68 protein-coding genes are annotated in these 81,599 nt (G+C 60.7%); 48 read left to right on the top strand and 20 right to left on the bottom strand.

Annotated features, from left to right (window positions below):
* Nucleotides 1-118: 118 nt before the first annotated feature.
* The 21 genes from KGB28_RS10655 (at nt 119) to nuoN (ending at nt 24,058) form a co-directional block, all read left to right on the top strand.
* Nucleotides 119-565, top strand: coding sequence for an NUDIX hydrolase (locus tag KGB28_RS10655; RefSeq protein ID WP_223444760.1), 447 nt, complete (start codon nt 119-121; stop codon nt 563-565).
* A 59-nt stretch (nt 566-624) separates the two neighbouring features.
* Nucleotides 625-1,758 (top strand): tRNA 2-thiouridine(34) synthase MnmA, encoded by a 1,134-nt coding sequence (gene mnmA, locus KGB28_RS10650; RefSeq protein WP_007972086.1) that lies wholly within the window; start codon nt 625-627, stop codon nt 1,756-1,758.
* Complete coding sequence (gene hflD / locus KGB28_RS10645; protein WP_008053455.1) at nt 1,755-2,378, top strand: high frequency lysogenization protein HflD; 624 nt, start codon at nt 1,755-1,757, stop codon at nt 2,376-2,378. Before mnmA ends, hflD begins: the two co-directional genes overlap by 4 nt.
* 124 nt (nt 2,379-2,502) lie before the next feature.
* Nucleotides 2,503-3,873, top strand: coding sequence for an adenylosuccinate lyase (gene purB / locus KGB28_RS10640; RefSeq protein ID WP_223444758.1), 1,371 nt, complete (start codon nt 2,503-2,505; stop codon nt 3,871-3,873).
* A gap of 86 nt (nt 3,874-3,959) precedes the next feature.
* Nucleotides 3,960-5,129 (top strand): cupin domain-containing protein, encoded by a 1,170-nt coding sequence (locus KGB28_RS10635; protein WP_223444756.1) that lies wholly within the window; start codon nt 3,960-3,962, stop codon nt 5,127-5,129.
* Nucleotides 5,122-5,547, top strand: coding sequence for a GNAT family N-acetyltransferase (locus KGB28_RS10630; protein WP_223444755.1), 426 nt, complete (start codon nt 5,122-5,124; stop codon nt 5,545-5,547). Before KGB28_RS10635 ends, KGB28_RS10630 begins: the two co-directional genes overlap by 8 nt.
* Before the next feature lie 369 nt (nt 5,548-5,916).
* Nucleotides 5,917-6,678 carry a secretin N-terminal domain-containing protein gene (locus KGB28_RS10625; protein WP_223444753.1) on the top strand — a complete coding sequence of 254 codons (762 nt, stop codon included), beginning with the start codon at nt 5,917-5,919 and terminating at the stop codon, nt 6,676-6,678.
* Nucleotides 6,679-7,152: 474 nt separating this feature from the next.
* On the top strand, nt 7,153-8,478 hold the full coding sequence (gene aceA / locus KGB28_RS10620) for an isocitrate lyase (RefSeq protein ID WP_034146910.1): 1,326 nt from the start codon (nt 7,153-7,155) through the stop codon (nt 8,476-8,478).
* Nucleotides 8,479-9,118: 640 nt separating this feature from the next.
* The gene (locus KGB28_RS10610) at nt 9,119-9,532 is read left to right on the top strand and encodes an NADH-quinone oxidoreductase subunit A (RefSeq protein WP_003223812.1); all 414 of its coding nucleotides are present in this window, start codon (nt 9,119-9,121) and stop codon (nt 9,530-9,532) included.
* A gap of 10 nt (nt 9,533-9,542) precedes the next feature.
* Nucleotides 9,543-10,217 (top strand): NuoB/complex I 20 kDa subunit family protein, encoded by a 675-nt coding sequence (locus KGB28_RS10605; RefSeq protein WP_007970441.1) that lies wholly within the window; start codon nt 9,543-9,545, stop codon nt 10,215-10,217.
* Nucleotides 10,218-10,290: 73 nt separating this feature from the next.
* Nucleotides 10,291-12,075 (top strand): NADH-quinone oxidoreductase subunit C/D, encoded by a 1,785-nt coding sequence (gene nuoC / locus KGB28_RS10600; protein WP_223444752.1) that lies wholly within the window; start codon nt 10,291-10,293, stop codon nt 12,073-12,075.
* 2 nt (nt 12,076-12,077) lie between these two features.
* On the top strand, nt 12,078-12,575 hold the full coding sequence (gene nuoE, locus KGB28_RS10595) for an NADH-quinone oxidoreductase subunit NuoE (protein WP_008020715.1): 498 nt from the start codon (nt 12,078-12,080) through the stop codon (nt 12,573-12,575).
* Nucleotides 12,572-13,927: an NADH-quinone oxidoreductase subunit NuoF gene (gene nuoF / locus KGB28_RS10590; protein ID WP_150725934.1), complete on the top strand. Its 1,356-nt coding sequence runs from the start codon at nt 12,572-12,574 to the stop codon at nt 13,925-13,927. The genes nuoE and nuoF overlap by 4 nt, the downstream gene beginning before the upstream one ends.
* Nucleotides 13,928-14,064: 137 nt before the next feature.
* Nucleotides 14,065-16,779 carry an NADH-quinone oxidoreductase subunit NuoG gene (nuoG, locus tag KGB28_RS10585; protein WP_223444750.1) on the top strand — a complete coding sequence of 905 codons (2,715 nt, stop codon included), beginning with the start codon at nt 14,065-14,067 and terminating at the stop codon, nt 16,777-16,779.
* The gene (nuoH, locus tag KGB28_RS10580; RefSeq protein ID WP_223444748.1) at nt 16,776-17,783 is read left to right on the top strand and encodes an NADH-quinone oxidoreductase subunit NuoH; all 1,008 of its coding nucleotides are present in this window, start codon (nt 16,776-16,778) and stop codon (nt 17,781-17,783) included. The genes nuoG and nuoH overlap by 4 nt, the downstream gene beginning before the upstream one ends.
* Nucleotides 17,784-17,795: 12 nt before the next feature.
* Entirely contained in the window at nt 17,796-18,341 is a 546-nt protein-coding gene (gene nuoI, locus KGB28_RS10575; RefSeq protein ID WP_223444746.1) for an NADH-quinone oxidoreductase subunit NuoI, read from the top strand.
* 9 nt (nt 18,342-18,350) lie between these two features.
* Nucleotides 18,351-18,854 (top strand): NADH-quinone oxidoreductase subunit J, encoded by a 504-nt coding sequence (nuoJ, locus tag KGB28_RS10570; protein WP_046037836.1) that lies wholly within the window; start codon nt 18,351-18,353, stop codon nt 18,852-18,854.
* 2 nt (nt 18,855-18,856) lie between these two features.
* Entirely contained in the window at nt 18,857-19,165 is a 309-nt protein-coding gene (gene nuoK, locus KGB28_RS10565; protein ID WP_007946416.1) for an NADH-quinone oxidoreductase subunit NuoK, read from the top strand.
* Nucleotides 19,162-21,015 (top strand): NADH-quinone oxidoreductase subunit L, encoded by a 1,854-nt coding sequence (gene nuoL, locus KGB28_RS10560; protein WP_223444744.1) that lies wholly within the window; start codon nt 19,162-19,164, stop codon nt 21,013-21,015. The genes nuoK and nuoL overlap by 4 nt, the downstream gene beginning before the upstream one ends.
* 39 nt (nt 21,016-21,054) lie before the next feature.
* Nucleotides 21,055-22,587, top strand: a complete 1,533-nt coding sequence (gene nuoM, locus KGB28_RS10555; protein ID WP_150725929.1) for an NADH-quinone oxidoreductase subunit M — start codon at nt 21,055-21,057, stop codon at nt 22,585-22,587.
* 7 nt (nt 22,588-22,594) lie between these two features.
* The gene (nuoN, locus tag KGB28_RS10550) at nt 22,595-24,058 is read left to right on the top strand and encodes an NADH-quinone oxidoreductase subunit NuoN (RefSeq protein WP_223444742.1); all 1,464 of its coding nucleotides are present in this window, start codon (nt 22,595-22,597) and stop codon (nt 24,056-24,058) included.
* A 267-nt stretch (nt 24,059-24,325) separates the two neighbouring features.
* On the opposite strand, the gene KGB28_RS10545 is transcribed toward nuoN, so the two are convergent.
* The 6 genes from KGB28_RS10545 to KGB28_RS10520 are packed head-to-tail and all read right to left on the bottom strand — an operon-like array spanning nt 24,326 to nt 30,280.
* Nucleotides 24,326-26,068, bottom strand: a complete 1,743-nt coding sequence (locus tag KGB28_RS10545; RefSeq protein WP_223444736.1) for an ABC transporter substrate-binding protein — start codon at nt 26,066-26,068, stop codon at nt 24,326-24,328.
* Nucleotides 26,069-26,115: 47 nt separating this feature from the next.
* The gene (locus tag KGB28_RS10540) at nt 26,116-26,388 is read right to left on the bottom strand and encodes a DUF2160 domain-containing protein (protein WP_095943787.1); all 273 of its coding nucleotides are present in this window, start codon (nt 26,386-26,388) and stop codon (nt 26,116-26,118) included.
* A gap of 10 nt (nt 26,389-26,398) precedes the next feature.
* Nucleotides 26,399-27,199, bottom strand: coding sequence for a carbohydrate ABC transporter permease (locus KGB28_RS10535; protein WP_046037828.1), 801 nt, complete (start codon nt 27,197-27,199; stop codon nt 26,399-26,401).
* An 8-nt stretch (nt 27,200-27,207) separates the two neighbouring features.
* Nucleotides 27,208-28,074: a carbohydrate ABC transporter permease gene (locus KGB28_RS10530; protein ID WP_150725924.1), complete on the bottom strand. Its 867-nt coding sequence runs from the start codon at nt 28,072-28,074 to the stop codon at nt 27,208-27,210.
* Nucleotides 28,071-29,186, bottom strand: a complete 1,116-nt coding sequence (locus KGB28_RS10525; protein ID WP_223444734.1) for an ABC transporter ATP-binding protein — start codon at nt 29,184-29,186, stop codon at nt 28,071-28,073. The genes KGB28_RS10530 and KGB28_RS10525 overlap by 4 nt, the downstream gene beginning before the upstream one ends.
* Entirely contained in the window at nt 29,186-30,280 is a 1,095-nt protein-coding gene (locus KGB28_RS10520) for an ABC transporter ATP-binding protein (RefSeq protein WP_223444733.1), read from the bottom strand. Before KGB28_RS10520 ends, KGB28_RS10525 begins: the two co-directional genes overlap by 1 nt.
* A gap of 403 nt (nt 30,281-30,683) precedes the next feature.
* On the opposite strand from KGB28_RS10520, the gene KGB28_RS10515 reads away from it, so the two are divergent.
* Entirely contained in the window at nt 30,684-32,516 is a 1,833-nt protein-coding gene (locus KGB28_RS10515) for a sigma-54-dependent Fis family transcriptional regulator (protein ID WP_223444731.1), read from the top strand.
* 218 nt (nt 32,517-32,734) lie between these two features.
* On the opposite strand, the gene cysS is transcribed toward KGB28_RS10515, so the two are convergent.
* A complete protein-coding gene (cysS, locus tag KGB28_RS10510) occupies nt 32,735-34,117 on the bottom strand; it encodes a cysteine--tRNA ligase (protein ID WP_223444729.1) in 1,383 nt (460 codons plus the stop codon).
* 20 nt (nt 34,118-34,137) lie between these two features.
* A complete protein-coding gene (locus tag KGB28_RS10505) occupies nt 34,138-35,835 on the bottom strand; it encodes a glutamine--tRNA ligase/YqeY domain fusion protein (RefSeq protein ID WP_223444728.1) in 1,698 nt (565 codons plus the stop codon).
* Nucleotides 35,836-36,101: 266 nt separating this feature from the next.
* On the opposite strand from KGB28_RS10505, the gene KGB28_RS10500 reads away from it, so the two are divergent.
* The gene (locus tag KGB28_RS10500; protein ID WP_008053603.1) at nt 36,102-36,605 is read left to right on the top strand and encodes a peptidylprolyl isomerase; all 504 of its coding nucleotides are present in this window, start codon (nt 36,102-36,104) and stop codon (nt 36,603-36,605) included.
* On the top strand, nt 36,602-37,354 hold the full coding sequence (gene lpxH, locus KGB28_RS10495; RefSeq protein ID WP_223444726.1) for a UDP-2,3-diacylglucosamine diphosphatase: 753 nt from the start codon (nt 36,602-36,604) through the stop codon (nt 37,352-37,354). Before KGB28_RS10500 ends, lpxH begins: the two co-directional genes overlap by 4 nt.
* Before the next feature lie 181 nt (nt 37,355-37,535).
* Here lpxH and KGB28_RS10490 read toward each other — a convergent pair whose 3' ends face one another.
* From KGB28_RS10490 to KGB28_RS10480, 3 genes are all read right to left on the bottom strand, one after another.
* Nucleotides 37,536-41,207, bottom strand: a complete 3,672-nt coding sequence (locus tag KGB28_RS10490; RefSeq protein ID WP_223444715.1) for a translocation/assembly module TamB domain-containing protein — start codon at nt 41,205-41,207, stop codon at nt 37,536-37,538.
* Complete coding sequence (locus KGB28_RS10485) at nt 41,204-42,931, bottom strand: autotransporter assembly complex protein TamA (RefSeq protein ID WP_223444713.1); 1,728 nt, start codon at nt 42,929-42,931, stop codon at nt 41,204-41,206. Before KGB28_RS10485 ends, KGB28_RS10490 begins: the two co-directional genes overlap by 4 nt.
* Nucleotides 42,932-42,996: 65 nt before the next feature.
* The gene (locus tag KGB28_RS10480; protein WP_223444711.1) at nt 42,997-43,647 is read right to left on the bottom strand and encodes a GNAT family N-acetyltransferase; all 651 of its coding nucleotides are present in this window, start codon (nt 43,645-43,647) and stop codon (nt 42,997-42,999) included.
* Between the two features lie 309 nt (nt 43,648-43,956).
* Here KGB28_RS10480 and xthA point away from each other — a divergent pair, with 309 nt between their 5' ends.
* Together xthA and KGB28_RS10470 are read left to right on the top strand one after the other, a co-directional pair.
* Complete coding sequence (gene xthA / locus KGB28_RS10475) at nt 43,957-44,769, top strand: exodeoxyribonuclease III (protein WP_223444710.1); 813 nt, start codon at nt 43,957-43,959, stop codon at nt 44,767-44,769.
* Nucleotides 44,770-44,957: 188 nt separating this feature from the next.
* Nucleotides 44,958-46,298 carry a substrate-binding domain-containing protein gene (locus KGB28_RS10470; protein ID WP_223444708.1) on the top strand — a complete coding sequence of 447 codons (1,341 nt, stop codon included), beginning with the start codon at nt 44,958-44,960 and terminating at the stop codon, nt 46,296-46,298.
* Nucleotides 46,299-46,412: 114 nt separating this feature from the next.
* On the opposite strand, the gene KGB28_RS10465 is transcribed toward KGB28_RS10470, so the two are convergent.
* On the bottom strand, nt 46,413-47,642 hold the full coding sequence (locus KGB28_RS10465; RefSeq protein WP_223444706.1) for an acyl-CoA dehydrogenase: 1,230 nt from the start codon (nt 47,640-47,642) through the stop codon (nt 46,413-46,415).
* A 165-nt stretch (nt 47,643-47,807) separates the two neighbouring features.
* On the opposite strand from KGB28_RS10465, the gene KGB28_RS10460 reads away from it, so the two are divergent.
* The 3 genes from KGB28_RS10460 (at nt 47,808) to KGB28_RS10445 (ending at nt 50,386) form a co-directional block, all read left to right on the top strand.
* Complete coding sequence (locus KGB28_RS10460) at nt 47,808-48,737, top strand: LysR family transcriptional regulator (protein ID WP_223444704.1); 930 nt, start codon at nt 47,808-47,810, stop codon at nt 48,735-48,737.
* A gap of 205 nt (nt 48,738-48,942) precedes the next feature.
* Complete coding sequence (locus KGB28_RS10455; protein WP_046037804.1) at nt 48,943-49,344, top strand: MerR family transcriptional regulator; 402 nt, start codon at nt 48,943-48,945, stop codon at nt 49,342-49,344.
* A gap of 142 nt (nt 49,345-49,486) precedes the next feature.
* A complete protein-coding gene (locus KGB28_RS10445; RefSeq protein ID WP_223444697.1) occupies nt 49,487-50,386 on the top strand; it encodes a hydroxymethylglutaryl-CoA lyase in 900 nt (299 codons plus the stop codon).
* Between the two features lie 685 nt (nt 50,387-51,071).
* Here KGB28_RS10445 and KGB28_RS10435 read toward each other — a convergent pair.
* Nucleotides 51,072-52,769 (bottom strand): AMP-binding protein, encoded by a 1,698-nt coding sequence (locus KGB28_RS10435; protein ID WP_223444696.1) that lies wholly within the window; start codon nt 52,767-52,769, stop codon nt 51,072-51,074.
* Between the two features lie 292 nt (nt 52,770-53,061).
* Here KGB28_RS10435 and KGB28_RS10425 point away from each other — a divergent pair, with 292 nt between their 5' ends.
* The 4 genes from KGB28_RS10425 to KGB28_RS10410 all read left to right on the top strand — a co-directional run bounded on the left by KGB28_RS10425 (nt 53,062) and on the right by KGB28_RS10410 (nt 58,728).
* Nucleotides 53,062-54,225 (top strand): isovaleryl-CoA dehydrogenase, encoded by a 1,164-nt coding sequence (locus KGB28_RS10425; protein ID WP_007946948.1) that lies wholly within the window; start codon nt 53,062-53,064, stop codon nt 54,223-54,225.
* 12 nt (nt 54,226-54,237) lie between these two features.
* Nucleotides 54,238-55,845 carry a carboxyl transferase domain-containing protein gene (locus KGB28_RS10420; protein WP_223444694.1) on the top strand — a complete coding sequence of 536 codons (1,608 nt, stop codon included), beginning with the start codon at nt 54,238-54,240 and terminating at the stop codon, nt 55,843-55,845.
* 115 nt (nt 55,846-55,960) lie between these two features.
* Nucleotides 55,961-56,773 carry a gamma-carboxygeranoyl-CoA hydratase gene (locus tag KGB28_RS10415; RefSeq protein WP_223444692.1) on the top strand — a complete coding sequence of 271 codons (813 nt, stop codon included), beginning with the start codon at nt 55,961-55,963 and terminating at the stop codon, nt 56,771-56,773.
* Nucleotides 56,773-58,728, top strand: a complete 1,956-nt coding sequence (locus KGB28_RS10410) for an acetyl/propionyl/methylcrotonyl-CoA carboxylase subunit alpha (RefSeq protein WP_223444690.1) — start codon at nt 56,773-56,775, stop codon at nt 58,726-58,728. The genes KGB28_RS10415 and KGB28_RS10410 overlap by 1 nt, the downstream gene beginning before the upstream one ends.
* Before the next feature lie 39 nt (nt 58,729-58,767).
* On the opposite strand, the gene KGB28_RS10405 is transcribed toward KGB28_RS10410, so the two are convergent.
* A complete protein-coding gene (locus tag KGB28_RS10405) occupies nt 58,768-59,415 on the bottom strand; it encodes a LexA family protein (protein WP_150725905.1) in 648 nt (215 codons plus the stop codon).
* A 129-nt stretch (nt 59,416-59,544) separates the two neighbouring features.
* On the opposite strand from KGB28_RS10405, the gene KGB28_RS10400 reads away from it, so the two are divergent.
* Both KGB28_RS10400 and KGB28_RS10395 read left to right on the top strand, forming a co-directional pair.
* Nucleotides 59,545-59,886 (top strand): DUF6124 family protein, encoded by a 342-nt coding sequence (locus KGB28_RS10400; RefSeq protein WP_150725904.1) that lies wholly within the window; start codon nt 59,545-59,547, stop codon nt 59,884-59,886.
* A 485-nt stretch (nt 59,887-60,371) separates the two neighbouring features.
* Nucleotides 60,372-61,523 (top strand): M14-type cytosolic carboxypeptidase, encoded by a 1,152-nt coding sequence (locus KGB28_RS10395; protein WP_223444689.1) that lies wholly within the window; start codon nt 60,372-60,374, stop codon nt 61,521-61,523.
* A 62-nt stretch (nt 61,524-61,585) separates the two neighbouring features.
* Here KGB28_RS10395 and KGB28_RS10390 read toward each other — a convergent pair whose 3' ends face one another.
* Both KGB28_RS10390 and KGB28_RS10385 read right to left on the bottom strand, forming a co-directional pair.
* A complete protein-coding gene (locus tag KGB28_RS10390) occupies nt 61,586-62,131 on the bottom strand; it encodes a cytochrome b (protein WP_223444687.1) in 546 nt (181 codons plus the stop codon).
* Nucleotides 62,128-63,213: a catalase family peroxidase gene (locus KGB28_RS10385; RefSeq protein ID WP_223444680.1), complete on the bottom strand. Its 1,086-nt coding sequence runs from the start codon at nt 63,211-63,213 to the stop codon at nt 62,128-62,130. The genes KGB28_RS10390 and KGB28_RS10385 overlap by 4 nt, the downstream gene beginning before the upstream one ends.
* 163 nt (nt 63,214-63,376) lie before the next feature.
* On the opposite strand from KGB28_RS10385, the gene KGB28_RS10380 reads away from it, so the two are divergent.
* Both KGB28_RS10380 and KGB28_RS10375 read left to right on the top strand, forming a co-directional pair.
* A complete protein-coding gene (locus KGB28_RS10380) occupies nt 63,377-63,883 on the top strand; it encodes a sigma-70 family RNA polymerase sigma factor (RefSeq protein ID WP_223444678.1) in 507 nt (168 codons plus the stop codon).
* Nucleotides 63,880-64,632: an anti-sigma factor family protein gene (locus tag KGB28_RS10375; RefSeq protein WP_223444676.1), complete on the top strand. Its 753-nt coding sequence runs from the start codon at nt 63,880-63,882 to the stop codon at nt 64,630-64,632. The genes KGB28_RS10380 and KGB28_RS10375 overlap by 4 nt, the downstream gene beginning before the upstream one ends.
* A gap of 131 nt (nt 64,633-64,763) precedes the next feature.
* On the opposite strand, the gene KGB28_RS10370 is transcribed toward KGB28_RS10375, so the two are convergent.
* A complete protein-coding gene (locus KGB28_RS10370; protein ID WP_218430433.1) occupies nt 64,764-65,600 on the bottom strand; it encodes an IclR family transcriptional regulator in 837 nt (278 codons plus the stop codon).
* A 244-nt stretch (nt 65,601-65,844) separates the two neighbouring features.
* On the opposite strand from KGB28_RS10370, the gene KGB28_RS10365 reads away from it, so the two are divergent.
* The 9 genes from KGB28_RS10365 (at nt 65,845) to KGB28_RS10325 (ending at nt 75,366) form a co-directional block, all read left to right on the top strand.
* Nucleotides 65,845-66,870 (top strand): ABC transporter ATP-binding protein, encoded by a 1,026-nt coding sequence (locus KGB28_RS10365; RefSeq protein ID WP_223444674.1) that lies wholly within the window; start codon nt 65,845-65,847, stop codon nt 66,868-66,870.
* Nucleotides 66,867-67,727: an ABC transporter permease gene (locus tag KGB28_RS10360; RefSeq protein WP_223444672.1), complete on the top strand. Its 861-nt coding sequence runs from the start codon at nt 66,867-66,869 to the stop codon at nt 67,725-67,727. The genes KGB28_RS10365 and KGB28_RS10360 overlap by 4 nt, the downstream gene beginning before the upstream one ends.
* Before the next feature lie 6 nt (nt 67,728-67,733).
* Nucleotides 67,734-68,528 carry an ABC transporter permease gene (locus tag KGB28_RS10355; protein WP_223444670.1) on the top strand — a complete coding sequence of 265 codons (795 nt, stop codon included), beginning with the start codon at nt 67,734-67,736 and terminating at the stop codon, nt 68,526-68,528.
* Between the two features lie 7 nt (nt 68,529-68,535).
* Complete coding sequence (locus KGB28_RS10350; protein WP_223444668.1) at nt 68,536-68,826, top strand: (2Fe-2S)-binding protein; 291 nt, start codon at nt 68,536-68,538, stop codon at nt 68,824-68,826.
* Nucleotides 68,827-68,867: 41 nt separating this feature from the next.
* Nucleotides 68,868-70,223, top strand: a complete 1,356-nt coding sequence (locus KGB28_RS10345) for an NAD(P)/FAD-dependent oxidoreductase (protein WP_223444666.1) — start codon at nt 68,868-68,870, stop codon at nt 70,221-70,223.
* The gene (locus tag KGB28_RS10340; protein ID WP_223444658.1) at nt 70,220-71,335 is read left to right on the top strand and encodes an NAD(P)/FAD-dependent oxidoreductase; all 1,116 of its coding nucleotides are present in this window, start codon (nt 70,220-70,222) and stop codon (nt 71,333-71,335) included. The genes KGB28_RS10345 and KGB28_RS10340 overlap by 4 nt, the downstream gene beginning before the upstream one ends.
* Nucleotides 71,336-71,353: 18 nt before the next feature.
* On the top strand, nt 71,354-72,415 hold the full coding sequence (locus tag KGB28_RS10335) for an ABC transporter substrate-binding protein (RefSeq protein WP_223444656.1): 1,062 nt from the start codon (nt 71,354-71,356) through the stop codon (nt 72,413-72,415).
* Between the two features lie 297 nt (nt 72,416-72,712).
* A complete protein-coding gene (gene zapE / locus KGB28_RS10330; protein WP_223444654.1) occupies nt 72,713-73,837 on the top strand; it encodes a cell division protein ZapE in 1,125 nt (374 codons plus the stop codon).
* A gap of 215 nt (nt 73,838-74,052) precedes the next feature.
* The gene (locus tag KGB28_RS10325; protein WP_223444652.1) at nt 74,053-75,366 is read left to right on the top strand and encodes a leucine-rich repeat-containing protein kinase family protein; all 1,314 of its coding nucleotides are present in this window, start codon (nt 74,053-74,055) and stop codon (nt 75,364-75,366) included.
* A gap of 120 nt (nt 75,367-75,486) precedes the next feature.
* On the opposite strand, the gene KGB28_RS10320 is transcribed toward KGB28_RS10325, so the two are convergent.
* Nucleotides 75,487-76,191 carry a YebC/PmpR family DNA-binding transcriptional regulator gene (locus KGB28_RS10320; RefSeq protein ID WP_008051121.1) on the bottom strand — a complete coding sequence of 235 codons (705 nt, stop codon included), beginning with the start codon at nt 76,189-76,191 and terminating at the stop codon, nt 75,487-75,489.
* 225 nt (nt 76,192-76,416) lie between these two features.
* Here KGB28_RS10320 and KGB28_RS10315 point away from each other — a divergent pair, with 225 nt between their 5' ends.
* Nucleotides 76,417-77,838 (top strand): type VI secretion system Vgr family protein, encoded by a 1,422-nt coding sequence (locus KGB28_RS10315; protein ID WP_223444777.1) that lies wholly within the window; start codon nt 76,417-76,419, stop codon nt 77,836-77,838.
* 3 nt (nt 77,839-77,841) lie between these two features.
* On the opposite strand, the gene KGB28_RS10310 is transcribed toward KGB28_RS10315, so the two are convergent.
* A complete protein-coding gene (locus KGB28_RS10310) occupies nt 77,842-79,233 on the bottom strand; it encodes an FAD-dependent oxidoreductase (protein ID WP_223444650.1) in 1,392 nt (463 codons plus the stop codon).
* A 70-nt stretch (nt 79,234-79,303) separates the two neighbouring features.
* Nucleotides 79,304-80,629, bottom strand: coding sequence for an MFS transporter (locus KGB28_RS10305; RefSeq protein WP_223444648.1), 1,326 nt, complete (start codon nt 80,627-80,629; stop codon nt 79,304-79,306).
* A gap of 268 nt (nt 80,630-80,897) precedes the next feature.
* Between KGB28_RS10305 and KGB28_RS10300 the strand changes: the two genes are divergently transcribed.
* Nucleotides 80,898-81,599: LysR substrate-binding domain-containing protein (locus KGB28_RS10300; protein ID WP_223444646.1), on the top strand; the 702-nt coding region annotated here is incomplete at its 3' end.

The following is an 81,599-nucleotide window of genomic DNA, read 5'->3' as shown; positions in this document are numbered from 1 at the left end:
GCGGGCTTGCTCGCGAATGCGGTTTATCATTCAGCATCTTTATTGGCTGACCCACCGCATTCGCGAGCAAGCCCGCTCCCACACTGATCGCATTTCAACTTCAGAATTGAGGAAGTTTATGGACTGGAAACCCCACATCACCGTCGCCACCATCGTCGAAGACAACGGCCGCTTCCTGATGGTCGAAGAACACAAGGCCGGTCGCAACGTGCTCAACCAGCCCGCCGGCCATCTGGACCCGAACGAAACCCTGACCGAAGCCGCCGTGCGCGAAACCCTCGAGGAAACCGGCTGGGACGTCGAACCGACCGGCGTACTGGGCATTTACCTCTACACCGCCCCGAGCAACGGCGTGACGTACCAGCGGGTCTGCTTCATCGCCAAACCGCTGAAACACCACGCGGATTATCAACTGGATGACGGCATCGTCGGCGCCAAGTGGTTGACCCGCGACGAATTAATCGAGCAGCGCGACAACTGGCGCAGCGAGCTGATTATCCGCTGCATCGACGACTATCTGGCAGGCCAACACTTCGGTCTCGAATTGATCCGTCCTTCTCTTTAGCCTTGCGGGCCCGAGCCTGCTAGAATCGCGTCCTTTTTCAAGACACTCATTGAATCCCTATGCGTGATCCAGCCCCTTCTGACACACAAAAGAAGCGCGTCATTGTCGGCATGTCCGGCGGCGTGGACTCTTCCGTTTCCGCCCTCCTGCTGATCGAGCAGGGTTATGAGGTGGAAGGCCTGTTCATGAAGAACTGGGAAGAAGACGATGGAACGGAATACTGCACCGCCATGGATGACCTGGCGGATGCTCAAGCCGTGTGCGACAAGATTGGCATCAAGCTGCACACCGCCAACTTCGCCGCCGAGTACTGGGACAACGTGTTCGAGCATTTCCTCGCCGAATACAAGGCCGGACGCACGCCGAACCCGGACATCCTGTGCAACCGCGAAATCAAGTTCAAGGCGTTCCTCGACTACGCCATGATGCTTGGCGCCGACCTGATTGCCACCGGTCACTACGTGCGTCGCCGCGACATCGATGGCCGCACCGAACTGCTCAAGGGCCTGGACCCGAACAAGGACCAGAGCTACTTCCTGCACGCCGTCGGCGGCGAACAGATCGCCAAGACCCTGTTCCCGGTCGGCGAGCTGGAAAAACCGCAAGTGCGCGCCATTGCCGAGAAATACGAACTGGCGACCGCGAAGAAAAAGGATTCCACCGGGATCTGCTTTATCGGCGAGCGCCGCTTCAGCGACTTCCTCAAGCAGTACCTGCCGGCGCAACCGGGCGAGATCAAGACCACCGAAGGCGAAATCATCGGCCGTCACCACGGCCTGATGTACCACACCATCGGCCAGCGCCAGGGCCTGGGCATTGGTGGCCTGAAAGATGCCAGTGACGAGCCGTGGTACGTGCTGATCAAGGACCTTGAACACAACGAGCTGATCGTTGGCCAGGGCAATGATCACCCGTGGCTGTTCTCCCGCGCCCTGCTCGCCTCGGACATCTATTGGGTCAACCCGATCGACCTGAGCCAGCCACGCAAGCTGACCGCCAAGGTTCGTTATCGCCAGAGCGACCAACCCTGCACCCTGGAAAAAACCGCCACCGGTTATCGCGCAACCTTCGATGATCCGCAACGCGCGGTCACTCCGGGCCAGTCCGTGGTGTTCTATGACGGTGAAATCTGCCTCGGCGGCGGCGTGATTGAAGTAGCCGAACCGTGGACGAGCAAGGGCCAGGCCCTATGAACCCGATTCAGGAGCAACTGACAGCACTGGGCGGCGTGTTTCTCGCCGCGGTGCTGGTGGACAGGATCGCCAAGACCGGCCAGACCAACGAAGCCGGCCTGACCTGCATGCTCGGCAGCCTGCTGATCCGCGACCCCAAGGACACTTTGGAGGTTTACGGCGGCGACGACATCAACCTGCGTGAAGGCTACCGTGCGCTGATCGGCGCCCTCGAACGCGACCCGAGCGCCCTGCAGCGCGAACCGCTGCGCTATGCCCTGGCCATGCTCGGCCTTGAGCGTCAGCTGGCCAAGCGCAACGACATGCTCGACGTGATCGGCAAGCGCCTGCCGCAGATTCAGTCCCAGGTCGAACACTTCGGCCCGGCCCACGAAAACGTCGTCGCCGCCTGTGGCGCGCTGTATCAGGACACCCTGAGCACCCTGCGCCAACGCATCCAGGTGCACGGTGACATGCGCAACCTGCAACAACCGAGCAACGCCTCGAAAATTCGCGCCTTGCTGCTGGCCGGCATTCGTTCGGCGCGCCTGTGGCGGCAATTGGGCGGTCATCGCTGGCAGCTGGTGATCAGCCGCCGCAAATTGCTCAAAGAGCTTTACCCCTTGATGCGTAACGAATAACCCGCATCGACAGAACCAAACTCAGCAATACGCGTAATACGCCGGTCAGTTGGCGACGGACCGGCGGATTTTTTCATGTATGATACGCGCCCCATTTCGTTGCCCGACTGTCCGAGAACACCCCATGCAGCTTTCTTCGCTCACTGCGGTTTCCCCTGTTGACGGCCGCTACGCCGGCAAAACCCAGGCCCTGCGCCCAATTTTCAGCGAGTACGGCCTGATCCGTGCCCGCGTTCTGGTTGAAGTGCGCTGGCTCCAGCGCCTGGCCGCTCACCCTGCCATCAGTGAAGTGCCGGCGTTCTCCGCCGAAGCCAACGCTGTGCTCAACACCCTGGCGGAAAACTTCTCTCTGGAGCACGCCGAGCGCGTCAAAGAGATCGAGCGCACCACCAACCACGACGTCAAGGCCATCGAATACCTGCTCAAAGAGCAAGCGGCCAAGCTGCCGGAACTGGCCAAGGTCAGCGAGTTCATCCACTTTGCCTGCACCAGCGAGGACATCAACAACCTGTCCCACGCCCTGATGCTGCGCGAAGGCCGTGATGACGTGATGCTGCCGCTGATGCGCCAGACCGCCAACGCCATCCGCGAACTGGCGATCCGCTTCGCCGACGTGCCGATGCTGTCGCGCACCCACGGTCAGCCGGCCTCGCCGACCACCCTGGGCAAAGAGCTGGCGAACGTGGTTTACCGTCTGGAGCGTCAAATCGCTCAAGTCGCTGCCGTTCCGCTGCTGGGCAAGATCAACGGCGCTGTCGGCAACTACAACGCCCACCTGTCGGCCTACCCTGAGATCGACTGGGAAGCCAACGCCCGCGCCTTCATCGAAGACGAACTGGGCCTGGGCTTCAACCCGTACACCACGCAGATCGAACCGCACGACTACATTGCCGAGCTGTTCGACGCGATCGCCCGTTTCAACACCATCCTGATCGACTTCGACCGCGACATCTGGGGCTACATCTCCCTGGGATATTTCAAGCAGCGCACCATCGCTGGCGAAATCGGTTCGTCGACCATGCCGCACAAGGTCAACCCGATCGACTTCGAAAACTCCGAAGGCAACCTGGGTATCGCCAACGCACTGTTCCAGCACCTGGCGAGCAAGCTGCCAATCTCCCGCTGGCAGCGCGACCTGACCGACTCCACCGTACTGCGCAACCTCGGTGTCGGCTTCGCCCACAGCGTGATCGCGTACGAAGCCAGCCTCAAGGGCATCAGCAAGCTTGAGCTCAACGAGCAGAAGATTGCCGCTGACCTGAACGCCTGCTGGGAAGTATTAGCCGAGCCGATCCAGACCGTGATGCGTCGCTACAACATCGAAAACCCGTACGAAAAGCTCAAAGAACTGACCCGCGGCAAGGGCATCAGCCCAGAAGCGCTGCAGACTTTCATCGATGGCCTGGACATGCCAGCCGCCGCCAAGGCCGAGCTGAAATTGCTCACCCCGGCGAACTACATCGGCAACGCTGTAGAACAAGCCAAGCGCATCTGATCGACCGCTAGACCCTTTTAAGACGCCCGGCCGCGCCGGGCGTTTTTATTCCCGTCTGAAAAGTGCATTTTTTCAATAGGTTACACATGAATCCTGATATTCCTCTTCAACTTCTGGGCGGCATCACGGCACGGGAATTCCTGCGCGACTACTGGCAGAAAAAGCCGCTGTTGATCCGTCAGGCGATTCCTGATTTCGAAAGCCCGATCGACGCCGACGAACTGGCCGGCCTGGCGCTGGAAGAAGAAGTCGAATCGCGACTGATCATCGAGAATGGCGAGCGCCCGTGGGAACTGCGTCGCGGCCCGTTCGCCGAAGATGAATTCAGCAAGCTGCCTGAAACTGACTGGACCCTGCTGGTGCAAGCCGTGGATCAGTTCGTCCCGGAAGTCAGCGAACTGCTGGAAAACTTCCGCTTCCTGCCGAGCTGGCGCATCGACGACGTGATGATCAGCTACGCCGCACCAGGTGGCAGCGTTGGTCCGCACTTCGACAACTACGACGTGTTCCTGCTGCAAGGCCACGGCAAGCGCAACTGGAAGATCGGCCAGATGTGCAACACCGAGAGCCCGATGCTGGCCCACGCCGACCTGCGCATCCTCTCCGAATTCGAAGCCACCGATGAATGGGTGCTGGAACCGGGCGACATGCTCTACCTGCCGCCACGCCTGGCCCATTGCGGCGTCGCCGTCGATGAATGCATGACCTACTCGGTCGGCTTCCGCGCACCGAGCGCTGCTGAAGTGCTGACCCACTTCACTGATTTCCTCAGCCAGTTCCTGTCGGACGAAGAACGCTACACCGACGCCGATGCCTTGCCGACTGCCGATCCTCACCAGATCCAGCGCGACGCACTCGACCGCCTCAAAGGCCTGCTGGCCGAGCACATGAGCGACGAGCGCCTGCTACTGACCTGGTTCGGCCAGTTCATGACCGAGCCACGCTACCCGGAACTGGTGGTGGGCCCGGAAGACGTCGAAGAAGAGGACTTCATGTCCGCCCTGGAGCAAGGCGCAATCCTGATTCGCAACCCGAGCGCACGCCTGGCGTGGTCTGAAGTCGATGACGACCTGCTGCTGTTCGCCAGCGGCCAGAGCCGCTACCTGCCGGGCAAACTGCGCGAACTGCTGAAGATGATCTGCGCCGCCGATTCGCTGCACGCCGATAACCTTGGCGACTGGCTGAGCGACGAAGACGGCCGCGGCCTGCTGTGCGAACTGGTCAAGCAAGGAAGCCTGGGGTTTGCCGATGAATAAGATTCACGTTCGTGTCGCAGACTGGCAGAAGGACAACGCCGAGATCCGGCGCATTCGTGAGACGGTGTTCGTCGCCGAGCAATCCGTTCCGCCAGAACTGGAATGGGACGCCGATGACATCGATGCAGTGCATTTCCTCGCTTACGAAGGCGACTTTCCGATTGGCACCGCCCGCCTGTTGCCCGACGGCCACGTCGGCAGGGTATCGGTGCTCAAGGACTGGCGCGGCCTGAAAGTCGGCGATGCACTGATGCAAGCGGTAATCGGTGAAGCCGAAGAGCGCGGACTCAAGCAGCAGATGCTCAGCGCCCAGGTACAAGCCACGGCGTTCTATGAGCGCCTGGGCTTTCACCTGGTCAGTGAGGAGTTCCTGGAAGCCGGGATTCCGCATGTGGACATGGTTCGCCATTCAGCCTGAGACCCGGGTGCCTCCATCGCGAGCAAGCTCGCTCCCACAAGGGATCTCCAGCGACCACTAATTGTGTGTCAAACATAGAACCTCTGTGGGAGCGAGCTTGCTCGCGATGAGGCCCGACGAAACACCACAAAACGCCCCGCCATCAACCGATGCCGGGGCGTTTTGCTGCCTACGATTCAACTAGCGCCACTCCAGGCCGACAACCTGATACCTGTAGGAGCGAGCTCGCTCGCGATGGACGTAAACGATAACTCGCACCCCCAGGCAAATCGCGTCGCCTGCAAATTCATCGCGAGCAAGCTCGCTCCTACACACCCAGGGCCGACAAACTGGCTCTATCATCAATTCAAGTTGGCGGAGATAACGGATATGTCCCTACGCACCCTGCTCAGCACCCTGCTGGTAGCCTGCAGTTTTTCGGTCATGGCAGCCACCGAAATCGTGCCCCTGAACTACCACACCAGCGCCGACCTGCTGCCGGTGGCGCAGGATTTCGTCGGCAAGGACGGACAGGTCAGCGCCTACGGCAATCAACTCATCGTCAACGCCGATCAGCGCAAGATCGACGAACTTAAAGCCCTTCTTTCGCAACTCGACACCGCTCCCAAGCGCCTGCTGATCACCGTCGACACCAGCGACAACAACTTCCAGGGTGACCAGGGTTATTCGGTGAACGGTGCCAAGCCAAGCCAGACCCGCATCATCAACTACAGCACCGATAGCCGCGACGGCGGCATTCAGCAAGTGCAGGCCAGCGAAGGCGCACCGGCACTGATCCAGGTCGGCCAGAGCGTGCCGCTGACCAGTTCGCAGACCGATTCCTACGGCGACCTGCGCAGCCAGACCGAATACCGCAACGTCACTCAGGGCTTCTACGTCACGGCAAACGTCACCGGCGACATCGTTCACCTGTCGATCAGTACCAACCGTGACCGCATGAGCCAGGAACGTCCCGATGTAGTGAACGTACAAAGCACCGACACAACCGTCACCGGCCATCTCGGCGAGTGGATCCTGCTGGCCGGGGTCAACGGCCAGACCCAGGCCGACAAACAGGGCCAGACCCGCAGCTACTCGACCCAGAGCCGCAACGACATGACATTGCGGGTGAAAGTCGACACCCTGGACTAAAGCACCAAAAACTGACTGACGAGTCGTATTAGACCAAAGATGTAGTGCCTGAAAAAAAGCACTACAAAACGTTTGACGAGGCAAAAAAGCGAAGGCATGATGGCCTCGCTCCCGCTAATCAGAGGCCCTGGCAAGGGCCTTCGAGGCGATGTTCGCACCTACCCCCGCGAACCGCTTCGTGTCTGTACCGCCCACAAGGTGTGTTTGACGAGGTTGTCGACTGGAACGAAGTTGTCCCGAGGGACGGAAGCGTAATAGGTAACCCGGCACCACACTGTTGTTCGCACCAAGGCCCACGACGCCTGAATGCGCCCGCAGTTCGCCTTTACCTGCTCACTTCCCCTCGAGCCGATCGTTCATCCCGTCGCCCTCCCCGCCGAATCCGACTTGACCGCTTAAGCTTCTGGTCAGCGAGCGCAGGAATTTTCCACCGCAGAACAACTTTTCATAAAGACGCGACGAGGTTTATCTCCCATGGCACTGACACGCGAACAGCAAATTGCAGCCCTCGAAAAAGACTGGGCTGAAAACCCGCGCTGGAAAGGCGTGACACGCACTTACTCCGCTGCTGACGTCGTCCGCCTGCGTGGCTCGGTTCAACCTGAGCACACCTTTGCAAAAATGGGCGCCGAGAAGCTGTGGAACCTGGTGACCCAGGGTGCCAAGCCAGCCTTCCGTCCTGAGAAAGATTTCGTCAACTGCATGGGCGCCCTGACCGGCGGCCAGGCTGTACAACAAGTCAAGGCCGGTATCCAGGCGATCTACCTGTCTGGCTGGCAAGTGGCTGCGGACAACAACTCCGCCGAATCGATGTACCCGGACCAGTCGCTGTACCCGGTGGACTCGGTTCCAACCGTGGTCAAGCGCATCAACAACTCGTTCCGTCGTGCCGACCAGATCCAGTGGAAAGCCGGCAAGAACCCGGGCGACGACGGCTACATCGACTACTTCGCACCGATCGTGGCTGACGCCGAAGCCGGTTTCGGCGGCGTACTGAACGCTTACGAGCTGATGAAGAGCATGATCGAAGCAGGCGCCGCCGGCGTTCACTTCGAAGACCAACTGGCTTCCGTGAAGAAATGCGGCCACATGGGCGGCAAGGTACTGGTTCCTACCCAGGAAGCCGTACAGAAGCTGACCGCTGCCCGCCTTGCTGCCGACGTTGCCGGTACTCCGACCATCATCCTGGCCCGTACCGACGCTAACGCCGCTGACCTGCTGACGTCCGACTGCGACCCGTACGACCAGCCATTCGTGACTGGCGAACGTACCCAGGAAGGCTTCTACAAGGTTCGTGCCGGTCTGGACCAGGCCATCGCTCGCGGCCTGGCCTACGCTCCGTACGCCGACCTGATCTGGTGCGAAACCGCCAAGCCAGACCTGGACGAGGCTCGTCGCTTCGCTGAAGCGATCAAGAAGGAATACCCGGACCAACTGCTGTCGTACAACTGCTCGCCTTCCTTCAACTGGAAGAAAAACCTGGACGACGCGACCATCGCCAAGTTCCAGCGCGAACTGTCCGCCATGGGCTACAAGCACCAGTTCATCACCCTGGCCGGCATTCACAACATGTGGCACAGCATGTTCAACCTGGCGCACGACTACGCCCGCAACGACATGACTGCCTACGTGAAGCTGCAAGAGCAGGAATTCGCTGACGCTTCCAAGGGTTACACCTTCGTGGCGCACCAGCAGGAAGTGGGCACCGGCTACTTCGACGACATGACCACCGTGATCCAGGGTGGCTCGTCCTCGGTAACCGCGCTGACCGGTTCGACCGAAGAAGAACAGTTCCACTGATCTGCTTCGCCTGAGACATCAGCCGCTACGGGCCGAATAGAAAGCTAACCGCAGCGCTGCACATCTGACGCCCCGACTGGTTCGGGGCGTTTTTTTTGCCTGCGATTCAACAAACACTGCAAAAACCCTGTGGGAGCGGGCTTGCTCGCGAAAGCGTCGGATCAGTCGACATCAATACTCAATGATGAACCGCATTCGCGAGCAAGCCCGCTCCCACAGGGGAAAGTGGTGATCTGAAAATCATTGACCCAGAGCGGTACGGCTGTCAGAAAAACCCGCTAAAACACACCCCTCCGCTACTTGCTGTAACGCCCATATAAGACAACTTCCCGAGTATCCGAAGGACAAGCAGTTTAAAAACCATGCCAAACAATACTGATTATCATTTATCGCAAACAATGTTCGTTACATTCCCTACAAAACATAATTGACGAAATGCCGGCTAATGCCCAAGGCGCAAGGCCTGCGGGGCTTTTGAAGCGCGCTATGTCCTTATTCCTATAATAAATTTCGCTATAGGAATTTTACTTGCCGGGTGTTTAGCCATAAAATCAGCGGGATTGATTGCTGCGACATATCGTCACTGCTTTTGTTTCTTTTCAAGCTCAGAGACCTTTGCTCTCTGTTAAGGATTACCAGCATGCCCGAAGCGACAGGACTCATGGCCCACAACTGGGGCTTTGCCATTTTCCTTCTAGGCGTCGTCGGCCTCTGTGCCTTCATGCTGGGCGTCTCCAGCCTCCTTGGGTCAAAAGCCTGGGGCCGCAGCAAAAACGAACCGTTCGAGTCCGGCATGCTACCTACAGGTGGCGCCCGCTTGCGGCTCTCAGCCAAATTCTATCTGGTCGCGATGCTCTTCGTGATCTTCGATATCGAAGCCCTCTTTCTCTTTGCATGGTCTGTGTCCGTCCGCGAAAGCGGCTGGACCGGATTCGTCGAAGCTCTCGTTTTCATAGCAATTCTGTTGGCAGGCCTTGTCTACCTATTCCGAGTGGGCGCCCTTGACTGGGCTCCGGAAGCTCGGCGCAAGCGGCAAGCGAAGCTGAAACAATGAGGCTTTGGCAATGCAATACAATCTCACCAGGATCGACCCCGATGCTCCTAACGAGCAGTATCCGATTGGCCAGCGGGAAACCGTTTCCGATCCGTTAGAAGATCAAGTCCACAAAAACATTTTCATGGGCAAGCTCGAAGACGTGCTTAACGGCACGATCAACTGGGGGCGCAAGAACTCCCTGTGGCCGTATAACTTCGGTCTTTCGTGCTGCTACGTGGAAATGACCACCGCCTTCACGGCGCCCCACGACATCGCGCGCTTTGGCGCCGAGGTTATCCGGGCATCGCCGCGCCAGGCGGATTTCATGGTTATCGCCGGTACCTGCTTCATCAAGATGGCGCCGATCATTCAGCGTCTCTACGAGCAAATGCTCGAGCCTAAATGGGTCATCTCCATGGGTTCGTGCGCCAACTCCGGTGGCATGTACGACATCTACTCCGTCGTTCAAGGGGTGGACAAGTTCCTGCCCGTGGACGTCTACGTGCCTGGTTGCCCGCCCCGCCCTGAGGCTTTCCTGCAAGGCTTGATGCTGTTGCAGGAGTCGATTGGCCAGGAGCGTCGTCCACTTTCCTGGGTCGTTGGCGATCAAGGCGTGTACCGCGCCGAGATGCCTTCCGAAAAGGAAAAGCGCCGCGAACAGCGTATTCAGGTAACCAACCTGCGCAGCCCCGACGAAGTCTGATCCAGATCTGCTTCTTTAATAGAACGAGAAACTGGCTTCATTCTTTACGTTGACCGAAAGCGATAAAATAACCATGACTACAGGCAGTGCTCTGTACATCCCGCCTTACAAGGCAGACGACCAGGATGTGGTCGTCGAACTGAATAACCGTTTTGGCCCGGAGGCGTTCACCGCCCAGGCTACCCGCACCGGCATGCCGGTGCTTTGGGTTGCCCGCGCCAAACTCGTCGAAGTCTTGGGCTTCCTGCGTAACCTGCCCAAGCCGTACGTCATGCTCTATGACCTGCACGGCGTGGACGAGCGCCTGCGCACCAAGCGTCAAGGGCTGCCGAACGGCGTCGACTTCTCCGTGTTCTATCACTTGATGTCGATCGAACGTAATAGTGACGTCATGATCAAGGTCGCCTTGTCCGAGAGCGACCTCAGCTTGCCGACCGTCACCAGCATCTGGCCGAACGCCAACTGGTACGAGCGTGAAGTCTGGGACATGTTCGGCATCGACTTCAAAGGCCACCCTCACCTGTCGCGCATCATGATGCCGCCGACCTGGGAAGGTCACCCGCTGCGCAAGGACTTCCCGGCCCGCGCCACCGAATTCGATCCGTTCAGCCTGACCCTGGCCAAGCAACAGCTCGAGGAAGAAGCCGCGCGCTTCAAGCCTGAAGACTGGGGCATGAAGCGTTCCGGCCCGAACGAGGACTACATGTTCCTCAACCTCGGCCCGAACCACCCGTCCGCGCACGGTGCGTTCCGCATCATCCTGCAGCTGGACGGCGAAGAAATCGTCGACTGCGTACCGGACGTCGGTTACCACCACCGTGGTGCCGAGAAGATGGCCGAGCGTCAGTCCTGGCATAGCTTCATCCCGTACACCGACCGTATCGACTACCTCGGCGGCGTGATGAACAACCTGCCGTACGTGCTCTCGGTCGAGAAGCTGGCCGGCATCAAGGTGCCGGAGAAGGTCGACGTCATCCGCATCATGATGGCCGAGTTCTTCCGGATCACCAGCCACCTGCTGTTCCTGGGTACCTACATCCAGGACGTCGGCGCCATGACCCCGGTGTTCTTCACCTTCACCGACCGCCAGAAGGCGTACACGGTGATCGAGGCCATTACCGGTTTCCGTCTGCACCCGGCCTGGTACCGCATCGGTGGCGTCGCCCACGACCTGCCGCGCGGTTGGGAAAAACTGGTCAAGGATTTCGTCGAGTGGATGCCAAAGCGTCTGGACGAATACCAGAAAGCCGCACTGGACAACAGCATCCTGCGCGGCCGGACCATCGGCGTCGCCGACTACAACACCAAAGAGGCCCTGGAATGGGGCGTCACCGGTTCCGGCCTGCGCGCCACTGGTTGCGATTTCGACCTGCGTAAGGCGCGCCCGTACTCCGGCTACGAGAACTTCGAGTTCGAAGTGCCGCTGGCGGCCAATGGCGATGCCTACGACCGCTGCATCGTGCGCGTCGAAGAGATGCGCCAGAGCATCAAGATCATCGACCAGTGCCTGCGCAACATGCCGGAAGGCCCGTACAAGGCGGATCACCCGCTGACCACGCCGCCACCGAAAGAGCGCACCCTGCAGCACATCGAAACCTTGATCACGCACTTCCTGCAGGTTTCGTGGGGCCCGGTCATGCCGGCCAACGAATCCTTCCAGATGATCGAAGCGACCAAGGGCATCAACAGTTATTACCTGACGAGCGATGGCGGCACCATGAGCTACCGCACCCGGATTCGTACCCCAAGCTTCCCGCACCTGCAGCAGATCCCTTCGGTGATCAAAGGCAGCATGGTCGCGGACTTGATTGCGTACCTGGGTAGTATCGATTTCGTTATGGCCGACGTGGACCGCTAAGCATGAACAGCACGCTTATCCAGACAGACCGTTTCACCTTGAGTGAAACCGAGCGCTCGGCCATCGAGCACGAGTTGCATCACTACGAAGACCCGCGCGCGGCGTCGATCGAAGCCCTGAAGATCGTCCAGAAGGAACGTGGCTGGGTGCCGGACGGCGCCTTGTACGCCATCGGCGAGATCCTCGGCATCCCGGCCAGCGACGTTGAAGGCGTGGCGACGTTCTATAGCCAGATCTTCCGTCAGCCAGTGGGTCGTCACATCATTCGCGTCTGCGACAGCATGGTCTGCTACATCGGCGGCCACGAGTCCGTGGTCAGCGAAATCCAGAGCAAGCTCGGCATCGGCCTGGGTCAGACCACTGCCGACGGTCGTTTCACCCTGCTGCCGGTCTGCTGCCTCGGCAACTGCGACAAGGCGCCGGCGTTGATGATCGACGACGACACGTTCGGTGATGTGCAGCCAGCAGGCGTTGCCAAATTGCTCGAGGGCTACGTATGACCCTGACTTCCTTCGGTCCGGCCAACCTCATCAAGCGTTCGGCCGAGACTCATCCGCTGACCTGGCGTCTGCGTGACGACGGCGAAGCCGTCTGGCTCGACGAGTACCAGGCCAAGAACGGTTACGCCGCTGCGCGCAAGGCCTTCGCCGACATGGCTCAGGACGACATCGTCCAGACCGTGAAAGATTCCGGCCTCAAGGGTCGCGGCGGTGCAGGCTTCCCCACTGGTGTTAAGTGGGGCCTGATGCCCAAGGACGAGTCCATCAACATCCGCTACCTGCTGTGCAACGCGGATGAAATGGAGCCCAACACCTGGAAAGACCGCATGCTGATGGAGCAACTGCCCCATCTGCTGATCGAAGGCATGCTGATCAGTGCCCGCGCACTGAAAACCTACCGTGGCTACATCTTCCTGCGTGGCGAGTACACCACCGCCGCCAAGCACTTGAACCGTGCCGTGGAAGAAGCCAAGGCAGCAGGCCTGCTGGGCAAGAACATCCTGGGTTCGGGTTTTGATTTCGAGCTGTTCGTCCACACCGGCGCCGGGCGTTACATCTGCGGCGAAGAAACCGCTCTGATCAACTCCCTCGAAGGCCGCCGCGCCAACCCGCGCTCCAAGCCGCCCTTCCCTGCCGCCGTTGGCGTGTGGGGCAAGCCGACTTGCGTGAACAACGTCGAGACCCTGTGCAACGTGCCGGCGATCATCGCCGACGGCGTGGACTGGTACAAATCGTTGGCCCGCGAAGGCAGCGAAGACATGGGCACCAAGCTCATGGGCTTCTCCGGCAAGGTCAAGAACCCTGGTCTGTGGGAACTGCCGTTCGGCGTCACCGGTCGCGAGCTGTTCGAAGACTACGCCGGCGGCATGCGCGACGGTTACAAGCTCAAGTGCTGGCAGCCTGGCGGCGCCGGTACCGGCTTCCTGTTGCCGGAACACCTGGATGCACAAATGTACGCCGGCGGCATCGCCAAAGTGGGCACCCGCATGGGTACCGGCCTGGCCATGGCGGTGGACGACAGCGTCAACATGGTATCCCTGCTGCGCAACATGGAGCAGTTCTTCGCTCGCGAGTCCTGTGGCTTCTGCACCCCGTGCCGCGATGGCTTGCCATGGAGCGTCAAGCTCCTGATGGCCATCGAGAACGGCGAGGGCCAGCCAGGCGACATCGAGACCCTGCTGGGTCTGGTCGGCTTCCTCGGCCCTGGCAAGACCTTCTGTGCTCACGCACCGGGCGCCGTGGAGCCGTTGGGCAGCGCAATCAAATACTTCCGTCCAGAGTTCGAAGCCGGTATCGCGCCTGTCAGCGCCGCCGTCCCGCCTCTGGCAAGGCCGATCCTGGTCGGCGCGTAAACGCTTAAAAAAGGCGAAGGGTCCGTGCCCTTCGCTTTTCGTGTGATGACGCCTTTAACGGCTGTGTTGATTCACGCGGATAACAAGATTCCATTAGCCACGCCCGCTGACACCGGGCCAACGAAGAACTTTGAACCATGGCCACTATCCACGTAGACGGCAAAGAGCTCGAAGTCGACGGGGCAGACAACCTGTTACAGGCATGTCTGTCGCTAGGCCTCGATATCCCTTATTTCTGCTGGCACCCTGCCCTAGGCAGCGTTGGCGCTTGCCGCCAGTGCGCGGTCAAGCAGTACACCGACGAGAACGACACCCGTGGTCGTATCGTCATGTCCTGCATGACCCCTGCCACCGACGGCACCTGGATCTCCATCGAAGATGAAGAGTCCAAGGCCTTCCGCGCCAGTGTTGTCGAATGGTTGATGACCAACCATCCTCACGACTGCCCGGTCTGTGAAGAAGGCGGTCACTGCCACCTGCAAGACATGACGGTAATGACCGGCCACAACGAGCGCCGTTACCGCTTCACCAAGCGTACCCACCAGAACCAGCAACTGGGCCCGTTCATTTCCCACGAGATGAACCGCTGCATCGCCTGCTATCGCTGCGTGCGCTTCTATAAAGACTACGCTGGCGGCACCGATCTCGGTGTGTACGGTGCCCACGACAACGTGTACTTCGGTCGCGTTGAAGACGGCACCCTGGAAAGCGAGTTCTCCGGCAACCTCACCGAGGTCTGCCCGACCGGTGTGTTCACCGACAAGACTCACTCCGAGCGCTACAACCGCAAGTGGGACATGCAGTTCTCGCCGAGCATCTGCCATGGCTGCTCCAGCGGTTGCAACATCTCCCCGGGCGAGCGTTACGGTGAACTGCGTCGTATCGAAAACCGTTTCAACGGTTCGGTGAACCAGTACTTCCTGTGCGACCGTGGCCGTTTCGGCTATGGCTACGTCAACCGCGAAGATCGCCCGCGTCAGCCTTTGCTGGCCAACGGCGCCAAGCTGAGCCTCGACGAAGCGCTGGATAAAGCCGCTGACCTGCTGCGCGGTCGCAACATCGTCGGTATCGGTTCGCCCCGCGCCAGCCTCGAAAGCAACTACGCGTTGCGCGAACTGGTCGGCGCCGAGCACTTCTACTCGGGTATCGAAGCTGCCGAGCTGGAGCGCATCCGCCTGGTCCTGCAAGTGCTCAAAGACAGCCCGCTGCCAGTGCCGAACATGCGCGACATCGAAGACCACGACGCCGTGTTCGTCCTCGGTGAAGACCTGACCCAGACTGCTGCGCGCATGGCCCTGTCCCTGCGTCAATCGGTCAAGGGCAAGGCCGAAGACATGGCCGACGCCATGCGCGTCCAGCCTTGGCTCGACGCCGCCGTGAAGAACATCGGCCAGCACGCGCTGAACCCGCTGTTCATCGCCAGCCTGGCTGAAACCAAGCTCGACGACATCGCCGAAGAATGTGTTCACGCCGCTCCAGACGACCTGGCACGCATCGGTTTCGCCGTGGCTCACGCCCTCGACGCCAGCGCTCCAGCCGTTGAAGGCCTGGACGCTGAAGCCCTCGCACTGGCCAAGCGCATCGCCGACGCCCTGCTCGCAGCCAAGCGTCCGCTGATCATCGCCGGTACTTCCCTGGGCTCCAAAGCCTTGATCGAAGCCGCCGCGAACATCGCCAAAGCGTTGAAGCTGCGCGAGAAGAACGGTTCCATCAGCCTGATCGTGCCAGAGGCCAACAGCCTCGGCCTGGCCATGCTCGGTGGCGAATCGGTCGACGCTGCGCTGCAAGCCGTGATCGAGGGTAAGGCCGACGCCATCGTCGTGCTGGAAAACGATCTGTACACCCGTACCGACAAGGCCAAGGTCGATGCCGCCCTGACCGCCGCCAAAGTGCTGATCGTCGCCGACCATCAGAAGACTGCCACCAGCGATCGCGCGCACCTGGTTCTGCCAGCCGCCAGCTTCGCTGAAGGCGACGGTACCCTGGTCAGCCAGGAAGGCCGCGCCCAGCGCTTCTTCCAGGTCTTCGATCCGAAGTACATGGACGCGAGCATCCTGGTTCACGAAGGCTGGCGCTGGCTGCATGCCCTGCGCGCGACCCTGTTGAACCAGCCGATCGACTGGACCCAACTGGACCACGCCACCGCCGCCGTCGCTTCCAGCACTTCGATCCTGAACCGTATCGTCGATGCCGCACCGTCCGCCGCGTTCCGCATCAAGGGCATGAAGCTGGCCCGTGAACCGCTGCGTTACTCCGGTCGTACCGCCATGCGCGCCGACATCAGCGTGCATGAACCGCGTACCCCGCAGGACAAGGACACCGCGTTCGCCTTCTCGATGGAAGGTTACTCGGGCTCGGCCGAACCGCGTCAGCAAGTGCCATTCGCCTGGTCTCCGGGCTGGAACTCGCCGCAAGCCTGGAACAAGTTCCAGGACGAAGTCGGTGGTCATATCCGCGCTGGCGACCCGGGCACCCGCCTGATCGAAAGCACTGGTGACTCGCTGAACTGGTTCGCCAGTGTTCCGCGCGCGTTCAACCCGGCCCAGGGCACCTGGCAGGTTGTGCCGTTCTTCCACCTGTTCGGCAGCGAAGAGAACTCTTCGAAAGCCGCTCCGGTTCAGGAACGCATTCCGGCTGCTTATGTTGCTCTGGCCAAGTCCGAAGCCGACCGCCTGGGCGTCAACGACGGTGCCATGCTGAGCCTGAACGTCGCTGGTCAGACCCTGCGTCTGCCGTTGCGCATCAATGAAGAACTGGGTGCTGGCCTGGTGGCACTGCCTGCGGGCATCGCCGGCATTCCGCCAGCGATCTTTGGCAAATCCGTTGACGGTCTGCAGGAGGCAGCTCAATGACCTTGTTCACTCCTGAAGTGATCGATGTGATCATCACGGTCCTCAAGGCCGTGGTGATTCTGCTCGCCGTGGTGGTTTGCGGCGCCCTGCTGAGCTGGGTCGAGCGTCGTCTGCTCGCCCTCTGGCAGGACCGTTACGGTCCGAACCGCGTCGGTCCGTTCGGCGCGTTCCAGATCGCCGCCGACATGATCAAGATGTTCTTCAAGGAAGACTGGACTCCGCCGTTCGCCGACAAAGTGATCTTCACTTTGGCGCCGGTCGTGGCCATGAGCGCCTTGCTGATTGCCTTCGCAATCATCCCGATCACCCCGACCTGGGGTGTCGCGGACATCAACATCGGCATCCTGTTCTTCTTCGCCATGGCTGGCCTGTCGGTCTACGCGGTGCTGTTCGCCGGCTGGTCGAGCAACAACAAGTTCGCCCTGCTGGGCAGCTTGCGGGCCTCGGCGCAAACCGTGTCGTACGAAGTGTTCATGGGCCTGTCGCTGATGGGCATCGTGATCCAGGTCGGCTCGTTCAACATGCGCGACATCGTTGAATATCAAGCGCAGAACCTGTGGTTCGTCATTCCGCAGATCTTCGGTTTCCTGACCTTCTTCATCGCTGGCGTCGCCGTGACTCACCGTCACCCGTTCGACCAGCCGGAAGCGGAACAGGAACTGGCCGACGGTTACCACATTGAATACGCCGGCATGAAATGGGGCATGTTCTTCGTCGGCGAGTACATCGGCATCGTGTTGATTTCGGCGCTGCTGGTGACCTTGTTCTTCGGTGGCTGGCACGGTCCGTTCGGCATCCTGCCGCAGATCCCGTTCATCTGGTTCGCGTTGAAAACCGCGTTCTTCATCATGTTCTTCATACTGTTGCGCGCCTCGATTCCGCGCCCACGGTATGACCAAGTGATGGATTTCAGCTGGAAGTTCTGCCTGCCGCTGACCCTCGTCAACATGCTGGTGACCGCTGCGATCGTGTTGCTCAACACGCCCGCCGTCGCGGCTCAGTGAGGATAGAGAATCATGAAGTACATTTTTGACATCGTGCATGGCTTCTACACCCAGCTTCGCAGCCTGGTGATGATTTTCAGCCACGCCTTCCGCAAGCGCGACACGCTGCAGTACCCGGAAGAACCGGTCTACCTGCCGCCGCGCTACCGTGGGCGTATCGTCCTGACCCGCGACCCCGACGGCGAAGAGCGTTGTGTAGCGTGCAACCTGTGCGCCGTGGCGTGCCCGGTCGGTTGCATCTCGCTGCAGAAAGCTGAAACCGAAGACGGTCGCTGGTACCCGGACTTCTTCCGCATCAACTTCTCGCGCTGCATTTTCTGCGGCCTCTGCGAGGAAGCCTGCCCGACCACCGCGATCCAGCTGACGCCGGATTTCGAAATGGCCGAGTTCAAACGTCAGGACCTGGTTTACGAGAAAGAAGATCTGCTGATCTCCGGCCCCGGCAAAAACCCTGATTACAACTTCTATCGTGTTGCAGGTATGGCGATTGCCGGTAAGCCCAAAGGCTCCGCGCAGAATGAAGCCGAACCGATCAACGTGAAGAGCTTGCTGCCTTAAGGAAGAAAGATGGAATTCGCTTTCTATTTCGCATCGGGTATCGCTGTGGTGTCCACGCTTCGCGTGATCACCAACACCAACCCTGTGCACGCCCTGCTCTACCTGATCATTTCGCTGATCGCCGTGGCCATGACGTTCTTCGCCCTCGGCGCACCGTTTGCCGGTGTCCTGGAAGTGATCGCCTACGCTGGCGCCATCATGGTGCTGTTCGTGTTCGTGGTGATGATGCTGAACCTGGGGCCGGCCTCGGCTCAGCAAGAGCGCGCCTGGCTCAAGCCCGGAATCTGGGGCGGCCCGGTCCTCCTCGCCGCGCTGCTGCTGGTGGAACTGCTGTACGTGCTGTTCTCCCACCAGACCGGTGAAGCCATCGGCCACACCACCGTAGACGCCAAGGCCGTGGGCATCAGCCTGTTCGGTCCTTACCTGCTGGTGGTCGAACTCGCCTCGATGCTGCTGCTCGCCGCAGCCGTCACGGCGTTCCACTTGGGCCGCAACGAAGCCAAGGAGCAATGACGATGCCTGCTATCCCCATGGAGCATGGTCTGGCGGTCGCCGGCATCCTGTTCTGCCTCGGTCTGGTCGGCCTGATGGTCCGCCGCAACATTCTCTTCGTGCTGATGAGCCTGGAGGTCATGATGAATGCCTCCGCCTTGGCGTTCATCGTTGCCGGTAGCCGCTGGGCGCAGCCGGATGGACAGATCATGTTCATCCTGGTGATCAGCCTGGCAGCCGCCGAGGCCAGTATTGGCCTGGCGATCCTGCTGCAACTGTATCGCCGCTTCCACACGCTCGATATCGACGCTGCCAGTGAGATGCGCGGATGAACCTTCTCTATCTGACTTTCCTGTTCCCTCTGATCGGTTTTGTGCTGCTGGCGTTCTCCCGGGGACGCCTCTCGGAAAACCTCTCGGCGCTGATCGGCGTCGGCTCCATTGGCCTGTCGGCGATCGTTGCGGCCTATGTGATCTGGCAATTCAACGTCGCCCCGCCGGAAGGCGGTCACTACACCCTGGTGTTGTGGCAGTGGATGGCGGTGGAAGGCTTCACGCCGAACTTCGCCCTGTACCTGGACGGCCTGTCGCTGACCATGCTCGGTGTGGTGGTTGGCGTCGGCTTCCTGATCCACCTGTTCGCCTCCTGGTACATGCGCGGTGAAGCCGGTTACTCGCGCTTCTTCGCCTACACCAACCTGTTTATCGCCAGCATGCTGTTCCTGGTATTGGGCGATAACCTGTTGTTCCTGTACTTCGGCTGGGAAGGCGTGGGCCTGTGCTCGTACCTGTTGATCGGTTTCTACTACAGCAACCGCAACAACGGTAACGCCGCACTCAAGGCCTTCATCGTGACCCGTATCGGTGACGTGTTCATGGCCATCGGCCTGTTCATTCTGTTTGCCCAACTGGGCACCCTGAACGTTCAGGAACTGCTGGTGCTGGCTCCGCAGAAATTCCAGTCCGGCGACTTCTGGATGGTCATGGCCACCCTGATGCTGCTGGGCGGCGCTGTCGGTAAATCCGCGCAACTGCCGCTGCAAACCTGGCTGGCGGACGCAATGGCCGGCCCGACTCCGGTTTCGGCACTGATCCACGCCGCAACCATGGTAACCGCTGGTGTCTACCTGATTGCCCGTACCCACGGCCTGTTCACCCTGGCGCCGGAAATCCTGCATCTAGTAGGAGTCGTCGGTGGCGTGACCCTGGTTCTCGCAGGCTTTGCAGCCCTGGTCCAGACCGACATCAAGCGTATCCTCGCCTACTCGACCATGAGCCAGATCGGCTACATGTTCCTGGCCCTGGGCGTTGGTGCCTGGGACGGCGCGATCTTCCACCTGATGACCCACGCCTTCTTCAAGGCCCTGCTGTTCCTTGCGTCCGGTTCGGTGATCGTTGCCTGCCACCACGAACAGAACATCTTCAAGATGGGCGGTCTGTGGAAGAAACTGCCACTGGCCTATGCCAGCTTCATCGTCGGCGGTGCGGCCCTGGCGGCCCTGCCTCTGGTGACTGCGGGCTTCTACTCCAAGGACGAAATCCTCTGGGAAGCGTTCGCCAGCGGCAACAACGGTCTGCTCTATGCAGGTCTGGTCGGCGCGTTCATGACTTCGCTCTACACCTTCCGCCTGATCTTCATCGCGTTCCACGGTGAAGCGAAGACCGAAGCCCACGCCGGTCACGGCATTGCCCACTGGCTGCCACTGTCGGTGCTGATCGTATTGTCCACCGCCATCGGCGCGATGATCGTTCCACCGCTGCACGGCGTACTGCCGGAAAGCGTCGGCCATGCTGGCGGCGAAGCCAAGCACAGCCTGGAAATCGCTTCGGGCGCCATCGCCCTGGCCGGTATCCTGCTGGCCGCGCTGCTGTTCCTCGGCAAGCGTCGCTTCGTCACTGCCGTCGCCAACAGCGGCATCGGCCGTCTCCTTTCGGCCTGGTGGTTCGCTGCCTGGGGCTTCGACTGGATCTACGACAAACTGTTCGTCAAGCCTTACCTTGCGATCATCCATGTACTGCGCAAAGACCCGCTCGACCAGACCATCGGTCTGATCCCGCGCATGGCCAAAGGCGGTCACACCGCCCTGAGCCGTACCGAGACCGGTCAACTGCGTTGGTATGCCGCCTCGATGGCTGCTGGTGCCGTGCTGGTCATTGGCGCCGTCGTGCTGGTAGCGGTCTGATATGAACCTTGCGAATTTGCGAAAGGAAACGAGCCCGTCATGATTCTGCCCTGGCTAATCCTGATCCCCTTCATCGGCGGCCTGCTGTGCTGGATGGGTGAGCGCTTCGGCGCCACCCTCCCGCGCTGGATTGCGCTGATCACCATGTCCCTGCTGCTCTCCCTCGGCCTCTGGCTGTGGGCCAACGGTGACTATTCATTTGCCCCGGCGCCAGGCGCCGATCCGACCTGGGTGATTGAGTTCAAACACGTCTGGATCCAGCGTTTCGGCATCAATGTGCACCTGGCCCTCGACGGCCTGTCGCTGTTGATGATCCTGCTGACCGGCCTGCTGGGTGTCCTCTCGGTACTCTGCTCGTGGAAAGAGATCCAGCGTCACGTGGGCTTCTTCCACCTGAACCTGATGTGGATCCTGGGCGGTGTCGTCGGCGTGTTCCTCGCCCTCGACCTGTTCATGTTCTTCTTCTTCTGGGAAATGATGCTGGTGCCGATGTACTTCCTCATCGCGCTCTGGGGTCACAGTTCTTCGGACGGCAAGAAAACCCGGATCTACGCGGCGACCAAGTTCTTCATCTTCACTCAGGCTTCCGGCCTGATCATGCTGGTGGCGATCCTGGGCCTGGTACTGGTCAACTTCAACGACACCGGCGTGATTACCTTCAACTACGCCGATCTGTTGAAAACCAAGATGTCGCTGACCACCGAGTACATCCTGATGCTCGGTTTCTTCATCGCCTTCGCGGTCAAGTTGCCGGTCGTACCGTTCCACTCCTGGCTGCCTGACGCTCACGCCCAGGCGCCGACCGCAGGTTCCGTCGACCTCGCCGGTATCTTGCTGAAGACTGCTGCGTACGGTCTGCTGCGTTTCGCCCTGCCGCTGTTCCCGAATGCGTCGGCCGAGTTTGCGCCGATCGCCATGACTCTGGGTCTGATCGGGATCTTCTACGGTGCGTTCCTGGCCTTCGCGCAAACTGACATCAAGCGTCTGATTGCCTTCTCGTCCGTTTCCCACATGGGCTTCGTTCTGATCGGCATCTACTCCGGCAGCCAACTGGCGCTGCAGGGCGCGGTGATGCAGATGCTGGCGCACGGCCTGTCGGCCGCGGCACTCTTTATCTTGAGCGGCCAGTTGTACGAACGCACCCACACCCGCGACATGCGTGAAATGGGTGGCCTGTGGTCGAAGATCGCCTACCTGCCAGCCCTCAGCCTGTTCTTCGCCGCCGCGTCGCTGGGCTTGCCGGCGACCGGTAACTTCGTCGGAGAGTTCCTGATCCTGATCGGCACCTTTGCCAGTGCCCCATGGGTCACCGTGATCGCGACGTCCGGCCTGGTGTTCGGTTCGGTCTACTCACTGATCATGATCCACCGTGCCTTCTTCGGCCCGTCCAAATCGGACGCGGTGCTGCATGGCATGGACGGTCGCGAACTGATCATGGTAGCCGGTCTTGCGGCGTTGGTGATCTACATCGGTGTTTACCCGCAACCGTTCCTCGACACCTCTGCCGCTACGATGCATGGCGTGCAGCAGTGGATCGGCACCGCCTTCACTCAACTCGCTTCGGCCCGGTAAGAGCGCTATGGAATTCACGACTCAACACTTTATCGCGCTAGCGCCGTTGTTGATCACCAGCGCCACGATCATCGTGGTGATGCTGGCGATCGCCTGGCGCCGCAACCACTCCCAGACCTTCCTGCTGTCGGTGGCGGGTCTGAACCTGGCATTGCTGTCGATCCTGCCTGCCTTGAAAGTCGCGCCCCTGGCCGTGACGCCGTTGTTGCAGATCGACAGCTTCGCCTGTCTGTACATGGCGCTGATCCTGGTCGCCACCCTCGCCTGTGTGACCCTCGCCCACGCCTACCTCGGCGATGGCGGCACGGGTTACCCGGGCAACCGTGAAGAACTTTACCTGCTGATCCTGATGGCCGCTGCCGGTGGCCTGGTGTTGGTCAGCGCGCAGCACCTGGCCGGGTTGTTCGTCGGTCTGGAACTGCTCTCGGTACCGGTCTACGGTCTGGTGGCTTATGCCTTCTTCAACAAGCGCTCGCTGGAAGCCGGTATCAAGTACATGGTGCTGTCCGCGGCCGGTTCCGCGTTCCTGTTGTTCGGTATGGCCCTGCTCTACGCTGACTCCGGCTCCCTGAGCTTCGTCGGCATCGGTCAGGCCCTCGCGGCCACCGGCATGCCAAGCTCGCTGGCTCAACTGGGCCTGGGCATGATGCTGATCGGCCTGGCGTTCAAGCTGTCGCTGGTGCCGTTCCACCTCTGGACTCCAGACGTTTACGAAGGTGCTCCGGCGCCGGTGGCAGCGTTCCTCGCTACCGCCTCCAAAGTTGCGGTGTTCGCGGTGATGGTGCGTCTGTTCCAGATCTCGCCAGTGGCGAGCAGCGGCGTGCTGAACAACGTGCTGACCATCATCGCCATCGCGTCGATCCTGTTCGGTAACCTGCTGGCCCTGACCCAGAGCAACCTCAAGCGTCTGCTGGGTTACTCGTCCATCGCTCACTTCGGCTACCTGCTGATCGCCCTGGTAGCGAGCAAGGGTCTGGCCGTGGAAGCCATCGGCGTGTACCTGGTCACCTACGTGATCACCAGCCTCGGTGCCTTCGGCGTGATCACCCTGATGTCCTCGCCATACAAAGGCCGTGACGCAGATGCCCTGTACGAATACCGCGGCCTGTTCTGGCGCCGTCCGTACCTGACCGCCGTACTGACCGTGATGATGCTGTCCCTGGCCGGTATCCCGCTGACCGCGGGCTTCATCGGCAAGTTCTACATCATTGCCACCGGTGTCGAGTCCCATCAGTGGTGGCTGGTCGGCTCGCTGGTACTGGGCAGCGCCATCGGCGTCTTCTACTACCTTCGCGTGATGGTCACCCTGTTCCTGATCGAACCGAACCTGCGTCGCGTCGACGCACAGCTGCATTGGGAACAACGTGCAGGCGGCGTGATGCTGCTGGCCATCGCGGTACTGGCGTTCTTCCTCGGCCTGTACCCACAACCGTTGCTGAACCTGGTTCAACAGTCGGGGTTGGCGGGTTGATCGCTTAGGCGACTCTCGGTAACAAACAGAAACGGCACCTTCGGGTGCCGTTTTTGCGTTTGGGCATTTGTGTGCTGCCACAAGTCATCGGCTGTCAGGAATGGCCTCTTCGCGAGCAAGCCCGCTCCCACAGGTTATGCATCGTGCACAAAATTTGTGGTCACACTCGGTTACTGTGGGAGCGAGCTTGCTCGCGATAGCGGCGGAACAGACACCAACAAAAAACGGCACCTTCCGGTGCCGTTCGCCTTTTACAGTCCAATCACTTTACTTACGCGCCGCCTCCCACGATTTCAGCAGTTCGCTGTAGCTCACGGTCTCGCCTTTCGGCTTCTCGTTCGCCAGTTTCGGCTTCGGTGCGCCCGTCTGGTCGAACCAGTATTGCGCGTCGCGCTCGGGGTTCATTTTCGGGGCGCAGGTGGCTTGTGCCTTGGAGCGTTCCAGACGGGTCATGATTGCGTCCTGATCCTTGGCCAGGCCGTCGAGTGCCTGTTGCGGGGTTTTCTCGCCGCTGGCGGCTTCGGCGATGTGGCTCCACCACAACTGCGCGAGGCGAGGATAATCCGGCACGTTGGTCCCGGTCGGGGTCCATTGCACGCGGGCCGGGCTACGGTAGAACTCCACCAGGCCACCGAGTTTCGGCGCCAGGTCGGTCATGGCTTGCGAGTTGATGTCCGATTCGCGGATCGGCGTCAGGCCGACGATAGTTTTCTTCAGCGACACGGTTTTCGAGGTCACGAACTGCGCGTAGAGCCAGGCCGCGAGTTTCTGTTTCTCAGGTGTGGACTTCATGAACGTCCAGGAACCAGCGTCCTGATAACCGAGCTTCATGCCCTCCTCCCAATACGGACCTTTCGGCGAAGGCGCCATGCGCCATTTCGGCGTGCCGTCGGCATTCATCACCGGCAGGCCCGGTTTGGTCATGTCGGCAGTGAACGCGGTGTACCAGAAGATCTGCTGGGCGATGTTGCCCTGGGATGGCACGGGACCTGATTCGGAGAAAGTCATACCCGCCGCTTCCGGTGGCGCGTATTTTTTCATCCAGTCAACGTATTTGGTGGTCGCATACACTGCTGCCGGGCCGTTGGTGTCGCCACCGCGGGTCACGCTGGAGCCGACTGGATGACAATCCTCGACGCGGATACCCCACTCGTCCACCGGCAAGCCGTTGGGTATGCCTTTATCGCCAGCGCCGGCCATGGAGAACCAGGCGTCGGTGAAACGCCAACCCAGCGACGGGTCTTTCTTGCCGTAGTCCATGTGCCCGTAGACGCGTTTGCCGTCGATTTCCTTGACGTCTTCGCTGAAGAATTTGGCGATGTCTTCATAGGCCGACCAGTTCACCGGTACGCCCAACTCATAGCCGTACTTTTCCTTGAACTTGGCTTTGAGGTCCGCACGCTCGAACCAGTCGGCACGGAACCAGTACAGGTTGGCGAACTGCTGGTCGGGCAACTGATAGATCTTGCCGTCCGGCGCGGTGGTGAAGGAGATGCCGATGAAGTCCTTGATGTCGAGGGTTGGCGAAGTGAAGTTCTTGCCTTCGTTGGCCATCAGGTCAGTGATCGATTCGGTCTTGCCGTAGCGGAAGTGCGTACCGATCAGGTCCGAGTCGTTGACCCAGCCGTCATAGATGTTTTTGTCCGATTGCATCTGGGTCTGCAGCTTTTCCACCACGTCACCTTCCTGCAGCAGGTCGTGGGTCAGCTTGATCCCGGTGATCTCGGTGAAGGCCTTGGCCAGCACCTTGGACTCATACTCGTGGGTGGCGATGGTTTCCGAGACCACTTTGATGCTCATCCCGCGAAACGGCTCGGCCGCCTTGATGAACCACTTCAGCTCTTCGAGTTGTTGATCGGCCGTCAGGGTGGACGGCTTGAATTCACTGCCGATCCATTTCTTCGCGGCGTCTTCATAGGCATCGGCCCAGGCAGACGCGCTCAAACCGCTGAGTGCCAGCATGGCTGCCAATGAAATGCTATGTCGCAGCTTATTGTTTTTGTCGAACATAGAGACCTCCTTATTGAGTTTCGGAGCAACATTGCCGAGCGATTCGACTAGCCCCAACGCATCACAGCCAACAGCCACACCAGGGACATCGCGAAGGCGACCCAGATGCTCCAGTCGGTGACGCCGATTACCAGCAAGTGCAGGTAGGCGCTGCCGAGAAGACCGATGAACAAGCGATCGCCACGGGTGGTGGCAATCGGCAGAAAACCACGCCGAAGGATGCTCGGCGAACGCAATTCCCAAGTGGTCATGACCACCAGGATCAGGGCAATCACGCTGAAGAATGCCGCCGTCGGGACGGTCCAACTCATCCATTCCATCATCAGTTCCTCATACCCGGCCCAGGGCAAAGCCCTTGGCCACGTGGTTGCGAACAAACCAGATCACCAGCATGCCCGGCAGGATGGTCAACACCCCCGCCGCCGCCAGCACGCCCCAGTCAATGCCGGATGCCGAGACAGTGCGGGTCATCACCGCTGCGATCGGTTTGGCGTTGACCGAGGTGAGGGTTCGCGCCAGCAACAGTTCGACCCAGGAAAACATGAAGCAGAAGAACGCCGTCACGCCGATGCCGGAGCCGATCAGCGGGATGAAAATCTTCACGAAGAACTTGGGAAAGCTGTAGCCATCGATGTAGGCGGTTTCGTCGATTTCCTTGGGCACGCCGGACATGAAGCCTTCGAGAATCCACACCGCCAGCGGCACGTTGAACAGGCAATGGGCCAGGGCCACGGCGATATGGGTGTCGAACAAGCCGATCGAGGAATACAGCTGGAAGAACGGCAACAGGAACACCGCCGGCGGCGCCATGCGGTTGGTCAGCAGCCAGAAGAACAGGTGCTTGTCGCCGAGGAAGCGGTAGCGCGAAAACGCATAGGCCGCCGGCAGCGCCACGCTCAGGGAAATCACCGTGTTCAGGCTGACGTAGTACAGCGAGTTGAGGTAACCGGTGTACCAGCTCGGGTCGGTGAAGATCACCTTGTAGTTGTGGAAGGTGAAATCCTGGGGAAACAACGTCAGACCGCCGAGGATTTCGCTGTTGCTCTTGAACGACATGTTCAGCAGCCAGTAGATCGGCACCAGCAGGAACAGGATGTAGAGCAGCAGTGGAACAAGCTTTCTCTTGCTCATGGCGGGCCTCAGCGGTTGGCGTCGGAGTGAGTCATGGCGGTGTAGAACAGCCAGGACACCAACAGGATGATCAGGAAGTACACCAGCGAGAATGCTGCGGCCGGCCCCAGGTCGAACTGCCCGATCGCCATTTGCGTCAGGGTCTGGCTCAAGAAGGTCGTGGAATTGCCCGGCCCGCCGCCCGTGAGCACGAACGGCTCGGTGTAGATCATGAAACTGTCCATGAAGCGCAGCATCACCGCGATCAGCAGCACACTCTTGAGCTTGGGCAACTGGATATGCCGGAACACCGCCCAGGCCGAGGCCCGGTCGATCCGCGCCGCCTGGTAGTACACATCCGGAATCGCTCGCAACCCGGAGAAGCACAACAGCGCCACCAGCGAGGTCCAGTGCCAGACGTCCATCACCAGCACGGTGACCCAGGCGTCCATGGTGTTCGCCGCATAGTTGTAGCTGATGCCCATGGCCTTGAGGCTCGCCCCCAGCAGACCGATGTCGGCCCGACCGAAGATCTGCCAGATGGTGCCGACCACGTTCCACGGGATCAGCAACGGAATCGCCAGGATGATCAGCACCACCGACGACCAGCGACCCTTGGTCGGCATGGTCAGGGCGATGGCAATCCCCAGGGGGATCTCGATCAGCAGCACGCAGGCCGAGTAGATGAACTGACGCAGCAACGAGTCGTGCAGGCGCGGATCGAGCAGCACCTGCCTGTACCAGTCGGCGCCGACGAAGTAGCGGCTGGACTGGTCGAAGATGTCCTGCACCGAATAGTTGACCACGGTCATCATCGGGATCACCGCACTGAACGCCACCAGCAGGAACACCGGCAGCACCAGCCACCAGGCCTTGTTGTTCTGCACCTTGTTCATGGCTGCGCCTCTTGGTTGGCATTGGCTTCGAGCAGGAATTCATCGGCGTAGACCATCAGCCACTGCGCCGGAAAACTGATGTAGGCCGTGCCCTGCGGCACCGGCTTGTCTTCGGCCAGGCGCACTTTCAGGGGCGCGCCATCGAGCTCGAGGCTCATGATCTTGTAGGTACCCAGGTCTTCGACGTGTACGACCTTTGCCCGCAGCGCGTCATCAAAGGCTTCGTCCCACACATGGACGAACTCCGGACGAATGCCGACCTTCAGGGTTTTCCACTCGGATTCAGCAATACGCTGCTGCATGGCCTCGGACAGCGGCAGGTGCGTCGAGGCGAAACCGACACCGCCCGGTTGCGGTTGCACCTCGATCAGGTTCATTCCGGGGCTGCCAATGAAGTAGCCGACAAAGGTGTGGCTCGGGCGCTCGAACAATTCCCTTGGCGTGCCGAACTGCACGATCTGCCCGCCGTACATCACCGCAATCTTGTCGGCGAAGGTCGAGGCCTCCAGCTGATCGTGGGTGACGTAGACCATGGTGATGTTGAACTGCTCGTGGATCTGCTTGAGCTTGCGCCGCAGTTTCCACTTCAGGTGCGGGTCGATCACCGTCAGCGGCTCGTCGAAGAGGATCGCCGACACGTCGTCGCGCACCAGCCCGCGGCCCATGGAGACTTTCTGTTTTTCGTCGGCGGTGAGGTTGCGCGCCTTTTTGCTCAGCAGGTTCTGCAGGTCGAGGACTTCGGCGATTTCCTGCACCTTGCTATGAACCCGGGCCTCGGCCATGCCCTGATTGCGCAGCGGGAAGGCCAGGTTATCGAACACCGTCATGGTGTCGTAGACCACCGGGAACTGGAAAACCTGGGCGATGTTGCGCTTTTCCGGGGTCAGGTTGTTGACCGCTTTACCGTCGAACAGCACGTGGCCCTGGGACGGGCTGAGCAGTCCGGAAATGATATTGAGCAAGGTCGATTTGCCGCAGCCCGATGGACCGAGCAAGGCATAGGCGCCGCCCTGCTCCCAGATGTGGTCCATCTCGCGGATCGCGTAGTCCTCCGGTCCCGCCGGGGTCTTGGTGTAGCTGTGGGCGAGGTTCTGCAAACGGATTTCGGCCATCAGGCAACCCTCGTGACACGCCGGCCCGGCGCCTGGACCAGCCGCCCCTGCGTATCGAACACAAACAGTTTATGGGTCGGGATGTAGATGCGGATCGGCGCATCGACGTCGTATTCGTGGACGCCCGGCAAGTGCAGCACCAGCAGGAAGTGCTCGTTGCGCACGTGCAGGAAGGTTTCCGAGCCGCTGATTTCCGCGACTTCGACGGTCACCGCCAATTCGAGGTCATCGTCGTTGCTCGGCACCAGCGAGATATGGCTGGGCCGCACGCCGAAGCGGAACTCGCCCTCGCCCACCGGACGCAGATCGACGTTCAGCGGGAAGTGCACGAAGTTGGCGAAACTCACCTCGTTGCCGGCAATGCGTCCCGGCATCAGGTTGATCGGCGGCTCGGAGAACAGCTCCGCCGCCAGCACCGTTTGCGGCTGGTGATAGACCAAGGCGGACTGGCCGCTCTGGATCACCCGGCCTTCATGAAGAATGGTGGTGGTCCCGCCCAGGGCCAAGGCTTCGTTGGGCTCGGTGGTGGCGTAGATCGCGATGGTGTGGCGCGCCTTGAACAGTTCGCGCATTTCCTGACGCAGCTCTTCGCGCAACTTGTAGTCGAGGTTGACCAGCGGCTCGTCGAACAGGATCAGTTCGGCATCCTTGACCAGCGCCCGGGCCATGGCCGTGCGTTGTTGCTGACCGCCGGAAAGCTCCAGCGGATAGCGCTTGAGAAACTTCTCGATGCGCAGCATCTTCGCGGTTTCCAGCACCTTGCTCTGGATCACTTCGCTGGATACACCGGCCTGACGCAGCGGCGAGGCGATGTTATCGAACACCGTCATGGTCGGGTAGTTGATGAACTGCTGATAGACCATCGACACATTGCGCAAGCGCACGGGGCGCTGGGTGACGTCGACGCCGTTCATCAGGATGCGGCCGCTGTCGGGCTTGTCCAGACCGGCCATCAGGCGCATCAGGCTGGTTTTGCCGGACAAGGTGCGCCCCAGCAAAACGTTGAACGATCCGGGTTCAAAACTCAGGTTGGCATCGTCGATCCAGGTCTGGCCCTCGACGGTGCGGCTGACGTGCTCCAGGGTGAGTGACATGGCTCGGCCTTTTTATTATTGGAGTCAAGCGACCGGAGCTACATAGCGACATCCGTGCCACAAAATTCAAGCTGTTGATTCAGCTTGAAATTCCCGATCAAGACGGCAAAACCGCGTTCGTTGCTGAACACAAATGAACAATCGGAAATGAACAATTGAACAGTTCACCCATTGACAGTGAACAATAGTGAACAACACTCTACGGATGCTTTTTGCCTCTCCCAGAACTTGAAATAAATGCAAAACCTGTGGGAGCGGGCTTGCTCGCGAAGGCGGTGTGTCATTCAGTGATGATGTGACTGACACACCGCCTTCGCGAGCAAGCCCGCTCCCACATGGAGTTCGGTGTGTTGCCGAGCTACCCATAACAACAATAAAAATGCTGATTCAGAGACTGACTGCCATGGCCGCACCCGCATCGCCGTTGTCCCACGACGCCATCATCCAGGACTCCTGGTCCCGCTGCCGCGCGTTCGGCCTCAGTCATCAGAGCACACCGGCATTCGACCAATTGCCGGCCGCGGGCATCGCGCAACTGCTGGAGAGCCAGCATTCACTGGTGCAAACCACCCATCAGGAAGTACTGCCCTACTACGAGAACATCCTGAGCAATTCCAATTGCCTGATCATGCTCGCCGACCACCAGGGCCAGGTGCTCACGTCCTGGGGCACCCAGCGCTTTATCGAACCCAAACTGGCCCGGGGTTTCAGCGCCGGCGCCAGTTGGATGGAGCGCTGCACCGGCACCAACGCCATTGGCACCGCCCTGGCCTGCGAACAAGCCGTGCACATCGAGCACGACGAACACTATCTCAAGGCCAACCGCTTCATGACCGGTTCCGCCGCGCCGATTTTCGATGCCGAGCGCAAGGTGATCGCGGTGCTGGACGTGTCCAGCGACAGCTACCTGCCGCCCTCCCACACCCTGGGCATGGTCAAGATGATGAGCCAGACCGTGGAAAACCGGCTGATCCTCAACCTGTTCCATGGCCAGCATTTCCAGCTGACGTTCAACACCGGCCTGAACAACCTCGACAGCCAATGGGCCGGGTTACTGATCTTCGATGAGACCGGCCAGGTGCTGTCGGCCAATCGCCGGGCCGACAATCTGCTGGGCATCAGCCTGTCGCGGGTCAGTGTCGAAAGCCTGTTCAAGGTCTCGCTACTGGAGTTGCTGAACCAGCCCGACGGCCTGCCCTTCGCCCTGCAAACCTCGGGGCGCAACCGCTTTCAGTGCCTGTTGAAGCGGCCGAAACAGGCATCGATTCAACCCCGAGTATTCACCGAGCCGGTTGTAACTGCACCGGCGGCCATCAGCCTCAACTCCCTGCATTTCGGCGACAGCCGCGTGGAAAAAGCCGTGCGTCAGGCCGAGCGCTTGCTGGAAAAAGACATTCCATTGCTGATTCACGGTGAAACCGGGGTCGGCAAAGAAGTGTTCGTCAAAGCCCTGCACCAGGCCAGCTCCCGCTGCAAACAAGCGTTCATTGCCGTCAACTGTGCTGCGATTCCCGCCGAACTGGTGGAGTCCGAGTTATTCGGTTATGAGAAAGGCGCATTCACCGGCGCCAACCAGAAAGGCAGCATCGGGCTGATCCGCAAGGCTGACAAAGGCACACTGTTCCTCGATGAAATCGGTGACATGCCGCTGCCGACCCAGGCGCGCCTGTTGCGGGTGTTGCAGGAGCGTTGCGTGCAACCGGTGGGCAGCAGCGAGCTGTTCCCTGTGGACTTGCGCATCATTTCCGCGACCAATCGCTCGTTGCGCGAACAAGTACAACTGGGGCGGTTTCGAGAAGACCTGTATTACCGCATCGGCGGCCTGACCCTGGAGTTGCCGCCGTTAAGAGAACGCAGCGATAAAGAGGCGCTGTTCAAACGATTGTGGGAGCAGCACCGCGAACCCAGCCAATGGGCCGGACTGAGCCGCGAGGTACTGGAACTGTTCGACCGCCACCCGTGGCCGGGGAATCTGCGCCAGGTCGGCAGTGTGATGCAGGTAGCGCTGGCGATGGCCGAAGAACAACCGATAAAGCCGGAGCATTTGCCGGATGATTTTTTTGTCGACCTGGAAATGGAGCCGGTCGATACGCCGGAACCGTTGGCCGTGGATCTGAATGATGCCGAGGATTTGAACCGGCAGTTGCAGGCGGCGGGGGGGAATATTTCGTATCTGGCGAGGCGGTTGGGGGTTAGTCGAAATACCCTTTACAAGCGGTTGCGCCAGACTGAATGACAGGTTAGCCGCACTGGCAGTGTTTGGCTTGAGACCATCGCGAGCAAGCTCGCTCCCACAAGGGATCTGCGTCGCACACAAAATTCAAGCATTACGAAAATCCAATGTGGGAGCGAGCTTGCTCGCGATGGCGTCAGTCCTGTCAACACAAGCCTGGAGTCCAACCCCATAAACAAAAACCCGCACAAGGCGGGTTTTGTCTGTAACAAGTAAAACTATCAGTCAGCCAGACGCCAGGTCGTGCCGCCCTTGCCGTCTTCCAGCACCACGCCCATGGCGGTGAGCTGGTCGCGGATGCGGTCGGATTCGGCCCAGTCTTTACCGGCCCGAGCTGCCAGGCGCGCTGCGATCAGCGCCTCGATTTCGGCTGCATCGACACGCCCTTCGGCGCCGGCTTGCAGGAAGTCATCAGCCTCAAGCTGCAACACACCCAGCACGCTGGCCAGTTCTTTCAAACGGGCTGCCAGACCAGCCGCTGCATTGAGATCGCTCTCGCGCAGGCGGTTGATCTCGCGGACCATCTCGAACAGCACCGCGCAGGCTTCCGGCGTGCCGAAGTCGTCGTTCATCACCTGGGTGAAACGCTCGACGAAGGCTTCGCCACCGGCAGGCGCGACAGTCGGCAGGCCTTTCAACGCGTGGTAGAAACGCTCCAGGGCGCCCTTGGCGTCCTTGAGGTTGTCTTCCGAGTAGTTGATGGCGCTGCGGTAGTGGCTCGATACCAGCAGGTAACGCACGACTTCCGGGTGGTACTTGTCGAGCACGTCGCGGATGGTGAAGAAGTTGTTCAAGGACTTGGACATCTTCTCGCCATTGATACGGATCATGCCGCAATGCATCCACGCGTTGGCGTAGGTCTTGCCGGTGGCCGCTTCGCTCTGGGCGATTTCGTTTTCATGGTGCGGGAACTCCAGATCGCTGCCGCCGCCATGAATGTCGAAGGTCTCGCCCAGGCAGCAGGTGGACATCACCGAGCATTCGATGTGCCAGCCCGGACGCCCGGCGCCCCACGGCGATTCCCAGCTCGGCTCGCCCGGCTTGGCGGCTTTCCACAATACGAAGTCCAGCGGGTCCTGCTTGGACTCGTCGACTTCGATGCGGGCGCCGATGCGCAGGTCTTCGATCTTCTTGCGCGACAGCTTGCCGTAGCCCATGAACTTGCCGACGCGGTAGTACACGTCGCCATTGCCCGGGGCGTAGGCGTAACCCTTGTCGATCAGGGTCTGGATCATCGCGTGCATGCCCGGGATGTGATCGGTGGCACGCGGCTCCATGTCCGGCTTCTTGATGTTCAGGCGCGCTTCATCTTCGTGCATCGCCGCGATCATGCGCTCGGTCAACGCTTCGAACGACTCACCGTTCTCGTTGGCCCGGTTGATGATCTTGTCGTCGATGTCGGTGATGTTACGCACGTAGGTCAGGTCGTAACCGCTGAAGCGCAGCCAGCGGGTCACCAGGTCGAACGCGACCATGCTGCGGCCGTGGCCCAGGTGGCAGTAGTCGTACACGGTCATGCCGCACACGTACATGCGCACCTTGTTGCCATCGAGCGGCTTGAAGACTTCTTTGCTCTTGGTGAGCGTGTTGTAGATCGTAAGCACTTTAATTCCTTGACGCTAAATCACTGGCCCCACGAATCACGCAGGGTCACGGTACGGTTGAATACCGGCTGACCTGGTTTCGAATCCTTGAGATCGGCGACGAAGTAGCCTTCGCGCTCGAACTGGAAACGGTCTTCCGGCTGTGCATTGCCCAGCGAAGGCTCAGCACGACAACCGGTGAGTACCTGCAGCGAATCAGGGTTGATGTTGTCCAGGAAACTCGCGCTGTCTTCGGCCTTCTCCGGGTTCGCAGAGCGGAACAGACGATCGTACAGACGCACTTCGCACTCGACGCTGGCCGCAGCCGGTACCCAGTGGACCACGCCTTTGACCTTGCGACCTTCCGGGTTCTTGCCCAGGGTGTCCGGATCGTACGAGCAGCGCAGTTCGACGATGTTGCCATCGGCGTCCTTGATCGCTTCGTCGGCACGGATCACGTAGCTGCCGCGCAGACGCACTTCACCGGCCGGCTCCAGGCGCTTGTAGCCCTTTGGCGGCTCTTCCATGAAGTCTTCACGGTCGATATAGATTTCCCGGGCGAACGGCAGTGCGCGCACGCCCATGTCTTCTTTCGGGTGGCACGGCAGTTCGAGGTTCTCGACCTGGCCTTCCGGGTAGTTGGTGATCACGACTTTCAGCGGACGCAGTACGCACATGGCGCGCGGGGCGCTGTGGTCGAGGTCGTCACGGATGCTGAATTCGAGCATGCCGAAGTCGACCACGCCGTCGGAACGGTTGGTGCCGATCATTTCGCAGAAGTTGCGGATCGATTTCGGCGTGTAGCCACGGCGGCGGAAGCCCGACAGCGTGGACATGCGCGGGTCGTCCCAACCGTTGACGTGCTTCTCATCGACCAACTGCTTGAGCTTGCGCTTACTGGTGATGGTGTAGTTCAGGTTCAGGCGGCTGAACTCGTACTGGCGCGGGTTGGCCGGCACTGGCAAGTGCTCGAGGAACCACTCGTACAGCGGACGGTGGCTTTCGAACTCCAGGGTGCAGATCGAATGGGTGATGCCTTCGATGGCGTCCGACTGACCGTGGGTGAAGTCGTAGTTCGGGTAGATGCACCACTTGTCACCGGTCTGGTGGTGGTGAGCGTGACGGATGCGATACATGATCGGGTCACGCAGGTTCATGTTCGGCGAGGCCATGTCGATCTTGGCCCGCAGCACCCGTGCGCCGTCCTTGAACTCGCCGGCTTTCATGCGGGTGAACAGGTCCAGGTTCTCTTCGACGCTGCGGTCGCGGAACGGGCTGTTCTTGCCCGGCTCGGTCAGGCTGCCACGGTATTCCTTGGCTTGCTCCGGGGTCAGGTCGTCGACGTAGGCATTGCCGGATTTGATCAACTCCACCGCCCAGTCATGCAACTGGTCGAAATACTGCGAGGCGTAGCGCACTTCGCCGGACCATTCGAAGCCCAGCCATTTGACGTCGCTTTCGATCGCGTCGATGTATTCCTGGTCTTCCTTGGCCGGGTTGGTGTCGTCGAAACGCAGGTGCGTGACGCCGCCGAACTCCTGCGCCAGGCCGAAGTTCACGCAGATCGACTTGGCGTGGCCGATGTGCAGGTAGCCGTTGGGTTCAGGCGGGAAACGGGTGACGATCTGCGTGTGCTTGCCCGAGTCCAGGTCTGCCTGGATGATCGGCCGCAGGAAGTTGACCGGCACGGCAGGGCCGGTCTTGGCATTCGAGGTAGGGTCGACAGTGGGCTTGCTCATAGGATCCTTGAACGTACAAGTGCGTGGCCGTAATGAAGGCCGGACAAAACAAAGCCGCTATCATAGCCGATGCCGTCAAGTACCTGACAGAGCGCACTCTGTAAACCGTCGCATTTAATAGGCCGTAAATGAAAAAACAGCCTCGAAATTCGCGTCTGGCACGCTAAACTGCGCACCTTGGCCAAAAAGGCTGAACCGGTGGCGGAACGCTATGTTCCAACACCACGAATTCCTTAAGTATGCTTCAACTCTAAAGAGTACCGATCATGACCCAAGTCAAACTGACTACCAACTTCGGCGACATCGTCCTCGAACTGAACGCCGACAAAGCCCCGATCACCGTGGCCAACTTCGTCGAGTACGTTAAAGCCGGTCACTACGAAAACACCGTTTTCCACCGTGTCATCGGTAACTTCATGATCCAGGGCGGCGGTTTCGAGCCAGGCATGAAAGAAAAGAAAGACAAACGCCCAAGCATCCAGAACGAAGCTGACAACGGTCTTTCCAACGACAAGTACACCGTCGCCATGGCCCGCACCATGGAACCGCATTCGGCTTCCGCGCAGTTCTTCATCAACGTGGCTGACAACAGCTTCCTGAACCACAGCGGCAAGAACGTTCAGGGCTGGGGTTACGCAGTATTCGGTAAAGTGACCGCTGGCACCGACGTTGTCGACAAGATCAAAGGCGTGGCCACCACTTCCAAGTCCGGCCACCAGGACGTACCAGCAGACGACGTGATCATCGAGAAAGCCGAGATCATTGAGTGATATTGCTGATTTCAGATTTACATCTGGAAGAGGAGCGCCCGGACATTACCCGGGCGTTTCTGGATTTGCTCGCCGGACGCGCCCGTTCGGCGAGTGCGTTGTACATTCTGGGCGACTTCTTCGAGGTGTGGATTGGCGACGATGCCATGACGCCCTTCCAGCGCTCCATCTGCCAGGCCCTGCGCGACCTCAGCGACAGCGGCACGGCCATTTTCCTGATGCACGGCAATCGTGACTTCATGCTGGGCAAGGCCTTCTGCAAAGCAGCCGGCTGCACCTTGTTGAGGGATCCGAGTGTCGTGCAACTCAACGGCGAGCCGGTGCTGCTGATGCACGGCGACAGCCTCTGCACCCGCGACGAAGCCTATATGAAGCTGCGTCGCTACCTGCGCAACCCGATCACCCTGTTCATCCTGCGGCATCTGCCGCTGCGCACCCGGCACAAGCTGGCGCGCAAGCTGCGCAGTGAAAGCCGTGCGCAAACGCGGATGAAGGCCAACGACATCGTCGATGTCACGCCTGAAGAGATTCCGCGGATCATGCAGGAATACGGCGTGAATACCTTGATCCACGGGCACACCCACCGTCCCGCGATTCACAAGTTGCAGCTTGGCGAGCAAGCGGCCAGGCGTATTGTGCTGGGGGATTGGGATCGTCAAGGGTGGGCGTTGCAGGTGGATGAGCAAGGGTTTGCGCTGGCGCCGTTCGATTTCACTCCGCCACCGCAACTCGCCGCACCCGCCAACTAAAGCCAAACAGATAACCCTGTGGGAGCGAGCTTGCTTGCGAAGACAGTGTGTCAGTCGACATCTGTATTGACTGATCCACCGCTTTCGCGAGCAAGCCCGCTCCCACAGGGATCACGCTGAACCTGTGGGAGCGGGCTTGCTCGCGAATGGGGCGACTCGGTCTTTTGTAGGAAATGCGGGTCTAGAAATCCCGCTTGTAGAAGATGTCCAGCGAACTGGCCACACCGCCAGCGGCTTCGAGGTAGACCTTTTTGCTCAGCTTGTAGCGCAAGGCAATGGTGTTGGCCGGTTCGAACACGCCGACGCCATAGCGCAGGCTGAGCTTCTCGGAAATATTGCCGCTGGCCACCACACTGGTGGCGTCGCCACTGCCCTGGGTGTCGAGCTGGAAGTCCTGGATGCCCAGGTTCTTGGCGATGCCGCTGGTCACCCCGGAGCTGCCCATCAAACCCAACCCGAGGGCCGCCTGGGCGAGCATGTTGTTGTCTTCGCCATTGCTGCTCAGCGGACGCCCGAGCACCAGATAGGACAGGGCCTGCTCCTGGCTCATGGCCGGCTCGGAGAAGATCTGCGTAGTCGGCTGCTCGGCGCTGCCACTCAAACGAATGCCGGCGATGATGTCGTCGGTCTTGCGAATGGCCTCGATGTCCAGGTACGGCTGATCGATGGGCCCGGCAAACAGCAAGCGCGCCCGACGCACCGAAAGCCGCTGGCCGTAGGCGCGATAGCGCCCGTCGTTGAGCCACAGCTCGCCGCGGGTGTCCATGTTGTCGCCGATGTGCACATGCCCCTGCACATTCGCCGTCAGGCCAAATCCTGCAAAGCTCAGCTTGTCCTCGCCGACCAGCACTTCTATGTCCATCTTCATTGCCAGCGGCGGTTTGCCCTCCTCGGTTTGCTGACCGATGATCACCGTGTCATCGGAGACCTTGACCGTCGATGGCGGCAACTCGCGAATGGTGATCTCGCCCCTGGGCACCAGCACTTTACCGGCGATGGCCAACTCGTCGCCTTTCATCGAGATTTTCAGGTCCGGTGCGACTTCAAGCTTGGCGTAAGGCTCGACGGTGACCGGCAATTGCGAGCCCTTGAGCGCCAGATCCACCACCAGCGCCTGCCCCCAGGCGATGTTGCCGCTCAGGCTGCCCTGCCCGGCCTTGCCGCTGTTCCAGCCGCCTTTCAGCTCTACACTTTCACCGGCGATGAGCGCTTGAACGTGCAGGTTTTTCAGCTCCATCGGCAGTTCAGGCCCGGAGATCTGACCGTCGCTGAGTTGCAGGCTGCCATTGACCTGCGGCGCCAGCAGCCCACCGGAAATCGTGCCGCTGCCGTTCAAGCGCCCGGTCAGCTTCTCGACCATCGGCACGAACGGTCGCGCCACCGACAGGTCCAGCCCGCTCAAGCGGAACGAGCCGCTCACGGGTTTGTTCTTCGGCAACGGATTGAGCTGCGCCTGCACCATCAGCTCGCCGAGTTTGCCGCCGACAAAATTGAGCTCGGTGTCGATGCGCTTGGGCGTGAGTTTGCTGGTGAGTTTCAGGGTCTGGTACGGGAAATCCAGCCACTGATCCTTGTCCTTGATGCGCAACGTTCCGCCGCCAGCATCGACGCTGACCTGGCCGTTCGGGCCACTGGCCGGCAGGTCCAGTTGCAGGTCGGCGTTGAGTCGGCCCTGCCAGGCGAAATCCTTCGGCAACCACTGCGCGAGGCTGTCGATCGGGAATTGCTTGAGGTGATAACGCAACTTCGGCTCGGGCATCAGACGCGAGTCTTCACCGCACAGGCTGGCCTGGCCGGATGCCCAGCAATGGGCGCCAAAGTTGATTTTGCCGTCCGCCAGGCGTTCGAGTTTCGCCGGCCCTTGCAGCTTCCAGTCCTGGCCACCGGCCTGGATATCACCACTGGCCAGGCGTCCGCGCCAATTGCCTTTGTCCAGCGCACCGTCCAGCCCCAGCGCCAGTTTCAGCTTCGGCCCTTGCAGATCGAGGCTCAGCTTCTGGGTCTTGATGTCGCCCTGGCCGCTGGCGGTCAGCGTTCCCAGTGAAGTGTCGCCTGCCCGGATGCCGCTGCCCTTGAGGCCGATTTTCGCCCGTTGCGCACTGTCCAGCGTGGCGTCCAGGTTCAGGCTTTGCAGGCGATGGTCCTGGAAAGCCAGTTGCGAGCCTTGCAAGTCAAGCTTGCCTTGGGGCGCCTTGAGTGTGCCGGCGACATCCACGCGGCCATTGAGCTGGCCGCGCAGTTGCGGCCAGAGTTGGGCCAGGCGCGGCAGCTTGAGATCGATCTGGCCGGCGAGTTTCTGTTGCAGGCTGCCTTTGCCGCTGATGCTGTTATCGCCGAGGCGAACTTGCAGGGCGTTGAGGTTCCATTGCTCGCCACGGCCATCGGCCTTGGCCTGGATCACCGCCGGTTGCCCGCGCAGTTTGCCCTTGAGGTCCAGGTCGGCATTGAGGCTGAGCGTGTCATTCTTCATTTCGCCGGTGCTGCGCAGCGGCCCGGCCAGTGTGCCCGGCAGCTCTGCGACCCAGTACGCCGGGTTGATCGCCGACAGGTCCAGCGAGGTGTCCCAGGCAATGCCGTCGGCGAATTGCAGGTTCAGGTGCCCTTCAGCCTTGCCCTGCCCGGCCTGGAGTTGAATCTGTTGCAGGTAGATTTTCGTCAGGTCGCCGGCGAAAGGGCTGGCCAGGGTGAAGGCGCCGGCCGGACCATCCGCCGCGGCGGCGAAATGCCCGAGGTACTTGCCGTCGGTGTAAGAGACTTCGCCAGTGAACGTGCGAAGCGCTACTTGCGGTTCGTCGATGAGCGGATAGAGCCTGTGCCACGGAAAGTCCAGCCAGTCGATCTTCGCTTCGGCGCTCAGGCCCTTGCTCCAATCCACAAGCCCGGTGAGCTTGAGGCTTTGCTTGTCGTTGGCGGTCAGGTCCAGCGCGGCGATCTGTGCGCCCTTGGCGTCGACCTTGCCTTGCAGCGCCAGTGCGACTGGCCCTTGCTCGGCGGGCAGCGTGGCTTTGCCGAGCAGCGCGTAGCCGTTCTTCAAGTCGCCAGCGCCGGTGAGTTCAAGCTGATTGAGTTGCAGGGTGTCCGGCAGATCGGCACTGGGCTTGAAGCCATCGGCGGTGATCCGCACCTTGGCCGGCAGGTTTTCCACCAGCGGTTGCAGTTCGCCGGTCAGTTGCCCGTTGAGGTAACCGCTGCTATCGGCTTTCAGGTTCAGGGTCTTGAGCAGGTCACCGTCGACCTTCAGCGCCAGCGCCAGGGGCTCAGGCGTCGACAACAGGGTCAGCTTGCCGGAGGCGCTAAGGGGCCAGTTGCCGGAGGGTTGCAGCAGGCCGGACAGGTTCAGGCTCAGGTCATCGCGCTGCAACGACACCGCGTCGATCTGCAAACCGGCCGTCGTCCAGTGCGCCGCCAGTTGCAAACCCTTGAGTTCCTCGCTGCCGTTGAACAACAGGCTGCCGACCTTGATCTCCCCCAGTTCGATGGCCAACGGCAACTTGAGCTCCGGGAGCGTGATCGGGCCGCTGTCTGGCTCTTCGGCACCCGGCGGGAACGTCAGGCTGACCTGATCGGCCCGCAATTGCTCGATGCACAGGGTCATGCGCGTCAGGCACAACGGCGACCAGGCAAAAATCACTTTGCTCAGTTCAACCCGGTTGCTGTCCTGCTGCCACAGCACCCGATCGGCACTCCACTGCCCGCCCAGCCGGCCCTGGAAGTTTTCCAGGGTCAAGCCCGGCACGAAACCCAATGCCCAGCGGCTGCCCGTCGCCGTGCCCAACACCATGGCCAGCGTCAGGACGACCAACATCAACAGCGCCGCCATCGCCAGCAGCGTTACTTTCAAACCACGCTTCACAGCTCAGGCCCCATGGAAAAGTGCAATCGAATACCGCCATCGTCGTCCAGCGCGTGGGCCAGGTCGAGGCGGATCGGCCCCACCGGCGATACCCAGCGCACGCCGATACCGACCCCGGTCTTGAGGTTCGGCAGTTCGAGTGTATTGAAGGAGTTGCCCTGATCGACAAAGGTCGCGACCCGCCATTTTTCGGCGACGGAATACTGATACTCCGCACTGGCGGCGACCATGTAGCGACCACCGATGCGGTCGCCGTCGGAGTTTTCCGGGGACAGGCTCTGATAGTCGTAACCGCGCACGCTCTGGTCACCACCGGCGAAGAAGCGCAGCGATGGCGGTACCGATTTGAAGCCGTTGGTGGCACTGCCGCCGACCTGTACCCGCCCGAGGAGGCGGTGTTTATCGAACACCGTGGTCAGGCCTTTGACCAATGCCGTGCCGTAGAGCAGGTTGCTGTCGGAACCCAAACCTTCCTTGGCCACTTTGGATTCGAATTGCAGGCGATAGCCGTTGTGCGGGTCGATGCGGTTGTCGCTTTTGAGGTACGAATAGCTCACACCTGGCATCAGCAAGGTACTCAGTCCCGAGTCGTCGCCCAGTTGGTAGTCCTCGCGCTGCCACTTCAGCGACACCACCCGCTGCCAGCCGCTGGGCAGTTTGCTGTGCCACTCGGGGCCGAGGGTCAGCAGCTTGCTGTGGCTTTCCTTATCGGCGATTTCTTCATTCTGGTAGCCACCGGCAAAACGCAGTTTGTCGGTCAGTGGCGGGTCCAGCGGAATGTCGTAGAACAGCCCGACGTTTTGCCGAGGTGCCGAGACTTCGGTTTCCCAGCCATAACTGTGCCCTTGCGCGTTGACCCAGTGCCGGGTCCAGTTGGCCTTGGCCCGTGGACCGACGTCGGTGGAAAAGCCAAGGCCCAGGCCCATGGTCCGGGGCTTGCGGGTTTCGAGCTTGACGTCCACCGGGATCGCATCGTCCTTGGACGCCGCGGGCGCCGCGTCCACGCGCACGCCTTCGAAGTAGCCGCTCGATTGCAGGTTCTGATTGAGTTCGGCGATCAGCTCCGAGTCATACGGCGTGCCGGTCTTGAACGGCACCATGCGTTGCAGCAGCTCGTCGTCGAACGGTGTATCGCCTTCGAAACTGACCTTGCCCAAGGTATAGCGCGGACCGCTTTCATAGATCAGTTCGATATCGGCAACGCCGGCACGCGGGTCGACCGACAATTTTGAACGGGTGAACCGGCCGCTGAAAAAGCCATAACGCGAAGCCTGATTCTGGATCAGGCGCTTGGCGTCCTCGTAATGCCCATGATTGAGCACGGCGCCGGGCTTGAGCGCGTCGCTCTTGGGGATTCGAAAAGACTTGAGGGAGGCTGCCGGACCGTCGACACGCACCGTGACGTTGCGCAGATGCACCGGCTCGCCGGGGTCCACCGTAAGCACCAGGCGCGGCTTTTCGCCGCCCTTCACCTCGCTGTCGATGTGCGGCTGGTAATAGCCCAAGGCCTGGGCGGCCTTGCGCGCCTGTTCTTCGGCGCCACGGCTGAAGCGCAGCAACGCTTCTTCATCGCGATCGCCAAGGCTGCCGATATAGCCTTCGATATTGGCCTTCAGCTCATCATTGGACGGTTTGATCCGTACATCCAATTCACTTTGTGCCAGCGCCGCACAGCTGGTTATCAGCATCAGTACGCCGCTGGTAATTCTTCCTGGAAACTTCATAGGCGCGGATGCTATCACGAGCTTGAGAGCGTGATAGAGCCTGACATGCCCGGAAAGTTCGCCGTTCAAGCCGTTGCTGTTTGTAACACCTGGGGATTGGGGTGAAAAAACACGTGCTCGCGAATCGGTCCTACGGCAACTTCACCGATTTCCTCATAGCCCTGGCGCTTATAGAACTCCAGATAGCGAGGGTTCCCGGTATCGAGGATCACGCCCTGTGAGTTTTCATCCACCGCGCACCAGTTGTGCACAGCTTGCAACAGTTGCTCACCGAAATGTTTGCCCTGGAACTGCGGATGAACCCCCAGCAATGGCAAGACATGCACCGAGTCATTCGGCACGCAGGCCTCCACGGCAGCGTGATATTCGAGGTAGCGACGGGTGCAGCGAAATCCTGTGCTGAGCACCATGCGCAGGCGCCAGGCCCAACTTTCGGTGACGCCGAGGCGACGTTGCGGCGGTGCGATCAGGGCGATGCCGATCAGGCGGTCGTTGACCAACAGGCCGATGGCCGGCAGGTCCTGGAGAAAATGCTGGGTCACCAGTTCGCGCACGGTGGCGCGAACCCGCTGTTCGTAGCCGGGGCGCTCGGCTTCGAACAAATAGCCGAAGGTCGGCTCGTGTCGATAAGCCTGGTACAGCAGCGAACGCGCTTCGCGGGCGTAGCCGCTGTCGAGCATGTGAATATCGGCGATGGCGGTCGAGGTTTCGGGCATGACGGTTGATCTCCCCGGCACAGCTCGGGTGGCTGCGCTCTTGTTGTTACGAGCTGATCGGTGCTGACACAGTTCCTTACAGATCCGCAATGAGTGTAGGCAATGAAATCGCCTTCGTCGGAACGCCGCCCGGAGCAAGCCTGCTCCCACAGGTGATGAGCCGGCCTTGCTTTTGTGGGAGCGGGCTTGCTCGCGAAAGGGCCATCACTGCCCATGCACAACTGACTGGCAAAACCGAATCCCCTCACCCCACACTGGCCCGATTCCCACATGTCAGCTAGCATCGCCCTTTTGCCAGGACTGCCGACCATGAAGATCGTCTCCTTCAACATCAACGGGCTGCGCGCCCGTCCCCATCAGCTGGCGGCGCTGATCGAAAAGCACCAACCCGATGTGATCGGCTTGCAGGAAACCAAGGTCCACGACGACCAGTTTCCCCTCGATGAAGTCAGAGCACTGGGCTACCACGTGTACTTCCACGGGCAAAAAGGCCATTACGGCGTCGCCCTGCTCTCGCGCCAGGAGCCGCTGGCCCTGCACAAGGGTTTCGCCACCGACGAAGAAGACGCCCAGCGGCGCTTCATCTGGGGCACCTTCGCCGACGCCAACGGCGTGCCGGTGACCATCATGAACGGTTATTTCCCACAGGGCGAAAGCCGTGACCACCCGACCAAGTTCCCGGCCAAGGAACGTTTTTATGGCGACTTGCAGCAATTGCTGGAAAGCCAGTTCAAGAACGACCAGCCGCTGGTGGTGATGGGCGATGTGAACATTTCCCCGGAAGACTGCGACATCGGCATCGGCCCGGACAACATGAAGCGCTGGCTGAAAACCGGCAAATGCAGCTTCCTGCCGGAAGAGCGCGAGTGGATGGCCCGCTTGAAGAACTGGGGCCTGGTCGACAGTTTCCGCCACCTGAACCCGGACGTGACCGACACCTTCAGCTGGTTCGACTACCGCAGCCGTGGCTTCGAAGACGAACCCAAGCGTGGCCTGCGCATCGACCTGATCCTCGCCTCCCACGGCTTGCTGCCACGGGTGAAGGCCGCCGGTGTGGACTATGAACTGCGTGGCATGGAAAAACCTTCGGACCATGCGCCGATCTGGCTTGAGTTGAGCTGATCCCTGAAGGCTGCACCCCCCCCTGTGGGAGCGGGCTTGCTCGCGAAAGCGGAGTGTCAGTCACTATTTGTGCTGACTGATACACCGCTTTCGCGAGCAAGCCCGCTCCCACATCAGAAAGTGTCATTTTTCGGAAACCTTACTGACTTAATCTCCCGGCACCTCCTTTGGCTATATAAGGTGCCGGCATGATGCTGCGCGTGTTGTTCCTGTTGATGCTGTGCACGGGCTGGCCGCAGGCGGCCTCGGCCGGCGACTTGCCGACACCCGAACACGGCCCGGTGCTGCGGATTCAGGGCTCCAACACCATCGGCGCGGCATTGGGACCGGCGCTGGTCGAGGGTCTGCTGAGTGAACAGGGCCTGCGCAGGATCCACCGCGAAACCCGGGACACCGCCAACGAACTGCGCATCGTCGGCGAAACCGCTGAGGGCCATCGGGTTGTGGTGGAGGTGGCGGCCCATGGTTCCAGCACCGGTTTCACTGCACTCAAAGCAGGCAGCGCCGATCTTGCCGCCTCGTCACGCCCGATCAAGGACAGCGAACTGGCCAGCCTGCAATCGCTCGGTGACCTGAAAAGCCCGAGCGCCGAACAGGTCATTGCCATCGACGGCCTGGCGATCATCCTTCACCCGGACAATCCGCTGATCCAGCTCGACACCCTGCAACTGGCGCGTATTTTCAGTGGTGAGGTGAAATCCTGGGAAGACATCGGCGGTCGCGGCGGGCCGATTCATCTATATGCGCGGGATGATCAGTCCGGGACCTACGACACCTTCAAGGAACTGGTCCTCAGCGGCCGAGGGAAAACCCTCGGCAGCGCGGCGAAACGCTTCGAGTCCAGCGAACAACTCTCTGATGCGGTCAGCGCAGACCCGCAAGGCATCGGTTTTATCGGCTTGCCCTACGTGCGCCAGGCCAAGGCCGTGGCCATTGTCGACGGTCAATCACAAGCCATGCTGCCGCTCAACAGCCTGATTGCCACGGAAGATTATCCGCTGTCCCGTCGGTTGTTCTTCTACCTGCCACCCAACGGGAAAAATCCCTGGGCTAACGCTCTGGTGGCCTTTGCCCAAAGCAGCAACGGCCAGGCCATAGTCGCAGCGAACGGCTTTGTTGCCCAAACCGTCCAGGCCATGGCCGTTACCCCCAATGCGTTGATGCCTGAGGGTTATCAGGCGCTGAGTCGACATGCTCAACGGCTGTCGGTGAATTTTCGCTTCGAGGAAGGCAGTGCCAGCCTGGACAACAAGGCGCGGCAAGACCTGATGCGAGTGCTCGACTATATAAAGCAGCACGGCAAGACCGATGGTCAGGTCACGTTGGTGGGGTTTGGCGATGCCAAGAGCGACCCGGCACGCGCCGATCTGTTGTCGAAGCTGCGGGCCATGGCGGTACGGCGGGAGTTGGTGAAGAGCGGCGTGGTGTTTCGCGAGATTCGCGGATTCGGCGCCGAAATGCCGGTGGCAGCCAATAGCGCCGATGAGGGAAGGATCAAGAATCGGCGGGTTGAGGTTTGGGTGTATTGAACCTGATGTTGGTGCATTGAATGGAATGACGCCTTCGCGAGCAAGCCCGCTCCCACAGGTCCAGTGATAACCCTGTGGGAGCGGGCTTGCTCGCGAATGGCAGGCGCCGCGGTCTTACTGCCCGCTACGCATCATCTCCTTCGGCACATACTTGCCGATTTCGAACTTGCCGATCGCCGCACGGTGCACTTCGTCCGGGCCGTCGGCCAGGCGCAGGGTGCGCTGCATCGCGTACATGTAGGCCAGCGGGAAATCGTTGGAAACCCCTGCCCCGCCATGGATCTGGATCGCCCGGTCGATCACCCGCAGCGCAACGTTCGGCGCGACGACCTTGATCTGCGCGATCTCGCTTTTCGCCACTTTGTTGCCGACGGTGTCCATCATGTACGCCGCTTTCAACGTCAGCAGGCGTGCCATGTCGATTTCCATCCGCGAGTCGGCGATCTTGTCGATGTTGCCGCCCAGGCGTGCCAGAGGCTTACCGAACGCCGTGCGGTTCACCGAGCGTTTGCACATCAGTTCCAGTGCGCGCTCGGCCATGCCGATCGAACGCATGCAGTGGTGAATCCGGCCAGGGCCAAGGCGACCTTGTGCAATTTCGAAGCCGCGTCCTTCGCCCAGCAGGACGTTTTCGTACGGCACTCGCACGTTTTCGAAATGCACTTCGGCGTGCCCATGAGGTGCATCGTCGTAACCGAACACCGGTAGCGGACGCACGATCTTCACGCCAGGCGCATCCACCGGCACCAGAATCATCGAGTGCTGGGCATGACGCGGCGCATCCGGATTGCTCAGGCCCATGAAAATCAGGATCTTGCAGCGCGGGTCGCAAGCACCCGACGTCCACCACTTCTTGCCGTTGATCACCCACTCGTCGCCATCACGTACTGCACGGGCGGCCATGTTGGTGGCGTCGGAGGATGCGACATCCGGTTCGGTCATGGCGAAGGCCGAGCGGATCTCGCCGCGCAGCAAGGGTTCGAGCCAGCGCTGTTTCTGCTCTTCATTGGCGTAACGCACCAGCACTTCCATGTTGCCGGTGTCGGGTGCCGAGCAGTTGAACGGCTCTGGTCCCAGCAGCGAGCGGCCCATGATTTCCGCCAGCGGCGCGTATTCGAGGTTGGTCAGCCCGGCGCCGAGCTCGGACTCAGGCAGAAACAAATTCCACAGACCCTCGGCCTTGGCCTTGAGTTTGAGTTCTTCCATGATCGCGGTCGGCTGCCAGCGATCGCCCACGGCGACCTGGCGCTCGAACACGGCTTCGGCGGGATAAACGTAGGTGTCCATGAACGCTGTTACGCGCTCACGCAGTTCCTGAACCTTGGGCGAATAAGCGAAATCCATGAGCGAGATACCTTCTTGGGGGAGGTTGTTTAGGTCATGCAATCGATGCTAGAACAGCATTGATAATTTACCTAGCCTATTCTCGGCGTGTATAAACATTCATCACCGATATATGATCGACTGATCGTCACGGTCAGCCCGCCCACACAATAAGAGAGCCGCGTAATGAATCTGAGCAAGGTCGACCTCAACCTTTTCATCGTCTTCGACGCGATCTACACCGAAGCCAACCTGACCCGTGCCGGGCAGATTGTGGGCATTACCCAGCCAGCGGTGTCGAACGCTCTGGCCCGGTTGCGCGAGACCTTCAACGACCCGTTGTTCGTGCGCACCGCCCAGGGCATGGTGCCGACGCCCATGGCCCAGAACATCATCGGCCCGGTGCGCAACGCGCTCTCGCTGCTGCGCGTGTCAGTGCAGGAAAGTCGCATTTTCAACCCGCAGCAAGCCGTCAAGACTTACCGCATCAGCATGACCGACCTCACCGAAGCGGTGATCCTGCCGCTATTGTTCCAGCGCCTGCGTCGCCTGGCGCCGGCGGTGATCATCGAAAGCTTCCTGTCCAAACGCCGCGAAACCACCAAGGAACTGGCGGCCGGTCGCCTCGACTTTGCGGTGGATGCGCCGCTCAACACCGACCCGCAGGTGCGTCACGTCAAGTTGATGGAGGACCGCTACGTGTGCGCCATGCGCAAGGGGCATCCGCTGGCGGGCAAGGAGAAATTCACGCTGGATGATTACCTGGGCCTGACCCACATCCATATTTCCAGCCGTCGCAGCGGCCTCGGCTATGTCGACCTGGCGCTGGGCAAGATGGGCATCCAGCGCAAGATCGCCCTGCGCTCCCAGCATTACCTGATGGCCTCGCAAGTGTTGCAGCAGACCGACATGGTCATGACCGTGCCGGAACGCTTCGCCCGCCGTAACGACCTGCACGCCTTTTATCTGCCGGTCAACGATGTGCCGCCGGTGGAAACCCATCTTTACTGGCACGAAAGCACCGACCAGGACCCGGCGAACCGCTGGATGCGCGAGCAGATGATCGAGTTGTGCCAGCAGGTGACGGCGCAGGAGAAAAAGCTCGAGAAGGTGTAGGGCTTGATACCGGGGTGACTTCTTCGCGAGCAAGCCCGCTCCCACATTGGATCTTCAGTGGACACAATACTTGTGCCCTACACAGATCCCTGTGGGAGCGGGCTTGCTCGCGAAGAGGCCCGCAAGAACGCTGAAATCTCACGCCCCTTGACGTAAACGTCAACCTGCCATTAGCTTAGCGCCATGACCTTTTGCGAGCGCGCCCATGAGCAGCCAGACCTACAGCATTTCCGACCTCGCCCGCGAGCTCGACATCACCACCCGCGCCATTCGCTTTTATGAAGAGCAAGGCCTGCTCAGCCCCGAGCGCCGTGGCCAGGAACGCATTTACTCGCCCCGCGACAAGGTCAGCCTGAAACTGATCCTGCGGGGCAAGCGCATCGGTTTCTCCCTGGCTGAATGCCGCGAGCTGATCGAGCTCTACGACCCGTCCAGCGGTAACACCAAGCAACTGCACAGCATGCTGGCGAAAATCAGCGAGCGTCGGGAGCAGCTTGAACAGCAAATGCTGGACATCGAACAGATGAAACTGGAACTCGATACTGCCGAAGAACGTTGCGTGCAGGCGCTGGAGCAGACGCTCAAAAGCCAGGAATCGGTTCAGTAGTCGACGCGAATCAAGTGTGGGAGCGGGCTTGCTCGCGAAAGCGCCGGATCAGTCGACATCAGAGTTGAATGAAAAACCGCATTCGCGAGCAAGCCCGCTCCCACAGTAGATCACCACTCACCCATTACTTCAGGTGAACCCCATGCCCCTCCCCACCCACGTACGCATTGTCGAAGTCGGCCCACGCGATGGCCTGCAAAATGAAGCCCAGCCCATCAGTGTTACCGACAAGGTGCAACTGGTCGATGCGCTGACCGCAGCCGGGCTCGGCTATATAGAAGTTGGCAGTTTCGTATCGCCCAAATGGGTGCCGCAGATGGCTGGCTCCGCCGAGGTCTTCGCGCAGATCCAGCGCAAACCGGGCGTGGTCTACGGCGCGCTCGCCCCCAACCTGCGCGGTTTCGAAGATGCCCTCGCCGCCGGGGTCAAGGAAGTGGCCGTGTTCGCGGCGGCATCCGAAGCGTTTTCCCGGCGCAATATCAATTGCTCGATCAGCGAAAGCCTGGAACGCTTCGGGCCGATCATGGAGGCCGCCAGACAACATGGCGTGACCGTGCGCGGGTATGTGTCCTGTGTGCTGGGCTGCCCCTATGAAGGTAACGTCGCCCCGGAGCAGGTCGCCGTGGTCGCCCGCGAGCTCTATGCCATGGGCTGCCATGAGGTCTCGCTGGGGGACACCATCGGCACCGGCACCGCTGGCGCAACCCGCAGGATGTTTGAAGTGGTATCGAAGGATGTGCCCCGGGAGAAGCTCGCAGGGCACTTCCACGACACCTACGGCCAGGCTGTGGCCAACATCTACGCCAGCCTGCTGGAAGGCATCTCGGTGTTCGACAGCTCCATCGCCGGTCTGGGCGGCTGCCCCTATGCCAAGGGCGCCAGCGGTAACGTCGCCACCGAAGACGTGGTTTACCTGCTCAACGGCCTGGGCATCGACACCGGAATCGAGCTCGACGCCTTGATGCTCGCCGGTCAGCAGATTTGTACCGTACTGGGTCGCCCTACCGGCTCCCGCGTGGCCAAGGCCCGCAGCGCACAGTGAGTGCGCTGAGTGTGTCCGGGTGTTACCACTGTGTCTGAAACGTGGGCGCAAGCGAGTAACACGGAAACAAAATGTAGGGTTTTGCCTGAAGCGCAAAACCCTACAAATCTTCAAAGCATTGATTTTAAAGGCTTTTAAAAAGTTGGCACGCCTCCTGCTATATCTATCGCACAACAAGAATAAAAAAATTGCGGCAAACCTAATAAAAACAAGACGTAACGAATCTGACATAACAAAAACAACACGGCAGAGACGCAGCTAACAGATTTTTTTGGAGAAGATGTGCTTTTCAGGGTGCTTTTCGGAGTTACCCGCAACCGGACAGAGAATAATAAAACTACCCTCAGGTAGCTCCCGTATTGGTTGGATCGCTCAGCGAAAAAGTAGATCAGCGCTCAAAAAAATACGTTTGCTCTTGATCCCGGATGGGGATCGCCAAAAACAGCGGTAAAGGGCAACGGTTGCCAAAAACAACAACAGACCGACCCTCAATAATAAAAAAAGAGCACGCGCAACGAAAATTAAAGGGGAGCTTCGGCTCCCCTTTGTGCTGTCTGGCGTTCAGGTTTTCCTAAATCAAAACTGTGGGAGCGGGCTTGCTCGCGAATGCGGTGTTTTAGTCAATACATGTGTCGACTGATCCGACGCTTTCGCGAGCAAGCCCGCTCCCACAGGGGATTTGTGGTCAGGCTTTATTGATGCGCAACTCCTCGATACTGATCTCACGCATCCTGAATTTCTGGATCTTGCCAGTCACCGTCATCGGAAACTCCTCGACGAACTTGAAGTAGCGCGGCGTCTTGAAGTGCGCGATGCGCTCCTTGCACCAGGCTTGCAGCTCTTGCTCGGTGGCGCTGTGGCCGGGGTGGAACTTGATCCAGGCGACGATCTCTTCGCCGTAGCGCGAGCAAGGAATGCCGATCACCTGCACATCCGCAACAGCCGGGTGAGTGAAGAAAAACTCTTCCAGCTCCCGTGGGTAGATGTTCTCACCGCCACGGATGATCATGTCCTTGTTGCGCCCGGCAATGCACACGTAACCCTCGTCGTTCATGCTCGCCAGGTCACCGGTATGCATCCACCCTGCCTGATCGATGGCGTCTGCCGTGCCTTCGGGGTTGTTCCAATAGCCGAGCATCACGCTGTAACCGCGGGTGCACAGTTCGCCGATGGTGCCGCGCGGCACCAGGTTGCCCGCCTCGTCGATGATCTTGCTTTCCAGTTGCGGCTGCGTGCGGCCGACGGTGGTCACGCGCAGCTCCAGGTCGTCTGCAGGACCGGTCTGCAACGACACCGGGCTGGTTTCCGTCATGCCATAGGCAATCTGCACTTCGCTCATGTGCATTTCGCTAATGACGCGACGCATCACTTCGATGGGACAGGTTGCGCCCGCCATGATCCCGGTGCGCAGGCTCGACAGGTCGAACTGGGCACGTTGTGGTTGGTCAAGCATGGCGATGAACATGGTCGGTACGCCGTACAGCGCCGTGGCCTTTTCTTCGGCCACGGTGCCCAGGGTCAGCAGCGGATCGAATGCGTCGTTCGGGTAAATCATCGTACTGCCATGGGTGATGCAGCCAAGATTGCCCATGACCATGCCGAAACAGTGATACAGCGGCACCGGGATCACCAGACGATCGGCCGCCGTCAGGCCGAGGCTTTCGCCGACCATGTAACCGTTGTTGAGAATGTTGTAGTGACTGAGGGTCGCGCCCTTGGGGAAACCGGTGGTGCCGGAGGTGTACTGGATATTCACCGGCTGATCGAAATGCAGGCTGTCCTGGCGCTCATGCAGTTGCTCGACCGTCACGCTGCCCGCCATATCGGTCAGTTGCGACCATGGCAGGAAACCGCTCGGCGGCTGTGCATCCAGGCTGATGACGCCACGCAATTCCGGCAACCGCCCGCTCTGCAACTTGCCGATGGATTGCCCGGCCAACTCCGGCACCAGGCCTTGCAGCATCGCGTGATAGTCCGAGGACTTGAAGGCCCCGGCACACACCAGCCATTGGCAGCCGGATTGCTTCAACACGTATTCGAGTTCGGAACTGCGATACGCCGGATTGATGTTGACCAGGATCACGCCGATTTTCGCGGTGGCAATCTGGCTGATGCACCACTGCGCGCAGTTCGGTGCCCAGATACCGAGGCGGTCCCCGGCTTGCAGCCCCAGCGCCAGCAGTGCTCTGGCGTGCAGGTCCGCGGCCTCGGCCAATTGGCGCCAGGTGTAACGCAGCTGTTGATGGCGCACCACCAGCGCCTCCCCGTCCGGGTACTGCGCAACCGTGTTGTCGAATGCCTGGCCAATGGTCATCGCCAGCAAGGCTTTGTCCTGGGAACCACGGGTGTAACTGCGTTGCGGGCTTGCACTGGGTTGATCCATGACGACCCCTATTGTCTTTATTTATGGGCTACCGGCGGTCTCTTGTGGGAGCGGGCTTGCTCGCGAAAGCGGTGTATCAGACAACATGAATGTCGACTGACAGGACGCTTTCGCGAGCAAGCCCGCTCCCACAGGGTAGGTCCGCGTTCTATCTTGAACTGCCTCTACTCTCGCTCAAGTTGACGTTAACGTAAAGGGTGATTGACAGCCATTCGTCACAGGCTTACGTTAACGTAAAGGTGAGAATCCATTGACAGTCTCACCAACCGACAAAAAAGCCAAAAGGTGACCCATGAGCTATCCATCCCTGAATTTTGCCCTCGGTGAAACCATCGACATGCTGCGCGATCAGGTCCAGTCCTTCGTCGCCAAGGAGATCGCCCCGCGCGCCGCTCAGATCGACATCGACAACCTGTTCCCCGCCGACCTGTGGCGCAAATTCGGCGACATGGGCCTGCTGGGCATTACCGTGCCGGAAGAATACGGCGGTGCCGGCCTGGGTTACCTGGCCCACGTGGTGGCCATGGAAGAAATCAGCCGTGGCTCGGCTTCGGTGGCGCTGTCCTACGGCGCCCACTCCAATCTGTGCGTCAACCAGATCAACCGCAACGGCAACCACGAACAGAAATCCAAATACCTACCGAAGCTGATCAGCGGCGAGCACATCGGCGCCCTGGCCATGAGCGAGCCGAATGCCGGTTCCGACGTGGTGTCGATGAAACTGCGCGCCGACAAACGCGGCGACAAGTACGTGCTCAACGGCAGCAAGACCTGGATCACCAACGGTCCGGACGCCAACACCTACGTGATCTACGCCAAGACCGACCTGGAAAAGGGCCCCCACGGCATCACTGCGTTCATCGTCGAGCGCGACTGGAAAGGCTTCAGCCGCAGCAACAAATTCGACAAGCTCGGCATGCGCGGTTCGAACACCTGCGAGCTGTTTTTCGATGACGTCGAAGTGCCGGAAGAAAACATCCTCGGCGTGCTCAACGGCGGCGTGAAAGTGCTGATGAGCGGCCTCGACTACGAGCGCGTTGTTCTTTCAGGTGGCCCGACCGGGATCATGCAGGCGTGCATGGACCTGATCGTGCCGTACATCCACGACCGCAAGCAGTTCGGCCAAAGCATCGGCGAATTCCAGTTGATCCAGGGCAAGGTCGCCGACATGTACACCCAACTCAACGCCAGCCGCGCCTACCTGTACGCCGTGGCCCAGGCCTGCGAGCGCGGCGAAACCACGCGCAAGGACGCCGCTGGGGTGATCCTCTACAGCGCCGAACGCGCCACGCAAATGGCTCTCGACGCGATCCAGATTCTCGGCGGCAACGGCTACATCAATGAATTCCCGGCCGGTCGTCTGTTGCGTGACGCCAAGCTGTACGAAATCGGCGCTGGCACCAGTGAGATCCGTCGCATGCTGATCGGTCGCGAACTGTTCAACGAAACCCGCTAAACGGAGCTGTCCATGGCTACCCTGCATACCCAGCTCAACCCTCGTTCAGCGGAGTTCGCCACCAACAGCGCGGCGATGCTCAAGCAGGTCGACGCGTTGCATACCCTGCTCGCCCAAGTGGCGCAAGGTGGCGGCCCGAAGGCTCAGGAACGCCACACCTCGCGGGGCAAACTGCTGCCCCGTGAGCGCATCAACCGCTTGCTCGATCCGGGTTCGCCATTTTTGGAAATCAGCCAACTGGCGGCATACGAGGTGTATGGCGAGGACGTCCCCGCCGCTGGCGTGATTGCCGGGATCGGTCGTGTGGAAGGCGTCGAATGCATGATCGTCGCCAACGACGCCACCGTGAAAGGTGGCTCGTATTACCCGCTGACCGTGAAAAAACACCTGCGCGCCCAGACCATCGCCCAGCAGAATCGCCTGCCGTGCATCTATCTGGTGGATTCGGGCGGCGCCAACCTGCCGCGCCAGGATGAAGTGTTTCCGGACCGCGAGCACTTCGGGCGGATCTTCTTCAACCAGGCCAACATGAGCGCCATGGGCATTCCGCAGATTGCCGTGGTCATGGGCTCCTGCACCGCTGGCGGCGCCTATGTACCGGCGATGGCCGATGAAGCAATCATGGTCCGCGAACAGGCGACGATCTTCCTCGCCGGCCCGCCGCTGGTGAAAGCCGCGACCGGTGAGGTGGTCAGTGCCGAGGAGCTCGGCGGGGCCGATGTGCACTGCAAGATTTCCGGTGTGGCCGACCATTACGCTGAGAGCGATGAACACGCCCTGGCACTGGCCCGTCGCAGCATCGCCAACCTCAACTGGCGCAAGCAGGGCGAGGTTCAGCAGCGCACCCCCATCGCCCCGCTCTACAGCAGCGACGAGTTGTACGGCGTGGTACCGGCCGACGCCAAGCAACCCTTTGACGTGCGTGAAGTGATTGCGCGGCTGGTGGATGGTTCGGTGTTCGACGAGTTCAAGGCGCTGTTCGGAACCACGCTGGTCTGCGGTTTTGCTTACCTGCACGGTTACCCGATCGCGATCCTCGCCAACAACGGCATCCTCTTCGCTGAAGCAGCGCAGAAAGGCGCGCACTTTATCGAGCTTGCCTGTCAGCGCGGCATCCCGCTGTTGTTCCTGCAGAACATCACCGGCTTCATGGTCGGCCAGAAGTACGAGGCTGGCGGTATCGCCAAGCACGGCGCAAAACTGGTGACCGCTGTGGCCTGCGCCAAGGTGCCGAAGTTCACCGTGATCATCGGCGGCAGTTTTGGCGCCGGTAACTACGGCATGTGCGGCCGCGCCTACGATCCGCGCTTCTTGTGGATGTGGCCGAATGCGCGCATCGGCGTGATGGGTGCCGAACAGGCGGCCGGCGTGCTGGTGCAGGTCAAGCGCGAACAGGCTGAACGCGGTGGCCATGGTTTCAGCGCCGAGCAGGAAGCCGATATCAAGCAGCCGATCCTCGACCAGTACGAAGAACAGGGTCACCCCTACTATTCCAGCGCGCGCCTGTGGGACGACGGTGTCATCGACCCGGCCCAGACCCGCGACGTACTGGCCCTGGCCTTGTCCGCGTCGTTGAACGCGCCAATCGAACCGAGCCGCTTCGGCGTGTTCCGGATGTGATTTTCTGTGGGAGCGGGCTTGCTCGCGAAGGATTCACCGCGGTTCATCTGATGCACCGCGTTATCGTTCTTCGCGAGCAAGCCCGCTCCCACAAGGACCGTGGAGACGGACGAACATGAGCGACTTCAACACCCTCGAACTGCTGACCGACCCCCGTGGTTTTGCCACGCTGTGGCTCAGCCGTGAAGAAAAGAACAACGCCTTCAATGCCGAAATGATCCGCGAGCTGATCCTCGCCCTCGACAAAGTCGCGAGCGATGCCAGCCTGCGGTTTCTGATCGTGCGCGGTCGCGGCAAGCATTTCAGCGCCGGCGCCGACCTGGCCTGGATGCAGCAATCGGCCGAGCTCGATTACGCCACCAACCTCGATGACGCCCGGGAACTGGCGGAGTTGATGTACAACCTGGCCAAACTGAAAGTCCCGACCCTGGCGGTGGTGCAAGGCGCAGCCTTCGGTGGCGCGCTGGGCCTGATCAGTTGCTGCGACATGGCCATCGGCGCCGATGACGCGCAGTTCTGCCTGTCGGAAGTGCGCATCGGCCTGGCGCCGGCGGTGATCAGCCCGTTCGTGGTGCAAGCCATCGGCGAGCGCGCGACCCGTCGCTATGCCTTGACCGCTGAGCGCTTCGGCGGGCAACGGGCACGGGAAATCGGTTTGTTGTCGGAGAGCTATGCAAGTGCCGAGCTGGAACAGAAAATCGAGCAGTGGATCGACAATCTGCTGCTCAACAGTCCGGCCGCGATGCGCGCCAGCAAGGACCTGTTGCGCGAAGTCGGCGACGGCTCACTGACCCCGGCATTGCGCCGCTACACCGAAAATGCCATCGCCCGCATCCGCGTCAGCCCCGAAGGCCAGGAAGGCCTGCGCGCCTTCCTGCAAAAACGTCCGCCGAACTGGCAAGCACAAACCACCAAGGAGCCCCGTTGATGAGCGCACCTGTCCTCACCACCCTGCTGGTGGCCAACCGTGGCGAAATCGCTTGCCGGGTGATGCGTACCGCCAAGGCCCTGGGCCTGACCACCGTGGCCGTGCACAGCGCCACCGACCGTGACGCCCGGCACAGCCGCGAAGCTGACATTCGGGTCGACCTCGGTGGCAGCAAAGCCGCCGACAGCTATCTGCAGATCGACAAACTGATCGCCGCCGCCAAGGCCAGCGGCGCCCAGGCGATTCACCCCGGCTATGGCTTTTTGTCGGAGAACGCCGGGTTCGCCCGCGCCATCGAAAACGCCGGCATGATATTCCTCGGCCCGCCCGCCTCGGCCATCGACGCCATGGGCAGCAAATCCGCCGCCAAAGCCTTGATGGAAACCGCTGGCGTGCCGCTGGTGCCCGGTTATCACGGCGAAGCCCAGGACCTGGAAACCTTCCGCACCGCCTGCGAACGCATCGGCTACCCGGTGCTGCTCAAGGCCACCGCGGGTGGCGGTGGCAAAGGCATGAAAGTGGTCGAGGACGTCAGCCAACTGGCCGAAGCCCTGGCCTCGGCCCAGCGTGAGGCGCAATCGTCGTTCGGCGACTCGCGGATGCTGGTGGAAAAATACCTGCTCAAACCACGTCACGTGGAAATCCAGGTGTTCGCCGACCAGCACGGCAACTGCCTGTACCTCAACGAACGCGACTGCTCGATTCAGCGCCGCCACCAGAAAGTCGTCGAAGAAGCTCCGGCGCCAGGCCTGAGCCCGGAGTTGCGGCGCGCCATGGGTGAGGCCGCCGTGCGTTCGGCGCAGGCCATCGGTTATGTCGGCGCCGGCACCGTGGAATTTCTGCTGGATGCGCGCGGCGAATTCTTCTTCATGGAGATGAACACCCGTCTGCAAGTGGAACACCCGGTGACCGAAGCCATCACCGGCCTCGACCTGGTGGCCTGGCAGATTCGCGTGGCACGGGGCGAAGCGTTGCCGATGACTCAGGACCAGGTGCCGCTGGTGGGTCACGCGATCGAAGTACGACTGTATGCCGAAGACCCGGGCAATGATTTCCTGCCGGCGACCGGTCGTCTGGAGCTGTATCGCGAATCCGCCCAAGGGCCGGGGCGTCGAGTGGACAGTGGCGTTGAAGAAGGCGACGAGATCTCGCCGTTCTACGACCCGATGCTCGGCAAGTTGATTGCCTGGGGTGAAGATCGTGAACAGGCGCGTTTGCGCCTGCTGAGCATGCTCGACGAATTCGCCATTGGCGGGTTGAAGACCAACATCAATTTCCTGCGGCGCATCATCGGTCACCCGGCGTTTGCCGCTGCCGAACTGGATACCGGCTTCATTCCGCGCTATCAGGAGCAGTTGCTGCCGGCCCCTGCGGAACTCAGCGATGATTTCTGGCAAGCCGCCGCCCAGGCGTTTGCCCAGAGCCAGCCGCCTGCCACCCGATCCGATGACCCGAGTTCGCCATGGGCGGCAGGTAACGGGCTGCGCGCTGGATTGCCGAGAGAAATCACCCTTCACTTGAGCTGTGAAGGCCAGGACCGGGCTCTGACCCTGGGCGACATCAATGCCCACAGCGCTCTGCTCAAGGGCGAGCATCTGCTGACCGAGCAGGCTGGTGTGCGCCGTCAACACCGCGCGATACGCCGTGGCGAACATGTGTATTTGCAGTGGGATGGCGAGTTGCACCGCATCGAGGCTTACGACCCGATCAGCGCCGTCGAGGCCAGCCACAGCCATCACGGCGGACTGACCGCCCCCATGAACGGCAGCATCGTCCGCGTGCTGGTGGAGGCCGGGCAATCGGTCGAAGCCGGGGCGCAATTGGTGGTACTTGAAGCGATGAAGATGGAGCACAGCATCCGCGCGCCCCATGCCGGGGTGATCAAGGCGCTGTATTGCCAGGAAGGCGAGATGGTCAGCGAAGGCAGTGCGCTGGTCGAACTGGAAGAAGCGTGAAATGAAGATCGGTCCTACGCATCGCGAGGACCGATCCGATCAGAACCTGGCTGTTGCCTGAACCACTACACCGATGATTCGACATTCTTCGGTGTACAAGGCTTTCGGATACGTCGGATTGAGCGGGACCAGATAACGCTGCCCGCCCTCTTCGATGAGCTTGCGGAACGTGGCTTCGGTGCTGTCCGGCCACTGGGCAATGACCAGTTTGCCAGGCTCGGCGTCCACCGCCGGGTCCACCAGGATCAGCATGCCTTCCGGGATGCTGATGCCACTGGGTGCGGTCATCGCATCACCTGCCACTCTCAACCAGAATGCCGGCCCCCGGGCGTGGTAATCGGACAGTTCAAAGTGCCCTTTTCCGTACGCCGGGACCTCGCCGTCGCGCACTTCGGCAGGTTCGCGCCAGTCACTGACCGGGTAGCGAAAGTACGGGTTGTACTTCTGTGTCAGGGGGATTTCGTCATCCGTTGACGCCTGCGGTTCCCGGATCACCAGCGCCACTTCGAGAAACTCGAGGCCCAGCGCCCGCAGCACACGGTTCATGTCTTCGATGCCGGGTTCGCGACGTTTATTGAGCCAGTGGCCAATGCCGCCCTGGGACATCCCGAGGCGCTCGGCGAGTATCTCTTGAGTGATTTTGAGTTCACTCATCTTGGCCTTGACCAATTCAATCCATTTATCCATGTGCGGCACGATACGTGGGCGACTCCGGCCAGCAAAACACAAAATGTAGTATTTAAATTATCGTCACAAATACAGTTCGTATTAGGATCGATTCACGGATCTGAATCTAACACGGAGCTTGCCATCACCATGAACCAACCCACCAATGACCTGCCGGACATGCAAATCGACACCACTTTCACTTCGCCCCTGGGCTCAGCGGCGGCACAACGCGCGCTGGACTATTACTTGAAACCAGCTATTTCGGAGGAAGTGGCCGAGCCGCGTTTTTTTGATGTGAACCGCAATATCAGCGGCGAAGAGGCGCTGGTCCATGCTTTGGACCTGTTGCGCTGTGCTGCCGCCACTGCGTACGAGTCAGCCAATCACCTGCAAGGCGCAAATCGCGACCTGGCGTTTTCGACGGTGCACATGATCGACATGGCCAAGGCGATGGTCGATCGATCACTGGAGAAGTATGAAAACGGTTGAGGTAAGAAGGCAAATCGAGAGGACAGGAAAGAATTTTCCTGTCGGGCAGGTAAAAACGCTTGACCCGCAAACGAGAATGATTATTATTGCACCAACTGATCGCGAGATCAGTCGATGGACCAGGTGACCTTAGGTCGGTCTCCCGGACTATCTCCTCATCAGGCTAATCACGGTTTTTGACCCGGCTTTTTGCCGGGTCTTTTTTTGCCAGTTTTCTGGCTTTGGCTTCAGGCTAATGAAGTCTTTGGGTGCCGCAAATTCGATGGCGCGGATGATATCAAAAGAATGCCGGTTGGCAAGAGAAGCCCGGCATCATGGGTTGAAACCAGCGACAGATAGCACTTGAGAATCAATCGCACAGTCTCTAAGCTGCGACGGCGTCAAGGAGGACGCCCCCCACCTCTGCATCCCGCAATTTCCCTCGGTTTCACCCCACTCTTGCGTGTAAAGTAGCCGCCATAAAAAATCATATTCAGGATCCGATTATGGCCGTGGCTAAATCCTCTTTCGACATCAGTGCCAACTTCGACAGCGGCAACATCCAAGTCATCGACATCAGCGATCCGCTCAAACCGCTTCTGGCCATTCGCCCGGACACCCGCAGTGCCCATTTCCAGTGGTTCCACTTCAAGGCCAGCGGCCTGCATGTCGGCCAGGAGCACTGGTTTCGCCTGAACAATGCCAGCCAATCCTCCTATAACAAGGCCTGGACCGGTTATCAGGCGGTGGCGTCCTACGATCACGTCAACTGGTTCCGCGTACCCACCATTTTCGAAGGCGACTGCCTGCGTTTCAGCCTCGAAGCCGAGCAGACCCATGCCTGGTTCGCCTACTTCGAACCCTACAGCCGTGGTCGCCACGACTGGCTGATCGAGCAGGCGCTGACCAAGGCCGGCACCGAACTGCTGGCCACCGGCAAGAGTGTCGAAGGTCGCGACATCCAGTTACTGCGCAAAGGTACCGGCGCCGAAGGCCAGCGCAAAGTGTGGATCATCGCCCAGCAACATCCGGGCGAGCACATGGCCGAGTGGTTCATGGAAGGCGTGATCGAGCGCTTGGAAAAGCACGACGACCCGGTGCTGAACAAACTGCTGGCCAGCGCCGACCTGTACCTGGTGCCGAACATGAACCCGGATGGCGCTTTCCACGGGCACCTGCGCACCAACGCCATGGGCCAGGACCTGAACCGCGCCTGGCAGAACGCCAGCCAGGAAATCAGCCCGGAAGTCTTTTTCGTACAGCAGCAGATGGAAAAGTACGGCGTCGATATGTTCCTCGACGCTCACGGTGATGAGGAAATTCCTCACGTGTTCACCGCCGGTTGCGAAGGTAATCCAGGCTACACGCCACGGATCGAAAAGCTTGAAGAGCACTTCCGCAGCCACCTGAAGCACACCACCAAAGACTTCCAGACCAAGTACGGCTACACCCGCGACGAACCGGGCCAGGCCAACATGACGCTGGCCTGCAACAGTGTGGGTCAGAAATATGACTGCCTGTCGTTGACCCTGGAAATGCCGTTCAAGGATCACGACGATCATCCAAATCCGTTGACCGGGTGGTCGGGCAAGCGGTCGAAGCAGTTGGGCAAGGATGTACTCACTACCATTGCGGATATGGTCGATACCCTGCGCTGATCATCCTTCAAAATCAAAAGATCGCTACCTGCCGCAGGCTGCGATCTTTTTCTCCATTGCAACTAGCCGCGATCCTTACCCCGCAACATGCTGTCCAGCACCACATCGCGGCGCACCCAGCCGTGAAACAACGCGGCCGCCAAATGCAGCAATACGGTCAGAAACAGCAAATACGCCAGATACCCATGCGCCTTGCGCAAAAACGCAAACACCTGTGCATTGGCCGGCACAATCGACGGTAATTGCAGCGAGCTGCTGAGCATCACCGGTTCGCCAGAGGCCGAAATCATCGCCCAGCCCAGCAGCGGCAAAACCAGCATCAATACATACAACAAGACATGCGAGGCCTTGGCCGCGAGTACTTGCACACCCGGCATGTCCGCCGGCAGAGGTGGTTGCGTGGTGGAGAAACGCACCACCAGGCGCACGATCACCAACAGCAAGATCGCGACGCCCAAGGGTTTGTGCAGATGAATCAGCCATTCATGCCGTTCGGACACCGAGGCGACCATACCCGCGCCGATAAACAGCATGGCGATAATCATCAGCGCCATCAGCCAGTGCAGCAGGCGCGCCAGTGGGGCGAAGTGGTTCGGTTGAGTGCTCATTGCTGGGCCTCCTGTTTGGCGGCGGGCAACTGGCTGACTTCGCTGGTGCGACGCAGGTAGGAATTGGCGTAACCGGCTGAACGAGCGGCGAGCAGCGGGTCTTCGGAACCTTCGATCCCTGCAGGCAACACCAGCGGATCGTAATTGATGTCACGGCATTCGCCGTTGAGTTGCGGCTGAGTCTTTTCAAGCACCAGAGTGCCAGCATTCAACACCTTGCGCCCTTCGGGCCATGCCTTGCTGGCGTCGTTGACCGGATCGCCCGGGTTGGCCAGGGTAATGTTCAACTGCCAGCGCAACGGGCCCGCGGCGATTCGCTGAACCAGGTCTTTCTCCAGAAAATCACTGCCCTCTGGCGCCGTGGCCCCGGGTGCGTCCTGGGCCAGTGGCACCATGTTCCAGCGCACGGCCTGGCGTTGACCGGCGGCGTTGACCAGGTAGAACGCATTGACGCTGTTGTAGTTTTCGGTCACGTAACTGGCCGACGGCTTGGCGGTCTTGATCCAGGCCAGGAACGGTGCGGCTTCCGGGTGCGAAGCAAAAAACGCCGGTACCGCCTTGGGGTCCGGTTTGCCGGTGGCCGGGTCTGGCGACTGGGCTTTTTGCAATTGATAGAACGCCTCGGGCGTGCCCACCGGGAACACCGGCATGCTGTTCATCCCGGTGCGCCACTGCTGGCCGTTGGCCTGAGTGAAGCGCAAGGCCATGCTGCGGATCGGCACGGCACTGTCCGGCGCGTAAGGGTTGCCGGACCCCAAGGCGAAACGCCCCACCACCGGTGTCCGTGCTTCGTTGAACACCTGGGCGGTGGAATAGCTGCGCGCATCAAGGCTGCTCTCGAAATGCCCGATCACGCACACACCTTTGGAATGGTTGCGACGGAAACCCGGATGCACGCCATTGTTGGTTTCCAGCACGTTGATCAGTTTCTTCGGGGTCAAGCGCTGTGGGTCAAAGGTGCCGTTGACGTAGGCAAACGCCCCAGCCACGGCGGCAACGAGCACGGCGATGCCAGCCAAACGCAACGTCAGGCTCGCCGCACTCAAGGGTGGCCGGGTTGGCGGTGATGATCGATCTACCATGAAAGACTCCAGGGCCATCGGCCACAAATGAGAAGAATCAAGCAGACGAACCGCACGCAGGTTTATTCCCACGCGCGGTTTTTATTTTTTCTGACGTGGAATAACCTCGAATGCCGGGCGTCTTCCTGGTCCACAGTCCAGCGTAGTGACTAGCCAGAACTTCATGAACGATATCGACGAACAACTCAGAGAAATCATTCCCGGAATGCGGCGGTTTGCCGTGTCGTTGACGCGCAACACCAGCAGCGCTGACGACCTGGTGCAGGCGAGCCTGGAGCGGGCATTGTCGAGTTGGAGCGGTAAACGCGCCGAGGGCGACTTGCGCGCCTGGCTGTTCTCGATTGTCTATCGGCAGTTTCTCGATGCGCACCGCCGCTCCCGGCGCTATGCGCGCATGCTCGAGTTCTTCACCGGGCGTGACGATGCCCAGCCCTCGGTGGAGCGCACCGTTATCGCTCAATCGACCCTCAGCGCTTTCGATCAACTGCCCACCGAGCAACGCGCGCTGCTGCTCTGGGTGTCGGTGGAAGGCCTGAGCTACAAAGAGGTCGCCGGGATTCTCGACGTACCCACCGGCACCGTGATGTCCCGCCTGTCCCGGGCTCGCCAGGCCCTGCGCCAACTCAGCGATGGCGAAATCAACCGCCCATCCCTGCGGAGACTCAAATGATCAGCATGCCCCCCAGCGAGCGTGACCTGCACGCTTACGTCGACCACCAACTGAGCGACGCCGACCGACGCCTGGTGGAGACTTTTCTCGCCAGCAATGCGGAAACTGCCGCACAGGTACGCGCCTGGCAGCAAGATGCCCAGCAACTGCGCGCAGCCCTGAGTGGCGCATTGCAGCAACCGGCCAACCCGGCTCTCGATCCGGCCATGATTCGCCAGCGCCTCAAACGCCAATCGCGGCGACACCTGGCCAGCGCAGCGGTGTTGTTGATCGCCGTGAGCATCGGCGGTTTCAGCGGCTGGCAGGCACGGGAAATGACCTTCGTCAGCACTCAGCTGCCGATGACCGATGCCCTGCAGGCCTATCGTCTGATCGCTCAGCAAGGGATCTTGCCGGCCGACTACAAGGCTGGCGATGACGGGGATATGCAGGGCTGGCTCGACCGCTATTTCACCCAGGCCAATCGCTTGCCGGACTTGTCTGGTGCAGGCTTCAAGCCGGCCAGCGGACGCTTGCTCAGCACCGAACAAGGGCCGGCGGCGATGGTGGTGTATGAAAACCAGGGCGGGCAGAAAATCAGTTTCTACGTGCGCCCGCCTGGACCGAAAAACTTCATGCTGCCAAGAGGCAGTCGCAGCGATGGCGGCTTGCAGGCCGAGTACTGGTCCGGAAGTGGCTACAACTATGCGATGGTCAGCCCGGCGGATACGCCGGCGGCGCGGATGCTCAAACAGACCGTACAGTTCTGATCACACCACCCGCCCACTGTGGGAGCGAGCTTGCTCGCGATGACGGCCTGACCGTCACTGAGATGCTGCCTGACAGACCGCTATCGCGAGCAAGCCCGCTCCCACAGGGGATTTGTGAGGTCATGTAAATCTTACCCTTGCCCAAACACCTGCGAAGGCCGGCGCAGTAGCGGGTCGAACGGATTGATCCGCGGCCCGATCAGCGCCGCTTCGCGCTTGAGCATGTCCACCACCGTCGGCAGGCGATCCGGGCCCAATCGGTCACTCACGGTCGCCACACTCAACGCCGCCACCGCGCGACCTTCACGATCGAGAATCGGCACGGCCACCCCGGCCATGCCCTGCAGCACGCCGGTATTGCGCCCGGCGTAACCCAGGGCGCGCACGTTGTCGACTTCCGAGCGCAGGAACACCTCGTCATACAGGTGGAAGTCTTTCAGGCGCGGCAAGTTGTAATGGATGACGGTGTCGCGCTCCTCCTCCGGCAGGAACGCCAGAATCGCCAGGCTGCCCTGCCCCACGCCAAGCGCTACACGCCCGCCGATATCCCCGGTAAAGGTGCGGATCGGGAACGGCCCTTCGCTGCGGTCCAGACAGATCGCATCAAAGCCGCAGCGTGCCAGCAAAAACAACGAATCACCCAGCGACGCCGAGAGTCTCAGCAGCGCCGGCCGCGCCAGTTCGCGCAAGTTTCCGGTGTTGCCCGCACGAGCCGCCAGAGCGAAAAAGTCCAGGCTCAGGCGATAGCGTTTACTGCGCGCATCCTGCTCGACCATGCCCTCGTCCATCAAGCTGCGCAGCAACCGGTGCGTGGTCGGTTGCGATAAACCGATGCGCTGCGCCAGTTGCGTCACCCGCTCGCCGCCCTCGACGGTATCACCCAGTGTTCGCAGTACCGCAAACAATCTTGAGACGGCGCCAACACCGACTTCATTTCTGCTTTCATTCCGCTCAATGGAATCTTGCATCTTATTTTCCGATTATTAATTTACTGATCGAATAAAACTTAAAATAGTCATCGCCTCAGTGAAATAGGCCATTGAGCCCATCCTAGTCTTCGTCCTACTCTGCGTCCAGACAGGGGCGATTCGAACAACAGCGGCAGCCGACTCAAGTCGAGCGCCACGCACCCCGGCAACATCTTTTCGTATCTGCCCATACAAAAAAGCGCGCCTTTGGGTGACGCATAACAATCTCAGGTGGAGCGCAGTCATGGCTTTTGTGCAACTTGAAAAACTCTGCAAACGCTACGGCGAAATCGACGCCGTCGTCGCCACCGACCTCTCGGTCGAGAAAGGTGAATTCGTGTCCTTGCTCGGCCCCTCGGGGTGCGGCAAGACCACCACCCTGCAAATGATTGCCGGTTTCGTCGAAGTCACCAGCGGGCGCATCGTGCTCGATGGCCGCGACATCACCCACGCCAAACCCGCCAGCCGCGGGTTGGGGGTGGTGTTCCAGAGCTACGCGCTGTTCCCGCACATGACCGTCAAGGACAACGTCGCCTTCGGCCTGCGCATGCGCAAAGTGCCGAACGCCGATATCCAGCAGCGAGTCGACCGGGTACTGAAACTGGTGCGTCTGAATCAGCACGCCGAGCGTTACCCGCGGGAGCTTTCCGGTGGTCAGCGCCAGCGCGTCGCCCTGGCCCGCGCCCTGGTGATTCAGCCGCCGGTGCTTTTGCTGGATGAACCACTGTCCAATCTCGACGCCAATCTGCGCGAAGAGATGCAGTTCGAGATCCGCCGCATCCAGCGCGAAGTTGCAATCACCACGCTGATGGTCACCCACGACCAGTCGGAAGCGCTGTCCATCAGCGACCGTGTCGTGGTGATGCAGGCCGGGCGCATCACCCAGATCGACGCGCCCTACACCCTCTACGAACACCCGCGCACCGAGTTCATATCCGGATTCGTCGGCAAGGCCAATCTGCTGCCCGGCGAGCGCAATGGTGCCGGTATGGTTCAGGTATGCAGTGTTGGCAATGGCGATCTGACCCTGAGCCTGCGGCCGGAAAAAATCGATCTGCGCGATGCTGGCCACGGTCGTTTGCAAGGCAAGATCGTCAGTCGGTTTTTCCTCGGCAGCCAATGGCTGTACGGCGTCGGGACAAGCCTGGGCGAACTCTGCGTGGTGCGCCGCAACGATGGCTCGGCGCCGTTGAACGAAGGCACTGCAGTCGGTCTTGACTGGGACACGGCGCTGCTGCGAGTGCTGAGTGTCGACGAGGTGCCAGCATGAGTACGCTCACCGCCACCCGCCAGGGGTATTGGCTGTCTGCGCCGGCCCTGGCCTTGTACCTCAGTTTGCTGGTCATCCCGCTGGGATTGACCCTGGTGCTGTCATTCAACGTCTTCGACTACAACTCGGGGATCAACGGCGACGCCTACACCGTCGAGCACTACAGCAACCTGCTGGGCGATCCGTATTTCTACGAGATCTTTCTGCGCACCTTGTGGATCAGCGCCCTGACCACTTTGCTCTGCGTGCTGATCGGCGTACCCGAGGCCTACATCCTCAGTCGCATGGGCACCCCCTGGCGCTCGATTTTCCTGATTCTGATCCTCACTCCGCTGCTGATTTCGGTGGTGGTGCGCGCCTTCGGCTGGAGCCTGTTGCTCGGCGCCGACGGCTTGGTCAACCAGACCCTGCAAGCCCTCGGCGGCTCACCGATGAAGCTGCTCTACACGCCGTTCGCTGTGGTGATTGCGCTGGTCCACGTGATGCTGCCGTTCATGATCATTCCGGTCTGGACCTCGCTGCAGAAACTCGACCCCGCCGCCGAACAAGCCGCGCTGTCGCTGGGCGCCAGTCACTTCACGGTGATTCGCCAGGTCGTGCTGCCACAGGTCATGCCGGGTGTGTTGTCCGGCACATTGATCGTGTTTGGCCTGGCCGCCAGTTCTTTCGCGATCCCCGGCCTGCTCGGCGGTCGTCGGCTGAAGATGGTTGCCACGCTGATCTACGACCAGTACCTGTCGGAACTCAATTGGCCCATGGGCGCGGCCATTGCCGTGGCTCTGCTGCTCATCAACCTGCTGATCATGCTGTCGTGGAATCGCATGATCGAAGGCCGCTACAAGAAGTCATTGGGATAATTCGTCATGTCCAGGAACGGTCCTTTCGCCCTGCTGTTTCATACCCTGGTGGTGTTGTTCATGATGGCGCCGCTGGTGGTGGTTTGCCTCGTGGCCTTCACCCCGGAAAATACCCTGAGCCTGCCAACCACGGAGTTCTCTCTACGCTGGTTTCGCGCGGTGTTCGAACGTGCCGATTTTGTCGATGCGTTCTACAACAGCCTGATCCTGGCGTTCAGTGCCGCCACCCTGGCGACGCTGATTGCGGTGCCCGCCGCGCTGGCGATCACTAGATTCGAGTTTCCCGGTCGGGACTTCCTCAACGGCCTGTTTCTGTCGCCGATCATCATTCCGCACCTGGTACTCGGTGTGGCGTTGCTGCGCCTGTTTGCGTTGCTGGGTGTCAATGGCAGCTTCGCCTGGCTGATCTTCGCCCACGTGCTGGTGATTACACCGTATGTGCTGCGTCTGGTGCTGGCCTCGGCCATTGGCCTGGATCGCAGCGCCGAACACGCCGCGCAATCCTTGGGTGCCGGGCGCTTCACGCTGTTCCGCCAGATCACCCTGCCGATGATTCTGCCGGGGGTGGCCGGTGGCTGGTTGCTGGCGTTCATCAACAGTTTCGACGAAGTCACGCTGTCGATTTTCGTCACCTCGCCGGCCACACAAACCCTGCCGGTGCGCATGTACGTGTACGCCACTGAATCCATCGATCCGATGATGGCGGCGGTGTCGGCACTGGTGATTGCGCTGACCGCGCTGACGATGATTCTGCTTGATCGGGTCTACGGCCTGGATCGGGTTCTGGTGGGTAAACAATGAGGGCGCCATGGCTCTGCTGAAACGACTGGCCGAGGCTGACCGCCCGGCCCTGGACTTTACCCTCGACGGCCATCCCGCCAGCGGTTTGCTCGGCGATACCGTGCTGACCGCCGTGCTGACTTGTAGCGAACATCTGCGCGGCAGCGACTTCAGCGCCGAACCCCGCGCCGGCTTCTGCCTGATGGGGGCCTGTCAGGATTGCTGGGTGCGACTGGGCGATGGCCGCCGGGTGCGCGCCTGCTCGACGCTGCTCGAAGCCGGGCAGCAGGTTTGCCGCGAACCGGGGCGATCGTTATGAATGAACATTCCATCTGCAGAAACCGAATCCCTTGTGGGAGTATGAAGCCTGTGTTCATCGTCGGTGCCGGTCCGGCGGGCATTCGTGCGGCACAAACGCTGGTTGCCCATGGCGTGCGTCCGGTGCTGCTGGACGAAGCCGCACGCGGCGGCGGGCAGATTTATCGGCGTCAACCGGCCAACTTCAAACGTTCGCCGGTCAAGCTGTATGGCTTCGAAGCACGCAAAGCCAATGCGCTGCACAAGACAATCGACGCACTGCGCGAACAAATCGATTACCGCCCCGAAACCCTGGTGTGGAATGCCGAAGACGGCGCCCTCGACACCTTGCAGAACGGCCGCGCCGCACGCTTGGAGTTCTCCCGGGTGATCGTCGCCACCGGCGCCACCGACCGGATTCTGCCCGTACCGGGCTGGACATTACCGGGGGTCTACAGCCTCGGCGCGGCGCAAATCGCCTTGAAGTTCCAGGGCTGCGCCATCGGCGAACGCGTGGTGTTCGCCGGCAGCGGCCCGCTGCTGTACCTGGTCGCCTATCAATACGCCAAGGCTGGGGCCAACGTGGTCGCGGTGCTCGACAGCTCACCCTTCAGCGCACAGGCCCGAGCCCTGCCCGGTCTGCTGGCGCAACCGTCCACGTTGGCCAAAGGCATTTATTACCGCAGTTGGCTGACCGCGCACGGCATCCCTGTGCATCAAGGTGCGACCCTGGCAACCATCGACGGCGAGCAACGCGTGCAATCGCTGCGCTGGTCCAACACCAAGGGCAAACACTCACTCGACTGCGACGCGGTGGCCTTCGCTCACGGCCTGCGCAGTGAAACCCAACTGGCCGATCTGCTCGGCTGCGGATTCGCCTGGAACCCGCTCAATCGCGCCTGGTTACCGCAGCGTGACCGTGCGGGCCGCAGCAGTGTCGCCGAGGTTTATCTGGCGGGCGACGGCGCCGGCATCATGGGTGCGGACGCGGCGGAAATGGCCGGTGAGCGCGCCGCATTGGCGGTGCTCGAAGACATGGGTCATCGGATTCCGGCGCAGCGCCCTGCCCAGTTGGAACAGCGCCTGGAACGCATTGGCGAATTTCGCCAGGGTCTCGAACGCGCCTTTACATTTCCCGACAACTGGGCCGCTGGTCTCGCCGATGACGTGATGGTCTGTCGCTGTGAAGAAGTACGCGCCGGGGATATTCGCGACGTGGTGCGCGAAGGTCATTGGGAAATCAACCGGGTAAAGGCTCATTGTCGTGTCGGCATGGGGCGTTGCCAGGGGCGGATGTGCGGTGCCGCAGCAGCAGAAATCATTGCCTGCCAGAGCCAGCGCGCTCTGTCCGATATCGGCCGGTTGCGCGCCCAGGCACCGATCAAACCGCTGCCGTTTGGCCTGGAGATCGAGCTGTGAACGAAGTCGATGCAGTCATCATTGGCGGTGGCATTGTCGGTGCAAGCGCCGCCCTGTTTCTCAGTCGGGCCGGCCAGCGCGTGGCGCTGCTGGAACGGGATTTTTGCGGCTCACATTCCAGCGGCGTGAACTACGGCGGCGTACGGCGTCAGGGTCGTCCCCTGGCGCAATTGCCGCTGTCGCAAAAGGCCCATGAAATCTGGGCGCAGTTGCCACAACTGATCGGCATCGACGGCGAATACCAGCGTAGCGGTCACCTCAAACTGGCCCGCAGCCTCAACGATCTGCAAGCCCTGCAGGACTACGCCGATAGCAGTCGGGGGTTCGGTCTCGATCTGCAAGTGCTCGACCGAACCGAATTGCGCGCACGTTTTCCGTGGGTTGGAGACGTGGCGACAGGCGCGTCCTATTGCCCGGACGATGGCCACGCCAACCCGCGGCTGGTGTCTCCGGCGTTCGCTCGGGCGGCGCGGCAACAGGGCGCACAGGTTTACGAACAATGCGCGGTGAGCGCTGTAGAACATGACGGGCAAGGATTTCGTGTGCTTACGCAAACCGGCCAGGAATGGCGTGCACCCTGGCTGTTGAACTGCGCGGGAGCCTGGGCCGGCAGCCTGGCCACGCAGTTCGGCGAACCGGTGCCGATGCATTCGGGTCATCCGGCGATGCTGGTCACCGAACCGTTGCCGCTGGTGATGGATGCCAGCACCGGCGTCGAGGGCGGTGGCATTTATGCCCGTCAGGTTACCCGGGGAAATTGCGTACTGGGCGGCGGCCAGGGCTTTGCCCTCGACGAGATCCGCGCCCGCCCCGGTCAAGGCGCAGTGCTGGAAATACTCCGCCAGGCCGTCGAGCTCTACCCGTTTCTGCAAGGTGCCCAGGCAATTCGTACCTGGAGCGGCACCGAAGGATATCTGCCCGATCGCCAACCGGTGATCGGCCACAGTGGTACCCAACCCGGTCTGTTGCACGCGTTCGGCTTTGCCGGCGCCGGTTTCCAGATCGGTCCCGCGGTGGGCCAGGCGCTCACCGAAATCATCTGTAGCGGCGCGTCAAAGACGTCGCTGGATGCGTTTTCCATCACCCGGTTTCACTCCATCTCCGTAGCTTGATAGAGGAAGGTCGCGCCAATGAATAATGTCAAACGCAGTGCACTGCTCGGTTTCTCTTGGCTCAGTTTTTCTTGCGTGGGCACCCTGCTCACGGTCACTCAGGCCCAGGCCGAGCCGACACTTTATCTGGGCATGAACGGCGGGACCATGGAACGGCTCTATGCCGACAAGGTGCTGCCGGCTTTCGAGAAGGCCAACAACGTCAAAGTGGTGATCGTGCCGGGCACCTCCGCCGATATCCTGGCCAAGGTCCAGGCCAGCAAGGGCAACCCGCAGATGCACGTGATGTTCCTCGACGACGGCATCATGTACCGCGCGATCTCCATGGGCCTGTGCGACAAACTCGAAGACAGCCCGACGCTGGAACAGATTCCGGCCAAGGGACGGATCAAGGACCAGGCCGTGGCGGTCAGCCTCGGGGTCACCGGGCTGGCATACAACACCCGGCTGTTCAAAGAAAAAGGCTGGAGCGCGCCAACCTCGTGGATGGACATGGCCGACCCGCGCTTCAAGGACAAACTAGTGTTCCAGTCGATGGCCTCTTCGACGTTCGGCTTGCACGGTTTCCTGATGTTCAACCGGATCCAGGGCGGCACTGAAACCAATGTCGACCCTGGTTTCAAGGCCTGGCCGAACACCGTCGGGCGTAACGTGCTGGAATACATTCCGAGCTCGGCGAAGATCTCCGAAATGCTTCAGACCGACGAAGCGGCGCTGTTCCCGTTGACGCCGACCCAGGTGACGGCTCTGAAGCTCAAGGGCATGCCAGTGGAATATGCACAGCCGAAGGAAGGCGCCGTGGTGCTCAACGTCGCCGAATGCGCAATCGCCAACAACACGCAACCGGAGCTGGCGCAAAAACTTGCCGCCTTCTTGCTGACCCCCGAAGCCCAGGCCGTCGCACTCGAGGATGGCGACCAGATTCCGTCCAACCCCAACACCCCGACCACCGAGCGAACCCATGGTCAGGTCGAAGCCATGAAACAGTACCTTAATACGGCGATTGCCGTGGATTGGGATCAGGTCAACGAACAGCGTCCGGCATGGAGTGCACGGTGGAACCGCAGTATCGAGCGCTAGGTCACTCGCCAGGCGCAGTGGTCTGGACATTGGCATAACCTTGTGGGAGCGAGCTTGCTCCGGGCGGCGTTCCGACGATAGCGGTGTGTCATTCAACATCGATATTGACTGACCTGACGCATTCGTCGGAACGCCGCCCGGAGCAAGCCCGCTCCCACAGGTTTCGCGGTGTTCCTTTGGAACCCAGTGACGTTAGCCCAGAATATGCCGACACAGCTGGAAGCAGATTCCCCGCTCTGGTTACACTATGCCGCCGCAGCTCGGAGAGCCTGCCCGCACACCAGAGGTGATATCCCAGTGGCCGTTCGCCTGCCCAACCGTTCGCCAATCAAATCGCGCTGGCAAACGTTGCGTCGCCTTCTCGGCAAGGCACCTCCTGCTGGCAGCGCCGCGGCAGGCCAAGTCATCCACGACTACTTTCGCCATCAGGCTCATGCCCAGGGCTACACCCTCAGTCACAGCCAACAGCGGGTGATCGACTGCATGGCCCGGCATGCCTGCATGCTGATGGGCGCTGCGGCGAAACCCCTTCCGGGTCTTTACCTGCATGGCGCCGTGGGGCGCGGAAAAAGCTGGCTGCTCGACGGTTTTTTCCGGGCCATTCCCCTCACGCAAAAACAACGCCTGCACTTCCATCAGTTTTTCGCCCAGCTGCACCAGGGCATGTTCGAGCACCGCGAACAGGCCGACGCCTTGGCGATCACCCTCGATGAACTGCTCAGCGATTGCCGGGTGCTGTGTTTCGATGAGTTCCATGTGCACGACATCGGCGATGCAATGCTCATCACCAGGCTGTTCAAGGCACTGTTCCAGCGCGGCATCCTGTTGCTGGTGACCTCCAATTATCCGCCCGAAGGCCTGCTACCCAATCCGCTGTACCACGCCCGCTTCAAACCGGTGATCGACTTGATCAATGCGCGCATGCAGGTGATGGAGGTCGGCGGGCCCCACGACTATCGCAGCCAGGCCCGGACCCATGCGCATCAGTTGTTCACCCAGGGCCATTACGTCTGGCCGGCGAGCGTGGCGCAGCGTCAGTCATTGAACCTGCCGGATCGCGACACCCCGGTCGTGTCGTTGCCCGTCGGCACCCGGCATTTCCAGGCCCGTTTCTGCGAAGGACGCGGCATCGGCTTTACCTTCGCCGACCTGTGCGACCAACCCACGGCCGTGATGGACTATCTGGAGTTGTGCCGTCGTTTTGACCGCTGGATCATCGATGACCTGCCGCCGCTCGGTGAGTGCTCGATTGCCGCCCAACAGCGCTTCATCAACCTCATCGACGTGCTCTACGACCAGGACAAGCACCTGACGTTGCTCGGGCAGCACTCATTGCGCGAAAGCCTGGGTGGCGATGCCATTGATCTGGCGCGCACGCGCAGTCGATTGGGGCAACTGGTCGAAGTCAGAGAACCGGTCTGATCGATAGCTTTTTGTTGTATTGAAGGGTCTCTTCGCGAGCAAGCCCGCTCCCACACTGGATTTGTGTCGGATACAGAATTTGTGATCTACACCGATCAAATGTGGGAGCGGGCTTGCTCGCGAAGGCGGCCTGACAGTCACCACAACTTTCCCGCTATCATGTCGCGCATTTCCGGGGCCCCGCGCCTTTTCCTTGATCAATAGCGAATCTGTTCATGCATACCCTTGCTCAATTGCGTGCCGGCGAGTTGTCGGGCATCACGCGGCTGGATCTGGCAGAAGGCCTGACCGAGTTTCCCCGGGAGATCTTCGATCTGGCGGATTCGCTGGAAGTGCTCAACCTCAGCGGCAATGCCTTGAGCGCCCTGCCCGAGGACTTGCATCGCCTGACCCGTTTGCGCGTGCTGTTCTGTTCCGACAACCGTTTCGCCGAGTTGCCGGCCTGTATTGGCCAATGTGCCGCACTGACGATGATCGGCTTCAAGGCCAACCGCATCGCCCAAGTGCCCGCTGCGGCACTCCCACCGCTGCTGCGCTGGCTGATCCTGACCGACAATTGCATCGAGACACTGCCAAACGAGTTGGGAGAGCGGCCGTACCTGCAAAAGCTCATGCTTGCCGGTAACCGCCTGCAGGCGTTGCCGGAGTCGATGCGCAATTGTCATCGACTGGAACTGATCCGCATCGCCGCCAACCAACTCACCGACTTGCCACAATGGCTACTGACGCTGCCGAGCCTGACCTGGCTGGCCTACGCCGGTAACCCGCTGGAAACCGAAGCCGATGCCGCCGCCCTCGACGCCACACCGCGCATTGACTGGTCGGCATTGCACCTGGAGAAAAAACTCGGCGAAGGGGCGTCCGGGGTGATTCATCAGGCCGTCTGGCATCCGGCTGACCAACCGGCCACGCCCGTTGCGGTGAAGCTCTACAAGGGCGAAATGACCAGCGACGGTTCGCCACTGCACGAAATGAACGCCTGCATCACCGCTGGCCTGCACCCGAACCTGATTCGCGTCGAAGGGCGGATTGTCGATCACCCGCAGCAAACCGCCGGGCTGGTGATGCAACTGATCGCACCGAGTTATCGCAACCTCGCCAGCCTGCCGAGCCTGGCGTCGTGCAGCCGCGACATTTATGCCGATGACTTGCGTTTCAGTGCGGCGGTGGCACTGCGCATCGCCTCGGGCATTGCCTCGGTGGCCGAACACCTGCACGGCCATGGCATCACCCACGGCGACCTCTACGGGCACAATATTCTGTGGAATGAACAGGGTGACTGCTTGCTGGGGGATTTTGGCGCGGCGTCGTTCCACGGGATTTCCGACAGCCTGGAAAGCCGTGCCTTGCAGCGGATCGAGGTGCGGGCGTTCGGGGTGTTGCTAGGCGAACTGCTGGAGCGGGTTGATTCGGGGTTGAGCGCTGAACAGCGTGGGGTGCTGGAGGATCTGGAGCGGCGTTGCTGCCAGCCGCAGGTGCTGGAGCGGCCGGGGTTTCGCGAAGTCGTGGAGCAACTGAAAAATCTGTGACCGCTGCGCGGTCATTTTCGCGAGCAAGCCCGCTCCCACAGTTAATCGAGTTGCCCGGCCAGGCGCGATCTAATGTGGGAGCGGGCTTGCTCGCGAAGACGGCGTCACTGGCGAATCAGGTCAGCCTGCCAAGCCGACAAACATATCCTGCACGTCGTCGTGGTTATCGAGGCCTTCAAGGAACGCTTCGACTTCAGCCATCTGCTCATCGCTCAGGCCGCTGACCGGGTTTTTCGGCTGGTAGCCCAGTTTGGCCGACAGCACGGTGAAGCCTTGTTCCGGCAGGGCTTTCTGTACCGCATCGAGGTCGGTCGGCTCGGTCAGGAACAGGGTTGCACCCTCTTCACCCGGCTCGAAATCCTGTGCACCGGCTTCGATGGCGGCCATTTCCGGGTCGGCGTCCGGGGTGTCCGGCGACGCTTCGATCATGCCGACATGGTTGAAGTCCCAGGCCACCGAACCGGAAGCGCCCAGCTGGCCCTTGCGGAACGCCACGCGGATCTCGGCGACGGTACGGTTGATGTTGTCGGTCACGCATTCAACGATCAACGGCACCTGATGCGGGGCGAACCCTTCATAGGTCACGCGATGGTATTGCACGGTTTCGCCCAGCAGGCCCGCGCCCTTCTTGATGGCGCGATCCAGTGTTTCCTTGGGCATCGAAGCTTTCTTGGCCTGCTCAACCACCAGGCGCAAGTGCGCGTTGGTAGCAATATCAGCGCCGTTGCGCGCAGCAATGGTGATTTCCTTCACCAGTTTGCCGAAGATCTTGCCCTTGGCATTGGCTGCCGCTTCTTTGTGTTTAACCTTCCACTGTGCGCCCATTTCTCACTCTCTTATCTGTGGCATCTGTGGCGCCGAGACATCTATTGGCCGACGCTTTGCGCAAGTTTATACGGCCTAAAGTTGGCAATCGACCAAAAAATCCCGACTTGCATCGACATCTTCACCAGCGGTTGTAGGGCGATTCGGAAATGTCGCTTTGCCGTGCCCGCAATGCGCCGGGGTTTCGTACGCTTTGCACCCTACTCCACGGCGGTAGCGTGTTCGATGCACAACGACAAGGAAAGTCCCACCACCCTGACGCTTCTCGACGACGACCTGAGTTTCCAGGTGGTGCGGTTCAGTGGTCATGAAGCACTCAACCAACCCTATCGATTCGACATCGAGATTATCGGGCTGGCACCGGCCCTGAACCTTGAGCGATTGCTGCGCCAACCGGCGTTCCTCGAATTTGGCCACGACCAAGGCATTCATGGCGTGCTGCACAGCGCCAGTTGTGAACATCGAAGCGGACACCGGGTCGCTTACAAGCTGGTGCTGGTGCCCCGTGTCCAGGCGCTGGATCAGCAACGATGCCGACGTATTTTCCAGTGCGCCAGCGTACCCATGATCCTGCGCCGGTTGCTGGAGGAAAATGGGTTGCCCGCCGGCAGCTATCGCTTTGAACTGGCAACCGGGCACTATCCCCTGCGTCCTTTTTGCATTCAGTACGAAGAAACCGATCTGGCGCTGCTGCAACGGCTGTGCGAGGAAGAAGGCATCCACTATCACTTCGAGCATCAACGCGACGGCCATGTGCTGGTGCTGGCCGATGACAGCCTCAGTTTTCCCCAGGAACCGCTGCTCATGTCGATGAGCAGCGGCGCCCTGCGCGAACACCACGAACCGGTGATCAGCGAATTGTTCCAGCGTCATGATGCGCCGCTCTCCCCTGTGCGCCCAGGCGCCAGGAATCCTGGTGCAGCGGACATCAGCGACGGCGCAGCCAACCACTCGTTCGCCACGGCGAGGCACTTTTGCGCTCGCGAGCAACAACATCGCGACCAGCTCAGCCGTCGACAACTGGAACGTCTGCGCTGCCGACACCTGCAGATCCACGGTCAAAGTAACCAGAGGGTCTTACGCAGTGGCCGGATCGTACAGGTGGCCGAGCATCCGCTGGCGAATTTCAACGATCAATGGTTGGTTACCGAAATCCGCCATCAGGGGTGTCAGTCATCGATTCTGCTCGATGACACAGCGGGAAAGCCCTTGGGTTACCGCAATCAATTCAACGCCATCCCCTGGTCGACCGTGTTCAGGCCCGCGCTCAAACAACTCAGGCCGAGTATCCCCGGGTATCAGCCCGGCCAGGTGTGCGGCCCGGTCGGCCAACCGGCGACGGTGGACGAGGATGGCCGGGTTCAGGTGAGCCTCTGGCCCACCACACCATCAGCCGCAAAGGCGTCCGACGGCCTGTGGCTGCCGCTGGCGCTGACCACCGCCGAGAACTGGATCGATCCGGCCCGCTTGCCCGTGGCTGGCAGCGAGGTACTGGTGATTTTCCTCGACAGTGACCCGGACCGCCCGGTGCTCTGTACGGCCATGGGCCCTCGGCCACAACCTCGCCGCCCTCGTCCGCATGAACCCCGTGGCGATACCCGCCTGCTGTTCGACTGGCTGCTCACCCGCTCGGACCTTGCGCCCTGACGCTCAGCCCTTGTCAGCCTTGCCGGCCGCGGCGGCGAACTTTGCCAGGCGCACGTCCAGATGCCGTGGCCGTCGCCCGTGATCCTCCGCGCGCTCCTTGCGGCGGATGGCGTTACGCACCATCAGCGAGCCGATATAGCGAATCGGCTCCGGCGGGAAAAACCCCAGCGGTCCGTTGACCAGCGGCGAACGGGTCCAGGGGTTGTCCAGGCCCTGGACCATCGACGCCAGAATCTGCCCGCCCATATGGCAGGGCCCGACGCCGCTGCCGGAATAGCCGAAACCGTAGAACACATTGCCACTGGCGCTCATCTGCCCGAAGAACGGCAGCCCGGTCACCGAGCGGTCCGATGGACCATTCCAGGTCGCTTCGACCTTGACGTCGGCAAACGCCGGGAAGAAATCCGCGAGACTGCTCTGCAACAAACCGGCATAAGGCGAAGGCTGATCGAACACCGGCAGCATGCGCCCGCCATAAGCGAAGGTATTACCACCCTTGCCGAGCATGATCCGACCGTCCGGGGTGTTGTGGTAGTAGTGCACGAAAATCCGCGAATCGAGCACCGTGACGCCGCTGGTCAAGCCGATTTCGTCGAGCAATTCCGGCCGAGGCTCGGTGATCAGCATGTCGCTGGAAACGATCGCCACGCTGCGTTCGAACTGCGGGAACGCCCGGGCCATCCAGGCGTTCATCGCCAGCACCACGCGGTCGGCGCGAACAGTGCCATTACGGGTTTCGATACCTGCTGGTTTGCCTTCTTCCAGCCCGGTCATGGCGGTGTTTTCATGAATCTTCACCCCCAGTTGCAAAGCCACCCGGCGCAAGCCACGCACCAGTTTGCCCGGTTGCACACTGGCCGCGGCCGGGGAGAACCAGCCTTCCAGGTGTTTGCTGGAACCGGCCATGCGCTGCACATCGGTCACTGGCCGCTGGGTGAACGAGTTGATGCCATTGCGCTCCAGCGCCGCGATCACAGCGTCAGTCGAGCCGACCTGAGCGCGATTGGTCGCGGTGTAGAGGGTGCCATCAAGACGGTAATCGGCGTCCACTCCATACTGTTCGCAGAAGGCGCCGATAGCATGGATGCTGCGCTCGGACTCCTTGACCAGGCGCACGGCCTCTTCGACGCCGAACAAACGCTCAAGGGTGAAATACTTGGCCGACCACGACAATGCACAACCGCCATTGCGTCCACTGGCCCCGGCACCGCAGATGTCCGCTTCGATCAGCAACACATCCAGCTCGGGGTTCTGTTCCTTGAGCATGATCGCGGTCCACAACCCGGTGTAACCACCGCCGACGATACAGACATCCGCGCGGGTGTCGCCTTGCAGTGGCGGACAGGTTTCGGATGCATCAGCCTTCAAGGCCTGGTCCAGCCAAAAGGGTCTCATGGGGTCAATCTCCGGTCAGTGGCCCACACGCCAGCCTGCCGCAGGTGCAGCAGGCGACGAGGGACAGGATTCAGGTACGCAGGGGTTTGATGGTCATCGCTTGATTGGGCACGTAGGCAAAATGAGTACCCAGGCCACCGGGGCGGCTGTTCCAGTGCGGGATCAACACCAGCGCCGAGAACATGGCGCAGCCAGCGAAGACGATGAACACGGTAACGGTGTCGAAGTAGCCCGGCAGTAATCCACCTAGGATCGCCCCGACCGAGCCGCAGCCGTTGACGAAACCGGCTGCCGTGGCGCCGGCCTTGGCGGTGCCGAAGTCGATGGCGGCCGCGCCGCTGATCATCGAGTCCGGCCCGTAGAGGGTCAGGCCCATGACGAACAGCAGTGCCACCACCAGCAGCACGCTGCCGGTATGCAGGGCGCCCATGAAAAACGCCAGGGACACGGTCAGCGCCAACAGGCTGATCACGCAGGCCGGCATGCGCCGGGCGCCGAACAGTTTGTCCGAGGCCAGGCCAATCAGGATCGGCCCGAGCAACCCGGCCAGTTCAAACGCGGTCGGAATGATCGCAGCGCCGACCTTGCCCACCGAAGGCATCTGTTCGAAGACGATCACCGGCCCCCACAGCAGAATCGCGTAGCGCGCCGGCTTGAGCATGAAGTACGCCAACCCCAGCACCAGCACCGTGCGGTTGCGCAGGATTTCCTTCAACGGCTCCCACATGCTGATTTTGCTTTGCGCGTCGGCTTGTTCGGCGGTCAGCTCGGGTTCCGGTTCCACCGCCGGCAAGCCGACGTCTTCCGGTTTGTTGCGTTGGAAAATAAAAAACAGCACGGCGACCAGCCCAACCACCGCCGCACTGGAAAAGAACGCCGCATGCCAGCTGCCAATGAGCGTGTACGCCCACCAACCGGCAAACGGCGAGGCCACCAGACCGCCAAAGGCGTAGCAGGAACTCCACAGGCCCAATACCCGTCCGCGTTGCTCGGAGGGAAAGAAGCTGCCGAGGTTCTTGCACAGCCCCGACCAACCGGTGGACTGCGCCAGGCCTTGTATCAGCATGCAGGTAGCGAAAATCGGTATCGTTGCAAAGTTGCCCATCACCAGCGCCGCGGCGGCGGAAATCACCAACCCGCCGAGCACCACCACCCGCGGCCCGAAGCGGTCGGCCAGGATGCCCCAGGTGAACTGACCGACGGCGTAAGCCGTCAGGTAGATGGCGTCGAGGTTGGCCATGGTCATTTTGTCGAGCATGAAGGTCGGGTCTTCGCCAATACCGAGTTTGGCGACCGAGAAGGCTTTGCGGGTGAAGTAGAACGCGGCGTAGGCGAGCCAGGTGATCGCGAAGATCTGCACGCGCCAACGCTTGATGGTGCCGATGTGCTTGTTCATTGTGGTTCTGACCTCAGGGTGTGAGTGTGCCGGCAGAATTGGAAGAAAACGCCTGTGTTTTTATTGTTGAGCACTGCGATATCGCCCTGTCCCTACGGCGGATACCGGTCAGATGAGTCCTGTTGTTGCACGCACAGGCTCATGGCACCCGCTGCTGTTCGACTGACCAGTCAGCGGGGCTGAGGTGGATAAAAACAATTACTGATTAATAAGTGAAATCGATTTATCGTATTTCAAATATAAGTTCAGCTTGTTACTGGAGATTCCCATGTCGGTGTCCCACGCCCAGCTCAAAGCTTTCCATGCCGTGGCGGTGCATGGAAGCTTTACCAAGGCCGCCGAGCGCCTGTTTCTGACGCAACCGGCGATTTCCGACCAGGTGCGCAAACTCGAAGAGCGCTACGGCGTTTTGCTGTTTCACCGCAACAAGCGTTCCGTGCGCCTGACTGATCTGGGCGAGCGCCTGCTCGGCGTGACGCAGAAATTGTTTGTCATCGAAGCCGAGGCTCAGGAACTGTTGCAGGACTCCCAGGCCCTGCAGACCGGCAGCCTGATTCTGGCGGTGGATGCGCCGATCCACGTGCTGCCGCAGATCGCCCGGTTCTGCGAGCGCTACCCCGGGATCAGCGTGAAGATCGAAACCGGCAACACCGATGAATCGCTGTTTCGACTGTTCAACTATCAGGCCGACCTGGCGTTGCTGGGCCGTGACGTCAGCGATGAACGCCTGATTTCCCTGCCCCTGCGTAACGACCCGATGGTGGCGTTCGTGTCGCGCAATCATCCGTGGGCCGAGCGCGAATCCATCACACTCGCCGACCTTGACGACACGCCACTGGTGTTGCGGGAAATCGGTTCGGTGACCCGGCAGACGCTGGAGGAGGAAATGGCCGGGGCCGGGTTTCGCATCCGCCCAGCGATTCAGGTTGAAGGTCGGGAGGCAGCGCGGGAGGCGGTGGTGGTGGGGATT

The organism is Pseudomonas sp. BF-R-19 (assembly GCF_019956445.1).
Taxonomy (GTDB): Bacteria; Pseudomonadota; Gammaproteobacteria; order Pseudomonadales; family Pseudomonadaceae; genus Aquipseudomonas; species Aquipseudomonas fluorescens_BH.
This window is presented reverse-complemented; position numbering and strand designations above follow the sequence as displayed.

Excerpts from the sequence above, each read along its gene's own strand:
- KGB28_RS10655 (WP_223444760.1), top strand. The coding sequence starts at position 119 with ATGGACTGGAAACCCCACATCACCGTCGCCACCATCGTCGAAGACAAC.
- KGB28_RS10385 (WP_223444680.1), bottom strand. The coding sequence starts at position 63,213 with ATGGTAGATCGATCATCACCGCCAACCCGGCCACCCTTGAGTGCGGCG.
- KGB28_RS10405 (WP_150725905.1), bottom strand. The coding sequence starts at position 59,415 with ATGGATAAATGGATTGAATTGGTCAAGGCCAAGATGAGTGAACTCAAA.
- KGB28_RS10635 (WP_223444756.1), top strand. The coding sequence starts at position 3,960 with ATGAATCCTGATATTCCTCTTCAACTTCTGGGCGGCATCACGGCACGG.
- KGB28_RS10625 (WP_223444753.1), top strand. The coding sequence starts at position 5,917 with ATGTCCCTACGCACCCTGCTCAGCACCCTGCTGGTAGCCTGCAGTTTT.
- nuoI (WP_223444746.1), top strand. The coding sequence starts at position 17,796 with ATGAAGTACATTTTTGACATCGTGCATGGCTTCTACACCCAGCTTCGC.
- KGB28_RS10305 (WP_223444648.1), bottom strand. The coding sequence starts at position 80,629 with ATGAACAAGCACATCGGCACCATCAAGCGTTGGCGCGTGCAGATCTTC.
- KGB28_RS10525 (WP_223444734.1), bottom strand. The coding sequence starts at position 29,186 with ATGGCCGAAATCCGTTTGCAGAACCTCGCCCACAGCTACACCAAGACC.
- KGB28_RS10420 (WP_223444694.1), top strand. The coding sequence starts at position 54,238 with ATGGCTACCCTGCATACCCAGCTCAACCCTCGTTCAGCGGAGTTCGCC.
- KGB28_RS10610 (WP_003223812.1), top strand. The coding sequence starts at position 9,119 with ATGCCCGAAGCGACAGGACTCATGGCCCACAACTGGGGCTTTGCCATT.
- nuoL (WP_223444744.1), top strand. The coding sequence starts at position 19,162 with ATGAACCTTCTCTATCTGACTTTCCTGTTCCCTCTGATCGGTTTTGTG.
- KGB28_RS10515 (WP_223444731.1), top strand. The coding sequence starts at position 30,684 with ATGGCCGCACCCGCATCGCCGTTGTCCCACGACGCCATCATCCAGGAC.
- nuoC (WP_223444752.1), top strand. The coding sequence starts at position 10,291 with ATGACTACAGGCAGTGCTCTGTACATCCCGCCTTACAAGGCAGACGAC.
- KGB28_RS10505 (WP_223444728.1), bottom strand. The coding sequence starts at position 35,835 with ATGAGCAAGCCCACTGTCGACCCTACCTCGAATGCCAAGACCGGCCCT.
- KGB28_RS10455 (WP_046037804.1), top strand. The coding sequence starts at position 48,943 with ATGAGCAGCCAGACCTACAGCATTTCCGACCTCGCCCGCGAGCTCGAC.
- KGB28_RS10445 (WP_223444697.1), top strand. The coding sequence starts at position 49,487 with ATGCCCCTCCCCACCCACGTACGCATTGTCGAAGTCGGCCCACGCGAT.
- KGB28_RS10435 (WP_223444696.1), bottom strand. The coding sequence starts at position 52,769 with ATGGATCAACCCAGTGCAAGCCCGCAACGCAGTTACACCCGTGGTTCC.
- nuoG (WP_223444750.1), top strand. The coding sequence starts at position 14,065 with ATGGCCACTATCCACGTAGACGGCAAAGAGCTCGAAGTCGACGGGGCA.
- KGB28_RS10320 (WP_008051121.1), bottom strand. The coding sequence starts at position 76,191 with ATGGGCGCACAGTGGAAGGTTAAACACAAAGAAGCGGCAGCCAATGCC.
- nuoK (WP_007946416.1), top strand. The coding sequence starts at position 18,857 with ATGCCTGCTATCCCCATGGAGCATGGTCTGGCGGTCGCCGGCATCCTG.
- KGB28_RS10485 (WP_223444713.1), bottom strand. The coding sequence starts at position 42,931 with ATGAAGTTTCCAGGAAGAATTACCAGCGGCGTACTGATGCTGATAACC.
- nuoF (WP_150725934.1), top strand. The coding sequence starts at position 12,572 with ATGACCCTGACTTCCTTCGGTCCGGCCAACCTCATCAAGCGTTCGGCC.
- KGB28_RS10530 (WP_150725924.1), bottom strand. The coding sequence starts at position 28,074 with ATGAACAAGGTGCAGAACAACAAGGCCTGGTGGCTGGTGCTGCCGGTG.
- nuoE (WP_008020715.1), top strand. The coding sequence starts at position 12,078 with ATGAACAGCACGCTTATCCAGACAGACCGTTTCACCTTGAGTGAAACC.
- KGB28_RS10310 (WP_223444650.1), bottom strand. The coding sequence starts at position 79,233 with ATGAGACCCTTTTGGCTGGACCAGGCCTTGAAGGCTGATGCATCCGAA.
- KGB28_RS10535 (WP_046037828.1), bottom strand. The coding sequence starts at position 27,199 with ATGAGCAAGAGAAAGCTTGTTCCACTGCTGCTCTACATCCTGTTCCTG.
- KGB28_RS10355 (WP_223444670.1), top strand. The coding sequence starts at position 67,734 with ATGTCCAGGAACGGTCCTTTCGCCCTGCTGTTTCATACCCTGGTGGTG.
- aceA (WP_034146910.1), top strand. The coding sequence starts at position 7,153 with ATGGCACTGACACGCGAACAGCAAATTGCAGCCCTCGAAAAAGACTGG.
- KGB28_RS10345 (WP_223444666.1), top strand. The coding sequence starts at position 68,868 with ATGAAGCCTGTGTTCATCGTCGGTGCCGGTCCGGCGGGCATTCGTGCG.
- nuoM (WP_150725929.1), top strand. The coding sequence starts at position 21,055 with ATGATTCTGCCCTGGCTAATCCTGATCCCCTTCATCGGCGGCCTGCTG.
- KGB28_RS10540 (WP_095943787.1), bottom strand. The coding sequence starts at position 26,388 with ATGGAATGGATGAGTTGGACCGTCCCGACGGCGGCATTCTTCAGCGTG.
- KGB28_RS10335 (WP_223444656.1), top strand. The coding sequence starts at position 71,354 with ATGAATAATGTCAAACGCAGTGCACTGCTCGGTTTCTCTTGGCTCAGT.
- nuoH (WP_223444748.1), top strand. The coding sequence starts at position 16,776 with ATGACCTTGTTCACTCCTGAAGTGATCGATGTGATCATCACGGTCCTC.
- KGB28_RS10400 (WP_150725904.1), top strand. The coding sequence starts at position 59,545 with ATGAACCAACCCACCAATGACCTGCCGGACATGCAAATCGACACCACT.
- nuoN (WP_223444742.1), top strand. The coding sequence starts at position 22,595 with ATGGAATTCACGACTCAACACTTTATCGCGCTAGCGCCGTTGTTGATC.
- KGB28_RS10365 (WP_223444674.1), top strand. The coding sequence starts at position 65,845 with ATGGCTTTTGTGCAACTTGAAAAACTCTGCAAACGCTACGGCGAAATC.
- KGB28_RS10465 (WP_223444706.1), bottom strand. The coding sequence starts at position 47,642 with ATGGATTTCGCTTATTCGCCCAAGGTTCAGGAACTGCGTGAGCGCGTA.
- mnmA (WP_007972086.1), top strand. The coding sequence starts at position 625 with ATGCGTGATCCAGCCCCTTCTGACACACAAAAGAAGCGCGTCATTGTC.
- KGB28_RS10370 (WP_218430433.1), bottom strand. The coding sequence starts at position 65,600 with ATGCAAGATTCCATTGAGCGGAATGAAAGCAGAAATGAAGTCGGTGTT.
- KGB28_RS10315 (WP_223444777.1), top strand. The coding sequence starts at position 76,417 with ATGCACAACGACAAGGAAAGTCCCACCACCCTGACGCTTCTCGACGAC.
- KGB28_RS10325 (WP_223444652.1), top strand. The coding sequence starts at position 74,053 with ATGCATACCCTTGCTCAATTGCGTGCCGGCGAGTTGTCGGGCATCACG.
- KGB28_RS10605 (WP_007970441.1), top strand. The coding sequence starts at position 9,543 with ATGCAATACAATCTCACCAGGATCGACCCCGATGCTCCTAACGAGCAG.
- KGB28_RS10545 (WP_223444736.1), bottom strand. The coding sequence starts at position 26,068 with ATGTTCGACAAAAACAATAAGCTGCGACATAGCATTTCATTGGCAGCC.
- KGB28_RS10500 (WP_008053603.1), top strand. The coding sequence starts at position 36,102 with ATGACCCAAGTCAAACTGACTACCAACTTCGGCGACATCGTCCTCGAA.
- xthA (WP_223444710.1), top strand. The coding sequence starts at position 43,957 with ATGAAGATCGTCTCCTTCAACATCAACGGGCTGCGCGCCCGTCCCCAT.
- purB (WP_223444758.1), top strand. The coding sequence starts at position 2,503 with ATGCAGCTTTCTTCGCTCACTGCGGTTTCCCCTGTTGACGGCCGCTAC.
- KGB28_RS10520 (WP_223444733.1), bottom strand. The coding sequence starts at position 30,280 with ATGTCACTCACCCTGGAGCACGTCAGCCGCACCGTCGAGGGCCAGACC.
- KGB28_RS10630 (WP_223444755.1), top strand. The coding sequence starts at position 5,122 with ATGAATAAGATTCACGTTCGTGTCGCAGACTGGCAGAAGGACAACGCC.
- KGB28_RS10360 (WP_223444672.1), top strand. The coding sequence starts at position 66,867 with ATGAGTACGCTCACCGCCACCCGCCAGGGGTATTGGCTGTCTGCGCCG.
- KGB28_RS10480 (WP_223444711.1), bottom strand. The coding sequence starts at position 43,647 with ATGCCCGAAACCTCGACCGCCATCGCCGATATTCACATGCTCGACAGC.
- hflD (WP_008053455.1), top strand. The coding sequence starts at position 1,755 with ATGAACCCGATTCAGGAGCAACTGACAGCACTGGGCGGCGTGTTTCTC.
- KGB28_RS10395 (WP_223444689.1), top strand. The coding sequence starts at position 60,372 with ATGGCCGTGGCTAAATCCTCTTTCGACATCAGTGCCAACTTCGACAGC.
- KGB28_RS10390 (WP_223444687.1), bottom strand. The coding sequence starts at position 62,131 with ATGAGCACTCAACCGAACCACTTCGCCCCACTGGCGCGCCTGCTGCAC.
- nuoJ (WP_046037836.1), top strand. The coding sequence starts at position 18,351 with ATGGAATTCGCTTTCTATTTCGCATCGGGTATCGCTGTGGTGTCCACG.
- KGB28_RS10380 (WP_223444678.1), top strand. The coding sequence starts at position 63,377 with ATGAACGATATCGACGAACAACTCAGAGAAATCATTCCCGGAATGCGG.
- KGB28_RS10425 (WP_007946948.1), top strand. The coding sequence starts at position 53,062 with ATGAGCTATCCATCCCTGAATTTTGCCCTCGGTGAAACCATCGACATG.
- KGB28_RS10410 (WP_223444690.1), top strand. The coding sequence starts at position 56,773 with ATGAGCGCACCTGTCCTCACCACCCTGCTGGTGGCCAACCGTGGCGAA.
- KGB28_RS10460 (WP_223444704.1), top strand. The coding sequence starts at position 47,808 with ATGAATCTGAGCAAGGTCGACCTCAACCTTTTCATCGTCTTCGACGCG.
- KGB28_RS10415 (WP_223444692.1), top strand. The coding sequence starts at position 55,961 with ATGAGCGACTTCAACACCCTCGAACTGCTGACCGACCCCCGTGGTTTT.
- KGB28_RS10350 (WP_223444668.1), top strand. The coding sequence starts at position 68,536 with ATGGCTCTGCTGAAACGACTGGCCGAGGCTGACCGCCCGGCCCTGGAC.
- KGB28_RS10375 (WP_223444676.1), top strand. The coding sequence starts at position 63,880 with ATGATCAGCATGCCCCCCAGCGAGCGTGACCTGCACGCTTACGTCGAC.
- KGB28_RS10470 (WP_223444708.1), top strand. The coding sequence starts at position 44,958 with ATGATGCTGCGCGTGTTGTTCCTGTTGATGCTGTGCACGGGCTGGCCG.